Raw genomic sequence first — 113230 nt, forward strand, 5'->3', positions numbered from 1 at the left:
GATGGTGCGGCGCAGCGGGATGCCGATGTAGCGGGAGCCGCGCAGCTTGGAGTCCGGCGTGGAGACCGCGACCCGCTCCGCGTACCGGGAGCCGATCTTGTTGGCCAGGCCGGGCCGCGCGTTGGCCTCGTGCACCACGATCGGGACGCCGGCGCGCTTGGCGGCGAGGTAGCCGGGCAGCGCGACGTAGCCGCCGAAGCCGACCACGCAGTCCGCCTTGGTGCGCTCCAGGATCTGCTCGGCCGCCTTGATGGTGCCGCGCAGCCGCCCCGGCACGGTGATCAGCTCGGGGGTGGGCTTGCGCGGCAGCGGTACGGCGGGGATCAGCGCCAGGTCGTAGCCGCGCTCCGGCACGAGACGGGTCTCAAGGCCGCGTTCCGTGCCCAGGGCCGTGATGCCCACGGTCGGGTCCTGCCTGCGCAGGGCGTCCGCGAGGGCGAGCGCCGGCTCGATGTGGCCGGCGGTCCCCCCACCGGCGAGTACGACATGCACCGAAATTCACCGCTCTCTGGACGGACGCGCTGAGGCGCGCCGTCGCATCGTGTTCCATCTCATCCCCCGGCCTCCCGTACTGTGCCGCATGGCGAGGGCCGCCCGCGCAGCGGGCTCGTCGCGCGCGAACGCGATCAGGAGTCCCACGGCGAACATGGTCGGAAGCAGCGCGGACCCCCCGTACGAGAACAGCGGGAGCGGGACTCCGGCGATCGGCAGCAGGCCGAGCACCGCACCGATGTTGACCACGGCCTGGGCCGTGATCCACGTCGTCACGCCTCCCGCGGCATAGCGAACGAAGGGGTCCTCCGTGCGTCCGGCCACGCGGATACCCGCATAGCCTAGAGCCGCGAACAGGGCGAGCACCGACAGCGTCCCCGCCAGGCCCAGTTCCTCACCGGTGATGGCAAAGATGAAGTCGGTGTGCGCTTCGGGAAGTTGTCCCCATTTTTCCACACTCGCTCCGAGGCCCGAACCGAAGAGTCCCCCGGAGGCCAGGGCGTAGATCCCGTGGAGTCCCTGCCAGCACATGTCGCCGGGGCCGGCGTCGGAGCTGCCGAGGCAGGCGAGGCGGGCCATGCGGTTCGGGCTGGTCTTGATGAGGATCAGGCCGATCACCGCGGCCACCGAGAGCACGCCCACGAAGAGCCTGGTCGGGGCGCCCGCCGTCCACAGCAGGCCGAAGAGGATCGCCGTGAGCAGGATCGCGGTGCCCATGTCGCCGCCGAGCATGATCAGCCCGAGCAGCATGAAGGCCACCGGGACGAGCGGCACGAGCATGTGCTTCCACTGCGTCAACAGCCGCTTGTCGTGCTTGCGCGCCAGCAGGTCGGCACCCCAGAGGATCAACGCCAGCTTCCCGAACTCGCTCGGCTGGAGCATGAAGGGGCCGCCGAGCGAGATCCAGTTCTGGTTGCCGTTGATCGACACTCCTATCCCCGGCACCTGCACGAGGACCATCAGGAAGACGCTGACGGCGAGGATCGGGTAGGCGAGCGCCCGGTGCAGCTTCACGGGCATCCGCATCGCGATCAGCAGCAGTACGCCGCCGATCACGGCCGCGACGAACTGCTTGCGGAAGAAGTACGAGCTGGACAGGCCCATCTGGAGGGCCGTGATCATCGACGCCGAGTAGACCATGACGAGGCCCAGCACGGTGAGGAGCAGCGCGGCCCCGATGATCAGGTAGTACGCGGTGAGCGGCCGGTCCCAGGCGCGCTTGGCCTGGGTGTACAGCCGGCGCACGGGGTTGACGCGGGCCCGGTAGACCTTGCTGGTCCGCCGGGGCGGCGCCGCGGGGCGCCCGGTCGTGCGGGGAGGGCTGCTACCGGCCATGACCGTCCCCCACCGCTGAGCCGTACGTCTGCGCTGCCACGTTCCCCTCCCGAAGGGTGCCCGGCGTCACCGGGCGCCCTCTCGAGCCCCGTCAGACGCTGGTGGCGCCCAGTTCGCGGACCGCTTCCGCGAACGCCTCGCCACGCTTGTTGTAGTTGGTGAACATGTCCATCGACGCGCAGGCCGGGGCCATCAGCACGGTGTCCCCTTCGCGGGCGAGCCGCGCGGCCTCCTGGACCGCCGCCGACATCGCCCCAGTGTCGGTCCGGTCGAGGTCGACGACCGGTACTTCCGGGGCGTGTCGCTCCAGGGCTTCGCGGATCAGGGCGCGGTCGGCGCCGATCAGGACGACGCCGCGCAGCCGCTTCGCCGCGCCCGTGACCAGCTCGTCGAAGGTGGCGCCCTTGGCGAGGCCGCCCGCGATCCACACGATGGACTCGTAGGAGGCCAACGACGCCTGGGCGGCGTGGGTGTTGGTCGCCTTGGAGTCGTCCACGTAGGCGACGCCGTCGACGTCGGCGACGTGGGCGATGCGGTGGGCGTCGGGGCGGAAGTTGCGCAGGCCCTCGCGTACGGCCTGGGGCTCGACGCCGAAGGCGCGGGCGAGGGCGGCGGCGGCGAGCGCGTTGGCGATGTTGTGCGGGGCCGGCGGGTTGACGTCGGAGACCTCGGCGAGCTCCTGGGCGTTCTTCTGCCGGTTCTCGACGAAGGCGCGGTCGACCAGGATGTCGTCCACGACGCCGAGTTCGGAGGGGCCCGGGGTACCGAGGGTGAAGCCGATGGCGCGGCAGCCCTCCTCGACGTCCGCCTTCTCGACGAGCTTCTCCGTCGCCTTGTCGGCCACGTTGTAGACGCACGCGACCTGGTTGCCCTCGTAGATGCGGCCCTTGTCGGCGGCGTACGCCTCCATGGAGCCGTGCCAGTCGAGGTGGTCGGGCGCCAGGTTGAGCACGGCGCCGGAGTGGGCGCGCAGGGACGGGGCCCAGTGCAGCTGGTACGAGGACAGCTCGACGGCGAACACGTCGTAGGCGTCGTCGCCCTGGAGGACGACGTCGATGATCGGGGTGCCGATGTTGCCGACGGCGGCCGTGCGCAGGCCCGCGGCCTCCAGGATCGACGCGAGCATCTGCGTCGTCGTGGTCTTGCCGTTGGTGCCGGTGATCGCGAGCCAGGGCGCCGCGTTCGGGCCGCGCAGGCGCCAGGCGATCTCGACGTCGCCGACGACGTCGACGCCCGCGGCTGCGGCCTCGGCGAACAGCGGCGATGTGGGCTTCCAGCCCGGGGACGTCACGACCAGGTCGGTGCCGTCGGGCAGCGTGGTCGAGTCGCCGAGCTGGACGGAAATCCCCGCTTCATTAAGAAGAGCGGCCTTTTCGCGGTGCGCCTCGCTGTCGCCGCCGTCCACGACGGTCACCGACGCGCCGAAGCCGGCCAGGGCGCGGGCGGCGCTGACGCCGCTCACGCCGAGACCGGCGACGGTGATGTTCTTGCCGTGCCAGGTGTCCTGGAACGTGGTCACTTCTTGGCTGCCCATCCTGCGTAGAAGAGGCCGAGTCCGACGATCACGCACATGCCCTGGATGATCCAGAACCGGACCACCACAAGGACTTCGGACCACCCCTTGAGTTCGAAGTGGTGTTGCAGTGGCGCCATGCGGAAGACGCGCTTGCCGGTGAGGCGGAACGAGCCGACCTGGATGACCACGGACATCGTGATGAGCACGAACAGGCCGCCGAGCAGGGCGAGCAGCAGTTCGGTGCGGGAGCAGATCGCGAGGCCCGCGAGCGCGCCGCCGAGGGCGAGCGAGCCGGTGTCGCCCATGAAGATCTTGGCGGGCGACGTGTTCCACCACAGGAAGCCGAAACAGGCGCCCATCAGGGCCGATGCGACCACAGCCAGGTCGAGCGGGTCTCTGACCTCGAAACAGGCCGCCGGGTTGGTGAGGGTCTGCGCGTTGGCGCAGGACTCCTGGAACTGCCAGACACCGATGAAGGTGTACGCGCCGAAGACCATCACGGAGGCGCCGGTGGCGAGGCCGTCGAGGCCGTCCGTCAGGTTCACGCCGTTCGACATCGCGAGGATCATGAACAGCGCCCAGACCACGAACAGGACCGGGCCGATCGACCAGCCGAAGTCCTCCACGAAGGAGAGCTTGGTGGAGGCGGGCGTATTGCCGCGCACGTCCGCGAACTGCAGGGAGATCACCGCGAAGGCGATGCCGACGATCAGCTGCCCGGCCATCTTGGCCTTGGCTCTGAGGCCGAGCGAACGCCGCTTGACGATCTTGATGTAGTCGTCGAGGAAGCCGACGAGGCCCATGCCCGCCATCAGGCCGAGCACCAGCAGACCTGAGAGGGTCGGCGCGGCGCCGGTGATCAGCTTGCTGAGGAAGTACGCGATGAGGGTCGCCAGGATGAAGGCGATACCACCCATGGTCGGCGTGCCGCGCTTGCTGTGGTGCTCGCGCGGGCCGTCGTCACGGATGAACTGCCCGTAGCCCTTGCGCGCGAGGAGCTTGATCAGCAGTGGCGTTCCGGCGAGCGTCAGGAAGAGACCGATGACGCCCGCGAACAGGATCTGCTTCATCATCAGGCATCAACCCCACCCTGCGTGTCGGAGAGCAGCGCCTGTGCCACGCTCTCCAGGCCCACGGACCTGGATGCCTTCACGAGCACGACGTCTCCCGGGCGCAGCTCGCTGCGCAGCAGGTCGATCGCCGCCTGTGCGTCGGACACGTGCACCGACTCCTCACCCCACGAACCCTCGTTATAGGCGCCCAGCTGCAACCAGGACGCTTCCCTGCCCCCGACCGCAACGAGCTTGCTGACGTTGAGCCGGACGGCGAGCCGTCCGACCGCGTCGTGCTCGTTCAGCGACTCGTCGCCGAGCTCGGCCATCTGCCCGAGCACCGCCCACGTCCGGCGCCCCTTGCCCATGGCCACCAGCGCGCGCAAGGCCGCTCGCATGGACTCGGGGTTCGCGTTGTAGGCGTCGTTGACGATCGTGACGCCGTCCGAGCGCTCGGTGACCTCCATGCGCCAGCGGGACAGGTTGCCCGCCTCGGAGAGCGCGAGGGCGATCTCCTCCACGGACATGCCAAGGTCATGGGCGACGGCGGCCGCGGCGAGCGCGTTCGACACGTGGTGCTCACCGTACAGGCGCAAGGTCACGTCGCTGCACCCGGAGGGTGTGTGCAGGCTGAATGCGGGCTGTCCGGTGTCCGTGAGACGGACGTTCTCCGCACGGATGTCGGCGTTGTCCGCCTCTCCGAAGAAGAGCACCTTCGCCTTCGTGCGCGAGGCCATGGCGCGCACCAGCGGGTCGTCGGCGTTGAGGATCGCGGTGCCGTCCTCGGGCAGCGACTCGACGAGTTCGCCCTTCGCCTGTGCGATCTGCTCGCGGCCGCCGAACTCGCCGATGTGCGCGGTCCCGACGTTCAGGACGACGCCCACCTTCGGGGGCGTGAGGCCGGTCAGGTACCTGATGTGGCCGATGCCGCGGGCGCCCATCTCCAGGACGAGGAACTTCGTCTCGTCGGTGGCGGTCAGAGCGGTCAGCGGCAGGCCGATCTCGTTGTTGAACGAGCCGGGAGTGAACACCGTGTCGGCCTTGCGGCGCAGCACCTGGGCGATCAGGTCCTTGGTGCTGGTCTTGCCGGCCGAGCCGGTGAGGCCGACGAGGGTGGCGCCGAGCCGGGCGACGACGTGCCGGGCGAGCGCGCCGAGCGCCTTCTGCACGTCGTCGACGACGATGGCGGGGACGCCGACGGGCCGGGAGGCCAGCACGGCGACGGCGCCCTTGTCGACGACCTCGCGCGCGTAGTCGTGGCCGTCGACCCGCTCGCCGACGAAGGCGGCGAACAGGCTTCCGGGCTCGATCTTGCGCGAGTCGATGACGACGGGCCCGGTGACTCGGACCTGCGGGTCCGGTATGTCGTACGGCTGCCCGCCGACGGCTGAGGCGATCTCGGCGAGGGAGAGGGCGATCACAACTTCATCCCTGGGTCTTCTGGTGGTCGACGGTGGCTTCGATGGCCGCCCTGAGCACCTGGCGGTCGTCGAACGGGCGGACCACACCGGCGATGTCCTGGCCCTGCTCGTGGCCCTTGCCGGCGACGAGCACCGTGTCGCCGGGCTCGGCGCGCGCCACGGCGGCGGCGATGGCGGCGGCGCGGTCCTCGAAGACGGCGACGTCGCCGCGCTCGTGGGCCGGCACGTCGGCGGCACCGGTCAGCATCGTGGCGAGGATCGCGAGGGGGTCCTCGGAGCGCGGGTTGTCGGAGGTGAGGATGGCCGAGTCGGCGAACCGCGCGGCGGCGGCGCCCATCGGCATCCGCTTGGTCCTGTCGCGGTCGCCGCCGCAGCCGAGCACGATGTGCAGCTTGTTCTCGGTGACCTTGCGCAGCGCCTTCAGGACGGACTCGACGGCGTCGGTCTTGTGCGCGTAGTCGACGACGGCGAGGTACTTCTGGCCCGCCTCGACGCGCTCCAGGCGGCCGGGCACGCCGGGCACCGCGGCGACGCCGTCGGCCGCGGTCTGCGGGTCGAGTCCGGCGACGGCGAGGGTGACGATCGCGGCGAGGGTGTTCGCGACGTTGAAGGGGCCGGGCAGCGGCGCCTTGGCGGTGATCCGCTCGCCCTTGGGGCCGACGACGGTCAACGTCGAGCCCAGCTGGCCGACTTCGACGTCCTCGGCGCGCCAGTCGGCGTCCGGGTGGCCCTCGGCGGAGAAGGTGACGACGGGGACCTCGGCCTCGTCGACGAGCCGGCGTCCGTACTCGTCGTCGAAGTTCACGACGCCCTGTTTGCTGCGTGCCTTCGTGAACAGCTGCGCCTTCGCCTGGAAGTAGTCCTCCATGTCGGAGTGGAACTCCATGTGCTCAGGGCTCAGGTTGTTGAAGACCGCGACGTCGAAGACGCAGCCGTCGACCCGGCCGAGCACGAGGGCGTGGCTGGAGACCTCCATGGCGACGGCGTCGGTGCCGCGCTCGCGCATGACCGCGAACAGCGCCTGGAGGTCGGTGGCTTCGGGGGTGGTGCGCTCGGACTTGATCCGCTCGTCGCCGATGCGCATCTCGACGGTGCCGATGAGACCGGTGCTGCGCACGGTCCTCAGCCCGCCCTCGATGAGGTACGCGGTGGTGGTCTTGCCGGACGTACCGGTGATGCCGATCTGGAGCAGGTCCTTGCCGGGGTGGCCGTAGATAGTGGCGGCGAGCTCGCCCATCCGGCTGCGCGGGTTCTCCACGACGAGCGGCACGAGTCCGGCCTCGGCGACGCGCTCGGCGCCCGCCGGGTCGGTGAGCGCCGCGACGGCGCCGAGCGATGCGGCCTGCGCGGCGAAGTCGGCGCCGTGCGCGCGGGCTCCTGGCAGGGCCGCGTACAGGTCGCCGGGGCGCACCGCACGGGAGTCGTGGGTGATGCCGGTGACCTCTGCTGCGGCCTGGGGCGCGGTCACACCCAGTTGATCGGCGAGATCCGCGAGGGGTGTGGCGGAGACCTCGACCGGTCGCGGCGGCCCGGGGTACGTCACGGGTGCGCCCTTCTGGGTGGTTTGGGACTGATCAGCGTGTGGCACGGCGTGAGCGTACCGGGCCCACCCCCCGCCGGGCGAAGCGAGGGGCGTGGCGTGGGGCGGTTCCCCGGATCGGGGGTGACGGCCGTCACGAGGATCACCGGCGGTCATGGCTTGAACGTGACGGGCAGCCGGGCCGGCTTCTCGCCGGTGGGCGGGGCCTGAAGGGTCTTCAGGGCGAACTCCATGACCTTCTTGTAGATCGGGCCGCAGATCTGGCCGCCGAAGTAGCCGCCCTTGGTCGCGTTCTGGATGGCGCAGTAGACGGTGACGCGCGGCTTGTCGGCGGGCGCGAAACCGGCGAACGACGACGTGTACCCCTTGTAGCGGCCGGTGGCCGGATCCACGCGGTTGGCCGTACCGGTCTTGCCCGCGACCCGGTAGCCGGGGATGCGGGCCTTGGTGCCGGTGCCCTCTTCGTCGTCGACCACGGACTCGAGCATCTGTGCGACGGTCTTGGCCGTCTTCTTGCTGACGACGCGGGTCTCCTTGGGCTTGGGCGCGGGCGTGAACCGCCCGTCGGGGCCCTTGGAGCCGCGTACGAGGGTGGGCTCGACCCGTACGCCGTCGTTGGCGATGGTCGAGTACACGGACGCGGCCTGCATCGCGTTGATGGAGAAACCCTGGCCGAAAGGAATCGTGTACTGCTGCGACGTGGACCACTTGTCGGCGGGCGCGAGGATGCCGGAGGTCTCGCCGGGGAAGCCGAGCCCGCTCTCCTGGCCGATGCCGAACTTGCGCAGGTACGAGTAGAGCGACCGGTTGGCCGCCGGCTGCGTCTTGCCCAGCTGGCCCGTCGCCAGGATGGTGCCGATGTTGCTGGACTTGGCGAGCACGCCGTTGAGCGTGAGGTGCCAGGTCGGGTGGTCGACGTCGTCCTGGAAGAGCCGGTCGCCGCGGTGCAGCCGGTTGGGAACGGTGACGTGGGTGCCGGGCGTGGCGGCCTTCTCCTCGAGGACGGCCGCCATCGACATGACCTTGGCGGTGGAGCCGGGCTCGTACGCGTCCTGGAGGGCGGCGTTGCCGAGGGCCTCCGCCTTGGCGTCCGCCAGGTCGTTCGGGTCGAAGCCGGGCGCGTTGGCCATGGCGAGGACCTCGCCCGTCTTCGTGTCCTGGACGACGACGTAGCCGCGGTCCGCCTTCGACTTCTTGACCTGCTCGTCGATGGCGTTCTGGGCGGCCCACTGGATGTCGCGGTCGAGGGTCAGCTCGACGTCGGAGCCGGGCACCGCGGGCTGCTCGGTGGTGCCGGCGGTCGGCACCTGCTGGCCGCCGGACTGGGCGTAGCGGATCTTGCCCGCCTTGCCCGCGAGCTCCTTGTCGAGCTGCTGCTCGATGCCGCCGCCGCCCTTGCCGTCGGCGTTGACCCAGCCGAGGACGCCCGCGGCGAGGTCGCCGTTCGGGTAGACGCGCTTGCTGCTGGGGTCGGCGACGACGCCGGAGAGCACGCTCGCCTCGCGGCCCGCGGCGTTCGCCTTCTCGTTCAGCGTGGTCCTGAGGTCCTTGATCTGCTTCCAGACCTGCGGCGTCTGCCGCGCGGCGAGCCGCACGTAGCGGGTGTTCTTCGTCCTCAGCTTCTTGGTCAGCTCGTCCGCGTCGACGCCGATGATCGGCGAGAGCAGCGCGGCCGCCTGCTCCGGCGCGTCGTCGACCTTGGTCGCCTTCTTCGTGAAGAGCGTCGGGTCGGCGGTGATGTCGTACGCGTCCACGCTCGCGGCGAGATCGACGCCGCTGCGGTCCGTGATGCCGCCGCGCTCGGCCGCGATGGAGTGGCTGACGTACCGGTTCAGGGAGGCCTTCGCCGCGTACGCGCTGGCGTCGACGCCCTGCACCTGGAAGAGGCGTACGACGAAGACCAGCAGGACGAGAGTGAGGCCCAGGCTCACCATGCGCAGGCGCGGCCGGGGGCTGCCGAGCCGCAGCGTGGAGGGCGCCTTCTGCTTCGGCTTGGGCCTCGGCGGGGCGGGGCGCGGGCGGCGGGCTGCGGGGCGCTGCGCGGGGCGGCCCTTGGCGGCCGCCTTGGGCGCGGGCTTGGGCGCGGGCCTTCCGGTGCGCGGCGGGCGCGCGGGGCCTGGCACGCGGCGGCGCGGGGGCTCCCTGTCGGTCATGGCGTCACCTGCCGGTGCTCGAAGGGGAGGGCGTGGCCGAGGAGTTCGGACTCGTCGACGCGGACGGTGTGGTGGAGGGCGAGGCGCTCGGGGACGGGGACGCGCTCGCGGCGTCCGGGGTCTGCGGGGTCGGAGTGGGCGTCGGCTCAGGGCGCGGCGGGGCGGGCGGCCCCGCGGCCGGGCTCGGCATGCCCTTCACGGTGCCGTTCAGGTCGAGGAACGCCGGGTCGCCGCCGGGCACCATGCCGAGCTCGCCCGCGCGGCGCCGGAGCGCGTCGGGCGCCGAGTAGGAGTCGACCTCCCGCTGGAGCTCCTGCTCGTCGTCGGTCAGCTCGGTGGTCTGCTTCTTCAGCTTGGTGAGCTGGAACGAGCCCTCGTTGAGCGAGGAGTTCAGCATCAGGAGCGTGATGAGCCCGCCGCCGAGCAGCAGCACGACGAGCAGGACGAACGGGGTGCGCGCGGCCTGTGTGCCGCCGGACGAGCCGAGCGGAAGCAGCCGCGCGAGGCGGGCGGCCCTGCCGCGCAGCGAACCTTTCGAGCCACTGCTGGCGCTCATGACCACCCCTCCACGCGCGCGTACGTCACTCGGCCGTCACCCCTCGACATCCTCGCGGATGCGCTGCGCACCCCGCAGCCGTGCCGGGGCGGCCCGGCGGTTCTCCGCGACCTCTTCCTCCGTGGGGAGTTCGGCGCCGCGCGTGAGCAGCTTGAGGCGGGGCTGGTACTGCTCGGGGACGACCGGCAGGCCGGGCGGCGCCGTGTTGCTCGCTCCGGCCGCGAACACCTGCTTGACCAGGCGGTCTTCCAACGAGTGGTACGACAGGACGGCGATCCGGCCGCCGACCGCGAGCGACTTCACGGCGCCCGGGATCGCCCGCTCCAGGACGCTCAGCTCGCCGTTGACCTCGATGCGCAGGGCCTGGAAGGTGCGCTTGGCCGGGTTGCCGCCGGTGCGCTTGGCGGCCTGCGGCAGCGAGTCGCGGATCAGCTCGACGAGCCGGGCGCTGGTGCTGAACGGCTCCTTCTCGCGCTCCCGCACGATGGCCGAAACAATGCGCTTGGCCTGCTTCTCCTCGCCGTACTGGCGCAGGATCCGCACCAGTTCGCCCGCCGGGTACGTGTTGAGCACCTCGGCGGCGCTCATTCCGGTCGTCTGGTCCATGCGCATGTCGAGCGGCGCGTCCTGCGCGTAGGCGAAGCCGCGGTCGGCCTCGTCGAGCTGCATGGAGGAGACGCCGAGGTCGAAAAGGACGCCCTGCACCTTCGGGATGCCCAACCGGTCGAGGACCTCGGGCAGTTCGTCGTAGACCGCGTGCACGAGGGTGGCGCGGTCACCGAAGGGCTCCAGGCGCTCGCCGGACAGCCGCAGCGCTTCCTTGTCGCGGTCGAGGGCGACGAGGCGGCACGAGGGGAACGTGGAGAGCAGCGCCTCGCTGTGCCCGCCGAGGCCGAGCGTGCAGTCGACGACGACCGCACCCGGCTGGGCCAGCGCCGGGGCCAACATGTCCAAGCAGCGCTGGAGCATGACCGGAACGTGTCGCTGTCCCTCCCGTCGCCCACCCCCGCCCTTCTGAGGAAGCGCTTCGCGCCCGTTCATTCCTGGTCCCTCTCAGGTCCGGCGTGGGGACGTACGCACTGCCGGGTCCCCGCCCGCTCGTGAAGGGGAAGGTGGTCCGTCGGCGCCGGGGAAGGGACGCCGGCCGACCGGAGCGGGAGGAGGCCGAGCCGTACGTACGCGCCGCGCACGCGGGGAGCTTTCCGGACGTGCCGGGCGGCAGTTCCGGGATCTCCGTGTTGCATCGTTGCGTGGTTGTCTGGGGTCGGCGTCACTTTAGTCCACCGTGCCCGCCGGTCAATCAACCGGTCGATCAACCGGAGCGCGCGTCGCGGCCGGCCCGCCCGGAGCTCGCGCGGACGGCGGATTCACCCGAGCGGCCCAGGTCGCACGGGTCGCGGGGAGCGCTCTGTGGAGTCGCTCACAACAAGGCTCAATGATGTTCTTTGTCCGCTCTCACAGCGGGCCGCGACCAGGCGTGACGGCTACCGTCATTGCCATGACGACTTCTGCTCACCTCCCCTCCGAGGCCCCCTCCGAAGGCGCCATACCGGCCGACGGCACCGTCACCGACCGGCTCGTCGACGCGAACGAGCGGTACGCCGCGGAGTTCACCGACCCCGGCATGGACGCCCGCCCCGTGCTGCGCGTCGCGGTCGTCGCGTGCATGGACGCCCGCCTCGACCTGCACGCCGCCCTCGGCCTCGAACTCGGCGACTGCCACACGATCCGCAACGCGGGCGGCGTCGTCACCGACGACGTGATCCGCTCCCTGACCATCAGCCAGCGCGCGCTCGGCACCCGCAGCGTGGTCCTCATCCACCACAGCAACTGCGGACTCGAAGGCCTGTCCGACGACTTCAGGACCGACCTGGAGATGGAGGTCGGCCAGCGCCCCACGTGGGCGGTCGAGGGCTTCCGCGACGTCGACCAGGACGTGCGCCAGTCGATCCAGAAGGTGCGGACCTCTCCGTTCCTGCTGCACACCGACGACGTGCGCGGCTTCGTCTTCGACGTGAAGACGGGCCTGCTGCGGGAGATCACGCCATCCTGAACCTGACAAAAGGCCCTAAGCCCTGACATATCGCGGCCAGTTGTCCACAGGCGAGTGACACGAACCGGTAACGCCAACAAGAATGCGTGTGTGACAACCGCACGAGCGGCGAACATCTCGTGCGCGCTGTCCGTGTATCGGGGTGGGCCGGTTCGCGTCATGGCGCTTCGGCCCGGAACGTACGGGCCGAGGAGGGCCGGGTGACGACCTATGACGATCGAGCGAGCCTCACTGATCTGACCACCACCGCGGAGCGCGTGCGCGGGTCGGTGGAGGCCGTGATCGAGGGCAAGCCGGAGGTCGTACGGCTCTCGTTGACCGTGCTGCTCGCCGAGGGACACCTGCTCATCGAGGATGTCCCCGGCGTCGGCAAGACGATGCTGGCGAAGGCGCTCGCGCGGTCCATCGACTGCTCGGTGCGGCGCATCCAGTTCACGCCCGACCTGCTCCCCTCGGACATCACCGGTGTGTCCATCTGGGACCAGCAGCGCCGTGACTTCGAGTTCAAGCCGGGCGCGATCTTCTCCCAGATCGTGATCGGTGACGAGATCAACCGCGCCTCCCCGAAGACGCAGTCCGCGCTCCTGGAGTCCCTGGAGGAGCGCCAGGTCACCATCGACGGCAAGACGTACGAACTGCCCAGCCCCTTCATGGTGGTGGCGACGCAGAACCCGGTCGAGATGGAGGGCACCTACCCGCTGCCCGAGGCCCAGCGCGACCGCTTCATGGCCCGCGTCTCCATCGGCTATCCGAGCCCCGAGGCCGAGCTCCAGATGCTGGACGTGCACGGCGGCGTGAACCCGCTGGACGACCTCCAGCCGGTGGCGCACGCGCACGAGATCGTGAAGCTCATCGACGCGGTGCGCACCGTCCACGTCGCCGAGGCCGTACGGCGCTACGCGGTGGACCTGGTCGCCGCCACACGCACCCACCCCGACCTCAGACTCGGCGCGTCCCCGCGCGCGACGCTGCACCTGCTGCGCGCGGCCAAGGCGGCGGCCGCCCTCGCGGGCCGCGAGTACGCGCTCCCCGACGACGTGCAGACGCTGGCCGTCGCGGTCCTGGCGCACCGTCTGCTGCCCACGGCGCAGGCCCAGTTGAACCGGCGCACCGCCGAGCAGGTCGTCCAGGACATCCTGCAGCGCACCCCGGTCCCGGCCGCCGAGCCGCGTGCCGCCCGCACCTACGACGCGACGACGCCCCCGCTGTACGGCGAGCGGCCGCCCGGCCCGCGGAGGCTCTGATGACGTCGGGGGGACACATCGGGGCGCAGGCACCGCATCCGGGGGACGGCACCGCCGAGGGCGGCGCGGGGCGGAACGTCGGCGACAGGAGCGGAGTGCGCACCGCCCTCGCGGGGCTCACCACGCGCGGCCGCTCGTTCCTCGCCGCCGGCATCGCGGCGGGCATCTGCGCGTACGTCCTGGGGCAGAGCGACCTGCTGCGGGTCGGGCTGCTGCTCGCGGTGCTTCCGCTGGTCTGCGCGGGCGTCCTGTACCGGACCCGCTACCGGGTCGCGGGCAGCCGCAGGCTCTCCCCCGCGCGCGTGCCCGCGGGTTCCGAGGCCCGCGTGCACCTGCGCATGGACAACGTGTCGCGACTGCCGACGGGCCTGCTGATGCTCCAGGACCGGGTGCCGTACGTGCTCGGGCCGCGGCCCCGCTTCGTCCTCGACCGGGTGGAGGCGGGCGGCCGCCGCGAGGTGTCCTACCGGGTCCGCTCCGACCTGCGCGGCCGCTATCCGCTGGGCCCCTTGCAGCTGCGCCTCACCGACCCCTTCGGCATGTGCGAGCTGAGCCGGTCCTTCTCCGCGTACGACAACCTGACGGTGATCCCGCGCGTGACGGCGCTGCCGCCGGTGCGGCTCGCCGGTGAGGCGAAGGGGTACGGGGACGGGCGGCAGCGCTCGCTCGCCCTGGCCGGCGAGGACGACGTGATCCCGCGCGGCTACCGGTACGGGGACGACCTGCGCCGCGTGCACTGGCGCTCCACCGCGCGCTACGGCGAGCTGATGGTGCGCCGCGAGGAGCAGCCGCAGCGCGCCCGCTGCACCGTGCTGCTCGACACCCGTGCCCCCGCCTTCCACGGCGCGGGCCCCGACTCGGCGTTCGAGTGGGCGGTGTCCGGCGCGGCCTCCGTCCTGGTGCACATGCTCGAACGGGGCTTCTCGGTCCGGCTGTTGACGGACACCGGCAGCGCGGTGCCGGGCGAGGGCGCCGACGGTTTCGCGGGCGCGAGCCAGGAGTCCGCCGACGCGGCGGGCCTGATGATGGACACGCTCGCCGTGATCGCCCACTCGGACAGCGGGACGCTCTCGGCCGCGTACGACGTGCTGCGCGGCGGCAACGAGGGGCTGCTGGTCGCCTTCTTCGGCGACCTGGACGAGGAGCAGGCCTCCGTCGTCGCGAAGATGCGCCGCCGCAGCGGTGGCGCGCTCGCCTTCCTGCTGGACGGCGACTCCTGGACGCGGGGTCCCGGGGCGCCGGTGTCGGAGCGCTGCGCCGAGCGGCTGCGGATGCTCCAGGAGGCCGGGTGGACGGCGGTGGCCGTGCCGCACGGCGGATCGCTCGAGGAGCTGTGGCGGCAGGCCGACCGGGAGCGCACGGGACTTTCGGCGCCGTCCGGCGGCCCCGACGCCCCGGACATCTCAGGGGGTTGGTCATGAGCGGCGGTGCCCGTCTGTCGATCTGCGCCACGCTGGCCACGTTCCTGGCCGCGTGCGCGCTGCTCCCGCTGGTCGACCGCTCGACCTGGCTGCCGGAGCTCGCGGTGCTGCTGGTCGTGCAGGCGGCGGTCGGCGCGCTGGCCCGCCGGGTGCCGCTGGCCCGGCCGCTCACGGTGGCGGCGCAGGCCCTGGTGTCGCTGCTGCTGCTCACCCTCCTGTTCGCCCACGAGCAGGCGGTCGCCGGTTTCCTGCCGGGCCCCGACGCGTTCCAGCACTTCGGCGCGGTGCTCCGGGAGGGCGGCGAGGACGTCGGCCGGTACGCGATTCCGGCGCCGCTGACGGACGGCATCCGGCTGATGCTGGTGGGCGGCGCGCTGGTGATCGGGCTGCTCGTGGACGCCCTCGCGGTGACGCTCCGCAGCGCGGCCCCGGCCGGTCTGCCGCTGCTCGCCCTGTACTCGGTGGCCGGCGGCCTCTCCGAGGGCGGCGCCGACTGGCTGTGGTTCCTGCTCGCGGCCGGCGGCTATCTCCTGCTGCTGCTCGCGGAGGGCCGCGACCGGCTCTCCCAGTGGGGCCGGGTCTTCGGGGGCGCGGGGCGGGCGCCCGGCGGTGCGGCGCCCGTCCAGGACGGCGGGCGCGGGGCGCTCGCGCCGGTCCGCACGGGGCGTCGCATCGGCGCGGTCGCGCTGGGCCTCGCCCTGGTGGTGCCGCTCGCGCTGCCCACCCTGGACGGCGGGCTGCTCGGCCCTTCGGGCAGCGGTGTGCGCGGCGGGGCCGGTGGCGGCGGGACGATCTCCGCGGTCAATCCGCTGGTCTCGCTCCAGAACAGCCTGAACCAGCCGGAGGACCGGGAGGTGATGACGTACCGGACGAACGCGGAGCAGACGTCCGACATGTATCTGCGGATCGTCGCGCTCGACGAGTTCGACGGCACGTCCTGGCGCCCCTCGGTGCGCAGCATCGACGACGTGCCGTCCCCGCTGCCGGACCCGCCGGGCCTCGGCGCCGATGTCCGCAGGAGCGAGGTCCGTACGACGATCTCGGCGGCCGACTGGTACGCGCAGGACTGGCTGCCGATGCCGTATCCGGCGACGAAGGTGGGGATCGACGGGCGCTGGCGCTTCGAGCGGGTCGGCCGGACCCTGGTGGGCGACCACGGGCAGACCACGCGCGGGAAGACGTACACCGTCGACAGCCTGATCGTGCGGCCGACGCCCGAGCAGCTCGCCGCGGCCGGGACACCGCCGGGCGACATGATCCGCGAGTTCACGAAGGTGCCGGCCTCGCTGCCGGACGTGGTGCGCACGACGGCCCTGAAGGTCACCGAGGGCGCGTCGAACGACTACGAGCGCGCGGTGAAGCTCCAGGACTGGTTCGCGGTCAACGGCGGCTTCACGTACAACACGGAGGTGCGGGCGGGCAGCGGTTCCGCGGCGATCGCCCGGTTCCTGCGGCAGAAGGAGGGCTTCTGCGTCCACTTCTCCTTCTCGATGGCCGCGATGGCCCGCACGCTCGGCATCCCGGCCCGCGTCGCGGTCGGCTTCACGCCGGGCGTGCCCGCGGGCGAGGGGACGTACTCGGTGGGGCTTCGGGACGCGCACGCCTGGCCCGAGCTGTACTTCGAGGGCGTCGGCTGGACCCGCTTCGAGCCGACGCCGAACCGCGGCACGACCCCGGACTACACGGTGGAGAACAGCCCCGACGGCAGCTCCAGCAACCCGGCGGCGCCCACCGAGTCCGCCTCGGCCGCGCCCGCGTCGCCCGCGCCCTCGTCGTCGCAGAGCTGCTCGCTGGCCGAGCGCAAGGAGGGCGGCTGCCAGGGCTCGTCGCCCGCCGTCGTGGGCGGCCCGCCGGACGAGGGGGCGCCGGTCGGCACGATCGTGGCGGTGTCCCTGGTGGCGCTGCTGGTCCTCGTGGTGCCGCTGCTGCCGATGCTGTGGCGCAGGCGGGTCAGGGCGGTGCGGCTCGGCGCCGCGGGCCGCTCGGACGCCGATGCGGCGGCCCGGGCCCTGGCCGCGTGGCGCGAGGTCACGGACACGGCGTGGGACCACGGCATCGGGCCGGACGAGTCGGAGACCCCGCGGAAGGCGGCGGACCGCATCGTCCGGGTCGGTGAGCTCGACCGGGAGGCCGCGGACGGCGTGCGCCGGGTGGCGGCGGCGGTGGAGCAGGTGCTGTACGCGCCGCGACCCCGGCCGGTGTCCGGTCTCGGCGAGGACGTGCGGCGCCTGTACGACGGTCTGCACGCGCACTCCAGCCGGTCGACGCGGCTGCGGGCGACGTTCGCGCCCCGCTCCGCCGTCCGGGTGGTGTGGGCGCTCGGCCGGCGCAGGGACGCGCTCGTGCTGGGCCTGCGCGGGCGGTTCGGCCGGCTGTCCCGGTCGGCCCGGCCGAACCGGCAGGAAGGCTGAGCGGGCCGATTGCGCAGAAAGGGTGACCGCGCGATGCGGTCACCCTTTGTGCATGTCTTCGTGGTGCGTGTCCACCGTGCTGTCGGTGGTGGGGCGGCGGGCCGGAGTGCGGCTCAGCGGCCGCCGCCGCCCTGCTCGTCCCTGCGGCGCTGCCAGCGCTGCTCGATGCGGTCCATCATGGAGCGCTTCTGCTTGCCCTGCCTTCGCCCTGGCTGGGCGCCCGGCACGGCTCCAGCGGCTCCGGCGGCAGACTGCTCCCCCGGCTTGGGGGCCTTGCGCCAACCGGTGACGGCGAGCACCGCACAGCCCAGCATGACGAGGAATCCCACCACGCTGATCCAGATCTGCTGCGCGACCATTCCAGCCATGAGGAGCGCGATACCCACCAGGAAGCCCACGACTGCCTGGTAGACCCGACGTCGGGTGTATGTACGCAGCCCGCTTCCCTCAAGCGCTGTCGCGAACTTGGGATCTTCGGCGTACAGCGCTCGCTCCATCTGCTCGAGCATGCGCTGCTCGTGCTCCGAGAGCGGCACGGAGTCCTCCTCATCGTGCAGTCGCCGGGGCGACCGGGGGTCCCCTTCAGGATAGGCAGGGAATCGCCCCCGTGAAACCCGCCCCTCTACGCCAACTTCGCCATTGCGGACCGTGACACGGCGCCCCGGCTCACAGGGGCGTCATGCCCCTGAGGCCGATCCGTCATGCCGAACCGTCACCTCAGATCATACGGCTCCGAGCGTCCGATCGGGGGGCCTGTGGCGTACTCCATCGATCGCTGCGCCGCTGATCAGCGGCAGCGACCGGCGGCCGGTCAGCCCTCCTCGGCCACTCGCTTCCCACCGAGCACGTGCAACTGCGTGGCCACGGCATGGAAAGCGGGCAGCTCCGCGGCGGCCGCCTCCAGCTTCAGGAGCTCCCGCACGGCGCTCGGCTCGGTGTCCACGAGGACGCCGGGGACGAGGTCGGCGAAGACCCGCACACCGTGCACCGCGCCGACGTCCACCCCGGCGCCCGCGACCAGCTCGGTGAGCTGCTCGGCGGTGAAGCGGCGCGGCACGGGGTCGCCCTCGCCCCAGCGGCCCGCCGGGTCGTCGAGCGCCTGCCGGGCTTCCTTGAAGTGCCCGGCGAGTGCCCGCGCGATGACGGCTCCGCCGAGGCCCGCGGCGAGCAGGCTGAGCACGCCGCCGGAGCGCAGCGCGCCCACCGCGTTGCGCACGCCCTCCGCGGGCTCCTCCACGTACTCGAGGACGCCGTGGCAGAGCACCGCGTCGTACCCGTCGCGCTCCACGACGTCGAACAGGCCGGAGATGTCGCCCTGGACGCCCCGCACCCGGTCGGCGACGCCGGCCTCGGCGGCGCGGCGCTCGAGGGCGAACAGCGCGTTCGGGCTCGGGTCGACGACCGTGACGCGGTGGCCAAGCTCGGCGACGGGCACCGCGAAGTTCCCGCTGCCGCCTCCGGTGTCGAGGACGTCGAGCGCCTCGCGGCCCGCCGTCTTGGCCCGCCGGTCGAGCGCGTCCTTGAGGACGTCCCAGACCACGGCGGTACGGAGGGAGGCGCGGGGCCGCGAGGAGTCGGAGCGCTGTGACGTGGTTCGCGGGTGGTGATCCGACACGGCTGGTGACTCCTCGGGGCGGCTCCGACCGGCGGCGGAGCATGTACTGGTTCGGGCGCCTCCACCCTAATGGGCGCGGCCCCGCGCCCACGCCAACCGTGCGCCGCCCCCCATCGGCGCACGGGGCGCTACCCGGCGTCCGGCACCTCCGTCCGGCCCGCGCGCCCGTCGTCCTCCTGGCGGGGCTGGGGCAGCACCGGCTGGAGCACGAGGGTGCGCTCGACGAGGCGCAGGAACATCGCCACGTCGCGCAGCAGGTCGTCGGCGTCGCGGGCGGACGCGGCGTCGCGGATGCCCGCCTCCGCGCGGGCGCGCTTGTCGGCGCCGGAGGCGAACAGGGCGCTCCACTCCGTCAGTTCGGGCGCTATCTCCGGGAGCACCTCCCAGGCGCTGCGTATCTTGGCGCGGCGCCTGGGCGTGGACTCGGGCCTGCCGCGGGCCGCGAGGACGGCGGCGGCGGTGCGCAGGGCGGCGAGGTGGGCCGTGGCGTACCGCTCGTTCGCGGTCTCGAGCACGGACGCCTCGTCGAGTCCCGCGCGGGCCTGGGCGAGCAGGTCGAGGGCCGCGGGCGGGGCGCCGGCCCGGCGGAGCACCGGGTGGACGTCGCTCGCGGGGCCGGTCGTTACGGGGGCAGGGCCGGTGGCGCCGCGGCGGCGTGGGGCAGCTGTGGTGGGTGCCTTGCGTCCAGCCATGACGAACCTCCTGTCGTCTGTGTGACGGCGCTGTGGCCGTATGTGCCCATCGTGGGGTACGCCACTGACAATCGGCTCTGACCAGGCATTTTGCTTCGCTCGGCAGTTCGGGCTAACTTTTGCACTGACCAGTCAGTTCAAAGAAGTGCCCAGGGGGGACCATGGACGGCCCGGCGAGCGGGACGACGAGCACGCGGGAGCGGGAGGCCGCGAGCGGCGCGTCCGTCGCCGCCACGGGCTTCGGCCTCAAGGGACCGCGGGGCTGGGCCTTCCGCGGCGTCGACATCGACGCGGCGGCCGGTTCCCTCGTGGCCGTCGAGGGCCCGTCCGGCAGCGGCCGCACCTGCCTGCTGCTCGCGCTGACCGGCCGGATGCGGCCGAGCGAGGGCACCGCGCGGGTCGCCGGGATGCGGCTGCCGAAGCAGATGACCGCCGTACGCAGGATGAGCGCGCTCGCGCACGTGCCCGGCGTGACGGAGCTCGACCCGGCCCTCACCGTGGCCGAGCACCTGCGGGAGCAGGCCCTGTTGCAGCGCCGGTTCGACGGCTCGCTGCGCGGACTGCTGCGCACCCCCGCCGAGCGGCGCGCCGAGGCGAGCCTGCGGATCGACGCCGCGCTCGCCGCCGCGGGCCTGGACACCGAGACGCTGCCGAAGGGCTCCCGCACCTCCGTGCGCGACCTGGAGCGCCTCGAAGCGCTGCGCCTGTCCCTGGCGCTCGCCCTCATCGGCCGCCCGCGCCTGATCGGCGTCGACGACACCGACATGAAGCTCGCGGACGCCGAGCGGGCCGAGATCTGGACACAGCTGCGCGCCGTCGCCGACGCGGGTACGACGGTCGTCGCCGTGTGCAGCGAGGCCCCCGAAGGCGCGGTCGTCGTCTCCACCGCCCCCGCCGAGCCGACGGACACCACGAACGACACCACCAGCGACACCGCGAAGGAGACGGCCGATGCGCTCGCCGAAGCTCGCCGCTCTTGAACTCAGGCGCTTCGGCAGGGGGAAGCTGCCGCGCGCGGCCCTCGTCGCGCTCCTGCTGCTCCCGCTGCTCTACGGAGCGCTCTACCTGTGGTCCTTCTGGGACCCGTACGGGCGACTCGACAAGATCCCCGTGGCGCTGGTCAACGAGGACCAGGGCGCGAAGGCCGCGGGCCAGAAGGTCACCGCGGGCGACGACATCACCAAGGGCCTCTACGACAGCGACACCTTCCAGTGGCACGAGGTCGACTCCGCGCAGGCCGAGAAGGGCGTGGAGGACGGCACGTACTACCTGTCGCTGACCATGCCGAAGGACTTCAGCAAGCGCATCGCGTCGAGCTCCGGGGACTCCCCCGAGACCGGCGCCCTTCAGGTGCGCACGAACGACGCCAACAACTACATCGTCGGGCAGATCTCCCGGACGGTCTTCTCCGAGGTGCGCTCCGCGGCGTCCAGCAACGCGTCGCGCTCCTTCCTCGACAAGATCTTCGTGTCCTTCTCCGACATCCATGACGCGACCAAGAAGGCGGCCAAGGGCGCCGACGACCTCGAGGGCGGCATCGGCAAGGCCAAGAAGGGCTCCAAGGACCTGGCCGACGGCCTGAAGGACGCCAAGAAGGGCAGCGGCGACCTGGAGTCCGGCCTGACGAAGCTCACCACGGGCGCCGGCGACCTGGAGTCGGGCTCCCGGCAGGTCGCCGACGGCACGCAGTTGCTCGCCGACAAGGTGAACGGCGCGGCCGACCAGGTGCGGCCCTTCCTGAAGGGCAACAAGAAGGCCATCGCCGACACGGCGCGGCTCGTCGCCGACTCCGCGAAGGGAGTCCGGCACAACCTGGACGACCTGGTGCGGATCGCGCCCACCGCGCGCACGGGCGCGCACGCGGGTTCCGACGCCCTGGACGCGATCTACGAGAGGCGCTGCGAGAAGTCGGTCATCGACGACCCGGCCTGCCCCGACCTCAAGAAGGCGAAGACCGCGGCGAACGACGTCGCCACGATCTCCGACGACCTGAACCGGCTCATCCAGGACGAGCACGGCGACCTCGGCGCGATGGACAGCCACCTGGCGACCCTCCAGGAGCAGTCCGAGAACCTCGCCCGGCACGCCCCGACGCTCGACCAGGACGTCGAGAACGCGGTCGCCCAGATCAACAAGCTCAACGACGGCGCCGGACAGGTCGCCGCGGGCGCCAAGAAGCTGCACACCGGCCTCGGCACCGCGCAGTCCGGTTCCGCCGAACTCGACGCCGGTGTCGGCCGCCTGACGACGGGTGCGCACGACCTGGACGGCGGCCTGTTCAAGCTGGCCGACGGCTCGGGCAAGCTCGCAGGCGGGCTGCACGACGGCGTCCAGAAGATCCCCGACTACGACAAGAAGGACCGCGACCAGCGCACCGAGGTGATGGCCGACCCGGTCAAGCTCGCCTCCCAGTCGCTGCACAAGGCGCCCAACTACGGGACGGGCTTCGCCCCGTACTTCATCCCGCTCTCCCTGTGGGTGGGCGCGATGGTCGCCTACATGCTGATCCAGCCGCTCAACCGGCGGGCCCTCGCCGTCGGCTCGTCCTCCTGGCGGGTGGCGTTCGCCGGCTGGCTCCCGGTGGCCGCGCTCGGCCTCCTCCAGGTGGCGGCCCTGATGTCCGTGCTGCACTGGGCGCTCGGCCTGGAGATGCTGCACGCGGCGGGCACGGTCGCCTTCCTCGGCCTGGTCACGGTCTGCTTCGCGGCGATCGTGCAGTGGCTGAACGCGCGCTTCGGCGCGGCGGGCCGGATCCTCGTCCTGGCCCTCCTGATGCTCCAGCTGACGTCGGCGGGCGGCACGTATCCGGTGCAGACGAGCCCCGGGTTCTTCAACGCCCTCCACCCGTTCCTGCCGATGAGCTACGTCGTGGAGGCCCTGCGGCGGCTGATATCCGGCGGCGGGCTCGGCCCGGTGTGGCAGGCCTGCGCGGTGCTCACGGCGTTCACGGTGGGCGCGCTCGCCCTGACCGCGTGGACGGCGCGCCGCAAGCAGGTGTGGACGCTGGACCGGCTGCACCCCGAGCTGAGCCTGTGAGCGCGCCCACATCGGCTCCTGTGAGAATCAGGGGCATGGAAAGCAGCACACGGCGCCAGGCCACCCGGCAGAAGCTCTACGAGGCCGCGGTCACGCTCATCGCGGAGCAGGGCTTCTCCGCGACGACGGTCGACGAGATCGCCGAGCGGGCCGGGGTCGCGAAGGGCACGGTCTACTACAACTTCGCCAGCAAGTCGGTCCTCTTCGAGGAGCTGCTGCGGCACGGCGTCGGGCTCCTCACCGCCTCCCTCCGGGAGGCGGCGCAGAGGACGGACGAGAGCGGCGGCAGCAAGGTCGACGCGCTGGACGCGATGATCCGGGCGGGCCTGGAGTTCATCGACCAGTACCCGGCCTTCACCCAGCTGTACGTGGCGGAGCTGTGGCGCACCAACCGTGCCTGGCAGTCCACGCTCGCCGTGGTCCGCCAGGACGCGGTCGCGGTGGTCGAGGGCGTGCTGCGGGCGGCCGTGGAGAGCGGCGAGCTGAGCGAGGAGATCGACGTGAAGCTCACGGCGGCGGCGCTCGTCGGCATGGTCCTCGTGGCCGCCCTGGACTGGCAGGCGTTCCAGCCGGAGCGCTCGCTCGACGACGTGCACGGCGCGCTGTCGCTGCTGCTCCAGGGGCGGGTGGGCGGCGGGCAGCCGCTGACCGGAAAGGCCTGAGGGCCGGCGCGAAAGCCCTGCCGGACCGGAACGAAACGAAGCGCCGGTCCGGCGGGGCCTGTGGTCTTTCTCAGGCCTCACCGGACCGGCGCATCCCCCGTGGATCCCCCGTCTCCCCCGTGGGATCCCCCGTTCCCCCGTTTCCCCCGTCGGACCCCCGTTCGGTCTCCCCCAGGGTCCCCCGTCCTCACTCCCGCCCTCGCGGGCGAGAGGAGCGGCAAGAGGCACTCGATCCGTTCCGCCGCCCCGTGTCGGCGGTGCCGCATCCGTGCCCCTCTCCGTGTGCTCCACTCTCCCGTCCCCGCAGGTCGGCACCCATCCGCACACCTACTCATCTCGTCGACTAGGTACGGATACTCAGGACTGCGCGCTCAGACCCAGGCGGCGGCGCTGTCAGTGGCTGCGGATAAGGTCCCTCGCATGGCACGAATTGCGGTGATCGGCGCGGGGATGGGCGCCATGGCGGCCGCCGCCCGGCTGGCCGTCGCGGGCCACCGACCGGTGGTCCTCGAGCGCGCGTCGACGTACGGCGGGGCGGTGGGCCGCTTCGAGCGCGAGGGCTTCGCGTTCGACACGGGCCCGGGGCTGCTCCACCTCCCGGCGGTCTACCGGGACCTGTTCCTCAAGACCGGCAAGGAGTCGCTGGAGGACCTCGTCGGCCTCACCCAGGTCGAGCCCGCCGTCCGGCACGTCTTCGCGGACGGCACGACCACGGACCTGCCGAACGCGCGGCGCGGTGGGGTCGCCGAGGCGCTCGACGCGGCGGTCGGCCCCGGCGCGGGCGCGCGCTGGTCGGCGTTCATGGGCCGCGCCCGGGAGGCCTGGGACCGCTCCCGGCGCCCGCTCCTCGAAGAGCCGCTGTGGCCGAACTGGGAGGTGCTGGCCGACCGCGAGCCGTACCCCGCGGTGGTGCACAAGCGGGTGCTGCGCAAGGACCGCGCGGCGCGCACGCTCGCCGAGATCGGCGCGCTGGAGCTTGGCGGGGAGCCGCGCCTCGTGGCGCTCCTGGAGCAGTACGCGCTGGCGTCGGGGCTCGATCCCCGTACGGCCCCGGCGAGCGCGGCCGTGCTGCCGTTCATGGAGCAGACCTTCGGGACGTGGGCGGTGACCGGCGGCATGCGTGCTCTCGCGGACGCCGTGCACGCGCGCTGCGTGAAGCGCAAGGTCGAGTTCAGGTTCGGTTCGGCCGTCACCCGGATCGTGGAGAAGGACGGCCGCGCGGCGGGCGTGGAGCTGGCCGACGGCACCGTGGAGGACGCCGATTTCGTGGTCGCGGGCGTCGCCCCGGGCGTCCTGGCCGGGCTGCTGCCGGAGCGCTCCCCGCGCGCCGGAGGCCCCGGCCAGCGCGAGTCGGCGTGGCCGAGCCGGCTGACCGTGCACCTCGCGCTGCGCGGCGCCCGCCCCGAGGGCACCCCGCACTGCACGGTCGTGCACGCCCGGGACCGGGACGCGGAGCTGGCGTGGCTCTTCGAGGGCGGCGCGGCGCCGAGCGGACCCACGGTGGCGGTGCTGCGCACGGGCGATCCGACGGGCGTGCCCGACGCCGAGCACGAGGCGGTCACCCTGACGGCGACCGTGCCGCACCACGCGCGCGTGGAGGAGGCCGACGTGGAGCGGCTCCTCGCGCAGGCCGAGCACGCGGTGCCGGAGCTGCGCGAGCGGTTGCTGTGGCACGAGACCGGGACACCGCAGGACATCGCCGCGGCCACCGGGGCGGAGGGCGGGGCCGTGCCCGCGCCCGCGCTCGCGGCGGCCCGCGGCGCGCTGCTGCACGCGGCGAACGGCACGGCGCTGCCGAATCTGCTGACCGTGGGCGGCTGGTCCCATCCTGGCGGCGGGCTGCCGCACGCGGGGATGTCGGGGGCGCTGGTGGCGGGCCTGATCGTGGAGGGCCCGGAGTTCCGCGGCTCTCAGTGAGTCCCGCGCGCCGGACGCCCGGCGCGCGGTCCGCCGCCGCTCGGCACGGGCGGCGGTCGGTCGCCGTTCAGTACCGGTACTGCTGCTCGTTGTAGCCCGTGTCGTACCCGGCGTTCGGGTCGTGCTGCGGGTACGTCGGGTACGGCTGCTCGGGCGGGAGTTCGCCGCCGTACTGCTGCTGCTCGCCCTCGCCGGTGCGCTGCTGCGGCACCCAGACGCCGCCGGGAGGCGTGTCCCCGCCGTAGCCGGGGGCCGCCGCGTACGGGTCGGTGTACTGCTGCCCGGTGCCGTACGGGTCGCCGTACTGGGGCTGCGTCGGGTACGTCTGCGTGCCGACGTACGGGTCCGAGTACGGGGCGGCGTACGGCTGCTGGGACGGGTCGTAGCCGTAGCCCTGCTGGTCGTAGCCGTAGGCCCCGGTGTCGTAGCCGTAGTCCTGCTGCATGCCGTGGGCGCCCTGGGCGGTCTGGGCGTACGCCGAGTCCTGGTAGACGCCGTACTGGCTCGTGTCGTCGGGCATCGGCTCGGGGGCGTACACGGCGGTCGACTCGGCCGGGGACTCGGGCACGGGCGCGTACTCCTGCGGCGCCGGCTCGTACTCCAGGTCCGAGACCTGGAGCGTCGGGTCCTGGTGCAGCTCCTTCTCGGAGCGGCGCCCGCCGCCCATGCCGGGGACGCCGGGCATGCCCTTGAGGGCCCAGCCCGCGGCGAACCCGCGGCGGAACGACAGCGTCACGTACGTCTGTCCGATCGCGAACGCGATGGCGCCGACCCCGATGACGTACACCGAGGGCAGCAGGACGCCGATCACGACGCCGAGGAAGCCTCCGAAGGCGAGCAGCCGCCAGCGCAGCCGTGCCTTGTACTGCAGCAGGACCTCACCGAGGAGCCACAGTGCCACCAGTCCGAACGCGACATAGAGGACCGCCCAGCCCATGTACGCCCCTCTCGTACGGCCGTAGCCCTTCTGGGTACGGCGAAGTCAGCCCCGCTCGTTGTGCAGGCCCAGGTTCTCGTAGATCTCCAGCGTCGCAGTGGAGTTGTTCAGCGTAATGAAGTGCAGACCCGGCACTCCCTCGTCAAGCAGCTTGGCGCAGAACTCCGTAGCGAACTCGATGCCAATGGAGCGTACAGCGGCGGGATCGTCTTTCGCTGTGAGGATTCGCTCTTTCAACTCCGGGGGGAAGTCCGCGTTGCTCAACTTGGGCAGACGTTCGAGCATGCGCACGCTCGTCACCGGCATGCATTCGGGGATGATCGGCGTCTCGCAGCCCGCGGCGGCGACCTTGTCGCGCAGCCGCAGGTACTCCTCCGGGTAGAAGAACATCTGCGTGATCGCGTAATCGGCGCCCGCGCGGCACTTGTCGACGAAATGCCGCACGTCGGAGTCCCAGTCGGCCGAGCGCGGGTGCATCGCGGGAAACGCGGCGACGCCGACGCAGAAGTCCCCGGACTCCTTGATCAGTTCGACGAGTTCCGCCGCGTACGTGAGGCCCTCGGGGTGCGAGATCCAGTCACCCATCGGGTCGCCGGGCGGGTCGCCGCGCACCGCGAGCATGTTCCGGATCCCGGCGTCGGCGTACTGGCCGATGATGTTGCGCAGTTCCGCGACCGAGTGTTCGACCGCGGTGATGTGCGCGACGGGCGTCAGCGTCGTGTCGGCGACGATCTGCTGCGTCTCCTTGACGGTGCCCGCGCGTGTCGAGCCGCCCGCGCCGTACGTCACGGACACGAAGTCCGGCGAGACGGCCTCGACCCTGCGCAGCGCGTTCCACAGGTTGCGCTCGCCCTTCGGGGTCTTCGGCGCGGAGAACTCGAACGAGTACGTCGTCTTGCCGGGCGCGAGCATGTCGCGCACGGTGCGGGCGCGATCAGTCCTGGTGGAAGCGGTACCTAGGGCCATACGGGCAGGTTACTGACCGATATCCAAAGGCCCTAATCCCCGTCCAGCTTCCGGACAGGGGCCGGGAGCGAACATTGTCCGCACCGTTCCCCCGAGTTCACCCGCGTCACACGGAACGCAGACGCTTGGCGAACTCGGCGGCCGCGGCGGCCGGGTCGTCGGCCTCCGTGATGGCCCGGACGACGACGGCTCTGCGGGCGCCGGCGTCGATCACCTCGTCCAGGTTCGCCAGGTCGATGCCGCCGATCGCGAACCAGGGGCGGTCCGTGCCGAGCCCTGCCGTGTACCGCACCAGGTCGAGGCCCGGCGCGTGCCGGCCAGGCTTGGTCGGCGTCGGCCAGCAGGGGCCCGTGCAGAAGTAGTCCACGCCGTCCTGGGCGGCGGCCGCTGCGGCCTCCTCCTCGGCGTGCGTGGAGCGGCCGATCAGCACGTCGTCGCCGAGGATCGCGCGGGCCGCGGGGACCGGCAGGTCGCCCTGGCCCAGGTGCAGCACGTCGGAACCGGTGGCGTGGGCGACGTCCGCCCGGTCGTTCACCGCGAACAGCTTGCCGTGCCGGCGGGCCGCGTCGGCGAACACGGCGAGGTGCTCCAGCTCCTCGCCCGCCTCCATGCCCTTGTCGCGCAGCTGCACGATGTCGACACCGGCGGCCAGCACGGCGTCGAGGAACTCCGGCAGATCGCCCTGGCGCTTGCGCGCGTCGGTGCACAGGTAGAGCCGCGCGTCGGCGAGCTGAGCGCGCTTGGTGTCCGCCATGGAATTCCCCCCGTGGGTGGTGCGGTGTCGGTGGCGTGCGCACCGCGAGGGCCGCGGTGCGCACGCCGGACGGTTGTCAGTTCAGACGGCGAGCGCCTGGGCGCGGCGCTTCACCTCCGTGCCGCGATTCTCGCTCAGGGCCTGGGCGGGCGTGCCCGGCAGGCTCGGGTCGGGGGTGAAGAGCCACTCCAGCATCTCTTCGTCGCTGAAGCCGTCGTCCCTCAGGACCGTCAGGAGGCCGACGAGCCCCTTGACGATCTTGTCGCCGTCGATGAAGGCGGCGGGCACGTGCAGTGCCCTGTTCTCACCGCGGCGCACGGCGATCAGCTGGCCTTCCTTGACCTGCTGCCGCACACGCGTCACCTCGACATCGAGTTGCTCCGCGATGTCGGGGAGGGTGAGCCAGGCGGGGACGAGAGCATCGATCTTTGCGTCAATCTCGGTCACGGGACAAGCGTGCCATCCCGGACTGACACTCGGAAGCCGGGCCGGTGCGGATGGGCCACGACTCCTCCCGTTTTACTCCTTTTCACCCCGTCCGCCGGTGCGCGGTGGGCTCAGGCCACGGCGGACTTCAGCGGGCGGGCCGGGTCCGCGAGCCGCTCCGGGTCGAGCGCGACGCCCGACTGGATGAGCTTGCGGCCCTGCGCCAGGTCACGGGGCTTGCCGACGGCGAGGACCGCCACCAGGGCGCCGCCCTTCAGCCAGCACACCGACCAGGCGGCACCGGCCGGGTCGCCGCGCCACACCGTCGTGTCGGCGCCCTCGTGGTGCCCCGCGTACTGCACGAAGCGGCCGAACTGCTCGGACCAGAAGTAGGGCACCGGGTCGTACGCCGTCGGGGTCTGGCCCACGATGTTCGCCGCCACCGTGCGCGGCCCCTGCAGGGCGTTGTCCCAGTGGTGGACCATGAGCCGCTCGCCGTAGCGCCCGGACGGGAACGAGGAGCAGTCCCCCACCGCGTACACGTCGGGCACGGACGTGCGCAGCCACTCGTCCGCGAGCACCTCCTGGTGGTCGCCGAGGGCGATGCCGGAGCCCGCGAGCCAGCGGGTGGCGGGGCGGGCGCCGATGCCGACGACGACGGCCCCGGCGGGAAGCCGCGTGCCGTCGTCGAGGACCACGACGCCGGGCTCGATGCGCTCCACGCGCGCGTGCGTGCGCAGCTGGGCACCGGCGTCGGCGTACCAGGTGGCCATGGGGGCGGCGATCTCCGCGGGCAGCGCCCCGGCCAGCGGTCGCTCGGCGGCCTCCACGACCGTGACCCGGCAGCCGGCCTCGCGCGCGGCGGTGGCGAACTCGGCGCCGATCCACCCGGCGCCCACGACCACCACGTCGTGCTGCTCGGCGAGGACGGGCCGCAGCCGCTCCGCGTCGTCGAGGGTGCGCAGCAGGTGCACCCCGGGGACGTCGCGGGTGCCGGGCAGCCGGACCGGTTCGGCACCGGTCGCGACGACCAGCACGTCGTACGGGACCGGGCCCCGCGCGGTGTCCAGCTCGTGGTCGCCGGGCCGCAGCCCGGTCACCTCGCGGCCCAGCTCCAGGGTGACGCCGAGCGCCTCGAAGTCCACGTCGAAGGCGGAGCCCTCGGCCTTGCCGAGCAGCACCGCCTTGGAGAGCGGCGGCCGGTCGTAGGGCTGGTGGGGCTCCGCGCCGAGCAGCGTGACCCCGCCGGTGAAGCCGTGCTCGCGCAGCGCCACGGCGGTCTGCACACCGGCCATGCCCGCGCCCACGATGACGACGTTCCGCTGCCCCGAAGGCCTGTCGCTCCCGTTCCGCTGCTCACTCACGGGATCACTTTAGGCACCCGATCTTGCGGTGGTCAGCGGCACAGGCCACTCCCGGGCCGTGACGTCCTGCACACGTGTCAGCGGTTTAGCGATCAAACCATCAAGGGAGGCCGGGCGGTCACTCCGAGGCGGGCAGTTCCTCGACCACGCTGGTGCCGCTGCCCTCCTGCGACTCCCACTCCCAGGTCTCGTCGAGGCGGACCCGGCCGTCGGGGAGGTCGGACACGGTCGAGACGCAGTGCCCCGAGGAGGTGGTGCCGTCGGTCTTCAGCTGGACGTAGCGGAAGTCGAGCCGGTCGCCGGAGCGGGTGCCCACGAGGTGCCCCTCCACGACGTCGCCACCCTCGTAGTCGGCCGAGATGCGGCCGTCCTTCTCGTGGTACGTGAAGCGGGTCTGCGTACCCACCTGACCGGGCGCCTGGTCGACGACGGGGGACATGACGAGACCGTCGAGGGATCGTGCCACGAGCGGAGGCTCCCTTACTGGAGTTCGAGGTGAACGGCTAGGGTGGCCAACGTAGAGCACTCGCGGGAGCCCGTACGCAGCGGGCTGAGAGGGAGGCTGGAGCGGCCTTCGACCGTACGAACCTGATCCGGGTCATACCGGCGAAGGGAGGGGCTTGACGCCCATGTCGTCCACGCCATCCGTCCGTTCGCACACCTGCGACGTCCTCGTCGTCGGTGGCGGCATCATCGGTCTCGTCACCGCCTGGCGGGCCGCGCAGCGCGGTCTTTCCGTCGCGGTCGCGGACCCCGAGCCGGGCGGCGGGGCCGCCCAGGTCGCGGCCGGGATGCTGGCCGCCGTCACCGAACTCCACCACGGCGAGCAGACGTTGCTCGGCCTGAACCTCGAATCGGCGCGGCGCTACCCGGAGTTCGCGGCCGAGCTGTCCGAGGCCACCGGGCAGGACCTCGGCTACCGCGCGTGCGGCACGCTCGCGGTCGCGCTCGACGCCGACGACCGCGCGCATCTGCGCGAACTGCACGCCCTCCAGACGAAGTCGGGCCTCGAGTCCGAGTGGCTGTCCGGCCGCGAGTGCCGCCGCCTGGAGCCGATGCTCGCGCCGGGCGTGCGCGGCGGCCTGCGGGTCGACGGTGACCACCAGATCGACCCGAGAAGGCTCGCGGGCGCCCTGGTGGCGGCCTGCGAGCGCGCCGGGGTGGCCTTCCACCGGTCGTGGGCCGAACGGCTCCGTGTCGTACGGGACCGGGCGTGCGGCGCCGATCTCGCCGACGGCACCGAACTCGCCGCCGACCAGGTCGTGCTGGCCGCCGGCAGCCGCGGCGGACAGCTCGCGGGCGTCCCCGACGCGGTGCTGCCGCCGGTCCGCCCCGTCAAGGGCCAGGTGCTGCGCCTGACGGTGCCGCAGCGGTACGCGCCGTTCCTCAGCCGCACCGTCCGCGCGGTCGTCCGCGGCGGCAACCTGTACCTGGTGCCGCGCGTCAACGGCGAGCTCGTCGTGGGCGCCACCAGCGAGGAGCTGGGCTGGGACACCACGGTGACGGCGGGCGGCGTCTACGAACTCCTGCGCGACGCCCACGAACTCGTCCCCGGCATCACCGAACTCCCGCTCACCGAGACCCGCGCGGGCCTGCGCCCCGGATCGCCCGACAACGCGCCGCTCCTGGGCCCGACCGAGCTGCCCGGCCTCCTCCTGGCGACCGGCCACTACCGCAACGGCGTGCTCCTGACGCCGGTCACCGGCGACGCCATGGCGCACGCCCTGACCACCGGTGAGCTGCCGCAAGAGGCCCGCCCGTTCACGCCGAAGCGCTTCGGCACAGCCCTCGTGGAGCAGCCCGCATGAACGTCTACGTCAACGGCGAGCCGCGCACGGTGACGGCGGGCGCCACGCTCGACCTCCTGGTCACCACGCTCACCAGCGCACCCAAGGGCGTCGCCGCCGCGCTCAACGAAACCGTCGTCCCCCGCACCCAATGGCCCGCCACGGCGCTCTCCGAAGGAGACCGCGTCGAGGTGCTCACGGCCGTCCAAGGAGGCTGAACCGTCCATGGCCGACGACACTTTCGTCCTCGGGGGCGAGACGTACTCCTCGCGCCTGATCATGGGCACGGGCGGGGCGCCCAGCCTCGACGTCCTGGAGCGCGCCCTGGTGGCGTCCGGGACCGAGCTCACCACCGTGGCGATGCGCCGCGTGAACGCGAACGTGCACGGATCGGTGCTCTCCGTCCTGGAGAAGCTGAACATCCGGGTGCTGCCCAACACGGCGGGCTGCTTCACCGCCGGGGAGGCCGTCCTGACGGCCCGCCTCGCGCGCGAGGCGCTCGGCACCGACCTCGTGAAGCTGGAGGTCATCGCGGACGAGCGGACCCTGCTGCCCGACCCGATCGAGCTGCTCGACGCGGCGGAGACGCTGGTGGACGACGGCTTCACCGTGCTGCCGTACACGAACGACGACCCGGTGCTCGCCCGCAAGCTGGAGGACGTGGGCTGCGCGGCGATCATGCCGCTCGGCTCCCCCATCGGCTCCGGGCTCGGCATCCGCAACCCGCACAACTTCCAGCTGATCACCGAGCACGCGCGCGTACCCGTGATCCTGGACGCGGGCGCGGGCACGGCGTCCGATGTGACGCTCGCCATGGAGCTGGGCTGCGCGGGTGTGATGCTCGCCTCCGCGGTCACCCGCGCGCAGGAACCCGTCCTGATGGCGGAGGGCATGCGGCACGCGGTGGAGGCGGGCCGGTTCGCGTACCGCGCGGGCCGGATCCCCAAGCGCCATTTCGCGGAGGCGTCCTCGCCCACGGAGGGGCGCGCGCACCTCGACCCGGAGCGCCCCGCGTTCTGACCCGGGCGCACGCCCGCGCCGGTCACAGCTGTGCTGCAGTACGGGTCCGGTCCTGCGGCACGGAGGCTGGCTGTCGGTCACTCCTCGTACACTCGCCTGCGTGGACACGACCCTTCAGGACCCGTTGCTCGGGCACGTGCTCGACGGCCGGTACCGCGTCGACGCACGCATCGCGGTCGGCGGGATGGCCACGGTCTACCGGGCCGTGGACACCCGCCTCGACCGCGTGCTCGCGCTCAAGGTGATGCACCCCTCGCTGGCCGCCGACGCCTCGTTCGTGGACCGTTTCATCCGCGAGGCCAAGTCGGTGGCCCGCCTCTCGCACCCGAACGTGGTGGGGGTCTTCGACCAGGGCACCGACGGCGCGTACGTGTATCTGGCGATGGAGTACGTCGCCGGGTGCACGCTGCGGGACGTGCTGCGCGACCGCGGGGCGCTACGGCCGCGCGCCGCGCTCGACATCCTGGAGCCGGTCCTCGCCGCGCTCGGTGCGGCCCATCGCGCGGGCTTCGTGCACCGCGACATGAAGCCGGAGAACGTCCTGATAGGGGACGACGGCCGGGTGAAGGTCGCGGACTTCGGGCTGGTCCGCGCGGTCGACACGGTCACGAACACCACGGGCGCGGTCCTCGGCACGGTCTCGTACCTGGCGCCCGAGCAGATCGAGAACGGCACGGCGACGCCGAGCGTGGACGTGTACGCGTGCGGGGTCGTGCTCTACGAGATGCTCACCGGCGGCAAGCCGCACGCGGGCGAGTCCCCGGCGCAGATCCTCTACAAGCACCTCCACGAGGACGTGCCGCCGCCCTCCGCGCAGGTCCCCGGGCTCCCCTACGAGCTGGACGAGCTGGTCGCGTCGGCGACGGCCCGCACCCCGCAGGTCCGCCCGCACGACGCCGTGGCGCTCCTCGCGCAGGCCAGGGACGCCCGTGCGGCGCTCACCGACGCGCAGCTCGACGCGGTGCCGCCGCAGGCGCTCGCCACCGAGCACGCGGGGGCCGAGGACCGGACGAGCGTGATCCCGCGCGCGGCCGGCACGGCGGTGCAGCTGCCGCTGCCCACGGACAGCGCGCAGCCGATGGACGAGGCGCGGCTCAACCGGACGAGCCGCCTGGAGATGCCGCCGCCCGCGCCGCCCGCCGCGCCGGGGCGCGGTCGCGGCGGCCGTGGTCCGCAGCGGCGCACGCTCGCGATCGTCGCGGCGGTGCTCCTCGTGCTCGGCCTCGGCACCGGGGTCTGGTACATCAACTCCGGCCAGTTCACGAAGGTCCCCTCGGTCCTCAACCAGTCGCAGGCGCAGGCCGAGAAGCGGCTGAGGAACGCGGGCCTGGAGGTCGGCACGGTCGACCGCGCGTACAGCGACACGTACGAGCGGGGCGTCGTCATGGACAGCGATCCGGGCTCCGGCGACCGCATCCGCGACGGCGCGTCCGTCGACCTCACCGTGTCCAGGGGCCCGGAGACCGTGAAGGTCCCCGACGTCAGCGGCACGCCGCTCGGCAGGGCGAGGAGCGAGCTCAAGAAGAGCGGGCTCGAGCCCGGCATGGTCACCAAGAAGTTCAGCGACCAGATCGCGCAGGGGTCGGTGATCAGCACGGATCCCGCGGCGGGCACCACCCGCAGGGCCGGTTCCGCGGTCGCGCTCGTCGTCTCCAAGGGCTCCCCCGTGGACGTACCCGACGTCACCGGCGAGTCCGAGCAGGACGCCATCGCCGACCTCGAGGACGTCGGCCTCAAGGCCGAGATCGCCACGCGGCGGGTGCACTCCGACGAGGACAAGGGCAGCGTCGCCGAGCAGTCCCCCGCCGAAGGCAAGCAGCTCGCCGAGGGCGACACGGTGACCCTGACGATCTCCAAGGGCCCCGTCATGGTCGAGGTCCCCGACGTCACGGACATGAAGGTCGACGAGGCGAAGGCGAAGCTCGGTGCGGCGGGCTTCGACGTGAAGGAGAGCCGCGGCATCCTCGGCCTCTTCGGCGACACGGTCAAGGCCCAGTCGGTCGAGGGCGGCGACGACGCGCCCAAGGGCTCCACGATCACGATCACCATCCGCTAGCCGGCGCGGCCGGGCGGAACGGCCGTGGCGGTGGCCCGGCCCCGGGTGTCCGAGTGCCCATGACACCCTGGGCCGGGTGAACAGCAGCATCCGCAACCCGATCGGCGGTCACGTCCCGGTGGCCGGCGGCCTCGCCTCCGTGGGCCTCTCCTACGCCCGTGACCTCCAGGCCGAAACCGTCCAGGTCTTCGTGGCCAACCCCCGCGGCTGGGCCACCCCGCCCGGGAACCCCCGCCAGGACGAGGAGTTCCGCGCCCAGTGCGCGGAGGCCGGCATACCCGCGTACGTGCACGCCCCCTACCTGATCAACTTCGGCTCGCACACCGAGGCGACCGTCGACAAGTCCGTGGACTCGCTGCGCCACTCGCTGCGCAGGGCCCGCGCGATCGGCGCCCTCGGCGTCGTCGTGCACACCGGCTCCGCGACCGGCGGCCGGGAGCGCGAGGTGGCGCTCGCGCAGGTCCGCGAGCGCATGCTGCCGCTGCTCGACGAGCTGACCCACGACGACGACCCGTACCTCCTGCTGGAGTCGACCGCGGGGCAGGGTGCGTCGCTGTGCTCGCGGACCTGGGACTTCGGCCCGTACTTCGACGTCCTGGACCGCCATCCCAAGCTGGGCGTCTGCCTCGACACCTGCCACATCTTCGCGGCGGGCCACGACCTGACGGGCCCCGCCGGCATGAAGCAGACGCTCGACCTGCTCGTCGACACCGTCGGCGAGGGCCGCCTCAAGCTGATCCACGCCAACGACTCCAAGGACGTGGTGGGCGCCCACAAGGACCGGCACGAGAACATCGGCACCGGCCACATCGGCGAGGAGCCGTTCCGCGAGTTGATGGCCCACCCGGCGACGGAGAACGTCCCGCTGGTGATCGAGACGCCCGGCGGCAAGGAGGGCCACGCGGCCGACGTGGAACGGCTGAAGAAACTTCGAGCCTGAGGAATACCCCTGGGGGGTATATGGGTTACCTTGGTGCAGGCATCCGCAGCAAGCACTGGGGGAACACATGCAGCACGAGACGCACACCGGGCACGAGCACCACGAGCACCACATGCACGAGCACCACGGAACGCACGGCGCGGGCGGCAAGGTCTCCTGGAGGACGGCCTCCCAGGCCACGCTGCACTGCCTCACCGGCTGCGCCATCGGCGAGGTCCTCGGCATGGTGATCGGCACCGCGCTGGGCTGGGGAAACGTGCCGACGATGATCCTCGCGATCGCGCTCGCCTTCGTCTTCGGCTACTCGCTCACCCTGCGCGGCGTCCTGAAGGCGGGCGTCGACTTCGGAACAGCCTTCCGGGTCGCGCTCGCCGCCGACACCCTGTCCATCGCGGTGATGGAGCTGATCGACAACGGCGTGATCGCCCTGTGGCCGAACGCGATGGACGCGCAGCTGTCGGACGGCCTGTTCTGGGGCGCGCTCGCCGCGTCGCTGGCGATCGCCTTCGTGGTCACGACGCCGGTCAACCGCTGGATGATCGGACGCGGCAAGGGCCACGCGGTCGTCCACCAGTACCACTGACCCCCAGGGGGTATCCGGAGCGAAGCCCGGGGACGCAGGCCCTAGAGCTCGGGCCCTTCCCCGGGCTCCTCCTGGTACGAGTACCGCTGCTCACGCCACGGGTCGCCCACGTTGTGGTACCCGCGCTCCTCCCAGAAGCCGCGCCGGTCGGCCGTCATGTACTCGACGCCGCGCACCCACTTCGGGCCCTTCCAGGCATACAGATGGGGCACGACGAGGCGCAGCGGGAAGCCGTGCTCGGCGGTGAGGAGTTCGCCGTCCTTGTGCGTGGCGAAGATGGCCCGGTCGGAGGCGAAGTCGGAGAGCCGGAGGTTCGACGAGAATCCGTACTCGGCCCACACCATCACATGGGTGACGTCGGGCGCGGGCGGGGCGAGCTCCAGGATCGTCGAGGCGCGCACGCCGCCCCATTCGGCGCCGAGCATGCTGAACTTCGTGACGCAGTGCAGGTCGCCCGTGACGGTCCCGTACGGCAGCGCCGAGAACTCCTCGTGGTTCCAGCAGTGCTTCTCGCCGTCCGCGGTGGCGCCGAAGACCCTGAACTCCCAGCGCTCGGGGCGGAACTTGGGCACCGGTCCGTAGTGCGTGACGGGCCAGCCGCGCTGGAGCCGCTGCCCCGGTGGAAGCTCCGGCTGCACTGCTCCCTCAGACTCGCGACCCACCGGATGACCCATGCCTCCATCCTGACAGACCAGGAGCAGTGGACGTGACCACGCCCACCCTCGGGGAGCCGCCGCGAGCCCTGATTCGGGCAACTCCTACTAAGCGTGCACTTACTGGACGCGTCCCGGCACCGGTGCAAGGATGCGCGGAACCTGCCCAGTTACCGCTTGGAAGGAGCCTCTGCGATGCAGGGCGACCCCGAGGTCATCGAGTTTCTCAACGAGCAGCTGACGGCCGAGCTCACGGCGATCAATCAGTACTTCCTGCACGCGAAGATGCAGGAGAACTTCGGCTGGACGAAACTCGCGAAGTACACGCGCTCCGAGTCGTTCGACGAGATGAAGCACGCGGAGGTGCTGACCGACCGGATTCTCTTCCTGGACGGTCTGCCGAACTACCAGCGCCTCTTCCATGTGCGCGTCGGCCAGTCGGTCACCGAGATGTTCCAGGCGGACCGGCAGATCGAGGTCGAGGCGATCGACCGCCTGAAGCGGGGCATCGAGGTGATGCGCGGCAAGGGCGACATCACGTCCGCGAACATTTTCGAGTCGATCCTCGAGGACGAGGAGCACCACATCGACTATCTGGACACGCAGCTGGAGCTGGTGGAGAAGCTGGGAGAGGCGCTCTACATCGCGCAGCTCATCGAGCAGCCGGACAGCTAGGCCGTCAGTCCGTCAGGCCGCTTCCGGCAGCCGGGCCGGGACCGTCGGCTCCGTCGGCGCCTCGAGGGCCGCGGCCGACTCGCCCTGCTCGACCAGTTCCCTGCGGGGGCACGCGCCCCGGCCGAGCAGCGCCTGAATGCGGCGGACGCAGGAGCCGCAGTCGGTGCCGGCCTTGCAGGCCGACGCTATCTGGCGGGGGGTGCAGGCACCGTCCTCCGCGTGCTTCTTGACCTGCGCCTCGGTGACACCGAAGCAGTTGCAGACGAACACGCGGTTCACCTCCCGGTCGGACTCTCGTCGGGACTCATAGGTAGTGCCGTCCCGATTGATCGGTGAGGCTAACCTAACCTTACCCGTAGGGGCGGGAGCACAAAAGTGCCGTGGGGCGCGGATCTCTGTGATCCGCGCCCCACGGCATGTTCGTACGACCTCAAAGGATCACTGGTCGCGGTACATCTCCGCGACCAGGAACGCCAGGTCGAGGGACTGGCTGCGGTTCAGGCGCGGGTCGCAGGCCGTCTCGTAGCGCTGGTGCAGGTTCTCGACGAAGATCTCGTCGCCGCCGCCGACGCACTCGGTGACGTCGTCACCGGTGAGCTCGACGTGGATGCCGCCCGGGTGGGTGCCCAGCGACTTGTGGACCTCGAAGAAGCCCTTGACCTCGTCGAGCACGTCGTCGAAGCGGCGGGTCTTGTGACCGGATGCCGCCTCGTACGTGTTGCCGTGCATCGGGTCGGTGATCCAGGCGACCTGCGCGCCGGACGCCGTGACCTTCTCCACCAGCTCGGGCAGCTTGTCGCGGACCTTGTCGGCGCCCATGCGGACGATGAAGGTCAGCCGGCCCGGCTCGCGGTCGGGGTCGAGGCGCTCGATGTACTGGAGCGCGTCCTCGGCCGTCGTCGTCGGGCCGAGCTTGATCCCGATCGGGTTGCGGATCTTCGAGGCGAACTCGACGTGCGCGTGGTCCAGCTGACGCGTGCGCTCGCCGATCCACACCATGTGGCCCGAGACGTCGTACAGGTTGCCCGTGCGCGAGTCCACGCGGGTCAGCGCCGACTCGTAGTCGAGCAGCAGCGCCTCGTGGGAGGCGTAGAACTCGACCGTCTGGAACTCGGCCGGGTCGGTGCCGCAGGCGCGCATGAAGTTCAGCGCGTTGTCGATCTCGCGGGCGAGCTTCTCGTAGCGCTGGCCCGACGGGGACGACTTCACGAAGTCCTGGTTCCAGGCGTGCACCTGGCGCAGGTCCGCGTAGCCGCCCGTGGTGAAGGCGCGCACGAGGTTCAGCGTCGAAGCGGACGCGTGGTACATCTGCTTCAGCCGCTGCGGGTCCGGGATCCGGGCCTCTTCGGTGAACTCGAAGCCGTTCACGGAGTCGCCGCGGTACGTCGGCAGGGTGACGCCGTCGCGGGTCTCGGTCGGCTTGGAGCGCGGCTTGGAGTACTGGCCGGCGATCCGGCCGACCTTCACCACCGGCACCGAGGCGGCGTACGTGAGCACGGCGCCCATCTGGAGCAGGGTCTTGAGCTTGTTACGGATGTGATCTGCGGAGACGGCGTCGAAGGCCTCGGCGCAGTCGCCGCCCTGGAGCAGGAACGCCTCTCCCTTGGCGACGGCCGCCAGGCGGTTGCGCAGCTGATCGCACTCGCCCGCGAAGACGAGCGGCGGATACGACTCGAGGTCCGCGATCACATCGCGCAGAGCCTCGGCATCGGGGTACTCGGGCTGCTGCGCCGCGGGCAGGTTTCGCCAGGTGTTGCCAGCGCTCGCGCTGGTCTTAGCGTTCACGGTCACCTCGTAAACATTACGGGGTCGTGTCGCCCGTCCATTCCCCCGCTCATCTTTTGAGACGGACGCGACACGTCTGAGCCACACCGGCGGGCATCGGGTACGGTGACGTCCATGTTCGCGCAATCGCTGCACCGCACCTGGTGGTGGACCGCACATCCGGCGGCCCACTGACTGCGCGTATCCGAATCCGCGAAGGCCGCCCGAGGGGCGGCCTTCAGTGTTTTCGACGCCGGCTGTTCCTCCCGAACGACTCCCGCCAGTCACTGGAAGGAACCAACCGATGCTGGACGCACTGCTCACCGACGACCGCCCCTTCGCACTGCTCCGCCGCCGCACCCCCGGCCGTGAGCACGACACCGTCGAGGTCCTGATCGGGCAGGTGGGCGAGCACGAACGCCTGGCCGACATCCCGGAGGGCCTCGTCCTCGTCCCGTTCCGGCAGATCCGCGAGCGCGGCTTCGACGTCCGCGACGACGGCACACCGCTGACGGTCCTGACCCCCGAGGAGTCGTACGAGATCCCGCTCGCCGAGGCCCTGGAGCAGTTGCCGCGCCACGACGTCCGGGTGCGCGACGGCGGCTTCGACGTCGACGACGACACGTACGCGGGCATCGTCGGTCGGGTGCTGCGCGAGGAGATCGGGCAGGGCGAGGGCGCGAACTTCGTGATCCGCAGGACGTACGAGGGGGAGATCGAGGGGTTCTCGCGGGCCGACGCCCTGGCGCTGTTCCGGCGGCTGCTCGACGGGGAGCGGGGCGCGTACTGGACGTTCGTCGTGCACACCGGAGAGCGCACGCTGGTCGGCGCGAGCCCCGAGGTGCACGTACGGATGTCCGGCGGCACCGTCGTCATGAACCCGATCAGCGGCACCTACCGGTACCCGGCCGAGGGCCCCACGCCCGAGCACCTGCTCGACTTCCTCGCCGACGGCAAGGAGATCGAGGAGCTGTCGATGGTGGTCGACGAGGAGCTCAAGATGATGTGCACCGTCGGCGACATGGGCGGCGTCGTGGTCGGGCCCCGGCTGAAGGAGATGGCCCACCTCGCGCACACCGAGTACGAGCTGCGCGGCAAGTCGACGCTCGACGTCCGCGACGTACTGCGCGAGACGATGTTCGCGGCCACCGTCACCGGCTCCCCCGTGCAGAACGCCTGCCGCGTCATCGAGCGGCACGAGGTCGGCGGGCGCGGCTACTACGCGGGCGCGCTCGCGCTCGTCGGCCGGAACGCGGGCGGGGCGCAGACGCTCGACTCGCCCATTCTGATCCGCACCGCCGACATCGACGCCGCCGGGCGGCTGCGCGTCCCCGTCGGCGCGACGCTCGTGCGGGGATCGGACCCGGCGAGCGAGGTCGCGGAGACGCACGCCAAGGCGGCCGGCGTGCTCGCCGCGCTCGGCGTGCGCCCCGCACGCCCGCGCGAGGAGAGCGCGCGGCCCGCGCTCGCCGACGACCCGCGGGTGCGGGCGGCCCTCGACGGGCGCAGGGCCGCGCTCGCGCCGTTCTGGCTGCGGATGCAGCGCCGCGAGAGCGAGCTGTCCGGGCACGCGCTCGTGGTCGACGGCGAGGACACGTTCACCGCGATGCTGGCCCACGTGCTGCGCTCGACGGGGCTCGACGTGACGGTGCGGCGCTACGACGAGGAGGGGCTGCGGGAGGCCGTCCTCGCGCACGAGGGTCCGGTCGTCCTCGGGCCCGGCCCCGGAAACCCCTCGGACCTCACCGACCCGAAGATGCGCTTCCTGCGGGCCCTGACCGCCGACGTGATCCGCACGCACGGGCACGGCGTGCTCGGCGTCTGCCTCGGGCACGAGCTGATCGCGGCGGAGCTGGGCCTGGAGATCGTCCGCAAGGAGGTGCCGTACCAGGGCGCGCAGACCGACGTCGAGGTGTTCGGGCGGACCGAGAAGGTCGGCTTCTACAACAGCTTCGTGGCGTCCTGCGACGACGCGGCGGCGGCCGAGCTGGCGGCGCACGACGTGGAAGTCAGCAGGGACCGGACGACGGGCGAGGTGCACGCGCTGCGCGGGCCCTCCTTCGCGGGTGTGCAGTTCCACCCGGAGTCGGTGCTGTCGCTGCGCGGCGCCGGGATCGTGCGGGAGCTGCTCGGTCAGCTGGTGGGCTCGGCGGGCACCAGCACGTTCTCCGAGCGGCGGCCCGCCTGAAAGTCCAGGACGTTGCGCACCGTGGTGTCGATGATCTGTCCGACGGCGTCCACGGTGTAGTACGCCTGGTGGGACGTGACCAGCACGTTCGGGAACGTGACGAGGCGGGCCAGGGTGTCGTCCTCGACGACGTCGAGGGACTTGTCGAGGAAGAACAGGCCCGCCTCCGCCTCGTACACGTCGAGGCCGACGCCCGCGAAGCGGCCCTCGCGCAGCTCGGTGACGAGGGCCTTGGTGTCGATGAGGCCGCCGCGGCTGGAGTTGACGAGGATCGCGTCGTCCTTCATGGCGCGCAGCGCGGCCGCGTCGACGAGGTGTTCCGTGGCGGGCAGCAGCGGCACGTGCAGGCTGATGACGTCGGCCTCCGCGAAGAGCCGCTCCTTGTCGACGTACTTCATGCCGAGCGCCGTGCAGTTCGGGTTCTCGGCGACGTCCCAGCCGAGCAGGTTCATGCCGAAGCCGTGCGCGATCCGGGTGAAGGCCTCGCCGATCTTGCCGGTGCCGAGCACGCCGACGGTGCGGCCGCGCAGATCGCGGCCCATCAGACCGTCGAGCCTGAAGTCGAAGTCGCGGGTGCGGGTGCTGGCGCGCACGACGCGGCGGTTGACGGCCATCGCCAGGGTCCAGGCGAACTCGGCGACCGAGTACGGCGAGTAGTACGAGACGCGCGCCACGGTCAGGCCGAGCCGCTCGGCGACCTGGAGGTCGATGTTGTTGAAGCCTGTCGAGCGCTGGGCGATCATCTGCGTGCCGCCGGCCGCGAGGGTCTGGAGCACGCGGTTGTTGAGGGTGGCGTTGACGCTGGTGGAGATGATCTCGTACCCGGCGGCGATCGGAGCGGTGTCCTCGTTGAGGAAGACGTCGAGGCAGCGGACGTCGTGGTGACCTTCGAAGGCCTTCTCGATGAGGGGCTTTTCGTCCGATTGCACACCGAATGCGAGAATCTCCATGCCCGCGAGCCTAAGCCTCAGCCGAAGAAGACGCCCACTTCTTCGTAGAGAGCGGGATCGACCGTCTTGAGGCGGGCCGTCGCGTCGGCGATCGGCACGCGCACGATGTCCGTGCCGCGCAGCGCCACCATCTTCCCGAAGTCGCCGTCCCGCACCGCCTCGATGGCGTGCAGCCCGAACCGCGTCGCCAGCCACCGGTCGAACGCGGACGGTGTGCCGCCCCGCTGGACGTGCCCGAGGACCGTCGTCCTGGCCTCCTTGCCCGTCCGCTTCTCGATCTGCTTCGCGAGCCACTCCCCCACACCGGACAGCCGTACGTGTCCGAAGGAGTCGAGGGACTCGTCCTTGAGGACCATGTCGCCGTCCCGCGGCATCGCCCCCTCCGCGACGACCACGATCGGCGCGTACGAGGAGCGGAAGCGGGAGGTCACCCAGGCGCACACCTGCTCGACGTCGAAGCGCTGCTCGGGGATGAGGATGACGTTGGCCCCGCCCGCCAGGCCCGAGTGCAGCGCGATCCATCCGGCGTGCCGGCCCATGACCTCGACGACCAGCACCCGCATGTGGGACTCGGCGGTGGTGTGCAGCCGGTCGATGGCCTCGGTGGCGATCCCGACGGCCGTGTTGAAGCCGAAGGTGTAGTCGGTGGCGGACAGGTCGTTGTCGATGGTCTTCGGCACGCCGACGGCCTTGATGCCGTACTCGTCCGAGAGCTTCGCCGCGACGCCGAGGGTGTCCTCGCCGCCGATCACGATGAGGGCGTCGACCTCCTGCTTGGCGAGGTTCTCCTTGACGCGGCGGATCCCGTTCTCCGCCTGGAGCGGGTTGGTGCGGGACGAGCCGAGCACGGTGCCGCCGCGGGGCAGGATGCCGCGGACGGCGGGGATGTCGAGGGGGACGGTGTCGTTCTCCAGGGGGCCGCGCCAGCCGTCGCGGAACCCGACGAACTCGTAGTCGTACTCCTGGACGCCCTTGCGCACGATGCCCCGGATGACAGCGTTCAGTCCGGGGCAGTCACCGCCTCCGGTCAGCACTCCGACCCTCATAACGCAACTCCCTTGTCACGGTGGGTGGTTGGGAGCCACTGTCCCGCGCGGGGTCAGCCGTCGTCCAGACCCCGCTCGATCGCATAGCGGACCAGCTCGACGCGGTTGTGCAGCTGGAGCTTGCCGAGGGTGTTCTGCACGTGGTTCTGGACCGTGCGGTGCGAGATGACCAGGCGTTCGGCGATCTGCTTGTAGCTCAGGCCCTTCGCCACCAGGCGCAGCACCTCGGTCTCCCGGTCGGTCAGCTGCGGCGCCGCGCCCGACTCCTCGGTGTCGCCCGCCGGGGCCGGGTCGGAGGCGAGCCGCCGGTACTCGCCGAGCACCAGGCCCGCGAGACCGGGCGTGAACACGGGGTCGCCGACGGCGGTGCGCCCCACCGCGTCGATCAGCTCGGCCGTGGACGCGGACTTGAGCAGATAGCCGGTGGCGCCTGACTTGACGGCCTCCAGTACGTCGGCGTGCTCGCCGCTCGCGGACAGCACGAGGACGCGCAGCCTGGGGTCGGCGCCGACCAGTTCCTTGCACACCTGGACGCCGGGCTTGGCCGGCAGGTTCAGGTCGAGCACGAGCACGTCTGGGCTCGCGGCCCGCGCGCGGCGGACCGCCTGCTCGCCGTCGCCCGCCGTGGCCACCACGTCGAAGCCGGCCTCGCCGAGGTCGCGGGCGACGGCGTCGCGCCACATCGGGTGGTCGTCGACCACCATGACCTTGACCGGTGCTCCCCCGTCGCCCTGCCGCTGTTCGCTCATCGCTCCTTGTCCTGCCTTCCCCCGTGGCCCGTACGGGCTCTTCCCGAACTACTTCTTCAGCTACTTCTTCGGCACGCGCAGTTCCACCTCGGTGCCCTGGCCCGGGATCGAGATCAGCTCGGCGGTGCCGCCGATGTCGCGCAGCCGGCCCCTGATCGACAGGGCGACGCCGAGCCGCCCCTCGCCCTCGGCCTGCGCGAGGCGGCCCTCCGGGATGCCGGGACCGTCGTCGCGCACCGTCACGATCACCGCGTCCGGCTCGTCCTCGACGAGGATCCACGCGTGCGCGCCCGCGCCCGCGTGCCGACGCACATTGTCCAGGGCGGCACTGACAGCGGCGGCCAGCTCGCGGGCGGCGTCCGGTCGCATCGGCACCGGGGCGCCCGGCTCCGAGAAAGTGATGCGCCCACCGGCGTGCCCGGCGAGCAGGGGGCGCAGATCGCGCGGGTCCGCGCCGTCCGCGTCGTCGCCCTCGGCCGGGTCCTCCGCCTCCACCACGGTCCGTACGATCGCGCCGCTCTCCTCGTCCTCGGAGACCCGGGACGGCGGCACCAGGCCCCCGGCGACCAGGGTGCGCAGCGCGACCTCCTGCTCGCCCGCCATCCGGCCCAGCTCGGCCGCCTCGCCGCCCAGGGCGGTGCCGCGGCGCTGCACCATCGCGAGGACCTGGAGCACGCTGTCGTGGATGTCGCGGGCGAGCCGCTCCCGCTCACGGGTGGCCGCCTCGATCTCCAGGGCGCGGGCGAGGGTGCGCTCGGAGGCGCGGGCCACCTCGACGACGTAGCCGATCGCGACGGAGGCGATGCAGACCAGCAGCACGCTGTGGATCAGGCCGCGGGTGATGTCGCCGCGCTGCACCACGTTGGCGACGCCGACCAGCAGGGACGCGCCCGCCGCCCAGCGCCAGCCGCCCTTGAGCGCCCAGGCGAGGACAGCGCCCGCCGTCCAGATCGACGGCAGCGTGGCCCCTCCGGTGACGGCCCGCTCGTGCCCGGCGACCGGGGAGAGCAGGATGCCCGCGACGGCGATCGTCAGGTCGGCGGTGAGGAACCTCTTGGTGCAGCGCAGGGCGCCCGACACCTGCGGCAGGGTCGCCAGCGTCCACACCGTGAGGACCGCGAAGTAGGCCACGCCGACCCACGGGCGCTCGTACACCTCGTACGAGGAGGCGAAGAGCCCGATCGCGTAGACGAGCGTCAGCAGGCGGTACCCGGTGAGGGCGCGCCACAGCGGCTGCTCGACCGACATCCGCACGACCCGCTCGCGGCCGACCGTGTTCCCCATGTCCCCTGTCCCCACCGTTGGCACTTCCGGGTGCTTCATGGGAACGACGCGACTACGAGCCGCCCCGTTCCTTCTCCAGCGCCTTCTTCGCCGCTTCCTTCTCGGCCTTCTCCGCCTTGGCCGCCTTCTCGGCGGCCTTCTCCGCCTCCGCGATCTGCCGCTTCGCGGCCGTCGCGTACATGTCGACGTACTCCTGGCCGGAAAGCTTCATGATCTCGTACATGACCTCGTCCGTGACAGCCCTCAGGACGAAGCGGTCGCTCTCCATGCCGTGGTAGCGGCTGAAGTCGAGCGGCTTGCCGATCCGGATGCCGGGACGCATCAGCTTCGGCATCACCTTGCCCGGAGGCTGGATCTTCTCGGTGTCGATCATGGCGACGGGGATCACGGGGGCGCCGGTGGACAACGCCACGCGCGCGAGGCCGCCCGGCTTGCCGCGGTACAGGCGGCCGTCGGGAGAGCGGGTGCCCTCCGGGTAGATGCCGAACAGCTCGCCGCGCTCCAGGACCTCGATGCCGCTCTTGATGGCGGCCTCGCCCGCGCCCCGCGAACCCGAACGGTCCACGGGCAGCTGACCGACGCCCTTGAAGAACGCGGCCGTCAACTTGCCCTTGACCCCGGGGGTGGTGAAGTACTCGGCCTTCGCGATGAAGGTGACCTTGCGGTCGAGGACGGCCGGCAGGAAGAACGAGTCGGAGAACGAGAGGTGGTTGCTGGCGAGAATCGCGGGCCCCTCGGCGGGGATGTTCTCGAGGCCCTCCACCCACGGCCGGAAGCCGAGCTTCAGCGGCCCTCCGATGGCCACCTTCATTGCGCCGTAGATCAACCCTCTGCCTTCCCTAGTGCCCGGACCTCGTACCCGGGCCGGTCCGAGGGTCCGACCTTAACCCGCGGGGGCTCCCGGGGGCCCGACGACCCTGGTCGGTGTCAGTCCGGTCGCGTACCGTGAAGGTCCACGTCCCGACCCCCGCCGCTTCTGACGAACAGGAGACCGAAGGTGCCGGTCCTTCCTGGAGCCGAGCCGTACCGCCGTGACGGCGGCGACGTCGGCGTCCTCCTCTGTCACGGATTCACCGGATCGCCCCAGTCGCTGCGGCCCTGGGCCGAGTACCTGGCCGACCGCGGCCTCACCGTCTCGCTCCCGCTGCTGCCCGGTCACGGCACGCGCTGGGAGGACCTCGCCGTCACCGCGTGGCAGGACTGGTACGCGGAGGTGGACCGGGCCCTGCGCGAGCTCCGGGACCGCTGCCCGCGGGTCTTCGTGTGCGGCCTGTCGATGGGCGGCGCGCTGGCCCTGCGCCTCGCGGCCAAGCACGGGGACGAGATCGCGGGCCTCGTCCTGGTGAACCCGGGGAACAAGGTGCACGGCCTGTCCGCCTACGCGCTGCCGGTCGCCCGGCACGTCGTGCGCACGGTCAAGGGCATCACCAGCGACATCGCCAAGGAGGGCGTGGAGGAGGTCGGCTACCCGCGGGTGCCGCTGCACGCGGCGCACCAGCTGCGGATCTTCTTCCGCACGGTGGACCGGGAGCTGCCGCAGGTGACGCAGCCGCTGATGGTGCTGCACAGCGTCGCCGACCATGTGGTGCCGCCCGCCGACTCGGCGCGCGTGCTCGGCCGTGTCTCGTCCACGGACGTCACCGAGATCCTGCTGGAACAGAGCTACCACGTGGCGACGTTGGACCATGACGCGGACCGGATCTTCGCGGAGAGCTACGCGTTCTTCGACCGGCTCGCCCCCGATGTCGGCAAGATCCCCAGCGAGGGCGTGGAAGGGACGAGCACCGGTGACTGAGCAGGAGCGGGGCGGGTCCGAGCGGCCGGACAGCTCGGAGCCGCACGAGCAGGAGGGCACCGCCGACGGGCAGGCGGCGCGCGACCCCTTCCTGCCGACCGACGAGGACGCGGCGTGGGCGGCGATCGTCGCGGGCTACGGGGAGGAGCCGCCGGACCCGCCGGGCGCCAAGCCGTTCAAGTCGGTGGAGGACCTGGCCCTGCTGGAGCCGGAGACGAACGACGCGCCGGAGCGCGTCTCCGGGGCCGCCGACGCGAAGCCGGGCTCCCCCGCTCAGGACAAGCGGGACACCGACGAGGACAACAAGCGGGACAAGGCTTCCCAGGGCAGGGACGGGGACGACGCGCGCCCCCTCGGCTCCTCGGTCTCCTTCGCCCCCGGCATCGCGGCCACGCCCGGCCCGCGCGACCACACGCCGCCCGAGGCCTCGGACGACGACTTCGACGGGGACGACGAGGGCCACTTCGTGCCGCCCGAGCCGCCCCCGCTGCCGGAGGGCGACGTCACGGCCAAGTTCGCCTGGCTCGCCGTGGTCGGCGGCCCCGTCCTGCTGCTCCTCGCGGTGCTGCTCGGCTGGGACATGACGTGGTGGCTGGCGACGCTGTGCATCGGCGGCTTCCTCGGCGGTTTCGCCACGCTCGTCGCCCGGATGTCGCCGGGCGACGACGACGGGGACGACGACCCCGGGCGCGGAGCCGTCGTCTAGGCGCGTTCGGCGGGCACCCGGAGGGCGGCCAGGACCGGCAGATGGTCGGTGGCCGCCCTCAGTTCGTCCGGGTCCAGGAAGTCCGGCACCCCGCAGCCGAGGACCTCGACGCCCTTCGTGGCGAGGATCGCGTCGATGCGCTGATGCGGGTCGTCCGGAGTCGACGTGTGCTCGCCGCCCCAGGGCCGGGTCGCCCACGCGTCGTTGAGCTCCGTCGCGAGCCGCCGGAAGGTCCGCCCGTTGGGCCGCTCGTTGAGATCGCCGCCGACCACCGCATGCTCGACGCCCATCGTCTCCACCCGGTCGAGCAGCATCCCGCCCTGCGCGTACCGCTCGTCCTTCTGGAGGCTCAGATGGCAGCTGATCACGCCGAGCCGCGCGCCCCCGAACCGTACGACGGCGGTCGCGAAGCCGCGCCGGTGCAGTCCGGGCGTCAGCGGCAGCAGCACGTCCTCGGTGCGCTCGACGGTGGCCCGCAGCGAGCAGAGCAGCGCGGGGCCCGCGGCGCTGCCGCCGCCGGAGAGCATCACGAGGTCCGCGGCGCGGGCGAGCCGGGCGAGCTGCTTGCGCCAGCGGAAGAACCGGGGCGCCTCCTGGACCAGTACGAGGTCCGGGGCGCAGGCCTTCATGACGCGGGCGAGGGCGACCGGGCTGTCGCGCATCGAGCGGATGTTGTAGCTGAGGACGCGGATGACGGCCGAACCGTCCGGTTCCGTACGGGACTTGGGGAGTTCGGTTGGTGCTTCGGGGAGCGAGCCGGAGTCCATGAAGATCAAGATACGCCGGTGCCCGCCGCCCCCGAGGGGAACGACGGGCACCGGCCATCCGTATGTACGTCACATGACGGGGTCGGGCTCCCGCGCGAGGTCGGCGGCGCCGACCATGCCCGCCTTGTTGCCCAGCTGGGCGGCGATCACATCGGCGACCGGCCGCCAGTTCCCGCCGACCAGCCACCGCTTGTACGACTTGCGGATCGGGTCGAGGACCAGCTCGCCCTCGTCGGAGAGGCCGCCGCCGACGATGAACGCCGACGGGTCGAACAGCGAGGCCAGGTCGGCCAGGCCGGCGCCGGCCCAGCGGGCCAGCTCGCGGTACGAGTCGACGGCCACCGGGTCGCCCTCGCGGGCGGCGGTGGAGATGTGCTTGCCCTCGATGCCGTCGGGGGTGCCGTCGCCGAGCGAGAGCAGGTACGACGCGTTCTCCGGCGTCGCGTTCGCCCGCTGCCGCGCGTAGCGGACCAGGGCGCGGCCCGACGCGTACTGCTCCCAGCAGCCCTGCGAGCCGCAGCCGCACAGCAGGCCGTCCGGCACCATGCGGATGTGGCCGAACTCGGCGGCCACGCCGAAGTGGCCGCGGCGCAGCTTGTTGCCGATGATGACGCCGCCGCCGAGGCCGGTGCCGAGGGTGATGCAGATGACGTTGCGGTGGCCCTTGCCCGCGCCGAACTTGTACTCGCCCCAGGCCGCGGCGTTCGCGTCGTTCTCGACGACGACGGGCAGCTCGACGCGCGCCTCGACCTTCTCCTTGAGCGGTTCCTGGCGCCAGTCGATGTTCGGCGCGAAGTACACGGTGGAGCGCTGCCGATTGACGTATCCGGCGGCACCGATGCCCACGCCGACGATCTCGTGTCCGGCCCTCGCACCCTCCACGGCCGAGGCGATCGCGTCGACGATCCCGTCCGGCGTGGAAGGCGTCGGCACCTTGAACGTGGAGAGGATGTTGCCTTCCTCGTCGACCACGCCGGCCGCGATCTTCGTGCCGCCGATATCGACGCCGATGGTGAGTCCCATGAATCCCTCAGTTCGGTCGAGCCCCGCTATGGCCCACCCTAACCGAGCGACGGCAGGCCCCCACCTCAGTCGAGGTCGATGTGCTCCCCGCCAGGACCCTCGTCCTTGGGCTTCGCGGGGGGCTCCGGGGCCTGGGTGCGCTGGGTCCAGCGGCGTTCCTGGCCCTCGACCGCCGAGCGGTACGCGGCGAGCAGTTCGCTGCCGGCGGCGGCCAGGTGGTCGAAGACGTCGGAGTTGCGGTCGATGACCGGCTCGACGACGGAGCGGACCTGGCGGACGGCCTGCTTGGCGACCTGCTCCGCCGTGCCCTGGGCGACCGAGCCCAGGAACGGGGCCTGCACGGAGGAGAGCTTGTCGGTGACGGCGTCGACGAGCTTCTTCAGCTCCTCGGCGGCGGACCCGGGCGGCGGCCCGCTCTCGGCCCTGCGGCGGGCCCGCTCCGCCTCGAGATCCTCGGCGCACGCCTTCTCCCAGGCGTCGGCGTCGGCCTGGTGGGCGGGCTGCTCGGTGGCGTCGCTCATGACGACTGACTCCTGCGGAGAGCTGGACCGGTTACCCCTTCGACGTTACCCGAACGGGTGCCCTCCGTTCACCGGCCTTGCGGCCACAGATCCGGGTCGGGCGCGAAGCGGACGCGCAGCTCCCCGTCGACGAGTCCCGCACCCGCCACGGTGCAGCGGCGGGGGGCGGAGGGCAGCGGGACGACGCGGCGGAACGGGCCCGCGCCGACGACCAGTTCGTCGCCGCGCCGCACCAGGCTCAGCTCCTCGCGCACGGCGCCGGGCAGCGGTATCCGCCACACCAGGACGCCGTCCTCGTCGAGCCGGTCCTCGACGGGCCAGGGGGTACGGGGCCCCGGCACGGTCACCGGGACCGGTACGTCCAGGTCGCAGGGGCGCGGGTCGCGGCCCAGGTGAGGCAGCTCGTACGCGCCCGGCCACTCGGCGAGGACCTTGCGCTGGCGGGCGGCGGCGTCGGCGAGCCACGGGTCGGTGGAGCCGTCGGGGAGCACGCGGTTGGCGACGACCGACTCGACGTCGAGGCCGTGCAGGGCGAGGCCGGTACGGGTGCTGCGCAGCGCCTCCACGGCGGCCGTGGTGGGTTCGGCGACCAGGCGTACGCGGGTGGTGTCGGCGTCGATCACGGCCTGCGCGGCGGCGAGTTCGGCGTCCCAGCGGGCGGCGGACTCGTACAGCCACTCCGCGGGCATCGGGACGCCGGCGAGGCGGCCGAGGACGGGGCGCAGGGCGCGGGCGGCCTGGCGCTCCGCGGGGAGCAGGCGGCGGAGGTAGCGGCGGAGCTGTTCGGGGAGGGCGAGGGTGGCGACGGCGCGGGGGGCCGGGGGCAGGTCGACGACGATCAGGTCGTACGGGCCTTCGGCGGTGTCGCGCAGCGCCCGCAGCAGGGCCAGTTCCTCGCTGCCGGGGAGGGGGGTGAGCTCGTCGGCGTCGAGGCGGGTGGCGCCGAGGAGTTCGAGGCCGGCGGCGGCGCGGTCCTGCAACGCGAGCAGGTCCTGGCGGAAGTCGTCGGCGGGGGTGAGGCGGGTGACGTCGACGTCGTCGGGGTCGGGGGCGGCCCGGTCCGCCGTGATCAGCCTCGTCCGCAGCCCGTGCCGGGCGGCCTGCTGGGCGGTGGCGGCGGCGACGGTGGTACGGCCGGCGCCGCCGGGGCCGGTGACGAGGAGGGTGCGCATGGTGTGTGAGGTTACCCGGGGTGGGCCGCACGTCCGGTCGGGCGGCACCGGGGTGAGGCTGCTGCACCGCGCCCGACGCCTACCGCCCGGTTACGCGACCCCGGGGTTCGCCGCGCGGTGGCCGCCGCCAGCCGTTCTGGTTGCGCGGCACCGGGGTTCGCCGCGCGTCGTGGCCGACGCCCGCTATTCCGGTTGCTCGGCACCGGGGCCGCTGTGCCGTGCCCGACGCCAGTCGTTCTGGTTGCGCGGCACCGGGGGCCGCCTTGCCCGCCCTGCCGCCCTGGGGGGCCCCGGACGGAGTCTGGGGGAGATTGAGCAGCGGGGACCGGGGCGGAGCCCCGAGGCGTCACCCCCGTGACGCCGACACCACCGAGGCCGGGGCGCGCCCACCGGTGACTCAGGGGACCGTCACGTACCGCCGGAGGCTACGCGCCCGATTCGACGCGCTTCTTCAGGCCCGCCAGTGCCCGGTCGATGATGACCTTCTCCGCCTTGCGCTTGATCATGCCGAGCATCGGGATCTTCACGTCGACCGTGAGGGAGTACGTGACCTCGGTCCCCGCCCCGGCCGGCTTCAGGACGTACGAGCCGTCGAGGGAGCGCAGCATCTGGGACTTCACGAGGGTCCAGGACACCTCGTTCGCACCGGTCCACGTGTACTTGAGCGTCTGGTCGTCCTTGATCGCCCCGGCGTCCATGACGAGCCGCACCTGTTCGGCACGGCCCGCCCCGTCCTCGGCGATGACCTCCGCCTCCTTCACCTCACCCGTCCAGTCCGGGTAACGGGCGAAGTCGGCGATCACCCCCATGACATCGGCAGGGGCCGCCTCGATCGTGATGCTCGAGCTGGTGTGTTCCGCCATCGCCGTGGCTCCTCCAGATACCGGTCAGGGATGCGCCGTGCCCGCCTACGTGTGTGTCGCGTGAAGGCTATCGCGCGCGTGCCCGCCCGCCGTCACCACTCCAGCGCCCACGGCCTGCCCGACCCCGCGAAGTGGCCGACGTTCACGCACTCGGTGGCCCCGATCCGCATCCGCCGCGCGAGCGGCTGGTGGACGTGCCCGAACAGCGAGTAGCGGGGCTTCGTCCGGCGGATCGCCTCCAGCAGCGCCCTGCTCCCCCGTTCGAAGCGCCGCGCCACGGTGTCGTAGACGAGGTCGGGGACCTCCGGCGGAATGTGCGTGCACAGCACGTCGACCTCCCCCACGGCCTCGATCTTCGCGGCGTACTCCTCGTCGTCGATCTCGTACGGCGTCCGCATCGGCGTCCTGAGCCCGCCGCCGACGAAGCCGAAGACCCAGCCGCCGATCTCGACGCGCTCCCCGTCGAGCACGGTCGTGCCCGGCCCCGCGTACTCCTGCCAGAGTTGCGGCATATCGACATTGCCGTAGGTGGCGTACGTCGGTGTGGGGAACGCCGCGAACATCTCCGCGTACTGCTTGCGCACCGCTTTTTCGATCGCGGGCACCCGGTCTATGCCGGCCCACAGCTGCGCCCCGAACGCACGCGCCTCCTCGAAGCGGCGCGCCGTGCGCAGTTCAACGATGCGGTCCGCGTTCTCGACTCCGAACAAGTCGGGGAAAATGCCGCGCGCGTGATTTGCGTAATCGAGGAACAACACCAGGTCACCAAGGCAGACGACGGCGTCGGCACCATCCCCGGCTCGTGCGAGGTCGGTGGAGTTTCCGTGCACATCGCTGACCACATGTACGCGCATGCCGATCACCCTAGGACGATGGGTCCACGCATGGGTAGAGGGCGCCGGACCTGCGGTTACTTCCGAGTCAGTGGACTTCTGGACTAGGGTGCGCGGAGCGTCGCGGCGACGTGTGACGCAGCGTACATCTGGTCCGACCCCCCTACCGAAGAAGCAGTACCGGTGGGTAACGTCCGGGCAGTCCAGTCGTGTTCAGTTCAAGCAATGAGTTTCGTCGAGTTCGGCCGAGTTCGGGCGGACAATTCATTGATGCACTGTGCACCTGCCCGATCTTGGACCGCACCGGCGGATCACAGAAGAGTCGTGGCGCCGGCGCCCTATGAGGAGCAGCAGTCTTGCGCGAGTTCAGCCTTCCCGCTTTGTACGAGGTCCCTGCGGACGGCAATCTGACCGACATCGTCCGCAGAAACGCCGCGCAGCATCCGGACGTCGCCGTGATCGGCCGCAAGGTCGACGGCACGTGGCAGGACATCACGTCCGTCCAGTTCCTCGCCGAGGTGCGCGCCGTCGCCAAGGGTCTGATCGCGTCCGGCGTGCAGGCCGGCGACCGCATCGGCCTCATGTCGCGCACCCGCTACGAGTGGACGCTGCTCGACTTCGCGATCTGGAGCGCGGGCGCGGTCACCGTCCCCGTCTACGAGACGAGCTCGCCCGAGCAGATCCAGTGGATCCTCGGCGACTCGGGCGCGGTCGGCATCCTCGTCGAGACGGCCACGCACGCCGCGGCCGTGGAGTCCGTGCGCGACCGGCTGCCGCAGCTCCAGCACGTGTGGCAGATCGAGGCGGGCGGCGTCGAGGAGCTGCGCAGCGCCGGAGCCGAGCTCTCCGACGGGATGGTCGACGACCGCAGCGCCATCGCCAAGGCCGACGACCCGGCGACCATCGTCTACACCTCGGGCACCACCGGGCGCCCCAAGGGCTGCGTCCTCACGCACCGCAGCTTCTTCGCGGAGTGCGGCAACATCGTGGCGCGCCTCGGCCCCCTCTTCCGTACGGGCGAGTGCTCCGTGCTGCTCTTCCTCCCCGTGGCGCACGTCTTCGGCCGCCTCGTCGAGGTCGCGTCCCTGATGGCCCCGATCAAGCTGGGCCACGCCCCCGACATCAAGCACCTCACCGACGAACTGGCCGCCTTCCGGCCCACGTTGATCCTGGGCGTGCCGCGCGTCTTCGAGAAGGTCTACAACTCGGCGCGGGCCAAGGCGCAGGCCGACGGCAAGGGCAAGATCTTCGACAAGGCCGCCGACACGGCCATCGAGTACAGCCGCGCGCTCGACACCCCGAACGGTCCTTCGCTGGCCCTCAAGCTCAAGTACAAGACGTTCGACAAGCTCGTCTACGGGAAGCTGCGCGCGGTCCTCGGCGGGCGCGGCGAGTACGCGATCTCCGGCGGTGCGCCGCTGGGTGAGCGGCTCGGGCACTTCTTCCGCGGCATCGGCTTCACGGTCCTCGAGGGCTACGGCCTCACGGAGTCCTGCGCCGCCACGGCCTTCAACCCGTGGGACCGGCAGAAGATCGGCACGGTCGGCCAGCCGCTGCCGGGGTCGGTCGTCCGGATCGCCGACGACGGCGAGGTGCTGCTGCACGGCGAACACCTCTTCACCGGCTACTGGAACAACGAAGGCGCCACCGAAGAAGCTCTGGCCGACGGGTGGTTCCACACGGGCGACATCGGCACGCTCGACGAGGACGGCTACCTCCGGATCACCGGCCGCAAGAAGGAGATCATCGTGACGGCGGGCGGCAAGAACGTCGCCCCTGCCGTCATCGAGGACCGGATCCGCGCGCACGCGCTGGTCGCGGAGTGCATGGTCGTCGGGGACGGGCGGCCGTTCGTGGGCGCGCTCATCACCATCGACGAGGAGTTCCTCGACAAGTGGGCCGCGGACCACGACAAGCCGGCCGGGTCCACGGTGGCGTCCCTGCAGAACGACCCCGATCTGCTGGCCACGGTCCAGGCGGCCGTCGACGACGGCAACGCGGCGGTCTCCAAGGCGGAGTCGGTCCGCAAGTTCCGCATCCTCGGCGCCCAGTTCACCGAGGACTCGGGCCACCTCACGCCGTCCCTGAAGCTGAAGCGCAACGTGGTGGCGAAGGACTACGCGGACGAGATCGAGGCGATCTACCGCGGGTAGCGGTACCGGGTGGCATCCGCCGCGGCACGTTCCTTGTGCGCCGCGGCGGATCCCTCGTTCCGGCGGATGGCCCCTACGCCACGGGGCTCCGCCCCGGACCCCGCGCCTCAATCGCCGGCGGGGCTGTCCCTCCCGGGGGCCCAGGGCCTGGCGCACCGGAACCGGCGGAACCCCGCGGTGAGCCGTCCCTGGCCCCGACCTTGGTACACCGGAACCGGCGTTCCGGCCTCGGGGCTCCGCCCCGGACCCCACTGCTCAAACGCCGCAGGGGCTGGATTGCTGCCGCCTATCCGCAGGCGCTGCCCCTGACGGCGCTCCCGCCGCCCATCTCCCACCCTCCCGCCCCCTCCGGGGGCTCGGCCCCACGGGGTGCCGCCACCGCGTCGGCCGATGAACCACCAGCACGGCTCTCCCACCCCAACCAAGCGACGCTCGCCCCACCTTGAGGAATCGGCCTCCCCTGACTCCACCGGAGACAGACCGGACGGGGTTCCCCACGGCCCCGCGCAACCATGAGGGCTGGCGCGACACCGAACCCCGGTGGGTCAGCCCCCCCGGAGAGAGCGCAAGGGTGGGAGTTGAGCGGGAAACGGCGCAGCCAGGGAACCGCTCGGACTTGGGGCCGTTGGGAGGGATGGGCGCGCGGCCCCCTACAGCCGGCCGAACCCCCACGGAACGGCCGTGAGGGCGCGAGCTCAGCGGGAAACGACGCAGCGGGAAATCACCGCCGCAGGCCCAGCCCACCACGACTGCCCGCCACACATCCCGGCCAGGGCCCCGCACAGGCCAGGCCCCTCCCCGGCGGACCGAAGCCCCCGGAGGGGGCGGGAGGGTGGGAGTTCAGCGGCGGACGGCGTGGCCTGAGAACGGTGCCACGCACCCATAACCAACGCCCTCAACACCGCCCCGGCCCCCGGGCAGGATCCCGGCGGGCGCCAGCACACTCCCCGGCGGACCGAAGCCCCCGGAGGGGGCGGGAGGGTGGGAGATCAGCGGGAGACGGCCTGGCCTGAGAACGGTGCCGCGCACCCATGACCAACGACCCAAACACCGCTCCCGGCTCCCGGCTCCCGGCCAGGATCCCCGCGCGCCGACGCGTTCCCCGGCGGGGCGGGAGCCCCCGGAGGGGGCGGGTGGGTGGGAGGTCAGCGGAGGACGGCCCAGTCGGCCGGGAGGCGCAGCGCAGGCGGTGGGTGGGCGGCGACGCCGGCGGTCGCCAACCGCACCGCGCAACAGTTGCGGACGACGTCAGCCCCGACGCACCCCGGGCCACCGGCCACCCGGCACTCCGAACACCCCGGCACCCCGGCACCCCGGCACCCCGGAGACCGCAACACCCCGGCACCCCGGCACCCCGGCACCCCGGCACCCCGGAGACCGCAACCCCGTGAGACCGCAACCCCGCGAGACCGCACCCAGAACGCCCCCGCCACAACACCCCGCCTACAACAACCCCCGCAACCTCTCCGCCAGCAGATCCCAGCGCCACTTCTCCTCCACCCATTCACGGCCCCGCTCCCCCATGCGGCGGCGCAGGTCCGGGTCCTGGAGGAGGGTGATGATGCGGTCCGCCGCCGCGGATTCGGAGCCGCCGGGGACCACCCAGCCCGTCTCGCCGTCGAGGACCGCGTCCGGCGCGCCGCCGGAGTCGCCCGACACCACGGGGAGGCCGGTCGCGGAGGCCTCCAGGTAGACGATGCCGAGGCCCTCGACGTCGAGGCCGCCGCGCCGCGTACGGCACGGCATCGCGAAGACGTCGCCCGCCCCGTAGTGCGCGGGCAGCTCCTCCCACGGCACGGACCCGGTGAAGCGCACCGAGTCCGCGACGCCGGTCTCCACCGCCAGCTTGCGCAGCTCCTTCTCGTACGGGCCGCCGCCCACGATCAGCAGCACCGCGTCCGGCACCGCCGCCAGGATCCTCGGCATCGCGAGGATCAACGTGTCCTGGCCCTTGCGGGGGACGAGACGCGAGACGCACACGACCACGGGGCGGTCGGTCAGGCCGAGTCGGGCCCGGACGACGTCGCCGCCCGACCCCGGGTGGAACGTCTTCTCGTCGACCCCGGGCGGCAGCTGTTCCATCCGGTCCGCCGCCGCGGGCGTGAGCGCCGACGCGATGCGCGAGCGCGTGTACTCGCCGAGGTACGTGATCGTGTCCGTGCCCTCACCGATGCGCCGCAGCAGCTGCCGGGACGCCGGGAGTTGGGCCCAGCCCGCCTCGTGCCCGTGCGTCGTGGCCACGATCCGCTCCGCGCCCGCCCTGCGCAGCGCCGGCGCAATCAGGCCGAGCGGCGCGGCCGCCCCGAACCACACCGACGTACAGCCGTGCGCCCGCAGGAGGCCCGCCGCGCGCCGCGTCACGCGCGGGGTCGGCAGCAGCATCGTGGTGTTGTCCCGGACGACCGTGAACGGCTGCTCGGCGTCGAAGGCCGCCGTGGCCTCGATGCCCTCCCGGCTCCGCTTCCACGTCGACGCGTAGACGACGAGCCGCTCCGGGTCCAGGCGCAGCGCCATGTTGTGCAGGAAGGCCTGGATCCCGCCGGGGCGCGGCGGGAAGTCATTGGTCACGAGCAGTGTCTTCGGTGTCTGGCGCATCACCGCCGACAGTACCGAACCCGTCGGGCGCGGGCCGCCGCGCCGCGGGGGTCCATGGCCAGGCCACAGGAGTTCCCGGCATCATGTTTCGAATGAAGACGCGAACCCCCGCCGGACTCCTGGTCACCTGGGTGCTGACCCGGGCGCTGCTCCTGCTGTGCGTCTTCAAGGTGATCGTCGTCCCGGGCCCCGACGTCACCAGCGACGTCCACGTGATCTACCACGGCTGGTTCGACGTGCTGCGCACCGGAACGTTCCCGCTGGACGACGTGACGTGGCAGTACCCGCCGGCCGCCGCGGTGGCGATCCTCTCCCCCGCGCTGCTGCCCTTCCTGGAGTACGCCTCCGCGTTCTTCCTGCTCGCGTTCCTCGCGGACGCCGTCGTCCTGCTGATGCTGCTGTACGTCTCGGAGCGGCGCGGCGGCTCGCGGCGCGGCACGTGGGTGTGGGTCATCGGTCTGCCGCTGCTCGGACAGACCGTCTACGCCCGCTACGACGTGATGGTGACGGCCGTCGCCGTCGCGGCGCTGCTCGCGGCGGTCCGGCATCCGCGGGCGGCGGGCGTCTTCGCGGCGATCGGCGCGATGATCAAGGTGTGGCCCGCCCTGCTGCTGCTCGGCACGCGGCGCGGCCGTGACACCCGGCTGACGTGGGGCTCGGCGGTGCTCACGGCGCTCGGGCTGCTCGTCGTGTTCACCGTGTCGATGCCGGGCGCGCTGGCCTTCCTCACGTTCCAGCGCGACCGCGGCACGGAGGTGGAGTCGCTCGGCTCGCTGGTCTTCCATGTGGCCCGCGGGTTCGGCTGGGACGGCACGGTGCAGCTGAACTACGGCTCGGTGGAGTTCCTCGGCCCGTACGTGAACGTGGTGAGCACCCTGGCGCAGGTGCTGACGGCCCTGGCGTTCGGCTGGCTGCTGCTGTGGCGGTTCAGGGCGCGCGCCTGGCAGCCGTCGACGCTCGCGGACGCGGGCCTGACGGCGGTGCTGCTGTTCACGACGACGAGCCGGGTGATCAGCCCGCAGTACATGGTGTGGCTGGTGGGCGTGGCCGCGGTGTGCCTGCTGTTCCGGGACAGCCGGATGACGCGGCCGGTGTGTCTGGTGCTCGCGGCGACGTTCATGACGTTCCTGGAGTTCCCGCTGTACTTCGGGAACGTGGTGGCCAGCGACCCGCTCGGCGTCACGCTCCTCGTCCTGCGCAACGGCCTGCTGGTCGTGGCCTCCGTGAGCGCCTGCCGCCGCCTGTGGCGCGCGACGGTGACCGAGCCCCGCCGCGCGGCCCTCGACCCGCTGCCCGCCCCCGCCGCGCACGACGACACCGTGGGCGCGCGCTAGGACCCGAGTTCGGCCCGTACGTACGCGCGCCACTGCGTCACGAAGTCCCGCTCGTCCATGCCGAGGACCCGCTGGAGGGCGCCCTCGACGGCCCCGGCCCGCTCTCCCCTGCCGCCGACGGCCGCGTAGAACGCGTTGAGCTTCGCCTCGCCCCAGCGGTCGGCGATCATCCGGCAGGCCAGCCAGCCGGACTCGTAGGCGCGGGCGAGCCGGGCGGAGTCGCCGGAGAAGCCGAAGTCCTTGTCGTCGGGGAGTTCGGCGGGGGCGTCGCCGCCCTGCACGGCGCTGCGCAGCTCGGGCGCCGCCTGCGCGGGCGTGCGGTCGCTCTCCCGGTAGCCCGCCCAGTCCGCGTACCCCTCGGAGAGCCACAGCGGGGTCGCGGCGGACGTGGCGCGGCGGGTGGCGACGTGCGCCGTCTCGTGGGTGAGGACGACCTGCTTGCCGACCTCGCCGAGCACCCCGTACGCCTCCGGGTTGAGGATCACGCGGTCCGCGGGCGCGGTCTTCGGGCCGCCCGCCTCGCCGGTGGTGACGGCGGCGATGCCCTGGTAACCGGCGGCGGGCGCACCGAGCAGTTCGCCCATCTCCTCAAGGGACTCGGGCACCAGGACGACGATCCGGCGCGCCCAGTCCTTGCCCCAGGAGCGCTCCAGGGAAGGCACGGCCTCGTCGGCGAGCTTGGCGTAGGAGCGCAGTTCGGAGCGCGGTTTGCCGACGCCGAGCACCAGGCTGTGGGTGCCCTTCACGGCGGTCACGGGGCCCTGCTCCCACAGCTGCTCGCCGGCCTTCGCCGCGGGCCGGTCCGCGGTGACGTACCAGCCGTCGTCGCCGTGCCCGAGGGTGAGCCTGCGCTGGGCGACGACGGGCGCCTTGTCGTAGCCGTCGACGCGGTAGCGCAGTTCGGCGGTGGCCGTGGCGCGGGTGCCGGAGCGCTTCAGGTGGGTCAGCTTGTACGTCCAGGAGCCGAGCGGGACCTCGGAGAGGTCGTCGAGCAGCCCGGGTTCCGCGCTGCCCGTGGCCCGGTAGGCGGGCCCGTCGTTGGTGACGACGGCGTGCGCCCGCTGGTCGAGCACCCGCTGCACGGCGGTGGCGTCGGCGCCCTTCGGTGCCTGGTCCCCGCCGCACCCGGTGAGCGCGGACAGGCCGACGAGCAGGGCGCCCAGTGCCATCGCACTCCCCGCCCTGCCCACCGCACGCCGTCGACCAGCCATCTTTCCGATCGTACGGCGAAGCGGGCGGGCAGGGGTCAGACGCGGGTCACGGAGGAGACCGGCATCATGTTCACCGGGTCGTAGCGCACCGGGGCGCCGGGGTGCGGGGCGTGGATCACCTGGCCGTTGCCCGCGTAGATGCCGATGTGGTGGGCGTCGGAGCCGTACGCCACGAGGTCGCCGGGCCGCGCCTGGGAGAGCGGGACCTGGGTGCCCGCGTAGCGCTGCGCCTGCGAGGTGCGAGGCAGGCCGACGCCCGCCTTCCCGTACGACCACTGCATGAGGCCCGAGCAGTCGAAGCCGGAGGGGCCCGTGGCGCCCCAGATGTAGGGCTTGCCGAGGGCCGACTTGGCGGCGGCGAGGGCGATCGCCGCGCGGGCGGAGGCGGCGGGGCCCGCGCCTGCCAGGTCGGGGCGGAGTTCGGAGCGCGATGCCCGGTCGTAGGCGGCGCGTTCGCCGCTCGGCAGCGCGTTGAGCAGCTCGCGGGCCTTGGCGAGCTTCTTCTCGACGCTCTTCTTGTGCCGCGCGACGGCCTCGCGGCTCGCTTCGAGCTGGGCGAGTTCGGTGCGGGCCTCGGCGCGGCGCTGGTCCAGGTCGCGCTGGGCCGCGCGCAGTTCGAGCAGTTCGTCCGCGTTGCGCGCGCCGATCCGCTCCAGGGTGCCGGCCTTGTCGAGGTAGCCGTCCGGGTCGGAGGAGAGCATCAGGGCGAGCGAGGGGTCCATGCCGCCCGACCGGTACTGGGCGCCCGCGACCACGCCGAGCGCGCGCCGCATGGCGTTGATCCGCTCCTGTCCGCGGGCCACCTCGTCCTGGGTGTCGGCGAGTTGTCCGCGCAGTTTGTCGGCGCGCTCGTCGGCCCTGTTGTACGCCTCCGTGGCCTTCTCTGCCTGCTCGTACAGGCGGTCCACCGCTGCCTTGGTGGCGCTCGGCCTGTCCTGCGGGGCGGCGCCCGCGGGGGCGGTGCCGAGGGCGGCAGCGGCGGATGCCGCGGCCACGGTCAGCACGGTCACGCGTGTGGTCCGGTCGATCCCGGACTGCCGAGAGTACGAGATACGGCGATGGGAACCCACGGTCGGCCGCTCTCCCTTCCGCTGACGGACCCCCGTGATCGGGGGAATGCGCGCCGACAGTAGTCGGGCGACTACCCCCTGACCAAAGACCGTTCAGGGGACACGCAGCACGACGCCCCGCCTCTGACGCAGGTCATGGGCGGGGCGTGGGGGTCAGCGCGGGGCCGTGGAATTCGCCCGAACGGGCGCGTTTCCAGGGCGCGTTGAAATCCGGTGCGGCGTCCGTCAGATGCGGCGGGCGGTCTGGTACGGACCGACCGTGTCCATCGACTCGTAGCGCACGACGGCGCCGGGCTTCGGGGCGTGCAGCACCTGGTTGTTCCCGGCGTAGAGGCCCACGTGCGCGGTGTTGTTGAAGAAGACCAGGTCGCCGGGCTTGAGCTGGCTCCTGGGCACTTCGGTGCCCTCGTTGATCTGGGTGTACGTGGTCCGCGTGATGGAGACGCCGGCCTGGTTGTACGCCCACTGGGTCAGGCCCGAGCAGTCGTAGGAGTTGGGGCCGGAGCCGCCGGAGACGTACGGCTTGCCTATCTGGGTGGCCGCGGCGGCGAGGGCGGCGGAGGCGCGGCCGGAGGCGGGCGCGTCGTTGCCGAGGTCCACGCGGCTCGCGGCGTCGCGGCTCGCGCGCTGCTCGTCGGCGGCCATCTTGGCCCGCTCCTCGGCGGTCAGCGTGTTGAGCAGCTTGCGGGCCTTGGCGAGCTTCTCCTGGACCTCGTCCTTCTTCTTGCCGAGCTCCGTGCGGGTGTCGGCGAGGTCCTTGAGCTTCTGGGAGGCCTCGGCGCGCTCCTGGGCGAGCGTGCGCTGCTTCTCCTGGACCTTCTTGAGCGACTCGAGCTGCTGGGCGCTGAGCGAGTCGAGCGTGGAGGCCTTGTCGAGGTAGCTGTCCGGGTCGGACGAGAGGAAGAGCTGGACCGAGGGGTCGATGCCGCCGTTGCGGTACTGCTGGCCGGCGAGCGAACCGAGGCCGGAGCGAAGCTCGTTGAGGTCCTCCTGGCCGCGGGCGACCTTGTCCTGGAGGTCGCCGATCTCCTTCTCGAGCTTCTTCTGCTTCTCCTTGGCCCCGTTGTAGTGGTCGGTGGCGACACCGGCCTCTTCGTAGAGCTTGTCGACCTTGGCCTTGACTTCGCTCTTGCTGGGCTTGGGGGCGGCGTTGGCGGCCTGCGAGGTGAGGGCCACGGCAGCGGCGGCGGTCGCGGTGAGCACGGTCACGCGCGTGCGGTTCGGCTGCTTGGGTCGACGGTGGGACGCCACGAAGGCGAGCTCCTTCTTCCTCCAGCCGCCTACCGATGCGCCGGTGGGCGGTGACCCTCCACCGTCACCCCTTGTGAGTGATCACCCGAGCGGAGGTTCGAGCGAGACCCTAGTGACCTCTTCGTGATCAGTTCAAATCCCTCAGAGAAAAATCTCAGTCACTCGCTGCATTCTTTGCACTCAACTCACATGCAGTGATGTGCGCTTGACGCTACGTTGCGTGAAGGTTTCGCCAATTCGGGCATACGACACAGATGTTGCCGGTGTGACATAGGTAACTCGGGAGGGTTTTCGCGACCGTTTTGTGAAGACTCAGCCGTGCGAGAGCCGCTTCAGGAGCACCACGGAGGCGACCGGCCGCGCCCCCGCCTTCGCGACGCCGTCCGCGACCTCCCGGTCGGTGGAGACGACGATGACGGGCCGCCCCGAGGGCTCCGCGCGCACCAGCTGACGGATCAGCTCGTCCGCCGTGACCCCCGGCTTGGAGAACAGCACCCGGACCCCGCGCGGCGGCGCGAGCAGGACCGGCGCCGCGAGTTCGGCCCCGTCGAAGACGCACGTCACCTCGGCGCCGGTCTGGGCCGCGAGCTGCGAGAGCGAGCCGAGCAGCCGCAGCCGCTGCTTCTCCAGCGGCATCGTCGGATACCCGGTCTTCGTGACGTTGTAGCCGTCGACCACGAGGTGCGCCTGCGGCAGCGCGAGCAACTGGTCGAGGATCGCCGGGTCGTGCTCGTGCAGGGCGCGCGCCGCGATGTCCTTCGGCGTCATCCTGCCCGGCTCCACGGCGTCCACGGAGTCGGCGGGCCGCGTGGACACCGGCGGCAGCGCCAGCTCCCTGCGCAGCCCCTGGGCGGCGTCCAGGACCGTGTCGAGGAGCAGCCGGACCCGCATGTCCTCGATGCTGCGCCCCTCGCGCGCCGCACGGCGGGAGGACTCCAGGGCCGCCTCGGCCTCGCCGAGCCGCGCCTTGAGCCGCCGCGACTCGCTCTCCGCCGCGGACACCTGGGCCTGGCTCTCGGCGCGCACGGCGTCGGTCTCGGCCTTCGCCTTGCGGGTGGCGGCCTCGCCGCGCTTCACGTCGCTGAGCGCGGCCCGCAGCTTGCGCTCGACGGCGACGACCTCGCGCTTGGCGGCGTCGAGTTCGGCGCGCAACCGTTCCGTCTCGGTCTTGGTGTGGGCCCGGGCCTCGGCCAGCTCGGCGCGGAGCCGCTCCAGCTCGGCGCGGGTCTCCTCGTCGACACGCTCGGCGTCGGCCCGCTGGGCGTCCTCGCCCGCGGCGGCGACGAGCTTCACCCAGCCGGCGGGCCGCAGCACGTACGCGGCCGCCGCCACGTCGAGCGGGTCGGCGGCGGGCGGCGGGGATCCCGCCTCCAGGGCGCCGGCCAGCTCGGGCTGCGCGTCCCGCAGCCGCTCCCCGATCCGCTGCCGGAACAGCGTGTCGCTCTCCAGCGCCGCTGCCATCGCGTTCCCGGCGAACTTCATCCGGCGGGTCGGGGTGAAGCGGGCATACTGCCGCAACTGTGGCGGCAGTTCGGCCACCGTCAGGCCGCCGAAGCCGTCGGACGCGATCTGCACGACCCGGCGTCGTACGCCCTCGGGCAGCGGACGGTCGAGCACCTCGGCGGCGCCGCCATCCTCGGCCCTCCCGCCTGTGCTCTCCACCATCCGTCACCCCAATGTCGCTGTGGGGCCGCTCCTCAGGAGTCGGCGCCCGGCCTGTCCACCAGTTCCACCTGATCCACCGCGTTGCACCACCGGCAGCGCACCGACTCGATGGTCTCACTGACCACGTCGCGCTCCTCCACCTTCGGCTCGCCCGCCAGGTCCAGGTGGACGTATTCGACGACCTTCGAGGACCGCGTGACGTCGAAGCGGGTCAGGTTGCCGCACAGGGTGCAGCGCCAGCGGGTGGTGGCGGTCGGCAGGGGAACCGTCATCGGGTGGTGCCTTCTTCCGGATGCGTGCGGGGAGCGTGGTGCTTGCTTTATTGCCCGTAACCCTACGGCCTGCCGTACGCCGTCCGCTCCCCGCCTTGCGTCATGCTCTGTCCATGATCGGCAATGGGCGCTCCGCGATCGACAGGCTGACGGCATTCCTCAGAGGTCACCCCGCACCGGTCACGTACGGCATCATCACGGTCTGCTGCGTGGTCTTCGTGCTGTCCCCCGCCTCCGGTCTGAACCCCGGATACGGGACGGGCGACCGGCTGCTCGCCGCGCAGAGCGCCTACTTCGAACGCTGGGGCGTGGTCCCCGACGAGCTGTTCGGCGGCTCCCCGCGGGCCCTGCTCACCCCGCTCACGGCCCTGTTCGTGCACGGCAGTTGGCTGCACCTGCTGGGCAACATGCTCTTCCTCTACGTGTTCGGCGCCATGGTCGAGGAACGCATGGGCCGGGTCGCGTACGCCCTGTTCTACGGGGTCAGCGGCTATCTGGCGCTCTTCGGGTACGCGGTCGCGCACGCCGATTCCGACCAGAGCCTGGTCGGCGCGTCGGGGGCGATCTCGGCGGTGCTCGGCGCGTTCCTCTACTTGTTCCCCGAAGCCCGCGTGACGAGCCTCTTCCCCTTCCTCTTCTTCCTGCCGCTGCGCTTCCCCGCATGGGTGGTGCTGCCGTTCTGGGTGGCGCTCCAGTGGGTGGCGGCGGGGCAGCAGAGCCAGGGGCCCGGGGTGGCGTACCTGGCGCACCTGGTGGGCTTCTCGGTCGGGTTCCTCTACGCGTGGGTGCGCTATCGCGAGCGGGCTAAGGTTGAGGCGAAACCAGCCACGGCCACCGAGGGAGACAGCCAGCCGTGATCACCGCGATCGTGCTCATCAAGACCAGCGTGGACCGGATCCCCGAGATCGCCGAGTCGATCGCGGCCCTGGACAACGTGAGCGAGGTCTTCTCCGTCACCGGCACCTACGACCTGATCGCCATGGTCCGGGTCGCCGACCACGACGACCTCGCGGACGTCATCCCCGGGAAGATCAGCAAGATCCAGGGCGTCGAGGGCACGGACACGCACGTCGCGTTCCGCACCTACTCGCAGCACGACCTGGAGGCCGCGTTCTCGATCGGCCTCGACGCCTGACACCCGCCGCACCGGCCCGCGTATGAAGGTTTCTTCATCCGGGGCTCATCCTGCCGGCCGGGTACGCCGCCGAGCCTGGCTGCCATGGCCTTCTCCCACCGCATGGCGGCCCTCGCCGCGGTCGTCGCGATCCCGCTCGGCATCGCGGCGACCAGCTACGCCCTGACCGAAAGCCCGGATCCCCCGAAGTCGCCGCCGAAGGTGGAGCTGGAGAGCGGCTCCCCGTCGTCGCGCCCGACGCCCAGTGACGAGACGGTGTCCCCGCCACCGGTGAGTGAGAATCCCTCGGCCGATGACAGCACAGCAGGCACGGACGACTCGGACGACGACGGAAACGACGGCAACGACGGCAACGACGGCAACGACGGGGCCGACGACCGCGGCGGCGCGGACGACGACGGGCCCGGCGACGACGGCTGAGCCCGCGCACCGCTGGCTCTCCGCCCGCGTCCGCATCCTGCTGTGGCTGCTGGTCGTGATGACGGCGGCGCTCACCGCCGTCGCCGCCACCACCCGCTCGGTGCTCCTGCGGGACGTGGACCACCGCGTGGACCGGCTGCTCGCGCAGGAGACCGGCGAGTTCGCCAACTTCGTGCGCAAGGGCGTCGACCCACGCACCGGCGAGCGCTTCACCGACGCCGACGCCCTCCTCAAGCTGCACCTGGAGCGGCAGTACGCCGACCCCGACGAGGAGCTGCTCGGCCTCGTCGACCGCGGCGCGCACCGCACCCCCGCCAAGAAGGAGCAGTCGCGGGCCCCCGACGTCGACCACGCGCTCGCCCGGGACCCCGCGGGCCTGCGCGCCGTCTTCGCCTCCCCCGCCGCCACCGGCACCCTGCACCGGCCAGGCGGCGGGATCCGCTGGTCGAAGGTGGAGATCGGGGCGGGCGAGGGGCGGCCCGCCGCGGCGTTCGTCGTGGCGTTCCACCCGGAGCGCGAGCAGGCGAAGGCGGAGGGCGTCTTCCACATGCTGCTGGCGATCTCCGGGGTGGCGCTCCTGATGACGACCGGCATCGGCTGGGCCGTCGCGGGCCGCATCCTGCGCCCCGTACGCCTCGTGCGTACGACGGCCGCGCAGCTCACCGAGCAGGACCTCACGCGGCGCATCCCCGTGCAGGGCCGCGACGACATCGCGGCGCTCGCCGAGACGTTCAACGGGATGCTCGACCGCCTTGAACGGGCGTTCGCGGCGCAGCGCGAGTTCGTCGACGACGCCGGGCACGAGCTGCGTACGCCCATCACCATCGTCCGCGGCCATCTGGAGCTGATGGGCGACGATCCGCGCGAGCGCGAGGAGACGGTGCGGATCGTGATGGAGGAGCTGGACCGGATGAGCCGCATCGTCGAGGACCTGCTGCTCCTCGCGAAGGCCGAGCGGCCCGACTTCGTGACGCCGGAGCCGGTGCAGCTCGCCGAGCTGACCGCCGACGTCTTCGTCAAGGCGCGGGCGCTCGGCGACCGGGACTGGAAGCTGGTCGAGGTCGCCGACGCCGAGGCCGCGCTCGACCCGCAGCGGATCACGCAGGCGATGGTGCAGCTCGCCCAGAACGCGGTGCAGCACACCGTGCCTGGACAGCGGATAGGCATCGGCTCGCGGGTCGAGCGCGAGCGCGTCGAGCTGTACGTCGCCGATGCCGGACCCGGCGTCACGGAGCGGGACGCCGCCGTGATCTTCGAGCGGTTCCGGCGCGGCACGGCGCGCCGCGGCTCGCGGGGCACGGGCGCGGGGCTCGGCCTCGCCATCGTCCGCGCCATCGCCGAAGGCCACGGCGGGCGCGCCGCGTTGAGCCGCACCGACGGCGGCGGCGCCACCTTCACCCTCGTACTCAACCGGAGGACGGAGCCGAGATGAACCGCATCCTGATCGTCGAGGACGAGGAGCGCATCGCCTCCTTCGTGGAGAAGGGGCTGCGTGCCGGCGGCTTCACGACGACGGTCGTCGGGGACGGCGACAGCGCCCACGACTACGCCCTGACCGACGGCTTCGACCTGATCGTCCTGGACATCGGGCTGCCCGGCCGGGACGGATTCACAGTCCTGAGGCAGCTGCGCGAGGCGCGGGTGACGACGCCGGTGATCGTGCTGACCGCCCGGGACTCGGTGCGGGACACGGTGGCGGGTCTGGAGGGCGGCGCCGACGACTGGATGACCAAGCCGTTCCGCTTCGAGGAACTCCTCGCGCGGGTCCGGCTGCGGCTGCGGACCGTCTCCGGCACCCCTGAGGTGACGATGCTGGGGAGCGGCGATCTCACGCTCGACCTGCGGACGCGGCGGGCGCGGGCGGAGGGGCGGACGGTGGACCTGACGGCCCGTGAGTTCGTGCTGCTCGAGCTGTTCCTGCGCCACCCCGGCCAGGTCCTGTCCCGTGAGCAGATCCTGTCCCACGTCTGGGGCTACGACTTCGACCCCGGCTCGAACATCGTGGACGTGTACGTGCGGGCGCTGCGGAAGAAGCTGGGGGCGCGGCACGTGGAGACGGTCCGCGGGATGGGGTACCGGCTGCCCGGCTGACAGCCGCGCATGTCCGTGAATTTCCTTTCATTTACGGCTCATTGAAAGCTCACGGCGCCGCACCACGCTGAATCGCGTGACCCTGAGCCTTCGCACCGCCGCGACCCTGTGCATCGCCCTCAGCGTCTGCGCGCTGCTCGCGGTCCCCGGCAACTTCCCCGGCCTGTCCGGTGACGCGCGGCTCACGCTCGCCGTGTTCGCGCTCGCGACCTGCGCGTGGATCGGCACGTCGATCGACGACACGTACATCGCGCTCGGCGCGGGCCTCGCGCTCACCGCGACGGGCGTGATCAGCAGCGACACCCTGTTCGGCACGCTGGGCGACGCCACGGTGTGGCTGTTGATCTGCGCGTTCGTGCTGGCCGCCGCGGTGGCCCGCACGGGGCTCGCGGGCCGGGCCGCGGCGTTCCTGGTCAGCGGGGCCCGCGGCGTACGGCAGTTGACGCACCTGACGACCGCCGCGCTCGTCGTCACGGCCTTCGCCGTGCCCGCGACCTCGGGCCGCGCGGCGCTCGCGCTGCCGGTGTTCCTGGCGCTGGCGAAGGTGCTGGCCGACCGGCGGCGGCTCGTCGTGATGCTGGCGCTGCTTTTCCCGACCGTCATCCTGCTCTCCGCCGTCGCCACGCTGATCGGCGCGGGCGCGCACCTCATCACGGTGTCCGTGCTGTGGGAGGCGACCGGCGAGCGGATCGGGTTCACGCAGTGGCTGCTGCTCGGTCTGCCGCTCGCCGTGGTGTCGTCCCACCTGGCGGCGGAGGCCGTCCTGTTGACGACGACGCGGCGCGCCGACCGGGCCGGACCCGTGCGGATCACGACGGCCGACCTCCAGGAGCACAGCGAGCGGCCGGTGACCGGGCCCTGGGAGCCGGCCGAGACCCGCTGCGCCCTGCTGCTCGCCACGGTCGTCGCCCTGTGGTGCAGCGAGCCGCTGCACCAGGTGCCACCCGCCGTCGTCGCGCTCATCGGCGCGGTGGTCGCGGCGTCCCCCGCGCTCGGCACCGTACGCCTGAAGGACGCGCTCGGTACGGTGCCGTGGTCGCTGCTCCTGTTCATGGCGGCCACGATGGCGATGGGCGTCGCGCTCGCCGAGTCGGGCGCCGCGAAGTGGCTGGTCGGCGGGGTTCCGCTGGAGCTGCCTCCGTGGCTGTTCCTCGCCGTGGTGATCGCGGTGAGCACGGCCGCGCACCTGATCCTCCAGTCCCGCTCGGCCCGCTCGTCCGTGCTCGTCCCGCTGGTCGTGGCGGCGGCCGTCGGCGCGGGCGTCAATCCGGTCGCCGCCGCCCTCGCCTCCACCGCCGCCGCGGGCTTCTGCCACACGCTTCCGGCGTCCGCGAAGCCGGTGACGTTGTTCGCCGAGATACCCGGCACCCCCACCTACACCCCGCGCGATCTGCTGCGCCTGTCCGCCGTCCTGGCCCCGCTGACGGCCGCCGCCGTGCTGCTGTGCGCGCTCACCCTGTGGCCGCTGCTCGGCGTGCCCGTCCGCTGACCCCCTTTTGGAGTTGACCGTGTTGACCCATGTCGCCATCGCCCCCAGCGGATTCAAGGAGTCGCTGTCCGCGGGCGCCGCGGCCGAGGCCATCGCCGCGGGTGTGCGCCGCGTGCTCCCGGACGCCGTCACCGATCTGATCCCCCTCGTGGACGGCGGCGAGGGCACGGCCCGCGCGCTCGCGGCCGAGGCCGGCGGGCGGCTCGTCGCACTGCCCGCCACGGGACCCGTCGGCCAGCGGGTCGGCACGCACTTCGCGCTGCTGCCCGACGGCACGGCGGTCGTCGAGATGGCGGCCGTCGCCGGGCTGTCGCTCGTCCCGCGCGAGCTGCGCGACCCGGGGGCCACCACGACGTACGGCGTCGGGGAGCTGATCCGCGCGGCGCTCGACGCGGGCGCCCGCCGCATCCTGGTCGGCTGCGGCGACTCCGGTACGTCGGACGGGGGCGCGGGCGCGCTCCAGGCGCTCGGCGCCCGGCTGCTCGACGCCGACGGGCTGCAACTGCCGCTGGGCGGGCGGCAGCTGGCGCACCTGCGGCGGATCGACGCGTCCGGGCTCGACGCCCGGCTGAAGGACACCGAGATCCGGGTGGCCTGCAATCCGTTCAACGTGCTGTGCGGGGAGCGCGGCGTCGCCCGCGTGTTCGGCCCGCAGAAGGGCGCGACGCCCACGCAGGTCGAGCAGTTGGCGGCGGGCCTCGAACACTGGGCGCACGTCCTGACCCGGGACCTCGACGTACGCAGCGACCTGTTCACCGGCCCCGGAACGGGAGCGTCCGGTGGCCTCGGCGCGGGGCTCGCCGCGCTCGGCGCCCGGCTCCTCCCCCGCTTCGACGTCCTCCTCGACCACCTCGACCTGGACGCCCGGCTAGCCCGCGCCGACCTCGTCGTCACGGCGGAGGGCGCGCTCGACCACCAGACGCCGCGCGGCAAGGTCCCCGCCGAAGTGGCCCGCCGCGCCAAACGGTTCGGCCGCCCGGTCCTCGCTCTCGCGGGCACCATCGGCGACGGCGCGCACACGGTGACGGCGACCGGCGTCGACGCCTACAGCGCGATCCTGCCCGCCCCGGTGACGCTCGCGGAGGCGCTGGGCCGCGGCGGCGAGTTCCTCACGGACGCCACCGAGCGGGCCCTGCGCATGATCGTCCTCGGCGCGGGTCTTCCTCAGGCGCTCGCGGTGTCCGGGACGCAGCGGCCGTCCTCGGTGCGGTAGTTCCAGCGGGCGCCGTCCCGGACGAGCTCCTTCACGGCGGACACGAACCGCTCCACGTGTTCGTCGGGGGTGCCGGCGCCGAAGCTGACGCGGATGGCGTTGAGCGACTTCTCGCCCGGCGCGGCCTCCGGGGCACCGCACTCGCCCTGCTGCTGCGGGTCGGAGCCGAGCAGCGTGCGCACCAGCGGGTGGGCGCAGAACAGGCCGTCGCGGACCCCGATGCCGTACTCGGCGGAGAGCGCGGCGGCGAAGTGCGAGGAGTTCCAGCCGTCGACGACGAAGGACAGGACGCCGACGCGCGGCGCGTCGTCGCCGAACAGGGAGAGCACCTTCACCTCGGGCACCTCCGCCAGCCCCTCCCGGACCTTGCGGATCAGGTACTGCTCGCGGGCGACGAGGTTGTCGAACCCGGCCTCGGTGAGCGCCTTGCAGGCGGACGCGATGGAGTACACGCCGATGACGTTCGGCGAACCGGCCTCGTGGCGGGCGGCGGTGGTCTGCCACTCGACGTCGACGCCGCCGTCGGTGCGGCGGGCGACCTTCTTGGAGGCGCCGCCGCCGGCGAGGTACGGCTCGGCGGCCGTCAGCCAGTCGGAGCGGCCCGCGAGCACGCCGGAGCCGAACGGGGCGTACAGCTTGTGCCCGGAGAAGGCGACCCAGTCGACGTCCAGGTCCTGCACGGAGACCGGGTGGTGGGGCGCGAGCTGCGCGGCGTCGAGCACGATGCGGGCACCGTGCGCGTGAGCGGCCGCCGCGAGCTCGCGCACCGGCCAGAGCTCACCGGTGACGTTGGAGGCACCGGTGACGCAGACGAGGGCGGGGCCGTACGGCTCGCGGTCGGCCAGCGCCCGCTCCAGGGTGGCGACGGCCTCGTCGGGCGTGCGGGGGGCGTTGAGGTAGGTGACCCGCGCGTCGCGCCACGGCAGCAGCGAGGCGTGGTGCTCGGTCTCGAAGACGAACACCTCGCAGTCGGCGGGCAGGACGGCGGCCAGCAGGTTGAGCGAGTCGGTGGTGGAGCGGGTGAAGACGACCTGGTCGTCGGCGCGGCAGCCGAGGAACTCGGCGACGGCGACCCGGGAGTTCTCGAACAGGTCGGTGGAGAGCTGCGAGAGGTACCCGGCGCCGCGGTGCACGCTGCCGTAGTACGGCGCGTAGGCGGCGACGTCGTCCCAGACCCGCTGGAGGGCGGGCGCGCTGGCGGCGTAGTCGAGGGCGGCGTACGTGACCTCGCCACCGGTGACGAGCGGCACGGTGACGTCCCGGCCGAGGACGGGGAGCGGGGCGATGGTCTCGGTGCAGGCGGCGGCGTCGACGGAAACGGACATGGGTGAACTCCCTGGCGAGGTAAGCGAATCGACCATGCCGGAGCGGCGCGCGTCGGCGCTCGACAGCATGGAAGGAAAGGTGAGAACGGGTGGGCGGAGGCGGGGCCGGAACGCCCTATCGCATTCGCTTGCTCACGAGACTGCTCCCTCGAGGACCAGGACCCCAGGGTGGCGAGGGGTCCGCGCTTGCCATACGCCTTGCTGCGTACGGCCTGGTCTTCACCCAGGGCACCCCGCCACGGACGGAGGGTTGCCGGACAGCGGGCTGGGGCCTTCTGCAGTGAAAAATCACAGCGCTGTCACTCATGACCTTGGGAAGCATCTTGCCACACGTCTCAGGAACGGCAAGGGCGCAGTCCAGGATCCGGACTGCGCCCTGCGTCACACTCGGCGTGCGGTCAGCGGTTGCTGGCCGCCACCCACCGCTCCAGGGCGGCCTTCGCGGCGCCGGAGTCGATCGACTCGGCGGCCCGGTCCATGCCGGCCCTGATCTGCTCGACGAGCGTGCCGTCGCCGGGCCGCACCGCCACCAGGGCCGCCGCCGAGTTCAGCAGCACCGCGTCGCGCACGGGCCCCCGCTCGCCGTCGAGCAGCCGCCGGGCGACCTCCGCGTTGTACGAGGGGTCGCCGCCGCGCAGCGCCTCGATGGGCACGATGTCGATGCCGACGTCGCGGGGGTCGAAGGACTCCTCGCGCACGGCGCCGTCCCTCACCACCCACACCCGCGAGGTGCCCGTGGTGGTCAGCTCGTCGAGGCCGTCGTCGCCGCGGAACACCAGGGAGGAGTTGCCGCGCTCGGCGAAGACCCCGGCCACGACGGGCGCCATCCGGGCGTCGGCGACACCGACGGCCTGCGCCTTCACCTTGGCCGGGTTGGTGAGAGGGCCGAGCAGGTTGAAGACGGTGCGGATGCCGAGCTGGCCGCGCGCGGCGCCCGCGTAGCGCAGCGCCGGGTGGAACTTGATGGCGAAGCAGAACGTGATGCCCGCTTCCTCGGCGACCTCGGGCACCCGCTTCGGCGTGAGGTCCAGATTGACGCCGAGCTTCTCCAGCACGTCCGACGAGCCCGAGGCGGAGGACGCGGCGCGGTTGCCGTGCTTGACGACCTTGGCCCCGGCGCCCGCGACGACGATCGCGGACATGGTGGAGATGTTGACGGTCTTGGCGCCGTCACCGCCGGTGCCGACGATGTCGACGGTCTCGCCGGGCACGTCGATCACGTTGGCGTGCTCGTACATGCCGCGTACGAGCCCCGCGATCTCCTGCACGGTCTCGCCCTTGGCGCGCAGGGCCACCGCGAATCCGGCGATCTGCGCGTCGGTGGCCTCGCCCCGCATGATCCGGTCCATCGCCCAGGCCGTGTCGTCGGCGCTCTGGTCACGGCCCTCCAGCAGGCCGTTCAGGACGGCGGGCCAGGAACGGCCCGCCGCGGTGTCGCCTCCAGCGGGGTTCAAAGCGCTCATGGCCGCTCCTGTGTGCATCTGTGGGTGAGAGGTGCTGCGGCTCCCACCCTATCCAGGTCCGGGGACGGCAAAGAGCCCCCGTCCAGGCACTGGACGAGGGCTCCCGCTGTGGCTGCAGCGACGGATTCAGAGATCAGTGGTGGCCGTGGCCGCTGGTGATCTCCTTGTACTCCTCGGCGGTCGGCTTCGGGATCTGGTTGTTCTCCCCGTAGTAACCGCGCGAGAGCTTGGCCCGCAGCTTCTGGGCCCGCGTGGCCTTGCGCTCGACACCGTTCTCGTCGACCGTCGGGCCGATCTCGACCGGCTTGTACTGCTCGTGCGCCGTGAGCGTGTGCAGGGCCTCCTGGTCGAGCGGCTCGTGCACCTCGATGAACTCACCGTGCGGCAGGCGCTTGATGATGCCGGACTCGCGCCCGTGCAGCACCTTGTCCTTGTCGCGGCGCTGGAGGCCGAGGCAGATCCGCTTGGTGACGATGAAGGCGATGACCGGTCCGACGAAGAAGAAGATCCGGACGAACCAGGAGATCGCGTTCAGCGACAGGTGGAAGTGGGTGGCCCACAGGTCGTTTCCACCGCCGACGAGCATCACCATGTACGCGGTGATCCACGCGACACCGAAGGCCGTGCGGGTCGGGGCGTTGCGCGGGCGGTCCAGGATGTGGTGCTCGCGCTTGTCGCCGGTGACCCAGGACTCGATGAACGGGTAGACCGCGATCGCGCCGAGGACCAGCGGGAAGATCACCAGCGGGATGAACACGCCGAGAACCAGCGTGTGGCCCCAGATGTTGATCTCCCAGCCCGGCATGACACGGATCAGACCCTCGGCGAAGCCCATGTACCAGTCGGGCTGGGCGCCGGTGGACACCTGGTCCGGGCGGTACGGGCCGATGGCCCAGATCGGGTTGATCGAGGCGATCGCGGCGACCACCGCGATGACACCGAAGACCAGGAAGAAGAAGCCACCCGCCTTGGCCATGTAGACCGGGAGCAGCGGCATGCCGACGACGTTCTTGTTGGTCTTTCCGGCGCCCGCGAACTGCGTGTGCTTGTGGTAGAAGACCAGGATCAGGTGCGCCACCATCAGGCCGAGCATGATGCCCGGCAGCAGCAGGATGTGGATCGAGTAGAACCGCGCGACGAAGTCGCCGCCCGGGAACTCGCCGCCGAACAGGAAGAACGAGATGTACGTGCCGACGATCGGCACCGACAGGATCGCGCCCTCCATGAAGCGGACACCGGTGCCGGAGAGCAGGTCGTCCGGGAGCGAGTAGCCGGTGAAACCGGTGAACATGCCCAGGACGAACAGCAGGAAGCCGAACAGCCAGTTGATCTCACGCGGCTTGCGGAACGCGCCGGTGAAGAACACGCGCATCATGTGCACGAACATGCCGGCCAGGAAGATCAGCGCGGCCCAGTGGTGGATCTGACGGATCAGCAGACCACCGCGCACATCGAAGGAGATGTGCATCGTCGAGTTGAAGGCCTCCGACATCAGCTGCCCCTGGAGCGGGACGTAGCTGCCGTCGTAGGTGACCTCGTTCATCGACGGGTGGAAGAACAGCGTCAGGTACACACCCGTGAGGATGATGATGATGAAGCTGTACATGCAGATCTCGCCGAGCATGAAGGACCAGTGGTCCGGAAAGATCTTGCGCATGTTGGACTTGGCCAGGGAGTAGATCCCCAGACGTCCGTCGGCCCAGTCGGCGACGCGTTCGCCGGCCGGTGCCTTGTCGCGCGCAGGCGCGTCGTTGGTGGTCGTAGTACTCATCCGCGCTCCCAGAAGGCAGGACCGACGGGCTCCTTGAAGCCGTCCTGAGCGACGAGGTAGCCGTCCTTGTCAACGGCGATGTGCAGCTGCGGCAGTGCGTGACCGGCCGGACCGAAGATCACCCGCGCACCGTCGGAGAGGTCGAAGGTGGACTGGTGGCAGGGGCAGAGCACGTGGTGCGTCTGCTGCTCGTACAGGGAGATCGGGCAACCCACGTGGGTGCAGATCTTCGAGTACGCGACCACACCCTCGTGCGACCACTCGAGTTCCTGCTTGTCCTTGATGTTGTCCGGCTGGATCCGGACGAGCATCAGGGCGTCCTTGGCGATCTTCGTCTGGAATTCCTCGTCGTGCTCCTCCAGGCCCTCGGGCTTGGCGAAGGTGAGCGAGCCGACCCCGATGTCCGAGGCACGCAGCGGCTCGTTCGTGTTCATGTTGACGAGCTTGAGGCCCTTCTTCCAGGACGTCTCGCGCAGCTTCTTCTCGGGCAGCGGCCCGAGGTCGCGCAGCAGGACGACACCGGAGAGGGGCACCAGGGCGAGGGCGCCGAACATGGTGTTGCGGATCAGCTTGCGGCGGCCGAACTGCGACTCGCGCGCGCCGTCGGCGAAGTCCTGCAGGACCTTCGCCTTGACCTCGGGCTCCGCCTCGATGGCGTGCCGCTCCTGGACGACTTCCTCGTCGGACATCAGGGTGCGGGCCCAGTGGACCGCGCCCGCGCCGATGCAGAACAGCGCCACGCCCAGGGTCAGGCCGAGCGCGAAGTTCAGCGCGCTGATGTGCCCGATCGGGAAGACGTAGATGCTCTTGTCGACGTCGATGGTGACGTACGAGGCGATGAAGCCGATGGTGGCCAGCATCGAGACCGTGAACAGCAGGGCCACGGCGCGCTCGGACCGCTTGGCGGCCCGCTCGTCGATGTCCTGGATCCGGTGCTCGTGCGGCGGCAGGCCGGGGTCGGCGAAGGGCTCGTCCTTCACCGCGACCGAGCCGTGCTCGTCTGCGTCCTGCTCAGCGGGCAGGTTCTCTTCTGGAATGTCTTGGCTACTCATGACTTCTTGGCCTTTGCGGTCCGAGCGGCGACCCAGATGGCAACGGCGATCAGACCGCCAAGGCCGAAGATCCAGGCGAACAGACCCTCACTGACCGGGCCGAGCCCGCCCAGCTTGAGGCCACCGGGGCTCTCGGTCTTGTCACCGTTGACCGCGTCGAGGTACGCGATGATGTCCTTCTTGTTCTGCTTGGTCATCGTCGTGTCCGGGAACGACGGCATGTTCTGCGGGCCGGTCTGCATGGCCTCGTAGATGTGCTTCGGGGCGACACCCTCGAGGCTCGGTGCGAACTTGCCGTGCGTCAGCGCGCCACCTTCACCGGTGAAGTTGTGGCACTGCGCGCAGTTGGTGCGGAACAGTTCGCCGCCCTTGGCGACGTCCGCGCCCGAGGCGCTGTAGTCCTTCTCGGTCGGCGCGACCGGACCGGCACCGAGCGACGCGACGTACGCCGCGAGCTGGTCGATCTCGGCCTGCGTGTAGATGACCTTCTTCTTCGGGACCTGCGCGCCCGGCTGCTGGGCCGGCATACGACCGGTGCCGACCTGGAAGTCGACGGCGGCGGAGCCGACGCCCACCAGGCTCGGCCCGTCGGAGGTGCCCTGACCGCCGGTTCCGTGGCAGCTGGCGCAGCCGACGGAATAGAGCTTCTTGCCCTCGTCGATGGCGAGGGACTGGGCGGTTTCATCGGCCTGCGCCTTGTCCGCGGGTGCGAACGCGGCGTACAGCCCCCCGGTGGCCGCCAGCGCGAGGAGTAGGACGACGACCGCCGCCAGCGGATGGCGTCGTCGTGCGGAGAGCTTTTTCACGGATTACCCCGGTGTCAGGATCTTCTGCGTCGGTGCTGCGGAAATGTGTCGGGTACTACGCCCGATGCTGTGATCGTCGAACTACTTGATCAGGTAGATCGTGGCGAAGAGGCCGATCCAGACGACGTCGACGAAGTGCCAGTAATAGGACACGACGATGGCGGCGGTCGCCTGCTCGTGGGTGAACCTCCGGGCCGCGTACGTCCTGCCGAGGACGAACAGGAAGGCGATGAGGCCACCTGTCACGTGCATGCCGTGGAAGCCGGTGGTCAGGTAGAAGACCGAGCCGTACGGGTCGGAGGAGAGCGAGAGCCCGTCCTTCTTGACCAGCTCGGTGTATTCGTACACCTGACCGCCGATGAAGATCGCACCCATGATGAAGGTGAGGATGAACCACGCCCGGAGCTTCTTCACGTCGCCGCGCTCGGCGGCGAACACGCCCATCTGGCACGTGAGTGAGGAGAGCACCAGGATCGTGGTGTTCGTCGCGGAGAACGGAAGGTTCAGCGCATGCGCCATTTCCTTCCAGTGATCCGGTCCGGTCACCGATCGCAGGGTGAAGTACATCGCGAAGAGGGCCGCGAAGAACATCAGCTCGGAACTCAGCCAGATGATGGTTCCGACGCTGGTGAGGTTCGGTCGATTGACCGACGGGTGCGCGTGCCCGGTTTCTACTGTCGTTGCTGTCGCCACGACCGACATTATGTCGGTCCCTTATCTCGCCCTCACTCCGGGGGGTGCCGTTCGGAGTGTCTGGGTGGTGTGTCCAGCCCATATGGCCCATCGCAGCCGTGTGCGAACCGCTGTTGACGGGGTGTCGGGAGGAGTAGGCTCCGCGACACGGATCACCGTACGACGCCCTTAAGACGCCGATGTCTTCGGAGGAACGATGCAGTCGACCGCGACGGTTCTGGTCTACAGCGACGATGCCAACACCCGCGAGCAGGTGCGCCTCGCGACCGGCCGGCGGCCCGCGTCCGACGTCCCCGAGGTGCAGTTCATCGAGTGCGCCACGCTGCCGGCGGTCCTGAAGGAGCTGGACCGGGGCGGCATCGACGCCTGCGTCCTGGACGGCGAGGCCGTTCCCGCGGGTGGCATGGGCGTGTGCCGGCAGATCAAGGACGAGATCTTCCACTGCCCACCGGTGCTGCTCCTGATCGGCCGCCCGCAGGACGCCTGGCTCGCGACGTGGAGCCGCGCGGAGGCGGCTGTGACGCTCCCTGTGGAGCCCGTGGAGTTCGCGGAGGCCCTCGCCTCCCTGCTGCGCTCCCGGCTCGCCGTGAGCGCCTGAGACGCCCTCTCCCCCGGTCCGCTCCCGCACGCGCCGACTCCCGTACGCCGATGACGTACGGGAGTCGGACATCACACCGCTGATCATTCCGGGCGGGCTCAGACCTCGGGACTCAGCCGGGCCTGGAGTGCCGGGTCGGGCGTGTCGGCCCTCTTCGTCAACGCGCTGCCCGCCTTCCACTTCTTCCAGCTGACGTTCCAGTCGCCGAAGCCGTTCCCGAACGGGTCCATTTCCGAGCCGTTGCTGTTGACGACCTTCACGATGTCGCCCTGGCGCACGGTGTCGAAGAACCACTCGGCGTTGCCGGTGCTCATGCCGGTGCAGCCGTGGCTGACGTTGGCGGAGCCCTGCGAGCCGACGGACCAGGGCGCGGCGTGCACGTACTCGCCGCTCCAGGTGACGCGGGTCGCGTAGTAGACCGGCAGGTCGTAGGAGTCGGACGAGCCCTCGGCGATGCCGATCGTCTCGCCGCGCATCCGGACGTAGTACTCCTTGCCGAGCACGACCTTGATGCCGTTGCGGGTCTCGAATCCGGGCTTGCCCGTGGTGACCGGCATGGAGTTGATCTCCTTGCCGTTGCGGTAGACCGTCATCGAGTGCGAGGCGGCGTCCGTGACGGCCACGATGCGGTCGCCCGTGGTGATCGTCAGCGGCTTCGACTCGGCGCCCCACAGTCCGTCGCGGATCTTCACACCCGCGAGCCGGCTGCTGGCCGTGATCTTCGCGTGGGTCGGCCAGTACCCCTTGGGCCGGTAGTGCAGCTCGGTGCTGTCCACCCAGTACCAGGAGCCCTTGACCGCGGGCTTGGAGTCGACCTCGAGGGACCGCTCCACGAGGGCACGGGACTTCGGGTCCCGGACCGGCTTGTTGAGTTCGGCGGTGATGGGCTGTCCGACGCCGTATGTGCCCTTCTGCGGGCCGAACGTGGCCTTGAGGGCCTTCTCCTTGCCCGGACTGCCCGTGTCGAAGCTGAGGACCTTGCGGCCGGGTTCGCCGTCCTCGTCCTCGGTGCTCACCCGGACCGTGTACGTGGTGTCGGCGGTCAGCGGGGCCGTGGTGTGCCACCGGGTGCCGTCGGCGGAGAGTTCGCCCGCCACGTAGCGCCCTGCGGCGTCCTGGGCGGTGACGTCGGTGATGCGGGACTCGTCGCCCTGGGCCTCGACCTCGAGCGGCTTGTTCGGGTCGGCCTTCTTGCCGCCGCCCACGGGCCCGTTGAAGGAGATCTGGCTCGCCGCGTCGTACGGCTTGGCGGTGAGCGGGTGGCCGGAGCTGCCGCACGCCGCCGTGCTCGCACCGAGTGCGGCCACCAGCAGGGTGCAACCCAGAACCGTGCGGATACGCGGAGAGTGGTTCATGCACTCACCGTAAGAAGGAACGCCCCGTCCAGCGCGGCGAGTGAGCCGCACGGGGCAACCGGACACGCGAAAGGGCCCGGACGCTCCGTCAGGAGTGTCCGGGCCCTTTCCGCTACGGGAGTTCCCTACCGGTCAGCCGAGGCTCACTGGTTCTGGTTCTCGCCGCGGTAGTACTCGAAGACCCAGCCCCACAGGCCGAACATGATGACCGGAGCCGAGAAGTACAGCAGCCACCAGCCGATGGCGACGGAGAGGAAGGCGAGCGCGCCGCCGACGCCCAGCGCGAGCGGCTGCCAGGAGTGCGGGCTGAAGAAGCCCACCTCGCCGGCGTCGTCCGCGACGTCGGCCTCCTTGTTGTCCTGGGCACCGGTGTCGACACGCCGGGCCGTGAAGGCCAGGTAGTAGCCGATCATGATGCACAGGCCGAACGACAGGAACAGCGCCGTGGTTCCGACCGGCTCCTTCGACCAGACGCCGTACACGGCGGCCATGATCAGGATGAAGAGGCTCAGCCAGAGGAACATCTTGCCTTGGACCTTCACTTGCCGGCCTCCTTAGCAAGCGCCTTGTCGCCGTGACCGGCGTTCTCGAGCTGGTCCAACGCGGCGATCTCCGGGTGGTGCAGATCGAACGCCGGGGATTCCGAACGGATGCGCGGCAGCGTCGTGAAGTTGTGCCGCGGCGGCGGGCAGGACGTCGCCCACTCGAGCGAACGGCCGTAGCCCCACGGGTCGTCGACCTCGATCTTCTTGCCGTACTTGGCCGTCTTCCAGATGTTGTAGAAGAACGGCAGGATCGACAGACCCAGCAGGAACGAGGAGATCGTCGAGATCGTGTTCAGCGCGGTGAAGCCGTCGGCCGCGAGGTAGTCCGCGTAACGACGCGGCATGCCCTCGACGCCCAGCCAGTGCTGCACCAGGAACGTGCCGTGGAAGCCGATGAACAGCGTCCAGAAGGTGATCTTGCCGAGGCGCTCGTCGAGCATCTTGCCCGTGAACTTCGGCCACCAGAAGTGGAAGCCCGCGAACATCGCGAAGACGACCGTTCCGAACACCACGTAGTGGAAGTGCGCCACCACGAAGTACGAGTCCGAGATGTGGAAGTCCAGCGGCGGCGCGGCCAGGATGACACCGGTCAGACCACCGAAGGTGAAGGTGATCAGGAAGCCGATCGCCCAGAGCATCGGAGTCTCGAAGGACAGCGAGCCCTTCCACATCGTTCCGATCCAGTTGAAGAACTTCACGCCGGTTGGCACGGCGATGAGGAACGTCATGAAGGAGAAGAACGGGAGCAACACTCCGCCGGTGACGTACATGTGGTGCGCCCACACCGTCACGGAGAGACCGGCAATGGCGATCGTGGCGCCGATGAGGCCGGAGTAACCGAACATCGGCTTGCGCGAGAACACCGGGATGACTTCGGAAATGATTCCGAAGAATGGCAGGGCGATGATGTACACCTCTGGGTGTCCGAAGAACCAGAAGAGGTGTTGCCAGAGCAACGCGCCGCCATTACTGGCGTCGAACACATGGGCACCGAACTTGCGGTCCGCCTCCAGGGCGAACAGCGCGGCGGCCAGGACCGGGAAGGCCAGCAGGACCAGCACACCGGTCAGCAGCACGTTCCACACGAAGATCGGCATACGGAACATCGTCATGCCAGGAGCGCGCATGCAGATGATCGTGGTGATGAAGTTGACCGAGCCGAGGATCGTACCGAAGCCGGAGAAGGCCAGACCCATGATCCACATGTCGGCGCCGACGCCCGGCGAGCGGACCGCGTCCGACAGCGGGCTGTAGGCGAACCAGCCGAAGTCGGCGGCGCCCTGCGGCGTGAGGAAGCCACCCACCGCGATGAGCGAGCCGAACAGGTACAGCCAGTAGGCGAACATGTTCAGTCGCGGGAACGCGACGTCGGGCGCGCCGATCTGGAGCGGCATGATCCAGTTCGCGAAACCGGAGAACAGCGGCGTCGCGAACATCAGCAGCATGATCGTGCCGTGCATCGTGAACGCCTGGTTGAACTGCTCGTTCGACATGATCTGCGTGCCGGGTCGAGCGAGTTCGGCGCGCATGAAGAGCGCCATGACGCCGCCGATGCAGAAGAACGCGAACGACGTGACCAGATAGAGCGTGCCGATCGTCTTGTGGTCAGTGGTGGTCAGCCACTTGATCACCGTCGCGCCGGGGCGCTTGGGCCGGGCCGGCAGCTCGTTCTCGTACGAGTCGCTTGCTGCCGCGGCACCCTGGGGTTCATTGAGGATGCTCACGTTGTCTTCGTCTCCCGGTTCTTCTCGTGGTCCGTCTGGGCGATGCCAGCCGGGACGTAACCGGTCTGCCCCTTCTTGGCGAGGTCCTTGAGGTGCTGCTGGTAGCGCTCAGGAGAGACGACCTTCACGTTGAACAGCATCCGGGAGTGGTCGACGCCGCAGAGCTCGGCGCACTTGCCCAGGAAGGTCCCCTCCTTGTTGGGGGTCACCTCGAAGGAGTTGGTGTGGCCCGGAATGACGTCCTGCTTCATGAGGAACGGCACCACCCAGAAGGAGTGGATGACGTCACGCGAAGTGAGAACGAAGCGGACCTTCTCGCCCTTGGGGAGCCAGAGGGTCGGGCCGGGGTTGTTGGTCTGCGGGTTCCGCTCACCCGGGGTACCGACCTCGTAGACGCCGCCGGCGTTCGCCGGGAAGTCGTCCTTGAAGCGCTTCGGGATCGCCGAGAGCTCCTTGGAGGTCTTGGCGTCACCGTCGACACCCGGCACGTTCTCGACGTAGTTGAAGCCCCAGCTCCACTGGTAGCCGACCACGTTGACGGTGTGCGCGGGCTTGTCGTCGAGCTTCAGGAGCTTCGACTCGTCACGCGCGGTGAAGTAGAAGAGGACCGAGACCACGATCAGCGGAACGATCGTGTACAGCGCCTCGAGCGGCATGTTGTACCGGGTCTGGGTGGGGACCTCGATCTTGGTGCGGCTGCGCCGGTGGAAGATGACACTCCACAGGATCAGACCCCACACCAGCACGCCCGTGGCGAGCGCTGCCGCCCACGAGCCCTGCCAGAGGGAGAGGATCCTAGGGGCCTCCTCCGTCACCGGGGTGGGCATACCAAGACGAGGGAAGTCCTTGTATGTGCAACCGGTAGCGGTTACCAGGATCAGGCCCGCAGTCAGCACCTGCGGCAGCTTCCGCCGCATCGGGCGCCGCGACGAGCGGTCGGAGCCGTTGGGACTCACGTAGCGCCTTCCCGAGAGTCTCGCCCGCGCTCTTTGGTTGGCTACGGCCGCCATCTCGCTGGTCGCTCGCCGCCCTGGCACACGGGCAGGGGTTTGGATGTTTATGCGGACCAAACCCTACTGGACGCTATTTGGGGTCGCGCGGGGAGGGTGCCTAACGCGCCGCGGGTCACTCCGAAGGGTGGGATCGGGGGGCGTTTGTGGGTTTCTGACGGTGGGTCGGGGTGGGGGTCAGCCCCAGGGGGCCGGGGGTCGCCGCGCCGCGGGGTGCGGTCGGACGTGGTTGACGTGCGCGGTTCCCCGCGCCCCTTGAGGTACCCGTACCTGGCCGCCCCGACAGGCGAAGGTCGAGCGTGGTTGACGTGCGCGGTTCCCCGCGCCCCTTGAGGTAGCCGTTCCCGGCCGCCCCGACAGGCGAGGTCGGGCGTGGTTGACGTGCGCGGTTCCCCGCGCCCCTTGAGGCAGCCGTTCCCGGCCGCCCCGACAGGCGAAGGTCGGGCGCGCCCCTGAGGTATCCCGGTCCTGGGGTCCCCGTAGCTTTGGGGGGTGGTGTACTTCGATGTGGCCTCGGCCGCTCCTCTGCATGCGGTCGCTCGGCAGGCGCTGGAGGCGTCGCTCGACGAAGGGTGGGCCGATCCGTCCCGGTTGTACCGGGAGGGGCGGCGGGCGCGGTTGCTGCTCGACGCCGCGCGGGAGGCGGCCGCGGAGGCCGTGGGGTGCAGGCCCGACGAGCTGGTGTTCACCTCGTCCGGGACCCGGGCGGTGCACGACGGGATCGCGGGGGCGCTCGCTGGGCGGCGACGCGCCGGACGTCACCTGGTGGTGTCAGCCGTCGAACATTCCTCCGTCCTCCATTCGGCGGCGGCGCACGAGGACCTCGGTGGAACGGTGACCCAGGTCGGCGTGGGCCGCGAGGGGCGCGTGCCGGTCGAGGCGTTCCGGGAGGCGCTGCGGGAGGACACCGCGCTCGCCTGCCTCCAGTCCGCCAACCATGAGGTGGGGACCGAGCAGCCGGTCACCGAGGTGGCCGACGCCTGCCGGGAGGCCGGGGTGCCGCTCTTCGTGGACGCGGCGCAGTCGCTGGCCTGGGGGCCGGTGCCGGGCGACTGGTCGCTGCTCGCCGGGAGCGCCCACAAGTGGGGAGGCCCGGCGGGGGTCGGGCTGCTCGTCGTGAGGAAGGGGACCCGGTTCGCTCCCCAAGGGCCCGCCGACGAGCGGGAATCGGGGCGGGCCGCCGGATTCGAGAACATTCCGGGCATCGTGGCCGCCGCGGCGGCGCTGCGGGCGGTGCGGGCGGAGGCCGCAGGGGAGGCGGCGCGACTCAGGGAGCTGACGGACCGGATCCGGACGCGGGTCCCCGAGCTGCTGCCGGACGTCGAGGTGGTCGGCGACCCGGCGCACCGGCTGCCGCACCTGGTGACGTTCTCCTGTCTCTACGTCGACGGGGAGAGCCTGCTGCACGGCCTCGACCACGCCGGTTTCTCCGTCTCCTCCGGCTCGTCGTGCACGAGCGGCACCCTGACGCCGAGCCATGTGCTGCGCGCGATGGGTGTGGTGAGCGAGGGGAACGTACGGGTGTCGCTGCCGCTGGGCGCGGCGGCCGCCGACGTCGACCGCTTCCTCGACGTGCTGCCGGGCGTGGTGACCGGGGTCCGGGAGAAGCTGGGCGCGCCGACCGCCGGGGCGGAGGGCTCGGCGGACTCCGTGACGGTGGACGCTCTGGGCCTGACCTGCCCGCGGCCGGTCATCGAACTGGGCCGCGCGATCACCCGGGTCCGGGTGGGCGGCACGGTCACCGTCCTCGCCGACGACGAGGTCGCGGCGGTGGACATCCCGGCGTGGTGCTTCACCCAGGGCCACGAGTACGTGGGAGCGGAGCAGCGGGAAGCGGGCGGCGCCCTTTATACGGTGCGGCGGGGCATCTAGGGGCGCGGGGAACTGCGCGAACGCGACCACAAAAGAAACCGCGGCCGCGCTGCCCGACGAAAGAACAGCAACGGCCGCGGCCCCACCGAAGGCGTCAGCCGAGGTGGGCCTCAACCTCCATAGCGGCAGCGTCCCCGTAGGCCTTGCGGAACCGGTCCATGAACGGCGCCCGCCGCAGCTCGTACTCCTGCGTCCCCGTCGTCTCGATGACCAGCGTCGCGAGCATGCAGCCGACCTGCGCCGCGCGCTCGTGCGGGACGCCCCACGCGAGGCCGGACAGGAAGCCCGCGCGGAACGCGTCGCCGACGCCCGTCGGGTCGACCTTGGCCTCCTCCTCCGGGACGCCGACCTCGATCGGGTCCTCGCCGACCTTCTCGATGCGCACGCCGCGCGCGCCGAGCGTGGTGACGCGGTGGCCGACCTTGCCGAGGATCTCCTCGTCGGTCCAACCGGTCTTCGACTCGATGAGGCCCTTCTCGTACTCGTTCGAGAAGAGGTACGTGGCGCCGTCGAGGAGCGTGCGGATCTCGTCGCCGTCCATGCGCGCGATCTGCTGCGAGAAGTCGGCGGCGAACGGGATCCCGCGCGAGCGGCACTCCTCCGTGTGGCGCAGCATCGCCTCCGGGTCGTCCGCGCCGATGAGCACCAGGTCGAGGCCGCCGACACGGTCGGCGACGGTCTTCAGCTCGATGAGCCGGGCCTCGCTCATGGCGCCCGTGTAGAAGGAGCCGATCTGGTTGTGGTCGGCGTCGGTGGTGCACACGAAGCGGGCGGTCTGGAGGGTCTCGGAGATCCGGACCGAGTTCGTGTCGACGCCGTGGCGCTCGAGCCACGCGCGGTACTCGTCGAAGTCGGAGCCGGCCGCGCCCACCAGGATCGGGCCCGTACCGAGCTGTCCCATGCCGAAGGCGATGTTCGGCCCTACGCCGCCGCGGCGTACGTCGAGGGCGTCGACGAGGAAGGAGAGGGAGACCGTGTGCAGCTGGTCGGCGACCAGCTGGTCGGCGAAACGGCCGGGGAAGGTCATCAGGTGGTCGGTGGCGATGGAGCCGGTGACTGCGATTCGCACGGCGTGAGCACGCTTCCTGAATAAGGGGAGGAGTTGACGCTTCACGCTACCCGCTCGGGGCGCCCGGCCTGAAGTATGGAAAATGCCTGATAGTGGGTCTTTCTTCGGATGTCACCTCGGGGCTACCGTTCCTTCATGACCTACGACGTGTCAGGCACGATCCAGGGTGAGCTCGCGGCGCTGCGCGGCGACGGCGTCCGGATGCTTCCGCACTGGGTGACGCCACCGGCGCCGTGGGAGGCCGAGCGGACGTCCGCCGCGGCCGGACCCGCCGGGATCCACGGGGTCGTGGTGCCCGAGTCGTCCGCGCGTCTGATCGACTCCCTGGCCGGTTTCGACGACTGAGACGCCCGACGGGAACCGCGCCGCGCCCCGCCCCGTCCCATCGGTGACCCCCGGTGCGAAGGAGCGATGCGGTGAGCGGCGAAGAGCGGACGCGGGACCGGCACCCGCGACGGCGTACGGCGGCTGTCGTGTCGGTCGCGGCGGCCGTCCTGCTCGCCGGTGGCGGCGCCGCGTATCTGGCGGCGAACGCGTCGGGCGGCTCCGACGAGGAGTCCTCGGCGCGGCCCGGCGGCGCGAGCGGGGGCACTCCCCCGCCGCTGGCCCTGGACGGCTGGACGGACGGCTCCGCCGCGTCCGGCCCGTCCGACCCGGCGGGTTCGGCGCCGCCCGGCATCGCGCCCGGGGAGCCGGACCCGAACGGCACCCGCTACAAGGCGGCCACCTCCCTCCCGGCCGGCCCCGCGAAGGCCCCGGTCCACCGGGCACAGGGCGAGGTGACCGCCGCCGACGCGGCCCGGCTCGCCGAGGCCCTCGACGTCGAGGGGAAGCCGCGGCCGTCCGGCGACGCCTGGAAGATCGGCCCGGCGAAGGACGGCTCGGGCCCGTCGCTGCAGGTGAACCGGAAGGCGCCGGGGACCTGGACCTACGCGCGGTACGCGCCGTCCACCGACGGCAAGTGCGGCGGCGTGGCGAAGTGCGGGAACCCGGACGGCGGGCACGCGGTGAGCGAGGCCGCCGCGAAGCGGGCCGCGGCGCCCGTGCTGAAGGCCCTCGGTCAGGACGACGCGGCGCTGGACGCGAAGCAGTTGATGGGCGCGACCCGGGTGGTGAACGCGGACCCGGAGGTCGGCGGGCTGCCCACGTACGGCTGGTCGACCGGGATCCAGGTCGGCGCGGACGGCCATGTGGTCGGTGGCAGCGGCCGGTTGAAGGCTCCGGCCAAGGGCGCCGAGTATCCGACGGTCGGGGCGCGGGAGGCGCTGGAGCGGATGAACGGAGCGGCGGCCGGTGGCCGGGTGTCGGTGGGCGGGTGCGCGAGCCCCGTGCCGCTCGGCGACGGCAAGGACGCGAGCTGCGGGTCGGCGCCGCCTCCGGAGCGGTCGACGGTCGACGTCACGAAGGCGACGTTCGGGCTCGCCGCGCACACCGTCGCGGGGCGCGAGGCGCTGGTGCCGTCGTGGCTGTTCGAGGTGCGGCCGACCGGCGCGGACGCCGCGTTCACGGTGGCGTATCCGGCGGTGGAGCCGACGTACCTGGCGGCGCCGAGGAGCACGCCGACGCCCACGCCCACGCCGTCCTCCGGCAGTGACACCCGTACGGTGCGGGTGCAGGGGTACAGCGACCGGGGGAAGACGCTGACCGTGCACTTCACGGGCGGGGTGTGCGCCACGTACGCGGCGTCGGCCGAGGAGTCGGCGGGGCGGGTGACGGTGAAGGTCACCGAGACGGAGAAGAAGGGCACGGTCTGCGTGCAGATGGCGAAGTTCTATACGTTGCCGGTGACGCTCGACGCGCCGCTCGACGGGCGGAAGGTGGTGTCGGCCGACGGAGCCGCCGTGCCGCACGCGCGGAAGAACGCGCCGGGCGGGGTGGAGCCGGCGCCCCGCGGCTGAGCGGAGCACGCGAGAACGCCGAAGGGGCGGCCCCAGCTGGGGCCGCCCCTTCTCGCCGCGAAGCCGTAAGGCTTAGCTGAACGAGTCGCCGCAGGCGCAGGAGCCCGTCGCGTTCGGGTTGTCGATCGTGAAGCCCTGCTTCTCGATGGTGTCGACGAAGTCGATGGAGGCGCCGCCCAGGTACGGGGCGGACATGCGGTCGGTGACGACCTTCACGCCACCGAAGTCCTTGACGACGTCGCCGTCGAGGGAACGCTCGTCGAAGAAGAGCTGGTAGCGCAGGCCGGAGCAGCCGCCGGGCTGAACAGCCACACGCAGGGCCAGGTCGTCACGGCCTTCCTGGTCGAGCAGAGCCTTGACCTTGGCCGCGGCGGCGTCGCTCAGGATGATGCCGTCGCTGACGGTGGTGGTCTCGTCCGATACGGACATCTACATCTCTCCCGGGTTGTACGGAGACTGCTTGCCGACCATTGCTAACCGGCAAAGGCCCGGATCCATTCCGGGTTTCGCACTTCTTCTCTTCATGCTCGCACACCGGGCGCGGGCGGGGCACGGGGCGGCCGCGGGCGATTGCGTCACATCGACGAATTCACCATCGTCAAACTGACGTGAAGCACGTATGATAGATAGCGTCATTTCGACGAAAAGTCGGAGCAGAGCTAAGAAAGGGTGCGTGACGTGACCACGGCCCAGTCCCCCCAGGCCCCCGTCGACCTGGACGTTTCCCCGACGCCGCTGGCGCTCCTGCTGCTCGGCCGCGAGGCCGACCCCCAGAGCGAGCGCGGCGTGGAGTGCCCCGGCGACCTGCCCTCCCCGTCCGACCCGGACCTGGTGGAGCGGGCGCGCGCGGCCAAGGAAAAGCTCGGAGACAAGGTGTTCGTGCTCGGGCACCACTACCAGCGCGACGAGGTCATCCAGTTCGCGGACGTCACCGGGGACTCCTTCAAGTTGGCGCGGGACGCGGCGGCGCGGCCCGAGGCCGAGTACATCGTGTTCTGCGGTGTGCACTTCATGGCCGAGTCGGCCGACATCCTGACCGGGGACGACCAGAAGGTGGTCCTGCCCGACCTCGCCGCCGGCTGCTCCATGGCCGACATGGCGACGGCCGAGCAGGTCGCCGAGTGCTGGGACGTGCTGACGGAGGCCGGTGTCGCCGAGTCCGTCGTGCCCGTCTCGTACATGAACTCGTCCGCGGACATCAAGGCGTTCACGGGCAAGCACGGCGGCACGATCTGTACGTCGTCCAACGCCGAGCGCGCGCTGAACTGGGCGTTCGAGCAGGGCGACAAGGTGCTCTTCCTGCCGGACCAGCACCTGGGCCGCAACACGGCCGTCCGTGACCTCGGCATGTCGCTCGACGACTGCGTCGTCTACAACCCGCACAAGCCGAACGGCGGGCTCACCGCCGAGGAGCTGCGGGCCGCGAAGATGATCCTGTGGCGCGGGCACTGCTCCGTGCACGGGCGGTTCTCGCTGGACTCGGTGAACGACGTGCGGGAGCGCATACCGGGCGTGAACGTGCTGGTGCACCCGGAGTGCAAGCACGAGGTCGTCGCGGCGGCCGACTACGTCGGGTCGACCGAGTACATCATCAAGGCTCTTGAGGCGGCGCCGGCCGGGTCCAAGTGGGCCATCGGCACGGAGCTGAACCTCGTGCGCCGCCTCGCCAACCGGTTCGCGCCGGAGGGCAAGGAGATCGTCTTCCTCGACAAGACGGTGTGCTTCTGCTCGACCATGAACCGGATCGACCTGCCGCACCTGGTGTGGACGCTGGAGTCCTTGGCGGACGGCCAGTTGGTCAACCGGATCGAGGTCGACCGCGAAACCGAACAGTTCGCGAAGCTGGCTCTTGAACGGATGCTGGCGCTGCCGTAACCCGTGACGAACGGAAGCGGGGCGAGCGCCGGATGAACGCTCGCCCCGCACCGGGGTGCCGTCGTCAGGCGTTGGCCGGCTCCGGGTCCGGGTCGGCAGCCGGGGCCTGGGGCGGAAGCCCCGAACCGCCACCGCGCTTGGCCGCGCGCTTGGTGGCGCGGCGTTCCTTGCGGAGTTCCAGCATCGCGTAGAGCGTCGGGACCAGGAGGAGCGTCAGCAGGGTCGACGTGATCAGGCCGCCGATCACGACCACCGCGAGCGGCTGCGCGATGAAGCCGCCCTCGCCCGTGACGCCCAGCGCCATCGGGAGCAGCGCGAAGATCGTCGCGAGGGCCGTCATCAGGATCGGCCGGAGGCGGTGGCGGCCGCCCTCGACGACCGCCTCGACCACCCCGAGCCCCTGGGCCCGGTACTGGTTGATCAGGTCGATGAGCACGATCGCGTTCGTGACCACGATACCGATGAGCATCAGCATGCCGATCATCGCGGGCACCCCCATCGGCGTCCCCGTGGCGACGAGCATCCCGATCGCACCGGTCGCCGCGAACGGGATCGAGACCAGCAGGATCAGCGGCTGGGCCAGCGACCGGAACGTCGCCACGAGCAGCATGAAGACGATCGCGATCGCCGCGAGCATCGCGAGGCCGAGGTTCTTGAACGCCTCGTCCTGGTCCTCGCTGACGCCGCCGATGGTCGCCGTGGCGCCCTTCGGAAGGTCGAGCGAGTTCAGCTTCGTCTGGAGGTCGGCGCTGACCGCGCCCGTGTTGTCGCCGTCCGGCTTCGCCGTGATCGTCGCCGCGCGGGCGCCGTCGATCCGGGTCATCGAGACCGGCCCGTCGACCGTCTTCACCGTGGCGATGTCGCCGAGGGTGACGCCCCGGCCCACCGGCAGCTTCTTCAGCTCGGCCATCGTGGTGGCCGGCTTCGCCGACTTCACGACGATGTCCCGCTCGGTGTCGTCGAGGGTCGCCTTGCCGCTGGTGGTACCACGCACCGCCTGCGTGACGAAGGCGCCGAGCGTCGTGTCGTTGAACCCGGCGGCGGCCGCCTTGGAGTTGGCCTTCACGGAGATCCGCGGCACCGACTGCGACAGGTCGCTCGCCACGTCGGTGACGTCGTCGAGGGAGGCGACCGCGTCGCGCACCTGCTCGGACGCCTTCTCCAGCACGTCGCCGTCGGCGGCCTTCACGACCACGGACAGGTCCTGGTTGCCGAAGCCGTCACCGGCCGCGATCGTCGTCGTGCCGACGCCGGAGAGCTGCCCGAGCTCGCGCTCGATGCGCTTCTGCGTGGCCTCGTACGTCGAGCTGTCCTTCAGCTTGATCTGGTACGACGCCTGGTTGGTGTCGGTGCCGCCGCCGAAGGCCGCCATGAAGCCGGAGGAGCCGATGGTGACCTGGTAGTCCTCGATCTCGTCGATGCCGGAGAGCATCTTCTCGATCTTCTTCGCGGAGGCGTCGGTCGCCGACAGGCTGGTGCCGGGCTTCAACTCCTGCTTGATGGAGAGGACTTCCTGGTCGCCCTGGTCGAAGAAGTTCGTCTTGAGCATCGGCGCCATGCCGAACGTGCCGACGAGCACGACGACCGCGATCAGCAGCGAGGTGAAGCGGCGACGCGTGGCGAAGCGCAGCACGGGAACGTAGCTCCGCTGCAGCCAGGAGCGCGCCTCCTTCTCCTCGGCCGTGCGCCTGGCCTCCTCCGGGTCGACGCCGCGGGCCGCCTTGGGCGGGCGCAGGAACCAGTAGGAGAGCACGGGCACGACCGTCAGCGACACCAGCAGGGAGGCCAGCAGCGCCGCGGTGACGGTGATGGAGAACGAGCCGAACAGCTCGCCCACCATGCCGCCGACCAGGCCGATCGGCAGGAAGACCGCGACGGTGGTGAGGGTCGAGGACGTCACCGCGCCCGCGACCTCGCGCACGGCCTTGAGGATCGCCTCCTTGCGCTCCTCCCCGTAGCCGAGGTGCCGCTTGATGTTCTCCAGGACCACGATCGAGTCGTCGACGACGCGGCCGATCGCGATGGTCAGCGCGCCGAGCGTGAGCATGTTCAGCGACAGGTCGCCGGTCCACAGCACGATCAGCGCGAGGACGACGGAGAGCGGGATGGAGACCGCGGTCACGAGCGTCGAGCGCAGCGACGCCAGGAAGATCAGGATCACGATGACCGCGAAGAGCAGGCCGAGCGCGCCCTCCGTGGTCAGGCCCGAGATGGACTTGGAGACGGCCGGGCCCTGATCGCTGACAACGGTCACCGTGGCGCCGGAGCCGAGGTCGTCGCGGAGCTGCGGCAGCTTGTCCTTGACGGCCTTGGAGATGGAGACGGCCGAACCGTCGTGGTCCATGGTGACCGCGAGCGCGAGGCTGGGCTTGCCGTCGGTGCGGGTGATGGAGTCGGCCGTGGACGGCTGCTGCTTCACCGTGGCGATGTCACCGAGGCGTACGGGCTTCTTGACGCCCTCACCCGTGATCATCAGGTCCTGGATCTGCTTCAGGGACGTGAAGCCGCCGCCGACCTGCACCGTACGGTTCTTGCCTGCCTCGTCGAGCGAGCCCGCGGGCAGTGTGGCGCCACCGGCCTGCAACGACTGGCTGAGCGCCTGCGGGTCGACACCCGCCGCGGCCATCTTCCGGTCGTTCGGCGTGACGTCGACCTGGAGGTCGCGGACGCCGTCCACGGTCACCTGCGAGACGCCGTCGATGTCCTTCAGCGTCGGCACGACGGACGTGTCGAGCTGGTCGGCGAGCGCCTGCTGGTCCTTGTCGGAGGTGACGGCGAGGACGACGGTCGGGATGTCGTCGGTCGAGCCCGCGACGACCTGCGGGTCGACGTCGTCGGGCAGTTGGGCGCGGGCCCGGTTGACCGCCTGCTGGACGTCGGCGACGAGCTGCTTGGTGCCGTCCGTGCCGTAGTCGAACTGGGCCATCACCAGGGCGTTGCCCTCGCTGGCCGTCGACGTGACACCGGTGATGCCGTCGACGGCGTCGATGGAGTTCTCGAGCGGCTCGACGACCTGCTTCTCCACCACGTCGGGTGACGCGCCCTGGTAGGGGGCGATGACGGAGACCATCGGCAGTTCGATCGAGGGCAGCAGCTGCTGCTTGAGCTGAGGGATGGCTATCGCGCCGAAGACGATCGCGATGATCGAAATCAGCCCGATGAGGGCGCGTTGGGCGAGGCTGAATCTCGACAGCCAGGACATGGGTCTGGTCTCCGTGACGTGAGCGGAAGATGAAGGCCCGTGGCATGACAACCGGTGCGGTGCGAGGCGTGGGGCCCACGGTCCACCCTCGGTCATGCGTGCGAGCCGATTCGTCGCTCCCAGGTCCCGTTCTCGTCCGGCGCGTACTGCGCCCGTAGTACGCGCCCCGTCGGGGTCACTCCACCCGTGGACGTACCAGCCCCGACTCGTACGCGATGACGACAAGTTGGGCGCGGTCGCGGGCGCCGAGCTTGGCCATGGCGCGGTTGACGTGGGTCTTCACGGTGAGCGGGCTGACCTCGAGGCGCTCGGCGATCTCGTCGTTCGAGTGGCCGCCCGCGACCTGCACCAGGACCTCGCGCTCGCGGCCCGTGAGCGCGGCGAGCCGCTCGGCGCGGCCGTCCGCGAGGCGCTCCCCCTCCTCGTGCCCCTCCCCCTGCGCGAGGAACTTGGCGATCAGCCCCTTGGTCGCGGCGGGCGAGAGCAGGGCGTCGCCCGCGGCCGCGATCCGGACGGCGCCGAGCAGTTCGTCGGGCTCGGCGCCCTTGCCGAGGAAGCCGGAGGCGCCGGCCCGCAGCGACTCCACCACGTACTCGTCGACCTCGAACGTCGTCAGCATCACGACGTGCACGTGGCACAGGTCCGGGTCGGCGGTGATCTCCCGGGTCGCGGCGAGGCCGTCGGTGCCGGGCATCCGGATGTCCATGAGGACGACGTCGGGACGCTCCGACCGGGCGAGGCGGACGGCCTCCGCGCCGTCGGACGCCTCCCCCACCACCTCCATGTCGGGCTCCGAGTCGACGAGCACGCGGAAGGCGCTGCGCAGCAGGGCCTGGTCGTCGGCGAGGAGGACCCGGATCGTGGGGGCGGGGCTGGTCATGTGGTGGCGTCCTCGGGGGTGTCGGTGACGTCGGCTCCGGCGCCGCCGGCGGTCGGGCGGGCCTTCGTCGGAAGGATCGCATGGACGCGGAAACCGCCTCCGTAGCGCGGTCCCGCGGTGAGGGTGCCGCCGAGGGCGGTGACGCGTTCGCGCATGCCGAGGAGGCCGTGGCCGCCGTGCGCGTCGGGGTCGCGGGGGCGGTCGGCGGGTTCCGCGCCCGGCCCGTCGTCGAGGATCGTGATCTCCGCGTTCGGTCCCACGCGTACGACGCTGACCTCGGCCCTGGCGTCGGGGCCCGCGTGCTTCTGTACGTTCGTCAGCGCTTCCTGTACAACGCGGAAGGCGGCGAGGTCGACGGCGGCGGGCAGCGGCGGGGCGTCCTGCGCGCGGGCCACCTCCACGGGCAGGCCCGCGTGCCGGAAGGTGTCGACGAGGTCGTCGAGCCGGTCGAGGCCGGGGGCCGGTTCGGTGGGGGCCTCCGGGTCGCCGGTCTGCCGCAACAGGCCGACGGTGGCGCGGAGTTCGTTGAGCGCGGAGCGGCTGGCCTCGCGGACGTGCCCGAGGGCCTCCTTCGCCTGATCGGGACGCCGGTCCATCACGTGGGCAGCGACGCCGGCCTGCACGTTGACGAGGGCGATGTGGTGCGCGACGACATCGTGCAGATCACGGGCGATGCGCAGGCGTTCCTCCGCGACGCGGCGGCGGGCCTCCTCCTCGCGGGTGCGCTCGGCCCGTTCGGCGCGCTCCCGGATCGCGGTGACGAACGCGCGCCGGGAACGGACCGCGTCGCCCGCGGCCGCGGCCATCCCCGTCCACGCGAAGATCCCCAGGTTCTCCTGCGCGTACCAGGGCAGCGGGCCCGCGAACATCGCGACGCCGGTCAGTACGGCCATGGTGGCCAGGCCGACGCGCCAGGTGGTGGGGCGGTCCGTGGTCGCGGCGACCGTGAACAGGGCGACGACGGCGGACATCACCACGGGGGCGCGGGGGTCGCCCGTGACCAGTTCGACGACGGAGACGGTGGCCGTCGCGGCCAGTACGTACCAGGGGGCGCGGCGGCGGAACACGAGGGCGGTGGCGCCGAGCAGCATCAGGACGAGGCTGAGGACGTCCGGGGTTCTTGCGCCCCACGCGTACGTTCCCTCCGGGCCGTGCGGGTCCACGAAGGAGCCGGCGACCATGCAGAGGAGGACGCCGAGGGCGAGGGCGGCGTCCAGGGCCAGCGGGTGCGTCCTGGCCCACCGTACGAAGCGGTTCACCGGCTTCACGGTAGCGGGTCACCTGCGTGTGCAGGCGGTCGACCGGGGGGCGGATGGGCTCGGTCGACCGGGGGTGGGGTGGGTTGTCCGGGGGACGGTCAGGGGTTGGGTGCGCGGCGCCGTGGTGAGGCCACCGGGCTCGGCTGCGCCGGAGCTTGCGACGCGGCTGCCGCCGCCCCTCTTCCTCCGTACCGCCGGGCACGCCCCGAGCGTTCCGGACACCCGCACGGTGTCCCGCTCCCGTGCCCGCTCATCTCCCACCCTCCCGCCCCCATGGGCCGGGCGCGGTCAACCAAGTTGCGAAGCGGCCCCCCGTACGCGGTTCGTTAGGCGCGGATGGGCAATCCAAGTTCTCCCGGCGATTGAGGACAAGGGGTCTGGGACGGAGCTCCCGGCGAAGGGGCCGACGCCAAAGGACGAACGGTTCAGCCGAGGGGACCCTGCTGGGCCCGACTGAACGCGCTCGTCCTCGGACCAGGGGCTGGGGCCGAGACCCGCCGGTGCCGACTGGACCGGGACCCCGAAGGGCCGCCCCGTCCGGTGACGGTGAGCGGTGCTGCTGGGCGCGGGGCCCAGTGACCCCAAAGCCGTGCACCGGGGCGGAACCTCAGACCACGGGCAGCAAGCCCGGGCCCCTGCCGGTTCGGCCGGTGCGGCTCAAGTCCGAGGGGACGAACGCATGCCGGGCTGGCGTGGAGGCGCGACGCCCGGGGCGCAACAACCACCCCGGCGGCAGCCGGACCGGAACCCCGTCGGAGCGACGCCCCCGGAGGGGGCGGGTGGGTGGGAGAAGGGCGGGGGGAGGCTGCCCGGGTGGCCGGAAACGGTCGGGGCGCGTCGGCCGAAGCCACCGAACCCCGGTCGCCCGGAAATCCACCAACCGCCGGTCCCCGGTCACCCGGAACCCGCCGGTCGCCGCCCTCCCGGGAGCGAACCCCGGTCGCCCGGAGACCCGCCGCGCCGCGAGGGCCACGTCCCCGTACCCCCCGGAGGGGTTACCCGGGGATCAGGCCGTCGTCGCTGAGCATGGTGCGGACCTCGGAGAGGGTCGCGTCGGGCGCCGGCAGGATCAGCTCGGACGGCTCCAGGGCATCGTCCGGCAACGGGGTGCCGAGGCGACGGACCGCGTCGAGGAGAGCCGTGAGCGTACGGCGGAACCCCGCCTCGTCCCCGCTCTCCATCTCCGCGAGCAGCTCGTCGTCGAGCTTGTTGAGTTCGGTGAAGTGGTCGTCCGCCAACTCCACCTGCCCCTCCCCCATGATGCGGACGATCATGTCGGCCTCCAGCTATTGCTTGTCGAAGCGCGGGGTGTCCTGGGGCTGCTGCTGCGACGGCTGAGCCTGTCCCTGCTCCTGGCCGCCCTCGATCGCCTGCTGCGACGAGGCCGGGCCACCGGACAGCTCCGCCTTCATCCGCTGCAGCTCCAGCTCTACATCCGTACCACCGGAGAGCCGGTCCAGCTCGGCCTGGATGTCGTCCTTGGCCATGCCGGAGGGGTCGTCGAGCGCGCCGGAGGCCAGCAGTTCGTCGATGGCGCCGGCCCGCGCCTGGAGCTGCGCGGTCTTGTCCTCGGCACGCTGGATCGCCATGCCGACGTCGCCCATCTCCTCGGAGATGCCGGAGAACGCCTCGCCGATCCGGGTCTGCGCCTGCGCCGCGGTGTAGGTGGCCTTGATGGTCTCCTTCTTCGTACGGAAGGCGTCGACCTTGGCCTGGAGGCGCTGGGCCGCGAGGGTGAGCTTCTCCTCCTCGCCCTGGAGCGTCTGGTGCTGGGTCTCCAGGTCGGTGACCTGCTGCTGGAGCGCGGCGCGGCGGGACAGCGCCTCGCGGGCCAGGTCCTCGCGGCCGAGCGCGAGCGCCTTGCGGCCCTGGTCCTCCAGCTTGGACGACTGGGACTGGAGCTGACCGAGCTGCAGCTCCAGGCGCTTGCGGGAGGTCGCGACGTCCGCGACGCCCCTGCGTACCTTCTGGAGCAGCTCCAGCTGCTTCTGGTACGAGTAATCGAGGGTTTCGCGCGGGTCCTCGGCCCGGTCAAGGGCCTTGTTCGCCTTCGCGCGGAAGATCATCCCCATACGCTTCATGACACCGCTCATGGGCTTCGCGCGCCCCCTTCTGACAGATCCAGCCGATGGTCCAGCTCCAGCACTGCGACAGAAACCACAGTACGGGTCCTGCCTCTATTACCGCACTGTTCAGGTACGGATGCGCTCATCCCCGAGGACGACTGCTTCCGGCCCTGCTCCGGCGCAAGGAGTAGATGACCCCTGACGGAGGACGCCGGGTGTTGTCGGATCGTTCCCCACGGCCCTGTGTCCCACGCATGTCCACCACGTACCCTTGGCTTTTGTGTTCCGTAGCCGATCCAAGGACGACAAGGCCCAGGCCAAGCAGGCCCCGGTGACCATGTCCAAGCAGCCCCGAGACCCGCAGGCGCCCAAGGGCCGCCCCACGCCGAAGCGCAGCGAGGCCCAGACGCAGCGCCGCAGCGTGGCCAACACCAAGATGTCGCCGAAGGAGGCCCGCGCCCGCTCGCGCGACGAGCGTCGCACCGCGATGCAGCGCCAGCGCGAGGCGTTGGCCAACGGCGACGAGCGTTACCTGCCGGCCCGTGACAAGGGCCCGGTGCGCAGGTTCGCGCGCGACTTCGTCGACTCGCGCTTCGCGATCGCCGAGTACTTCCTGCCGATGGCGGTGGTCATCCTCGTCCTGAGCATGATCCGCGTCGGCTCGCTCCAGAACATCGCGCTGCTGCTGTGGCTGTTCGTGATCGTCGCGATCGTCGTCGACTCGGCGGTGACCGGTTTCCGGCTGCGGAAGATCCTCGCGGAGAAGTTCCCGAACGAGAACCGCAAGGGCGCCGTCGCCTACGCGCTGATGCGCACGCTCCAGATGAAGCGGCTGCGGCTGCCGAAGCCGCAGGTCAAGCGCGGAGAGCGGCCCTGAGCCCAGACCGCGCGAGCGGCGCCGACGCCTTCGCCGGCGACGCCGTTCACGCATGGCTGGACAAGCTCGGGGGGCTGCGCAACATCGTGCGGCAGGAGCTCGTGGCCCGGCAGCTCGACGAGCAGCTGGCCGGCCGGTTCCCCGTCGGTCAGCGGCTGCGGGTGCTCGACGTGGGGATGGGCCAGGGCACGCAGGCGCTGCGGCTCGCCCGCGCCGGGCACAAGGTGACCGGTGTGGAGCAGGATCCGGAGATGGTCGCCGTGGCGGGCCGGGCGCTCGCCACGGAGCCCGCGGGGGTCCAGGACCGGGTCAGGCTCGTGCAGGGCAGCGGCATGGACACCGGCGTGCACTTCCTGCCGGGCAGCTTCGACGTGGTGCTCTGCCACGGTGTGCTGATGTACGTCGAGGATCCCGACGCGCTGCTCGCGGGTCTGGCCCGGATGCTGGCGCCGGGCGGCCTGCTGTCGCTGGTCGTACGGAACGGGGACGCGCTCGCGATGCGTCCCGGGCTCGCCGGTGACTGGATCACGGCGCTGGGGGCGTTCGAGACGACGAAGTACCGGAATCGGCTCGGGCTCGACGTCAGGGCCGACCGGCTCGACGCGCTGACGGAGACGCTCGCCGGGATCGGGGCGCCGCTGCACTCCTGGTACGGAGTGCGGGTCTTCACCGATCAGGTGGGGGACGACGCGGTGGCGCCGGAGCACGGGGAGCTGCAGACGCTGCTCGCCGCGGAGGAGAAGGCGGGCCGCCTGGACCCGTACCGGCGGGTGGCGGCGCTGCTGCACCTGTGCGGGGTGCGCGGCTGAGGTCGACCGAGGGCTCCGCCTCGGCCGACCTCGCTCCGTCGCGGCGGATGTGGTCGCGGTCGCTGGGGGCTCCGCCCCGGGCCCCGCTGCTCAATCTCCCCCAGACTCCGTCCGGGGGTACCCCTGCAGGGGCTCCAATTGCCCACCTGCGCCGGAGCTCGACGGCCGCTACGCCGACGTGTCCTCCGCGTGGAGGCTCATCGGGCCGTAGATGGTCTTGTCGTCCTCGAAGAGGGTGACCTGGTCCGCTCCGCCGTCGGCGAGCTGCTTCCAGTACTCGCCGACCCAGGACTCCGCGTCCCCCTGCGTGGTGAACTCCTCGGGCTGGACCGCCGGAGTCACCTCCGTCCCGTCGGACTTCTCGAACCGCCACATCCACGCAGCCATGTCAGCCTCCCGGTCTCGGACGTCCGCTGTGCCGCTTGTCACCGGAAGCCTATCCGGGCGCGCGTCGATCAAGGGGGCGCGGGAGGATCTTCCTGTGGAACTGACACTGCTCGGCACCGGTGGTCCCGAAGGGCTGCCCCGCCCCGACTGCCCCTGCGCCGCCTGCGCGACCGCGCTCGGCCGCGACGCCCGTGCCGCGACGGCGGTCCTGATCGACGGGACGCTGCTGCTCGACCTGACGCCGGGGGCCGCGTTCGCCGCCGCCCGTTCGGGGCACAGCCTCGGCGGCGTACGGCAGGTGCTGCTCTCGCATCCGCACGACGGGCCCGCCGTCGAGGTGCCCGCGGGGCTTCCGCAGCCCGGTCGGGTGCCGGACGGTCGGGAGCTGGCGTTGATGAGCGGGCATCGGGTGCGGGCGCTCGCCCTGGACGCGCCGGGGACCGGCTACGAGGTGACGGGGCCGGAGGGCGAGCGGCTGCTGTATCTGCCGCCGGGGACCGCGCCCGCCGGTTTCGACGAGCCGCGGGCGCCGTACGAGATGGTGCTCGCGGATGTCGTCGGGCGGCCGGACGCGCTGGCCAGGCTGCGCTCCGCGGGGGCGATCGGGGCGACGACGGACGTGGTCGCCGTGCATGTGGATCATGAAGTGCCGCCGGGGCCCGAGCTGACGCGGCGGCTCGCCGCTGCGGGTGCGCGGGCCGTGCCGGACGGGACGACGCTGGTCATCGGCGCGTACGAGGACGTGCCCGACGTGCCGCGCAGGACGCTGGTGCTCGGCGGAGCGCGGTCGGGGAAGTCGGTGGAGGCGGAGCGGCGGCTCGAGGCGTTCCCCGATGTGCTGTACGTGGCGACCGGCGGGACGCGCGGCGGGGACACGGAGTGGGCGCAGCGGGTGGCGGCGCACCGGGAGCGGCGGCCGGGGTCCTGGCGGACGGCCGAGACCTGCGATCTCGTACCGCTGCTCGAGGACCCGGAGGACACGGCGCCGCTGCTGGTCGACTGTCTGTCGCTGTGGCTGACGTACGCGATGGACGAGGTCGGTGCCTGGGACGACGCCGAGTGGGCGGGCGGCGGCGAGAGGGCACTGCGGGAGAAGGTGGCCGCGCTGGTCGGCGCGGTGCGTGGCAGCCGTCGTACGGTCGTCGCCGTGTCGAACGAGGTGGGGTCGGGGATCGTGCCGGCGACCGCTTCGGGGCGGCGCTACCGGGACGAGCTCGGCCGGCTGAACGCGGCGTTCGCGGCCGAGTGCGAGCACGTGCTGCTCGTCGTCGCCGGGCAGGCGCTGGCGCTGCGCGGCTGACGGTCGGGGCCGCGGGTCAGGCGTCGGGGTCGCGGCGGGCGATCACCCGGTAGGCGTTGCGGAAGCGGGTGCGGCGGGCGAGCGGGGCGAGGAGCCGGTCGGCGGTGCTGGCGGCGAGCAGCGCGGGGGCGACGGCGTGCGTGAGGAGTGTGCGCAGGGTGCGCTGGGCGTCGCTGGGGGCCTTGGTGCGCCAGGGCGCGTCGGTGTCGGGCAGGTGGTCGCCGACGAAGAGGGCGAGTCCCGCGGCGAGGTCGAGCGGGATGTGCGCCGCACGCCGGTCGACGGCGACGACGGTGTAGCCGAGGGCGCGCAGTTCGGTGCGGAGGTTGGCGAGCGGCACGAGGTGCCGACGCCGGGGCTGGAAGTACGCGATCCACCACTTGCCGAGGAGGCGCGCGAAGCGGCTGTCGGGGTCGGAGGCCTCGATCACGAGGTGCCCGCCGGGGCGCAGCACGCGGCGGGCGGCCTTCAGCTCCTCGCGCGGGTCGCGGGTGTGTTCGAGGTGGTGGAGCATGCTCAGCGCGTCGTAGCCGCCTTCGAGGCGGGGCGCGAGTTCGGTGAGGAGTCCGTGGTGGGCGCGCTCGACGCGGTCCGCCCTGCGGGCCTCCTGCAGTCCTTCGTCGCTGTCGAGGCCGTCGAAGGCGGTGTACGGCAGGAGTTCCTTGGCGACCTCGGCGAAGCGGCCGCGGCCGGTGCCGACGTCGAGCCAGCTCTCGGGTTCGATGTGCGCGGCGACGGCGCGGACACAGGACCGGTAGCGGCGGACGGCGGCGCGGGCGCCGAAGATCCGCTCGGCGTGGTCGGCGTAGCGGCCGTCGTGGTGGTCGCGCCCGTAGAACTCCTGGCCCTGCGGGGTGAGTCCGGGGTTCTGGAACGTGTGGCCGCAGGCGTCGCAGCGGTCGAGGACGAAGCTGCCGGGCTTGTGCTGGAGGAGGTCGGTGGTGCGCAGCCGGGTGCGCAGGCGGCTGCTGCCGCACCAGGGGCAGTCGGGGCGGCGTGGCTCGTGGAAGCGTTCGGTGCCCTGGGCGAGTTCGGTGAGGTAGGCGGGGCGGCGCTCGGCGACGGACCGGGTGGCGGTGGCGGGTGCGGTGACGGCCATGAGCTCAACTCCTGCTGTTGGTCGGGGAGTTCGGTGGGGCCTCCGGCGTGAGGGGCAGTGCGAGGCGGGCGTCGACGACGACGCCGACGGCTCCCGCGCGCAGGGCCGCGGCGGCGGAGCGGTCCGTGTCCGCGCGCACCCACACCGGCACGGCGTCGCCCGCCCCTCCGACCTCGGCGAGCACCCGCCGCAGCAGCCCGAGCGCGTCGGGGCCGCCGCGCCCATCCCCTCGTACGACCAGGCCCGCCGCGCCCTCCGCGACCGCGTCGCACGCCTGTCGTACGGCGGTGACCTCGGCGAGGACGCAGGGGGCCGGGACGTGGCCGATGCGCCACGGGGAGCCGGGGCCGAGCAGCACGGTGTGCGGGCCCGCGCCCTCGGTGTCCTGGATCTCGTCGGGGTGCAGGTCACAGCCGGCGGGGACGCGGACGCCGAACGCGGCGGGGACCCAGGTGCGGGCGAGGGCGAGCGCGGCGCGGGCGGGTTCGCCGCCGCGGCCGAGGTCGAGCACGCCGAGCCGGCCCGCCCTGCTGACGTCGGCCGCGAGCCGGGCGTCGGGTTCCGGGTGCGGGGTGACGCCGATGACCGTCGGGGGCTGCGCGGTGAGGACGGACATCGCGGGGGCTCCTGTCGGTTCTGCGGTGCGGCGGCGCGTACGGCGGGAACACCCGTACGCGAGGGGACAATTCACCGCGAAAACGAACGTAAGCGATCACCGACGGAGCGCTCCATGACACTCCGGAAGCGGCTCGGCACCGGGCGCGACAATCCGCCGTAAGGGGGCATCGGGGCCGGGCGCGACGGCCGGGGGCCCGGCGTTCGCGACGGCCGGTACTGTTCGGCGAATGAGCTCGCTGAACCTCGACGACTTCACCGATCTGATCGAGCGCCCCGACGGCGGGACCCGCCGCGACGCGGAGGAGCGCAGGGCCCGGTTCGCCGTGCCGCCCGGCGCGCTCGGCCGCCTCGACGAACTGGGCGAGTGGCTGAGCGCCGCCCAGGGCGCGGTGCCCGTACGAGCCGTCGCGCGCCCGCGCGTGGTGCTCTTCGCGGGCGACCACGGCGTGGCCGGGCTCGATGTCTCGAAGCGGCCCGCGGGCAGCGCCGCCGAGCTGGTCAGGGAGGTGGTCGAGGGCGCGTCCACGGGCGCGGTGCTCGCCCGCCGGCTGGGCGTCGGGGTCCGGGTCGTGGACCTCTCCCTCGACTGCGAGCCCGACGAACTCCCGCAGTCCGTCGACGACCGGCGGGTGCGACGCGGCTCCGGACGCATCGACACCGAGGACGCGCTCACCCTCGAGGAGGCGGAGGCCGCGTTCCGTGCGGGCATGGCGGTCGCCGACGAGGAGGCCGACTCCGGCACGGATCTCGTCGTGCTCGGCGACATCAGCGTCGGCGGTACGACGGCGGCGGCCACGCTGATCGCCGCGCTGTGCGGCACCGACGCCTCCGTCGTCACGGGCCGCGGCGGCGACCCCATCGACGACCTCGCGTGGATGCGCAAGTGCGCGGCGATCCGGGACGCGCTGCGCCGGGCCCGCCCCGTGCTCGGCGACCAGCTCCAGCTGCTCGCCACGGTGGGCGGCGCGGACCTCGCGGCGGCGACCGGCTTCCTGCTCCAGTGCGCGGTGCGGCGCACGCCCGTGCTCCTCGACGGCGTGGTCTCCGCGGCCTGCGCGCTCGTCGGCCAGCGCGTCGCGTTCCGCGCGCCCGACTGGTGGCTCGCGGCCCATGCCAGCGGCGAACCGGCGCAGGCGAAGGCGCTCGACCGGATGGCCATGGACGTCCTCCTCGACCAGGACGTCCGCGTCGGCGGCGGCACCGGCGGCCTCCTCGCCCTCCCGCTGGTCCAGGCGGCCGCCGCGCTCGCGGCGGAGCTGCCGGAGACGGCCGAGGCCCCGAAGGAAGACGACTAGCACCCGTGCACGGCATACGTTTCGCCTTCGGGACCCTCACCGTCCTTCGTGTGAAGGTCACCCGCTGGGACCGCGACACGGCCCGCGTCGGCATGCTCTGCGCGCCGCTGGCCGGCCTCGTCGTCGGCCTGGCCGCGGCGGCGGTGGGCGTGGCGCTGACCTTCCTCGGCGCGAACCCGCTGCTCGCCGCCGTCGCCGCGGTCGCGGTCCCCGCGGCGCTCACCCGGGGTCTTCACCTCGACGGGCTCGCGGACGTCGCGGACGGCCTGGGCAGCGGGAAGCCGGCCGACGACGCGCTGCGGATCATGAAGCAGTCGGACATCGGCCCCTTCGGCGTCCTCACGCTCGTCCTGGCGCTGCTCGCCCAGGTCGCGGTGCTGGCCGACCGGTTCGGGCAGTCGTGGTGGCACGGCGCCGTCGCGGCGACCGTCTCCGCGGTGACGGCCCGCCTCGCCCTGACGCTCGCCTCCCGCAGGGGCGTCCCCGCGGCCCGGCCGGAAGGGCTGGGAGCCGCGGTGGCGGAGACGGTGTCGCCGCGGGCGGCACTTCTGGTCGCCGTGGCGGTGGTCGCGCTGTGCGCCGCCCTCTCCGTCCAGGCCGCGCTCGCGGTCGTACTCGGCTGCGCCGCCGCCGAGTTGCTCTCCCGCCGCTGCGTCTCCCGCTTCGGCGGCGTCACCGGCGACGTCTTCGGCGCCCTCGCCGAAACCGCCGCGACCACGTCCCTGGTGATCCTGGCTCTGGGCTGAGCGGGGTCGGCCCGAGCCGGAGGGCGTACCTGGACGGAGCAGCACAAGAACGACGGGCGTAGGCTCGCCCCGGGCGGGCCAACTACCCCCGGCCCCGGCGAAGAAGCCGATCCACCCGATGAAAGAGGGACCTCACCACCGTGACTGCTCTGACTCTCAGCACCGCCGCGGCGACCGGCCTGCGCGCTGACGCGATCGTCGTCGGCGTCGTCAAGGGCGACAAGGGCCCGCTCGTCGCGCCCGGCGCGGAAGCCGTGGACAAGGCGTTCGACGGACAGCTCGCTTCCGTCCTGGAGACCCTCGGCGCCAGTGGCGGCGAGGGCGAGGCGACCAAGGTCCCCTCGCCGTCCGGCGTCAAGGCCCCGCTCGTGCTGGCGGTCGGGCTCGGCGGCGAACCCGAGAAGGACGCCGCGTACGACGGTGAGGCGCTGCGCCGCGCCGCCGGTGTCGCGGCCCGCACCCTGGCCGGTGCGAAGAAGGCCGCGTTCGCGCTGCCGATCGAGGACGCCGAGGACGCCGGTGCGATCGCGGAGGGCGCGCTGCTCGGCGCGTACTCCTTCGACGCGTACAAGGAGTCCCCGAAGGACCCGAAGAAGAACGGCGGCGCGCCGCTCGCCGAGGTCGCGATCCTGGGCGGCAAGCCCCGCGACAAGGCGTACAAGGCGGCGATCGAGCGCGCCCTGGCCCTCACCGAGGAGCTGAACCGCGCCCGCGACCTGATCAACACCCCGCCGAACGACCTGAACCCGGAGTCGTTCGCCGCCGTCGCGCAGGCCGCGGCGAAGGAGCACGGCATCAAGGTGCAGGTGCTCGACGAGAAGGCGCTCGCCAAGGGCGGCTTCGGCGGCATCCTCGGCGTCGGCGCCGGCTCCTCGTCGGCCCCGCGCCTGGTGAAGCTCTCGTACAAGTCCACGAAGGCGAAGAAGCACCTCGCCTTCGTCGGCAAGGGCATCACGTACGACTCGGGCGGCATCTCCCTGAAGCCGGCGGGCCACAACGAGACGATGAAGTGCGACATGGCCGGCGCCGCCGCCGTGTTCGCCGCGGTCGTCGCCGCCGCCCGCCTGGGCCTCGAGGTCAACGTGACCGGCTGGCTCGCGCTCGCCGAGAACATGCCGTCGGGCTCGGCCACCCGCCCCGGCGACGTGCTGCGCATGTACTCGGGCAAGACGGTCGAGGTCCTGAACACGGACGCCGAGGGCCGCCTGGTTCTCGCCGACGCCATCGCCAAGGCCTCCGAGGAGAACCCGGACGCGATCGTCGACGTCGCGACGCTGACCGGCGCGATGATGCTGGCGCTCGGCTCGCGCACCTTCGGCATCATGGCCAACGACGACGCGTTCCGCGGCTCGATCCACGAGGCCGCCGAGGAGTCCGGCGAGCCGGCCTGGCCGATGCCGCTGCCGACGCACCTGCGCAAGGGCATGGACTCGTCGACGGCCGACATCGCGAACATGGGCGAGCGGATGGGCGGCGGCCTCGTCGCCGGTCTGTTCCTCCAGGAGTTCGTCGGCGAGGGCATCACGTGGGCCCACCTCGACATCGCGGGTCCGGCGTTCAACGAGTCCGCCCCGTTCGGCTACACGCCGAAGGGCGGCACGGGTTCCGCGGTCCGTACGCTGGTCCGCCTCGCGGAGCGGACGGCGGCCGGCGACCTCGGCTGACCCGTAGTCGAGCGGTCAAAGTCACTGTTCAGCCCCCGGTGCGGCGCACCGGGGGCTGTTCGCTTTCGACGAAATCCGCGTGTTTGTCCCTGTCCGCCACAGCCGTTTCCGGTGTAACAGCCGTCTCACCCCCCAGCCCGACGTCCCGACTCCGGCCGACAAGTGCGAGGATGGGGTACGGCAGGACAGGGCCCTCACCCAGGGCCGAAGAACGAGCGGCCGAACACCCCGCCGCCCGGTCGCAGGAGACCGGCGTACGGCGCACATGCATGGAGGACGTGACGTGGCGAACGACGCCAGCACCGTTTTCGACCTAGTGATCCTCGGCGGTGGCAGTGGCGGTTACGCCGCGGCCCTGCGCGGAGCGCAGCTGGGCCTGGACGTCGCCCTGATCGAGAAGAACAAGGTCGGCGGTACCTGCCTGCACGTTGGTTGCATCCCCACCAAGGCGCTGCTGCACGCCGGTGAGATCGCCGACCAGGCGCGCGAGTCCGAGCAGTTCGGCGTGAAGGCCACCTTCGAGGGCATCGACATGCCCGCCGTCCAGAAGTACAAGGACGAGGTCATCACCGGCCTGTACAAGGGCCTCCAGGGGCTGATCGCCTCCCGCAAGGTGACGTACATCGAGGGCGAGGGCAAGCTCTCCTCCCCGACCTCCGTGGACGTCAACGGCCAGCGCATCCAGGGCCGTCACGTCCTCCTCGCGACCGGCTCCGTGCCGAAGTCGCTGCCGGGTCTGGAGATCGACGGCAACCGCATCATCTCCTCGGACCACGCGCTGAAGCTGGACCGCGTCCCGAAGTCCGCGATCGTCCTGGGCGGCGGCGTCATCGGCGTCGAGTTCGCCTCGGCGTGGAAGTCCTTCGGCACCGACGTCACGGTCGTCGAGGGCCTCAAGCACCTCGTCCCGGTCGAGGACGAGAACAGCTCGAAGCTGCTCGAGCGCGCGTTCCGCAAGCGCGGCATCAAGTTCAACCTCGGCACCTTCTTCGAGAAGGCCGAGTACACGCAGGACGGCGTCCGCGTGACCCTCGCCGACGGCAAGACCTTCGAGGCCGAGGTCCTCCTGGTCGCCATCGGCCGCGGCCCGGTCTCCCAGGGCCTCGGCTACGAGGAGCAGGGCGTCGCGATGGACCGCGGCTTCGTGCTCGTCGACGAGTACATGCAGACGAACGTGCCGACCATCTCGGCCGTCGGTGACCTCGTCCCGACGCTCCAGCTCGCGCACGTCGGCTTCGCCGAGGGCATCCTGGTGGCGGAGCGTCTCGCCGGCCTGAACCCGGTTCCGGTCGACTACGACGGCGTCCCGCGCGTGACCTACTGCCACCCGGAGGTCGCCTCCGTCGGTATCACCGAGGCCAAGGCCAAGGAGATCTACGGTGCGGACAAGGTCGTCGCTCTGAAGTACAACCTGGCGGGCAACGGCAAGTCCAAGATCCTGAAGACCGCGGGCGAGATCAAGCTCGTGCAGGTCAAGGACGGTGCCGTGGTCGGCGTCCACATGGTCGGCGACCGCATGGGCGAGCAGGTCGGCGAGGCCCAGCTGATCTACAACTGGGAAGCGCTGCCCGCCGAGGTCGCCCAGCTCGTGCACGCGCACCCGACGCAGAACGAGGCGCTCGGCGAGGCCCACCTGGCCCTCGCGGGCAAGCCGCTGCACGCGCACGACTGAGCCCCCGCCCCTGTCGCACCCGGGCGCGACGACCGACCACCACAGACTTCCGCACTGCGTTGCCGCGCATTGCACTTCGTTAAGGAGCAACAGAAACCATGGCGGTTTCCGTATCCCTTCCGGCACTCGGTGAGAGCGTCACCGAGGGCACCGTCACCCGTTGGCTGAAGGCCGAGGGCGAGCGCGTCGAGGTCGACGAGCCGCTGCTCGAGGTCTCCACCGACAAGGTCGACACCGAGATCCCCTCCCCCGCCGCCGGCGTGCTGGCGTCCATCAAGGTCGCCGAGGACGAGACGGTCGAGGTCGGCGCCGAGCTGGCCGTCATCGACGACGGCTCCGGCGCTCCGGCCGCCGAGTCCGCCCCGGCCCAGGAGGCCCCCGCCGCCGAGCCCGCCCCGGCGCAGGAGGCCCCGGCCCCCGCCGCCGAGCCGGCCCCGGCCGCCCAGGAGGCCCCCGCGGCCGCCCCGGCCGGTGGCGCCTCCGGCACCGACGTCGTGCTGCCCGCGCTGGGCGAGTCGGTCACCGAGGGCACCGTCACCCGCTGGCTGAAGGAGGTCGGCGAGGAGGTCGCGGAGGACGAGCCGCTGCTCGAGGTCTCCACCGACAAGGTCGACACCGAGATCCCCTCGCCGGTCGCGGGCGTGCTGCTCGAGGTCGTCGTCGGCGAGGACGAGACCGCCGAGGTCGGCGCCAAGCTCGCCGTCATCGGTGCCCCGGGCGCCGCCCCGGCCGCCGCCGCCCCCGCGCAGCCGGCCGCCCCGGCCCCGGCGCAGGAGGCCCCGGCCCAGCCCGCTCCGGCGCCGCAGGCCCCCTCGGCCCCGGCTCCGCAGCAGCAGGAGACCCCGGCGCCCGACCCGGTTCCGTCCGCCCCGGCCCCGGCCCCGGCTCCGGCCGCGCCGAAGGCCCAGCCCGCCCCGGCCGCGCCGGCCGCCCCGGTCACCCCGGCCGACGAGGGCGCCTACGTGACCCCGCTGGTCCGCAAGCTCGCCGCCGAGCACGGCGTGAGCCTGTCGACCGTCAAGGGCACCGGCGTCGGCGGCCGCATCCGCAAGCAGGACGTCATCGCCGCCGCCGAGGCCGCCAAGGCCCAGGCCCCCGCCGCCGCTGCCCCGGCCGCCGCGAAGGCCGCGCCGACCCTGGAGGCCTCGCCGCTGCGCGGCCAGACCGTCAAGCTGCCCCGCATCCGCAAGGCCATCGCGGACAACATGCACAAGGCGCTCCAGGAGCAGGCCCAGCTGTCCTCGGTCATCGAGGTCGACATCACCAAGCTGATGAAGCTGCGCGCCCAGGCCAAGAACGGCTTCGCCGCCCGCGAGGGCGTCAAGCTGTCCCCGATGCCGTTCTTCGTCAAGGCCGCCGTCCAGGCGCTGAAGGCCCACCCGGTCATCAACGCCCGCCTGAACTACGACGAGGGCACCATCACCTACTTCGACTCCGAGAACGTCGGCATCGCCGTCGACTCGGAGAAGGGCCTGATGACCCCGGTCATCAAGGGCGCCGGTGACCTCAACATCGCGGGCATCGCCAAGAAGACCGCCGAGCTGGCCGACAAGGTCCGCACCAACAAGATCGCCCCGGACGACCTGTCCGGCGCGACCTTCACGATCTCCAACACGGGATCGCGCGGCGCCCTCTTCGACACCGTCATCGTCCCGCCGAACCAGGTCGCCATCCTGGGCATCGGCGCCACGGTCAAGCGCCCCGTCGTCGTCTCCGACCCGGAGCTCGGCGACACCATCGCCGTCCGTGACATGACCTACGTGACGCTCTCCTACGACCACCGTCTGGTGGACGGCGCGGACGCCGCCCGCTACCTGACCACGGTCAAGCAGATCCTCGAGGCCGGCGAGTTCACCGCCGAACTCGGCCTGTAAAGACAGCGCGTGACCGACGGCGCCCCCGCCCGGAACCACTCCGGGCGGGGGCGCCGTCGTGTGTACGCGGAGGGGTGCGTAGCCGCCCGTCCGCGCGGGCACCACCTTCTGTAGCCCGCCCCCGACAACCGCTCTCTGTAACCGGCATCACCCGCCGCAAGCGCGACCGCACCCCGCCTGGCCAGGGCCGCGGCCGTATTGTCTAAGGGTCCCCGCCGACCCACCGGGTCCACCCTGCCAAGGAGCCCCCATGACCGCGCCCGTCGTCCACTCGCTTCGCGATCAGATCCGCGAGCACATCGTCGAGGGGATCGTCAGCGGCCGCTGGAAGCCGGGCGAGCGGATCGTGGAGCGCCGGATCGCGACCGAGCTGGAGGTCTCGCAGACACCGGTGCGGGAGGCGCTGCGGGAGCTGGAGTCGCTGCGGCTCATCGAGTCGGCGCCGAACAAGGGCGTGCGCGTACGGAATCTGTCGGCGGCCGACCTGGAGGAGTCCTACCCCGTCAGGGCGGGCCTGGAGGCCATCGCGGCGGAGCTTGCGGCCGACCGCCTGGCCGACGACTGCTCGGCCCTCGAACCCCACGTGGAGGCCCTCTACAGGGCCGACCAGGAGGCCGACGGCACCGCCCAGGTGCGGCACACGGTGGCGTTCCACCGGGCGCTGGTGCGGGCGGCGGACAATTCGGTGCTGCTGCACACGTGGGAGGGGCTCGGCATCGAGGTCTTCACCGCGCTGTCCATCCGCTGGCTCGGGACGGTGCAGCAGTCGTACGCGGAGGAGCACGCGGACCTCGTGGCGGCGTTCCGGCGGCGTGATCCGGAGATCGCGGCGCTCGTGAAGGCGCACGTCCTGGGGTGTGCGCCGCGCGCATGAAGCGTCACCGTGCGCTTCTTTGACCAGGCACTGCGTGCCCTGAGCCGTCGAAAGCGGCGACACCCTGTGCCGACTTTCTTGATCTGAAGAGATTTTGCGGGTGAATCCTTTGATCGATCATCGATCAGGGAGTTACAGTCGCCGACGGGTCCCCACCGGGGCCCAGCCCTGTCCTGCCAAAGACAACGGGCACCCCCACCCAACCCCTTTCGACTCAGGAAGGCGTGCGGCGACTATGACCGACCCCATGCGCATCCAGCCGAGCGAGCTCGACCAGCTCCCGGACCGCGACCCCGAGGAGACCGCCGAATGGCAGGCCTCCCTGGACGCCGTTACCAAGGCGGCCGGGCCGCACCGCGCCGCGTACCTCATGCGGCGCACCCTGGAAGGCGCCGAAGCGGGCGGCCTGGCGCTGCCGAAGCTCCTTGAGACGGACTACCTGAACTCCATCCCCACCTCGTCCGAGCCGGAGTACCCCGGTGACGAGGAGATGGAAGCCAAGATCACCGCGTACAACCGCTGGAACGCGGCGGCGATGGTGACCCGCGGCTCGAAGGCCGGCGTCGGCGGCCACATCGCCACCTTCGCCTCGGCCGCCTGGCTCTACGAGACGGGCTTCAACCACTTCTTCCGCGGCAAGGAGGGCGACGGCTCGGGCGACCAGCTCTACATCCAGGGCCACGCATCCCCCGGCATCTACGCCCGCGCGTTCCTCGACGGCCGCCTGTCCGAGCAGCAGCTCGACAACTTCCGCCGCGAGGCGGGTGGCAACGGCCTGCCGTCGTACCCGCACCCGCGTCGTCTCCCCTGGCTGTGGGAGTTCCCGACGGTGTCCATGGGCCTCGGCCCGCTGTCCGCGATCTACCAGGCGCGGTTCAACCGCTACCTGAGCGCGCGTGGCATCAAGGACACGTCGAACTCGCACGTGTGGGCGTTCCTCGGCGACGGCGAGATGGACGAGCCCGAGTCGACCTCGGCGCTCACGCTCGCCGCCCGCGAGGGTCTCGACAACCTGACCTTCGTCATCAACTGCAACCTGCAGCGCCTGGACGGCCCGGTCCGCCCGAACTTCCGCGTCGTGCAGGAGCTCGAGGCCCAGTTCCGCGGCTCCGGCTGGAACGTCATCAAGTCCATGTGGGGCAACGCCTGGGACGAGCTCTTCCAGCTCGACACCACCGGCGCCCTGCTTCGCCGCCTGCGCGAGGTCCCGGACGCCCAGTTCCAGACGTACCAGACGCGCGACGTGGCCTACATCCGCGAGAACTTCTTCGGCGCCGACCCGGCGCTCGTCGAGCTGGCCAAGGTGCTCTCCGACGACAAGATCTCCGAGTGCTTCCACGTCTCGCGCGGCGGTCACGAGCCCCGCAAGGTCTACGCGGCGTACAAGGCCGCCGTGGAGACCAAGGGCAAGCCGACCGTGATCCTCACCCAGACGGTGAAGGGCTTCACGCTCGGCAAGGGCTTCGAGTCCAAGAACGCCAACCACCAGATGAAGAAGCTGACGATCGACGAGTTCAAGGGCATGCGTGACCTCCTTGACCTCCCGATCCCGGACAGCGCGTTCGAGGACGGCGTGGTGCCGTACGCGCGTCCCGCCGAGGGCTCCCCCGAGCTGCGCTACCTCGCCGAGCGTCGCGCCGCCCTGGGCGGTCCCGCCCCGGCCCGCCGCACGCAGCCGCTCGCGCCGCTGCCGGCGCCCGCCGACAAGGCGTTCGCGTCCTTCGACAAGGGCTCGGGCCAGCAGTCCGTGGCCTCCACGATGGCGCTCGTACGCCTCCTGAAGGACCTCGTACGGGACAAGACGTCCGGCAAGCGCTGGGTGCCGATCATCCCCGACGAGGCGCGCACCTTCGGCATGGAGTCGCTGTTCCCGTCGCTCGGTCTGTACTCGCCCAAGGGCCAGACGTACGACCCGGTCGACCGCGACCAGCTCATGTACTACAAGGAGTCCGAGTCCGGCCAGATCCTCAACGAGGGCATCAACGAGGCCGGTTCGCTCGCGGACTTCATCGCCGCCGCCACGTCGTACGCGACGCACGGCGAGCAGATGATCCCGCTGTACATCTTCTACTCGATGTTCGGCTGGCAGCGCACCGGCGACCAGTTCTGGCAGCTCGCCGACCAGATGGGCCGCGGCTTCGTCGTCGGCGCCACCGCCGGTCGTACGACGCTGACCGGTGAGGGCCTCCAGCACGCGGACGGCCACTCGCCGATGATCGCGGCCACCAACCCGGCGGCGCTCTCCTACGACCCGGCGTTCGCCTACGAGATCGCGGTCATCATGAAGGAGGGCCTGCGCCGCATGTACGGCGAGGCCAAGCCGGGCGAGGACCAGGACGTCTTCTACTACCTGACGGTCTACAACGAGCCGATGCCGCAGCCGGCCAAGCCCGCCGTGGACGGTCTCGACGAGGCCATCATCAAGGGCCTGTACCGCTTCAACACGGCGGAGAGCGCGGGCCTGTCCCCCGCCGCGAACGCCGCGCGCACCAACCTCATCGGTTCCGGTACGGCGATCCACTGGGCGCTCAAGGCGCAGCAGCTGCTCGCCGAGGACTGGGGCGTGGCCGCCGACGTGTGGTCCGCGACGTCCTGGACGGAGCTGCGCCGTGACGCCCTGGAGGCCGACGAGGCGCTCCTGAACGGCGAGGAGCGCGTGCCGTTCGTCCGCCAGGCGCTGCAGGGCGCCGAGGGCCCGGTGCTGGCCGTGTCCGA

At 71.7% G+C, this 113230-nt stretch carries 101 protein-coding genes and 2 riboswitches (2 of these 103 only partly in view); of the genes, 43 read left to right on the forward strand and 58 right to left on the reverse strand.

Features of this window, described 5'->3' with window-relative positions; genetic code table 11:
- The 9 genes from murG to rsmH form a co-directional block, all read right to left on the reverse strand.
- On the reverse strand, positions 1-492 hold the 5' end (the start) of the coding sequence (gene murG, locus ACTWJ8_RS12545) for an undecaprenyldiphospho-muramoylpentapeptide beta-N-acetylglucosaminyltransferase (RefSeq protein ID WP_356388827.1). 597 nt of this gene lie to the left of the window's left edge; only the first 492 of its 1089 coding nucleotides appear in the window; its start codon is at positions 490-492; its stop codon lies off the left edge, out of view.
- A gap of 6 nt (positions 493-498) precedes the next feature.
- Complete coding sequence (gene ftsW / locus ACTWJ8_RS12550) at positions 499-1827, reverse strand: putative lipid II flippase FtsW (RefSeq protein ID WP_356388825.1); 1329 nt, start codon at positions 1825-1827, stop codon at positions 499-501.
- Positions 1828-1918: 91 nt separating this feature from the next.
- The gene (murD, locus tag ACTWJ8_RS12555; RefSeq protein ID WP_443263838.1) at positions 1919-3361 is read right to left on the reverse strand and encodes a UDP-N-acetylmuramoyl-L-alanine--D-glutamate ligase; all 1443 of its coding nucleotides are present in this window, start codon (positions 3359-3361) and stop codon (positions 1919-1921) included.
- Positions 3343-4416 carry a phospho-N-acetylmuramoyl-pentapeptide-transferase gene (gene mraY, locus ACTWJ8_RS12560; RefSeq protein WP_356388821.1) on the reverse strand — a complete coding sequence of 358 codons (1074 nt, stop codon included), beginning with the start codon at positions 4414-4416 and terminating at the stop codon, positions 3343-3345. The genes murD and mraY overlap by 19 nt, the downstream gene beginning before the upstream one ends.
- On the reverse strand, positions 4416-5816 hold the full coding sequence (locus tag ACTWJ8_RS12565; RefSeq protein WP_443263840.1) for a UDP-N-acetylmuramoyl-tripeptide--D-alanyl-D-alanine ligase: 1401 nt from the start codon (positions 5814-5816) through the stop codon (positions 4416-4418). The genes mraY and ACTWJ8_RS12565 overlap by 1 nt, the downstream gene beginning before the upstream one ends.
- A 4-nt stretch (positions 5817-5820) precedes the next feature.
- A complete protein-coding gene (locus ACTWJ8_RS12570; protein ID WP_443263841.1) occupies positions 5821-7359 on the reverse strand; it encodes a UDP-N-acetylmuramoyl-L-alanyl-D-glutamate--2,6-diaminopimelate ligase in 1539 nt (512 codons plus the stop codon).
- A gap of 149 nt (positions 7360-7508) precedes the next feature.
- On the reverse strand, positions 7509-9509 hold the full coding sequence (locus ACTWJ8_RS12575) for a peptidoglycan D,D-transpeptidase FtsI family protein (RefSeq protein ID WP_356388815.1): 2001 nt from the start codon (positions 9507-9509) through the stop codon (positions 7509-7511).
- Positions 9510-9513: 4 nt separating this feature from the next.
- On the reverse strand, positions 9514-10065 hold the full coding sequence (locus ACTWJ8_RS12580; RefSeq protein WP_443263842.1) for a septum formation initiator family protein: 552 nt from the start codon (positions 10063-10065) through the stop codon (positions 9514-9516).
- Positions 10066-10101: 36 nt separating this feature from the next.
- Positions 10102-11106: a 16S rRNA (cytosine(1402)-N(4))-methyltransferase RsmH gene (gene rsmH / locus ACTWJ8_RS12585; RefSeq protein WP_356388811.1), complete on the reverse strand. Its 1005-nt coding sequence runs from the start codon at positions 11104-11106 to the stop codon at positions 10102-10104.
- A gap of 394 nt (positions 11107-11500) precedes the next feature.
- Between rsmH and ACTWJ8_RS12590 the strand changes: the two genes are divergently transcribed.
- The 4 genes from ACTWJ8_RS12590 to ACTWJ8_RS12605 all read left to right on the forward strand — a co-directional run bounded on the left by ACTWJ8_RS12590 (position 11501) and on the right by ACTWJ8_RS12605 (position 17194).
- The gene (locus tag ACTWJ8_RS12590) at positions 11501-12118 is read left to right on the forward strand and encodes a beta-class carbonic anhydrase (protein ID WP_356388809.1); all 618 of its coding nucleotides are present in this window, start codon (positions 11501-11503) and stop codon (positions 12116-12118) included.
- 200 nt (positions 12119-12318) lie between these two features.
- Positions 12319-13362, forward strand: a complete 1044-nt coding sequence (locus ACTWJ8_RS12595) for an AAA family ATPase (protein WP_443263843.1) — start codon at positions 12319-12321, stop codon at positions 13360-13362.
- Positions 13362-14783, forward strand: coding sequence for a DUF58 domain-containing protein (locus ACTWJ8_RS12600; protein WP_443263845.1), 1422 nt, complete (start codon positions 13362-13364; stop codon positions 14781-14783). The genes ACTWJ8_RS12595 and ACTWJ8_RS12600 overlap by 1 nt, the downstream gene beginning before the upstream one ends.
- Positions 14780-17194, forward strand: a complete 2415-nt coding sequence (locus tag ACTWJ8_RS12605) for a transglutaminase TgpA family protein (protein WP_443263846.1) — start codon at positions 14780-14782, stop codon at positions 17192-17194. Before ACTWJ8_RS12600 ends, ACTWJ8_RS12605 begins: the two co-directional genes overlap by 4 nt.
- A 113-nt stretch (positions 17195-17307) precedes the next feature.
- Here the strand turns inward: ACTWJ8_RS12605 and ACTWJ8_RS12610 are convergent, their stop codons facing one another.
- From ACTWJ8_RS12610 to ACTWJ8_RS12620, 3 genes are all read right to left on the reverse strand, one after another.
- Positions 17308-17730 (reverse strand): DUF3040 domain-containing protein, encoded by a 423-nt coding sequence (locus ACTWJ8_RS12610; RefSeq protein ID WP_356388802.1) that lies wholly within the window; start codon positions 17728-17730, stop codon positions 17308-17310.
- A 275-nt stretch (positions 17731-18005) separates the two neighbouring features.
- On the reverse strand, positions 18006-18809 hold the full coding sequence (locus ACTWJ8_RS12615) for a class I SAM-dependent methyltransferase (protein ID WP_443263847.1): 804 nt from the start codon (positions 18807-18809) through the stop codon (positions 18006-18008).
- Between the two features lie 128 nt (positions 18810-18937).
- Positions 18938-19501 (reverse strand): SAV_6107 family HEPN domain-containing protein, encoded by a 564-nt coding sequence (locus ACTWJ8_RS12620; protein WP_356388798.1) that lies wholly within the window; start codon positions 19499-19501, stop codon positions 18938-18940.
- A 161-nt stretch (positions 19502-19662) separates the two neighbouring features.
- Here ACTWJ8_RS12620 and ACTWJ8_RS12625 point away from each other — a divergent pair, with 161 nt between their 5' ends.
- The 4 genes from ACTWJ8_RS12625 to ACTWJ8_RS12640 all read left to right on the forward strand — a co-directional run bounded on the left by ACTWJ8_RS12625 (position 19663) and on the right by ACTWJ8_RS12640 (position 25116).
- Positions 19663-20481, forward strand: coding sequence for an ATP-binding cassette domain-containing protein (locus tag ACTWJ8_RS12625; protein ID WP_356388796.1), 819 nt, complete (start codon positions 19663-19665; stop codon positions 20479-20481).
- Positions 20453-22537 carry a YhgE/Pip domain-containing protein gene (locus ACTWJ8_RS12630; RefSeq protein WP_356388794.1) on the forward strand — a complete coding sequence of 695 codons (2085 nt, stop codon included), beginning with the start codon at positions 20453-20455 and terminating at the stop codon, positions 22535-22537. Before ACTWJ8_RS12625 ends, ACTWJ8_RS12630 begins: the two co-directional genes overlap by 29 nt.
- Positions 22538-22572: 35 nt before the next feature.
- Positions 22573-23199: a TetR/AcrR family transcriptional regulator gene (locus tag ACTWJ8_RS12635; RefSeq protein WP_356388792.1), complete on the forward strand. Its 627-nt coding sequence runs from the start codon at positions 22573-22575 to the stop codon at positions 23197-23199.
- A gap of 420 nt (positions 23200-23619) precedes the next feature.
- Positions 23620-25116, forward strand: a complete 1497-nt coding sequence (locus ACTWJ8_RS12640; protein ID WP_356388790.1) for a phytoene desaturase family protein — start codon at positions 23620-23622, stop codon at positions 25114-25116.
- 67 nt (positions 25117-25183) lie between these two features.
- Here the strand turns inward: ACTWJ8_RS12640 and ACTWJ8_RS12645 are convergent, their stop codons facing one another.
- The 6 genes from ACTWJ8_RS12645 to ACTWJ8_RS12670 all read right to left on the reverse strand — a co-directional run bounded on the left by ACTWJ8_RS12645 (position 25184) and on the right by ACTWJ8_RS12670 (position 30029).
- Positions 25184-26053 carry a hypothetical protein gene (locus tag ACTWJ8_RS12645; protein WP_443263848.1) on the reverse strand — a complete coding sequence of 290 codons (870 nt, stop codon included), beginning with the start codon at positions 26051-26053 and terminating at the stop codon, positions 25184-25186.
- Between the two features lie 45 nt (positions 26054-26098).
- Positions 26099-27019 (reverse strand): methylenetetrahydrofolate reductase [NAD(P)H], encoded by a 921-nt coding sequence (metF, locus tag ACTWJ8_RS12650; protein WP_356388786.1) that lies wholly within the window; start codon positions 27017-27019, stop codon positions 26099-26101.
- Positions 27020-27125: 106 nt separating this feature from the next.
- A complete protein-coding gene (thiE, locus tag ACTWJ8_RS12655; RefSeq protein ID WP_356388784.1) occupies positions 27126-27773 on the reverse strand; it encodes a thiamine phosphate synthase in 648 nt (215 codons plus the stop codon).
- Between the two features lie 81 nt (positions 27774-27854).
- Positions 27855-28220, reverse strand: coding sequence for an Rv2175c family DNA-binding protein (locus tag ACTWJ8_RS12660; protein WP_356388782.1), 366 nt, complete (start codon positions 28218-28220; stop codon positions 27855-27857).
- A 110-nt stretch (positions 28221-28330) separates the two neighbouring features.
- Complete coding sequence (locus ACTWJ8_RS12665; protein ID WP_356388852.1) at positions 28331-29494, reverse strand: NAD(P)/FAD-dependent oxidoreductase; 1164 nt, start codon at positions 29492-29494, stop codon at positions 28331-28333.
- Between the two features lie 187 nt (positions 29495-29681).
- Positions 29682-30029 carry a hypothetical protein gene (locus tag ACTWJ8_RS12670; protein WP_356388780.1) on the reverse strand — a complete coding sequence of 116 codons (348 nt, stop codon included), beginning with the start codon at positions 30027-30029 and terminating at the stop codon, positions 29682-29684.
- Between the two features lie 52 nt (positions 30030-30081).
- Positions 30082-30195: riboswitch (TPP riboswitch) on the forward strand.
- On the opposite strand from ACTWJ8_RS12670, the gene thiO reads away from it, so the two are divergent.
- The 6 genes from thiO to ACTWJ8_RS12700 all read left to right on the forward strand — a co-directional run bounded on the left by thiO (position 30193) and on the right by ACTWJ8_RS12700 (position 35949).
- Entirely contained in the window at positions 30193-31371 is a 1179-nt protein-coding gene (gene thiO / locus ACTWJ8_RS12675; RefSeq protein WP_356388778.1) for a glycine oxidase ThiO, read from the forward strand. Its footprint overlaps the riboswitch before it by 3 nt.
- A complete protein-coding gene (gene thiS, locus ACTWJ8_RS12680) occupies positions 31368-31568 on the forward strand; it encodes a sulfur carrier protein ThiS (protein ID WP_356388776.1) in 201 nt (66 codons plus the stop codon). Before thiO ends, thiS begins: the two co-directional genes overlap by 4 nt.
- A 7-nt stretch (positions 31569-31575) precedes the next feature.
- Entirely contained in the window at positions 31576-32370 is a 795-nt protein-coding gene (locus tag ACTWJ8_RS12685) for a thiazole synthase (RefSeq protein ID WP_356388774.1), read from the forward strand.
- A 100-nt stretch (positions 32371-32470) separates the two neighbouring features.
- Complete coding sequence (pknB, locus tag ACTWJ8_RS12690) at positions 32471-34426, forward strand: Stk1 family PASTA domain-containing Ser/Thr kinase (protein WP_443263849.1); 1956 nt, start codon at positions 32471-32473, stop codon at positions 34424-34426.
- A gap of 76 nt (positions 34427-34502) precedes the next feature.
- The gene (locus tag ACTWJ8_RS12695) at positions 34503-35366 is read left to right on the forward strand and encodes a deoxyribonuclease IV (RefSeq protein WP_443263850.1); all 864 of its coding nucleotides are present in this window, start codon (positions 34503-34505) and stop codon (positions 35364-35366) included.
- 67 nt (positions 35367-35433) lie between these two features.
- Positions 35434-35949: a DUF4396 domain-containing protein gene (locus ACTWJ8_RS12700; protein ID WP_443263851.1), complete on the forward strand. Its 516-nt coding sequence runs from the start codon at positions 35434-35436 to the stop codon at positions 35947-35949.
- A gap of 41 nt (positions 35950-35990) precedes the next feature.
- On the opposite strand, the gene ACTWJ8_RS12705 is transcribed toward ACTWJ8_RS12700, so the two are convergent.
- Positions 35991-36623 carry a sulfite oxidase-like oxidoreductase gene (locus ACTWJ8_RS12705; protein WP_356388766.1) on the reverse strand — a complete coding sequence of 211 codons (633 nt, stop codon included), beginning with the start codon at positions 36621-36623 and terminating at the stop codon, positions 35991-35993.
- Positions 36624-36797: 174 nt separating this feature from the next.
- Here ACTWJ8_RS12705 and bfr point away from each other — a divergent pair, with 174 nt between their 5' ends.
- On the forward strand, positions 36798-37277 hold the full coding sequence (gene bfr, locus ACTWJ8_RS12710) for a bacterioferritin (RefSeq protein WP_356388764.1): 480 nt from the start codon (positions 36798-36800) through the stop codon (positions 37275-37277).
- 12 nt (positions 37278-37289) lie between these two features.
- Here bfr and ACTWJ8_RS12715 read toward each other — a convergent pair whose 3' ends face one another.
- Both ACTWJ8_RS12715 and ACTWJ8_RS12720 read right to left on the reverse strand, forming a co-directional pair.
- A complete protein-coding gene (locus tag ACTWJ8_RS12715; RefSeq protein ID WP_443263852.1) occupies positions 37290-37556 on the reverse strand; it encodes a (2Fe-2S)-binding protein in 267 nt (88 codons plus the stop codon).
- A gap of 159 nt (positions 37557-37715) precedes the next feature.
- Positions 37716-39068: a class II 3-deoxy-7-phosphoheptulonate synthase gene (locus ACTWJ8_RS12720; protein WP_356388760.1), complete on the reverse strand. Its 1353-nt coding sequence runs from the start codon at positions 39066-39068 to the stop codon at positions 37716-37718.
- Positions 39069-39176: 108 nt separating this feature from the next.
- On the opposite strand from ACTWJ8_RS12720, the gene ACTWJ8_RS12725 reads away from it, so the two are divergent.
- Positions 39177-39236 (forward strand): trp operon leader peptide, encoded by a 60-nt coding sequence (locus tag ACTWJ8_RS12725; RefSeq protein ID WP_356388850.1) that lies wholly within the window; start codon positions 39177-39179, stop codon positions 39234-39236.
- Between the two features lie 109 nt (positions 39237-39345).
- On the forward strand, positions 39346-41229 hold the full coding sequence (locus ACTWJ8_RS12730) for an anthranilate synthase family protein (protein WP_443263853.1): 1884 nt from the start codon (positions 39346-39348) through the stop codon (positions 41227-41229).
- Here ACTWJ8_RS12730 and ACTWJ8_RS12735 read toward each other — a convergent pair.
- Genes ACTWJ8_RS12735 through ACTWJ8_RS12755 form a run of 5 tightly spaced genes read right to left on the reverse strand, consistent with a single transcriptional unit; the run spans position 41175 to position 46081 of the window.
- A complete protein-coding gene (locus ACTWJ8_RS12735; protein ID WP_356388756.1) occupies positions 41175-42179 on the reverse strand; it encodes a 2-hydroxyacid dehydrogenase in 1005 nt (334 codons plus the stop codon). The two genes, ACTWJ8_RS12730 and ACTWJ8_RS12735, sit on opposite strands and share 55 nt — an antisense overlap.
- 17 nt (positions 42180-42196) lie before the next feature.
- The gene (locus ACTWJ8_RS12740) at positions 42197-43225 is read right to left on the reverse strand and encodes a 6-phosphofructokinase (RefSeq protein ID WP_356388754.1); all 1029 of its coding nucleotides are present in this window, start codon (positions 43223-43225) and stop codon (positions 42197-42199) included.
- 53 nt (positions 43226-43278) lie between these two features.
- Entirely contained in the window at positions 43279-43974 is a 696-nt protein-coding gene (locus ACTWJ8_RS12745; RefSeq protein WP_443263854.1) for a response regulator, read from the reverse strand.
- Between the two features lie 60 nt (positions 43975-44034).
- Complete coding sequence (gene macS / locus ACTWJ8_RS12750; protein ID WP_443263855.1) at positions 44035-45258, reverse strand: MacS family sensor histidine kinase; 1224 nt, start codon at positions 45256-45258, stop codon at positions 44035-44037.
- 52 nt (positions 45259-45310) lie between these two features.
- Positions 45311-46081, reverse strand: coding sequence for a lysophospholipid acyltransferase family protein (locus tag ACTWJ8_RS12755; protein ID WP_356388848.1), 771 nt, complete (start codon positions 46079-46081; stop codon positions 45311-45313).
- A gap of 174 nt (positions 46082-46255) precedes the next feature.
- On the opposite strand from ACTWJ8_RS12755, the gene ACTWJ8_RS12760 reads away from it, so the two are divergent.
- Positions 46256-47053: an alpha/beta hydrolase gene (locus ACTWJ8_RS12760; RefSeq protein WP_443263856.1), complete on the forward strand. Its 798-nt coding sequence runs from the start codon at positions 46256-46258 to the stop codon at positions 47051-47053.
- Entirely contained in the window at positions 47001-47759 is a 759-nt protein-coding gene (locus ACTWJ8_RS12765; protein ID WP_443263857.1) for a hypothetical protein, read from the forward strand. Before ACTWJ8_RS12760 ends, ACTWJ8_RS12765 begins: the two co-directional genes overlap by 53 nt.
- Here ACTWJ8_RS12765 and ACTWJ8_RS12770 read toward each other — a convergent pair.
- The 6 genes from ACTWJ8_RS12770 to ACTWJ8_RS12795 all read right to left on the reverse strand — a co-directional run bounded on the left by ACTWJ8_RS12770 (position 47756) and on the right by ACTWJ8_RS12795 (position 52959).
- Positions 47756-48526 (reverse strand): endonuclease/exonuclease/phosphatase family protein, encoded by a 771-nt coding sequence (locus tag ACTWJ8_RS12770; RefSeq protein WP_443263858.1) that lies wholly within the window; start codon positions 48524-48526, stop codon positions 47756-47758. The two genes, ACTWJ8_RS12765 and ACTWJ8_RS12770, sit on opposite strands and share 4 nt — an antisense overlap.
- A 69-nt stretch (positions 48527-48595) precedes the next feature.
- Positions 48596-49549, reverse strand: coding sequence for an ROK family glucokinase (locus tag ACTWJ8_RS12775; protein WP_356388742.1), 954 nt, complete (start codon positions 49547-49549; stop codon positions 48596-48598).
- 65 nt (positions 49550-49614) lie between these two features.
- Positions 49615-50070 carry a DUF5304 domain-containing protein gene (locus ACTWJ8_RS12780; RefSeq protein ID WP_356388740.1) on the reverse strand — a complete coding sequence of 152 codons (456 nt, stop codon included), beginning with the start codon at positions 50068-50070 and terminating at the stop codon, positions 49615-49617.
- A 68-nt stretch (positions 50071-50138) separates the two neighbouring features.
- On the reverse strand, positions 50139-51242 hold the full coding sequence (locus tag ACTWJ8_RS12785) for an ArsA family ATPase (RefSeq protein ID WP_356388738.1): 1104 nt from the start codon (positions 51240-51242) through the stop codon (positions 50139-50141).
- Between the two features lie 425 nt (positions 51243-51667).
- Complete coding sequence (locus ACTWJ8_RS12790) at positions 51668-52105, reverse strand: SRPBCC family protein (protein ID WP_356388737.1); 438 nt, start codon at positions 52103-52105, stop codon at positions 51668-51670.
- A gap of 92 nt (positions 52106-52197) precedes the next feature.
- On the reverse strand, positions 52198-52959 hold the full coding sequence (locus ACTWJ8_RS12795) for a metallophosphoesterase family protein (protein WP_356388735.1): 762 nt from the start codon (positions 52957-52959) through the stop codon (positions 52198-52200).
- Between the two features lie 335 nt (positions 52960-53294).
- Here ACTWJ8_RS12795 and ACTWJ8_RS12800 point away from each other — a divergent pair, with 335 nt between their 5' ends.
- Positions 53295-55091 carry an AMP-dependent synthetase/ligase gene (locus ACTWJ8_RS12800; RefSeq protein WP_356388733.1) on the forward strand — a complete coding sequence of 599 codons (1797 nt, stop codon included), beginning with the start codon at positions 53295-53297 and terminating at the stop codon, positions 55089-55091.
- Positions 55092-56534: 1443 nt separating this feature from the next.
- Here ACTWJ8_RS12800 and ACTWJ8_RS12805 read toward each other — a convergent pair.
- On the reverse strand, positions 56535-57686 hold the full coding sequence (locus ACTWJ8_RS12805; protein WP_443263859.1) for a glycosyltransferase family 4 protein: 1152 nt from the start codon (positions 57684-57686) through the stop codon (positions 56535-56537).
- Positions 57687-57778: 92 nt separating this feature from the next.
- Between ACTWJ8_RS12805 and ACTWJ8_RS12810 the strand changes: the two genes are divergently transcribed.
- Positions 57779-59020 (forward strand): glycosyltransferase 87 family protein, encoded by a 1242-nt coding sequence (locus ACTWJ8_RS12810; protein ID WP_443263860.1) that lies wholly within the window; start codon positions 57779-57781, stop codon positions 59018-59020.
- Here ACTWJ8_RS12810 and ACTWJ8_RS12815 read toward each other — a convergent pair.
- From ACTWJ8_RS12815 to ACTWJ8_RS12835, 5 genes are all read right to left on the reverse strand, one after another.
- Entirely contained in the window at positions 59017-60189 is a 1173-nt protein-coding gene (locus tag ACTWJ8_RS12815; protein ID WP_443263861.1) for a hypothetical protein, read from the reverse strand. The genes ACTWJ8_RS12810 and ACTWJ8_RS12815 overlap by 4 nt on opposite strands.
- Positions 60190-60266: 77 nt before the next feature.
- On the reverse strand, positions 60267-61301 hold the full coding sequence (locus tag ACTWJ8_RS12820; RefSeq protein ID WP_443263862.1) for an NlpC/P60 family protein: 1035 nt from the start codon (positions 61299-61301) through the stop codon (positions 60267-60269).
- A gap of 225 nt (positions 61302-61526) precedes the next feature.
- Positions 61527-62552 (reverse strand): C40 family peptidase, encoded by a 1026-nt coding sequence (locus ACTWJ8_RS12825; protein ID WP_356388723.1) that lies wholly within the window; start codon positions 62550-62552, stop codon positions 61527-61529.
- A gap of 312 nt (positions 62553-62864) precedes the next feature.
- On the reverse strand, positions 62865-64217 hold the full coding sequence (locus tag ACTWJ8_RS12830; protein WP_356388721.1) for an NYN domain-containing protein: 1353 nt from the start codon (positions 64215-64217) through the stop codon (positions 62865-62867).
- 32 nt (positions 64218-64249) lie between these two features.
- Positions 64250-64489, reverse strand: coding sequence for a hypothetical protein (locus tag ACTWJ8_RS12835; protein WP_356388719.1), 240 nt, complete (start codon positions 64487-64489; stop codon positions 64250-64252).
- A 113-nt stretch (positions 64490-64602) separates the two neighbouring features.
- Here ACTWJ8_RS12835 and ACTWJ8_RS12840 point away from each other — a divergent pair, with 113 nt between their 5' ends.
- The 7 genes from ACTWJ8_RS12840 (at position 64603) to ACTWJ8_RS12870 (ending at position 70837) form a co-directional block, all read left to right on the forward strand.
- Complete coding sequence (locus ACTWJ8_RS12840; protein ID WP_443263863.1) at positions 64603-65346, forward strand: rhomboid family intramembrane serine protease; 744 nt, start codon at positions 64603-64605, stop codon at positions 65344-65346.
- Entirely contained in the window at positions 65343-65624 is a 282-nt protein-coding gene (locus tag ACTWJ8_RS12845) for an Lrp/AsnC family transcriptional regulator (RefSeq protein WP_356388715.1), read from the forward strand. Before ACTWJ8_RS12840 ends, ACTWJ8_RS12845 begins: the two co-directional genes overlap by 4 nt.
- Positions 65625-65708: 84 nt before the next feature.
- Positions 65709-66044 (forward strand): small secreted hydrophilic protein, encoded by a 336-nt coding sequence (locus ACTWJ8_RS12850; protein ID WP_443263864.1) that lies wholly within the window; start codon positions 65709-65711, stop codon positions 66042-66044.
- Positions 66045-66102: 58 nt separating this feature from the next.
- Entirely contained in the window at positions 66103-67476 is a 1374-nt protein-coding gene (locus tag ACTWJ8_RS12855) for an ATP-binding protein (RefSeq protein WP_443264880.1), read from the forward strand.
- Positions 67473-68135 (forward strand): response regulator transcription factor, encoded by a 663-nt coding sequence (locus tag ACTWJ8_RS12860; RefSeq protein ID WP_443263865.1) that lies wholly within the window; start codon positions 67473-67475, stop codon positions 68133-68135. The genes ACTWJ8_RS12855 and ACTWJ8_RS12860 overlap by 4 nt, the downstream gene beginning before the upstream one ends.
- Positions 68136-68211: 76 nt before the next feature.
- Complete coding sequence (locus tag ACTWJ8_RS12865; protein ID WP_443263866.1) at positions 68212-69624, forward strand: SLC13 family permease; 1413 nt, start codon at positions 68212-68214, stop codon at positions 69622-69624.
- A gap of 19 nt (positions 69625-69643) precedes the next feature.
- Positions 69644-70837, forward strand: coding sequence for a glycerate kinase family protein (locus ACTWJ8_RS12870; RefSeq protein ID WP_443263867.1), 1194 nt, complete (start codon positions 69644-69646; stop codon positions 70835-70837).
- On the opposite strand, the gene ACTWJ8_RS12875 is transcribed toward ACTWJ8_RS12870, so the two are convergent.
- From ACTWJ8_RS12875 to ctaE, 6 genes are all read right to left on the reverse strand, one after another.
- Positions 70789-72162 carry an aminotransferase class V-fold PLP-dependent enzyme gene (locus ACTWJ8_RS12875; RefSeq protein ID WP_356388706.1) on the reverse strand — a complete coding sequence of 458 codons (1374 nt, stop codon included), beginning with the start codon at positions 72160-72162 and terminating at the stop codon, positions 70789-70791. The two genes, ACTWJ8_RS12870 and ACTWJ8_RS12875, sit on opposite strands and share 49 nt — an antisense overlap.
- A gap of 177 nt (positions 72163-72339) precedes the next feature.
- Positions 72340-72473, reverse strand: a riboswitch (SAM riboswitch).
- An 87-nt stretch (positions 72474-72560) separates the two neighbouring features.
- Entirely contained in the window at positions 72561-73625 is a 1065-nt protein-coding gene (trpD, locus tag ACTWJ8_RS12880; RefSeq protein ID WP_356388704.1) for an anthranilate phosphoribosyltransferase, read from the reverse strand.
- A gap of 133 nt (positions 73626-73758) precedes the next feature.
- On the reverse strand, positions 73759-75396 hold the full coding sequence (qcrB, locus tag ACTWJ8_RS12885; RefSeq protein WP_356388702.1) for a cytochrome bc1 complex cytochrome b subunit: 1638 nt from the start codon (positions 75394-75396) through the stop codon (positions 73759-73761).
- Positions 75393-76448: a cytochrome bc1 complex Rieske iron-sulfur subunit gene (gene qcrA / locus ACTWJ8_RS12890; RefSeq protein WP_356388700.1), complete on the reverse strand. Its 1056-nt coding sequence runs from the start codon at positions 76446-76448 to the stop codon at positions 75393-75395. The genes qcrB and qcrA overlap by 4 nt, the downstream gene beginning before the upstream one ends.
- On the reverse strand, positions 76445-77254 hold the full coding sequence (qcrC, locus tag ACTWJ8_RS12895) for a cytochrome bc1 complex diheme cytochrome c subunit (RefSeq protein WP_356388698.1): 810 nt from the start codon (positions 77252-77254) through the stop codon (positions 76445-76447). The genes qcrA and qcrC overlap by 4 nt, the downstream gene beginning before the upstream one ends.
- A gap of 81 nt (positions 77255-77335) precedes the next feature.
- Positions 77336-77956 (reverse strand): aa3-type cytochrome oxidase subunit III, encoded by a 621-nt coding sequence (gene ctaE, locus ACTWJ8_RS12900; RefSeq protein WP_356388696.1) that lies wholly within the window; start codon positions 77954-77956, stop codon positions 77336-77338.
- A gap of 187 nt (positions 77957-78143) precedes the next feature.
- Between ctaE and ACTWJ8_RS12905 the strand changes: the two genes are divergently transcribed.
- Positions 78144-78545: a hypothetical protein gene (locus tag ACTWJ8_RS12905; protein ID WP_356388695.1), complete on the forward strand. Its 402-nt coding sequence runs from the start codon at positions 78144-78146 to the stop codon at positions 78543-78545.
- A 98-nt stretch (positions 78546-78643) separates the two neighbouring features.
- Here the strand turns inward: ACTWJ8_RS12905 and ACTWJ8_RS12910 are convergent, their stop codons facing one another.
- The 4 genes from ACTWJ8_RS12910 to ctaC form a co-directional block, all read right to left on the reverse strand.
- Positions 78644-79900 (reverse strand): L,D-transpeptidase, encoded by a 1257-nt coding sequence (locus ACTWJ8_RS12910; protein ID WP_356388693.1) that lies wholly within the window; start codon positions 79898-79900, stop codon positions 78644-78646.
- A gap of 143 nt (positions 79901-80043) precedes the next feature.
- The gene (locus ACTWJ8_RS12915; RefSeq protein WP_356388691.1) at positions 80044-80442 is read right to left on the reverse strand and encodes a cytochrome c oxidase subunit 4; all 399 of its coding nucleotides are present in this window, start codon (positions 80440-80442) and stop codon (positions 80044-80046) included.
- A complete protein-coding gene (gene ctaD, locus ACTWJ8_RS12920) occupies positions 80439-82169 on the reverse strand; it encodes an aa3-type cytochrome oxidase subunit I (protein ID WP_356388689.1) in 1731 nt (576 codons plus the stop codon). Before ctaD ends, ACTWJ8_RS12915 begins: the two co-directional genes overlap by 4 nt.
- Complete coding sequence (gene ctaC, locus ACTWJ8_RS12925; protein ID WP_306321342.1) at positions 82166-83125, reverse strand: aa3-type cytochrome oxidase subunit II; 960 nt, start codon at positions 83123-83125, stop codon at positions 82166-82168. Before ctaC ends, ctaD begins: the two co-directional genes overlap by 4 nt.
- 546 nt (positions 83126-83671) lie before the next feature.
- Between ctaC and ACTWJ8_RS12930 the strand changes: the two genes are divergently transcribed.
- Positions 83672-85051, forward strand: a complete 1380-nt coding sequence (locus ACTWJ8_RS12930) for a cysteine desulfurase/sulfurtransferase TusA family protein (RefSeq protein ID WP_443263868.1) — start codon at positions 83672-83674, stop codon at positions 85049-85051.
- Positions 85052-85145: 94 nt separating this feature from the next.
- Here ACTWJ8_RS12930 and ACTWJ8_RS12935 read toward each other — a convergent pair whose 3' ends face one another.
- Positions 85146-86120 carry a carbohydrate kinase family protein gene (locus tag ACTWJ8_RS12935; RefSeq protein ID WP_356388685.1) on the reverse strand — a complete coding sequence of 325 codons (975 nt, stop codon included), beginning with the start codon at positions 86118-86120 and terminating at the stop codon, positions 85146-85148.
- A gap of 135 nt (positions 86121-86255) precedes the next feature.
- Between ACTWJ8_RS12935 and ACTWJ8_RS12940 the strand changes: the two genes are divergently transcribed.
- Both ACTWJ8_RS12940 and ACTWJ8_RS12945 read left to right on the forward strand, forming a co-directional pair.
- A complete protein-coding gene (locus tag ACTWJ8_RS12940; protein WP_443263869.1) occupies positions 86256-86465 on the forward strand; it encodes a hypothetical protein in 210 nt (69 codons plus the stop codon).
- A gap of 71 nt (positions 86466-86536) precedes the next feature.
- Entirely contained in the window at positions 86537-88018 is a 1482-nt protein-coding gene (locus ACTWJ8_RS12945) for a hypothetical protein (protein ID WP_443263870.1), read from the forward strand.
- A 72-nt stretch (positions 88019-88090) separates the two neighbouring features.
- On the opposite strand, the gene ACTWJ8_RS12950 is transcribed toward ACTWJ8_RS12945, so the two are convergent.
- The gene (locus ACTWJ8_RS12950) at positions 88091-88447 is read right to left on the reverse strand and encodes an iron-sulfur cluster assembly accessory protein (protein WP_028805207.1); all 357 of its coding nucleotides are present in this window, start codon (positions 88445-88447) and stop codon (positions 88091-88093) included.
- A gap of 240 nt (positions 88448-88687) precedes the next feature.
- Between ACTWJ8_RS12950 and nadA the strand changes: the two genes are divergently transcribed.
- Positions 88688-89893, forward strand: coding sequence for a quinolinate synthase NadA (gene nadA, locus ACTWJ8_RS12955; protein WP_356388677.1), 1206 nt, complete (start codon positions 88688-88690; stop codon positions 89891-89893).
- 64 nt (positions 89894-89957) lie between these two features.
- Here nadA and ACTWJ8_RS12960 read toward each other — a convergent pair whose 3' ends face one another.
- The 5 genes from ACTWJ8_RS12960 to ACTWJ8_RS12980 all read right to left on the reverse strand — a co-directional run bounded on the left by ACTWJ8_RS12960 (position 89958) and on the right by ACTWJ8_RS12980 (position 97327).
- Positions 89958-93095, reverse strand: a complete 3138-nt coding sequence (locus ACTWJ8_RS12960) for an efflux RND transporter permease subunit (protein ID WP_443263871.1) — start codon at positions 93093-93095, stop codon at positions 89958-89960.
- 175 nt (positions 93096-93270) lie between these two features.
- Positions 93271-93975 (reverse strand): response regulator, encoded by a 705-nt coding sequence (locus tag ACTWJ8_RS12965; protein ID WP_443263872.1) that lies wholly within the window; start codon positions 93973-93975, stop codon positions 93271-93273.
- Complete coding sequence (locus tag ACTWJ8_RS12970) at positions 93972-95234, reverse strand: sensor histidine kinase (RefSeq protein WP_443263873.1); 1263 nt, start codon at positions 95232-95234, stop codon at positions 93972-93974. Before ACTWJ8_RS12970 ends, ACTWJ8_RS12965 begins: the two co-directional genes overlap by 4 nt.
- Before the next feature lie 995 nt (positions 95235-96229).
- Positions 96230-96508: a PspA-associated protein PspAA gene (gene pspAA, locus ACTWJ8_RS12975; protein ID WP_356388669.1), complete on the reverse strand. Its 279-nt coding sequence runs from the start codon at positions 96506-96508 to the stop codon at positions 96230-96232.
- A 12-nt stretch (positions 96509-96520) separates the two neighbouring features.
- On the reverse strand, positions 96521-97327 hold the full coding sequence (locus tag ACTWJ8_RS12980) for a PspA/IM30 family protein (protein ID WP_356388667.1): 807 nt from the start codon (positions 97325-97327) through the stop codon (positions 96521-96523).
- A gap of 253 nt (positions 97328-97580) precedes the next feature.
- On the opposite strand from ACTWJ8_RS12980, the gene ACTWJ8_RS12985 reads away from it, so the two are divergent.
- Both ACTWJ8_RS12985 and ACTWJ8_RS12990 read left to right on the forward strand, forming a co-directional pair.
- Positions 97581-98177 (forward strand): DUF3043 domain-containing protein, encoded by a 597-nt coding sequence (locus tag ACTWJ8_RS12985; protein WP_443263874.1) that lies wholly within the window; start codon positions 97581-97583, stop codon positions 98175-98177.
- 101 nt (positions 98178-98278) lie between these two features.
- The gene (locus tag ACTWJ8_RS12990; RefSeq protein ID WP_356388843.1) at positions 98279-98986 is read left to right on the forward strand and encodes a class I SAM-dependent methyltransferase; all 708 of its coding nucleotides are present in this window, start codon (positions 98279-98281) and stop codon (positions 98984-98986) included.
- A gap of 168 nt (positions 98987-99154) precedes the next feature.
- Here ACTWJ8_RS12990 and ACTWJ8_RS12995 read toward each other — a convergent pair whose 3' ends face one another.
- The gene (locus ACTWJ8_RS12995) at positions 99155-99373 is read right to left on the reverse strand and encodes a hypothetical protein (protein ID WP_443263875.1); all 219 of its coding nucleotides are present in this window, start codon (positions 99371-99373) and stop codon (positions 99155-99157) included.
- Positions 99374-99467: 94 nt separating this feature from the next.
- Here ACTWJ8_RS12995 and ACTWJ8_RS13000 point away from each other — a divergent pair, with 94 nt between their 5' ends.
- Positions 99468-100673 carry a bifunctional adenosylcobinamide kinase/adenosylcobinamide-phosphate guanylyltransferase gene (locus ACTWJ8_RS13000; protein ID WP_443263876.1) on the forward strand — a complete coding sequence of 402 codons (1206 nt, stop codon included), beginning with the start codon at positions 99468-99470 and terminating at the stop codon, positions 100671-100673.
- Positions 100674-100689: 16 nt separating this feature from the next.
- Here the strand turns inward: ACTWJ8_RS13000 and ACTWJ8_RS13005 are convergent, their stop codons facing one another.
- Positions 100690-101772, reverse strand: coding sequence for a class I SAM-dependent methyltransferase (locus ACTWJ8_RS13005; protein ID WP_443263877.1), 1083 nt, complete (start codon positions 101770-101772; stop codon positions 100690-100692).
- Positions 101773-101776: 4 nt separating this feature from the next.
- Entirely contained in the window at positions 101777-102388 is a 612-nt protein-coding gene (locus tag ACTWJ8_RS13010; protein WP_443263878.1) for a hypothetical protein, read from the reverse strand.
- 229 nt (positions 102389-102617) lie between these two features.
- Here ACTWJ8_RS13010 and cobT point away from each other — a divergent pair, with 229 nt between their 5' ends.
- From cobT to aceE, 7 genes are all read left to right on the forward strand, one after another.
- Positions 102618-103685, forward strand: coding sequence for a nicotinate-nucleotide--dimethylbenzimidazole phosphoribosyltransferase (gene cobT / locus ACTWJ8_RS13015; RefSeq protein ID WP_356388657.1), 1068 nt, complete (start codon positions 102618-102620; stop codon positions 103683-103685).
- Between the two features lie 5 nt (positions 103686-103690).
- The gene (cobS, locus tag ACTWJ8_RS13020) at positions 103691-104431 is read left to right on the forward strand and encodes an adenosylcobinamide-GDP ribazoletransferase (RefSeq protein WP_443263880.1); all 741 of its coding nucleotides are present in this window, start codon (positions 103691-103693) and stop codon (positions 104429-104431) included.
- A 140-nt stretch (positions 104432-104571) separates the two neighbouring features.
- Positions 104572-106095: a leucyl aminopeptidase gene (locus ACTWJ8_RS13025; protein WP_356388653.1), complete on the forward strand. Its 1524-nt coding sequence runs from the start codon at positions 104572-104574 to the stop codon at positions 106093-106095.
- 283 nt (positions 106096-106378) lie between these two features.
- Positions 106379-107767: a dihydrolipoyl dehydrogenase gene (gene lpdA, locus ACTWJ8_RS13030; RefSeq protein WP_356388652.1), complete on the forward strand. Its 1389-nt coding sequence runs from the start codon at positions 106379-106381 to the stop codon at positions 107765-107767.
- Positions 107768-107865: 98 nt separating this feature from the next.
- Positions 107866-109641, forward strand: a complete 1776-nt coding sequence (gene sucB / locus ACTWJ8_RS13035) for a 2-oxoglutarate dehydrogenase, E2 component, dihydrolipoamide succinyltransferase (RefSeq protein WP_443263881.1) — start codon at positions 107866-107868, stop codon at positions 109639-109641.
- 250 nt (positions 109642-109891) lie between these two features.
- Complete coding sequence (locus tag ACTWJ8_RS13040) at positions 109892-110515, forward strand: GntR family transcriptional regulator (RefSeq protein ID WP_356388649.1); 624 nt, start codon at positions 109892-109894, stop codon at positions 110513-110515.
- Between the two features lie 235 nt (positions 110516-110750).
- On the forward strand, positions 110751-113230 hold the 5' portion of the coding sequence (aceE, locus tag ACTWJ8_RS13045; RefSeq protein ID WP_356388647.1) for a pyruvate dehydrogenase (acetyl-transferring), homodimeric type. The gene runs 223 nt beyond the window's last position; the window shows 2480 of its 2703 coding nt (coding positions 1-2480); it begins with the start codon at positions 110751-110753; its stop codon lies beyond the right edge, outside the window.

It is taken from the genome of Streptomyces sp. SDT5-1 (genome assembly GCF_052245995.1).
Taxonomy (GTDB): Bacteria; Actinomycetota; Actinomycetes; order Streptomycetales; family Streptomycetaceae; genus Streptomyces.

Bases quoted from the DNA above. Each gene is read 5' to 3' on its own strand.
- ftsW (WP_356388825.1), bottom strand. From the start codon at position 1,827: ATGGCCGGTAGCAGCCCTCCCCGCACGACCGGGCGCCCCGCGGCGCCG.
- murD (WP_443263838.1), bottom strand. From the start codon at position 3,361: ATGGGCAGCCAAGAAGTGACCACGTTCCAGGACACCTGGCACGGCAAG.
- mraY (WP_356388821.1), bottom strand. From the start codon at position 4,416: ATGATGAAGCAGATCCTGTTCGCGGGCGTCATCGGTCTCTTCCTGACG.
- ACTWJ8_RS12575 (WP_356388815.1), bottom strand. From the start codon at position 9,509: ATGACCGACAGGGAGCCCCCGCGCCGCCGCGTGCCAGGCCCCGCGCGC.
- ACTWJ8_RS12580 (WP_443263842.1), bottom strand. From the start codon at position 10,065: ATGAGCGCCAGCAGTGGCTCGAAAGGTTCGCTGCGCGGCAGGGCCGCC.
- rsmH (WP_356388811.1), bottom strand. From the start codon at position 11,106: ATGAACGGGCGCGAAGCGCTTCCTCAGAAGGGCGGGGGTGGGCGACGG.
- ACTWJ8_RS12590 (WP_356388809.1), top strand. From the start codon at position 11,501: ATGATGTTCTTTGTCCGCTCTCACAGCGGGCCGCGACCAGGCGTGACG.
- ACTWJ8_RS12600 (WP_443263845.1), top strand. From the start codon at position 13,362: ATGACGTCGGGGGGACACATCGGGGCGCAGGCACCGCATCCGGGGGAC.
- ACTWJ8_RS12605 (WP_443263846.1), top strand. From the start codon at position 14,780: ATGAGCGGCGGTGCCCGTCTGTCGATCTGCGCCACGCTGGCCACGTTC.
- ACTWJ8_RS12620 (WP_356388798.1), bottom strand. From the start codon at position 19,501: ATGGCTGGACGCAAGGCACCCACCACAGCTGCCCCACGCCGCCGCGGC.
- ACTWJ8_RS12625 (WP_356388796.1), top strand. From the start codon at position 19,663: ATGGACGGCCCGGCGAGCGGGACGACGAGCACGCGGGAGCGGGAGGCC.
- ACTWJ8_RS12630 (WP_356388794.1), top strand. From the start codon at position 20,453: ATGCGCTCGCCGAAGCTCGCCGCTCTTGAACTCAGGCGCTTCGGCAGG.
- ACTWJ8_RS12635 (WP_356388792.1), top strand. From the start codon at position 22,573: ATGGAAAGCAGCACACGGCGCCAGGCCACCCGGCAGAAGCTCTACGAG.
- ACTWJ8_RS12640 (WP_356388790.1), top strand. From the start codon at position 23,620: ATGGCACGAATTGCGGTGATCGGCGCGGGGATGGGCGCCATGGCGGCC.
- ACTWJ8_RS12645 (WP_443263848.1), bottom strand. From the start codon at position 26,053: ATGGGCTGGGCGGTCCTCTATGTCGCGTTCGGACTGGTGGCACTGTGG.
- metF (WP_356388786.1), bottom strand. From the start codon at position 27,019: ATGGCCCTAGGTACCGCTTCCACCAGGACTGATCGCGCCCGCACCGTG.
- thiE (WP_356388784.1), bottom strand. From the start codon at position 27,773: ATGGCGGACACCAAGCGCGCTCAGCTCGCCGACGCGCGGCTCTACCTG.
- ACTWJ8_RS12665 (WP_356388852.1), bottom strand. From the start codon at position 29,494: ATGGCCGGTGTGCAGACCGCCGTGGCGCTGCGCGAGCACGGCTTCACC.
- thiO (WP_356388778.1), top strand. From the start codon at position 30,193: ATGTCGTCCACGCCATCCGTCCGTTCGCACACCTGCGACGTCCTCGTC.
- thiS (WP_356388776.1), top strand. From the start codon at position 31,368: ATGAACGTCTACGTCAACGGCGAGCCGCGCACGGTGACGGCGGGCGCC.
- ACTWJ8_RS12685 (WP_356388774.1), top strand. From the start codon at position 31,576: ATGGCCGACGACACTTTCGTCCTCGGGGGCGAGACGTACTCCTCGCGC.
- ACTWJ8_RS12700 (WP_443263851.1), top strand. From the start codon at position 35,434: ATGCAGCACGAGACGCACACCGGGCACGAGCACCACGAGCACCACATG.
- ACTWJ8_RS12705 (WP_356388766.1), bottom strand. From the start codon at position 36,623: ATGGGTCATCCGGTGGGTCGCGAGTCTGAGGGAGCAGTGCAGCCGGAG.
- bfr (WP_356388764.1), top strand. From the start codon at position 36,798: ATGCAGGGCGACCCCGAGGTCATCGAGTTTCTCAACGAGCAGCTGACG.
- ACTWJ8_RS12730 (WP_443263853.1), top strand. From the start codon at position 39,346: ATGCTGGACGCACTGCTCACCGACGACCGCCCCTTCGCACTGCTCCGC.
- ACTWJ8_RS12735 (WP_356388756.1), bottom strand. From the start codon at position 42,179: ATGGAGATTCTCGCATTCGGTGTGCAATCGGACGAAAAGCCCCTCATC.
- ACTWJ8_RS12740 (WP_356388754.1), bottom strand. From the start codon at position 43,225: ATGAGGGTCGGAGTGCTGACCGGAGGCGGTGACTGCCCCGGACTGAAC.
- ACTWJ8_RS12745 (WP_443263854.1), bottom strand. From the start codon at position 43,974: ATGAGCGAACAGCGGCAGGGCGACGGGGGAGCACCGGTCAAGGTCATG.
- macS (WP_443263855.1), bottom strand. From the start codon at position 45,258: ATGGGGAACACGGTCGGCCGCGAGCGGGTCGTGCGGATGTCGGTCGAG.
- ACTWJ8_RS12765 (WP_443263857.1), top strand. From the start codon at position 47,001: ATGTCGGCAAGATCCCCAGCGAGGGCGTGGAAGGGACGAGCACCGGTG.
- ACTWJ8_RS12770 (WP_443263858.1), bottom strand. From the start codon at position 48,526: ATGGACTCCGGCTCGCTCCCCGAAGCACCAACCGAACTCCCCAAGTCC.
- ACTWJ8_RS12775 (WP_356388742.1), bottom strand. From the start codon at position 49,549: ATGGGACTCACCATCGGCGTCGATATCGGCGGCACGAAGATCGCGGCC.
- ACTWJ8_RS12780 (WP_356388740.1), bottom strand. From the start codon at position 50,070: ATGAGCGACGCCACCGAGCAGCCCGCCCACCAGGCCGACGCCGACGCC.
- ACTWJ8_RS12785 (WP_356388738.1), bottom strand. From the start codon at position 51,242: ATGCGCACCCTCCTCGTCACCGGCCCCGGCGGCGCCGGCCGTACCACC.
- ACTWJ8_RS12790 (WP_356388737.1), bottom strand. From the start codon at position 52,105: ATGGCGGAACACACCAGCTCGAGCATCACGATCGAGGCGGCCCCTGCC.
- ACTWJ8_RS12795 (WP_356388735.1), bottom strand. From the start codon at position 52,959: ATGCGCGTACATGTGGTCAGCGATGTGCACGGAAACTCCACCGACCTC.
- ACTWJ8_RS12805 (WP_443263859.1), bottom strand. From the start codon at position 57,686: ATGCGCCAGACACCGAAGACACTGCTCGTGACCAATGACTTCCCGCCG.
- ACTWJ8_RS12810 (WP_443263860.1), top strand. From the start codon at position 57,779: ATGAAGACGCGAACCCCCGCCGGACTCCTGGTCACCTGGGTGCTGACC.
- ACTWJ8_RS12815 (WP_443263861.1), bottom strand. From the start codon at position 60,189: ATGGCACTGGGCGCCCTGCTCGTCGGCCTGTCCGCGCTCACCGGGTGC.
- ACTWJ8_RS12830 (WP_356388721.1), bottom strand. From the start codon at position 64,217: ATGGTGGAGAGCACAGGCGGGAGGGCCGAGGATGGCGGCGCCGCCGAG.
- ACTWJ8_RS12835 (WP_356388719.1), bottom strand. From the start codon at position 64,489: ATGACGGTTCCCCTGCCGACCGCCACCACCCGCTGGCGCTGCACCCTG.
- ACTWJ8_RS12840 (WP_443263863.1), top strand. From the start codon at position 64,603: ATGATCGGCAATGGGCGCTCCGCGATCGACAGGCTGACGGCATTCCTC.
- ACTWJ8_RS12850 (WP_443263864.1), top strand. From the start codon at position 65,709: ATGGCCTTCTCCCACCGCATGGCGGCCCTCGCCGCGGTCGTCGCGATC.
- ACTWJ8_RS12855 (WP_443264880.1), top strand. From the start codon at position 66,103: ATGACGGCGGCGCTCACCGCCGTCGCCGCCACCACCCGCTCGGTGCTC.
- ACTWJ8_RS12860 (WP_443263865.1), top strand. From the start codon at position 67,473: ATGAACCGCATCCTGATCGTCGAGGACGAGGAGCGCATCGCCTCCTTC.
- ACTWJ8_RS12875 (WP_356388706.1), bottom strand. From the start codon at position 72,162: ATGTCCGTTTCCGTCGACGCCGCCGCCTGCACCGAGACCATCGCCCCG.
- trpD (WP_356388704.1), bottom strand. From the start codon at position 73,625: ATGAGCGCTTTGAACCCCGCTGGAGGCGACACCGCGGCGGGCCGTTCC.
- qcrB (WP_356388702.1), bottom strand. From the start codon at position 75,396: ATGAGTACTACGACCACCAACGACGCGCCTGCGCGCGACAAGGCACCG.
- qcrA (WP_356388700.1), bottom strand. From the start codon at position 76,448: ATGAGTAGCCAAGACATTCCAGAAGAGAACCTGCCCGCTGAGCAGGAC.
- ctaE (WP_356388696.1), bottom strand. From the start codon at position 77,956: ATGTCGGTCGTGGCGACAGCAACGACAGTAGAAACCGGGCACGCGCAC.
- ACTWJ8_RS12905 (WP_356388695.1), top strand. From the start codon at position 78,144: ATGCAGTCGACCGCGACGGTTCTGGTCTACAGCGACGATGCCAACACC.
- ACTWJ8_RS12910 (WP_356388693.1), bottom strand. From the start codon at position 79,900: ATGAACCACTCTCCGCGTATCCGCACGGTTCTGGGTTGCACCCTGCTG.
- ACTWJ8_RS12940 (WP_443263869.1), top strand. From the start codon at position 86,256: ATGACCTACGACGTGTCAGGCACGATCCAGGGTGAGCTCGCGGCGCTG.
- ACTWJ8_RS12950 (WP_028805207.1), bottom strand. From the start codon at position 88,447: ATGTCCGTATCGGACGAGACCACCACCGTCAGCGACGGCATCATCCTG.
- ACTWJ8_RS12960 (WP_443263871.1), bottom strand. From the start codon at position 93,095: ATGTCCTGGCTGTCGAGATTCAGCCTCGCCCAACGCGCCCTCATCGGG.
- ACTWJ8_RS12965 (WP_443263872.1), bottom strand. From the start codon at position 93,975: ATGACCAGCCCCGCCCCCACGATCCGGGTCCTCCTCGCCGACGACCAG.
- pspAA (WP_356388669.1), bottom strand. From the start codon at position 96,508: ATGATCGTCCGCATCATGGGGGAGGGGCAGGTGGAGTTGGCGGACGAC.
- ACTWJ8_RS12980 (WP_356388667.1), bottom strand. From the start codon at position 97,327: ATGAGCGGTGTCATGAAGCGTATGGGGATGATCTTCCGCGCGAAGGCG.
- ACTWJ8_RS12995 (WP_443263875.1), bottom strand. From the start codon at position 99,373: ATGGCTGCGTGGATGTGGCGGTTCGAGAAGTCCGACGGGACGGAGGTG.
- ACTWJ8_RS13005 (WP_443263877.1), bottom strand. From the start codon at position 101,772: ATGGCCGTCACCGCACCCGCCACCGCCACCCGGTCCGTCGCCGAGCGC.
- ACTWJ8_RS13010 (WP_443263878.1), bottom strand. From the start codon at position 102,388: ATGTCCGTCCTCACCGCGCAGCCCCCGACGGTCATCGGCGTCACCCCG.
- cobT (WP_356388657.1), top strand. From the start codon at position 102,618: ATGAGCTCGCTGAACCTCGACGACTTCACCGATCTGATCGAGCGCCCC.
- sucB (WP_443263881.1), top strand. From the start codon at position 107,866: ATGGCGGTTTCCGTATCCCTTCCGGCACTCGGTGAGAGCGTCACCGAG.
- ACTWJ8_RS13040 (WP_356388649.1), top strand. From the start codon at position 109,892: ATGACCGCGCCCGTCGTCCACTCGCTTCGCGATCAGATCCGCGAGCAC.